This window comes from Noviluteimonas lactosilytica (assembly GCF_020866925.1).
Lineage (GTDB): Bacteria > Pseudomonadota > Gammaproteobacteria > Xanthomonadales > Xanthomonadaceae > Noviluteimonas > Noviluteimonas lactosilytica.
Window position 1 is genome coordinate 1,426,420 of the sequence record NZ_JAJGAK010000001.1, and the last position, 110,843, is coordinate 1,537,262.

At 66.5% G+C, this 110,843-nt stretch carries 115 protein-coding genes and 2 pseudogenes (2 of these 117 only partly in view); 39 read left to right on the forward strand and 78 right to left on the reverse strand.

Annotated features, from left to right (window positions below; genetic code table 11):
* The 3 genes from LK996_RS06830 to LK996_RS06840 all read right to left on the reverse strand — a co-directional run.
* Positions 1-58, reverse strand: the beginning of a protein-coding gene (locus tag LK996_RS06830; protein ID WP_230526371.1) for a DUF1120 domain-containing protein. It extends 590 nt beyond the left edge of the window; the window shows 58 of its 648 coding nt (coding positions 1-58); its start codon is at positions 56-58; the stop codon falls past the left edge of the window.
* A 353-nt stretch (positions 59-411) separates the two neighbouring features.
* Positions 412-1,044, reverse strand: a complete 633-nt coding sequence (locus tag LK996_RS06835; protein ID WP_230526372.1) for a DUF1120 domain-containing protein — start codon at positions 1,042-1,044, stop codon at positions 412-414.
* A 55-nt stretch (positions 1,045-1,099) separates the two neighbouring features.
* Positions 1,100-1,750, reverse strand: coding sequence for a DUF1120 domain-containing protein (locus LK996_RS06840; RefSeq protein WP_230526373.1), 651 nt, complete (start codon positions 1,748-1,750; stop codon positions 1,100-1,102).
* Between the two features lie 338 nt (positions 1,751-2,088).
* Between LK996_RS06840 and LK996_RS06845 the strand changes: the two genes are divergently transcribed.
* Positions 2,089-2,430 (forward strand): hypothetical protein, encoded by a 342-nt coding sequence (locus LK996_RS06845; protein WP_230526374.1) that lies wholly within the window; start codon positions 2,089-2,091, stop codon positions 2,428-2,430.
* A gap of 78 nt (positions 2,431-2,508) precedes the next feature.
* On the opposite strand, the gene LK996_RS06850 is transcribed toward LK996_RS06845, so the two are convergent.
* From LK996_RS06850 to LK996_RS06865, 4 genes are all read right to left on the reverse strand, one after another.
* Entirely contained in the window at positions 2,509-3,141 is a 633-nt protein-coding gene (locus tag LK996_RS06850) for a DUF1120 domain-containing protein (RefSeq protein WP_230526375.1), read from the reverse strand.
* A 324-nt stretch (positions 3,142-3,465) separates the two neighbouring features.
* Entirely contained in the window at positions 3,466-3,870 is a 405-nt protein-coding gene (locus LK996_RS06855) for a GFA family protein (protein ID WP_230526376.1), read from the reverse strand.
* The gene (locus tag LK996_RS06860) at positions 3,870-4,529 is read right to left on the reverse strand and encodes a pentapeptide repeat-containing protein (protein ID WP_230526377.1); all 660 of its coding nucleotides are present in this window, start codon (positions 4,527-4,529) and stop codon (positions 3,870-3,872) included. The genes LK996_RS06855 and LK996_RS06860 overlap by 1 nt, the downstream gene beginning before the upstream one ends.
* A 92-nt stretch (positions 4,530-4,621) precedes the next feature.
* Positions 4,622-5,062 carry a copper resistance protein NlpE N-terminal domain-containing protein gene (locus tag LK996_RS06865; RefSeq protein ID WP_230526378.1) on the reverse strand — a complete coding sequence of 147 codons (441 nt, stop codon included), beginning with the start codon at positions 5,060-5,062 and terminating at the stop codon, positions 4,622-4,624.
* Between the two features lie 81 nt (positions 5,063-5,143).
* Here LK996_RS06865 and LK996_RS06870 point away from each other — a divergent pair, with 81 nt between their 5' ends.
* Positions 5,144-5,329 (forward strand): hypothetical protein, encoded by a 186-nt coding sequence (locus LK996_RS06870; RefSeq protein WP_230526379.1) that lies wholly within the window; start codon positions 5,144-5,146, stop codon positions 5,327-5,329.
* Here the strand turns inward: LK996_RS06870 and LK996_RS06875 are convergent, their stop codons facing one another.
* The 5 genes from LK996_RS06875 to LK996_RS06895 all read right to left on the reverse strand — a co-directional run bounded on the left by LK996_RS06875 (position 5,330) and on the right by LK996_RS06895 (position 7,901).
* Positions 5,330-5,761 carry a hypothetical protein gene (locus tag LK996_RS06875; protein ID WP_230526380.1) on the reverse strand — a complete coding sequence of 144 codons (432 nt, stop codon included), beginning with the start codon at positions 5,759-5,761 and terminating at the stop codon, positions 5,330-5,332. It lies immediately after the preceding gene.
* A gap of 53 nt (positions 5,762-5,814) precedes the next feature.
* Positions 5,815-6,240, reverse strand: coding sequence for a hypothetical protein (locus LK996_RS06880; RefSeq protein WP_230526381.1), 426 nt, complete (start codon positions 6,238-6,240; stop codon positions 5,815-5,817).
* A gap of 52 nt (positions 6,241-6,292) precedes the next feature.
* A complete protein-coding gene (locus LK996_RS06885) occupies positions 6,293-7,024 on the reverse strand; it encodes an HAD family hydrolase (RefSeq protein WP_230526382.1) in 732 nt (243 codons plus the stop codon).
* A gap of 68 nt (positions 7,025-7,092) precedes the next feature.
* Positions 7,093-7,323, reverse strand: a complete 231-nt coding sequence (locus LK996_RS06890) for a hypothetical protein (protein ID WP_230526383.1) — start codon at positions 7,321-7,323, stop codon at positions 7,093-7,095.
* Between the two features lie 122 nt (positions 7,324-7,445).
* Positions 7,446-7,901 (reverse strand): EF-hand domain-containing protein, encoded by a 456-nt coding sequence (locus LK996_RS06895; protein ID WP_230526384.1) that lies wholly within the window; start codon positions 7,899-7,901, stop codon positions 7,446-7,448.
* Positions 7,902-8,280: 379 nt separating this feature from the next.
* On the opposite strand from LK996_RS06895, the gene LK996_RS06900 reads away from it, so the two are divergent.
* Positions 8,281-8,502: a hypothetical protein gene (locus tag LK996_RS06900; RefSeq protein WP_230526385.1), complete on the forward strand. Its 222-nt coding sequence runs from the start codon at positions 8,281-8,283 to the stop codon at positions 8,500-8,502.
* 72 nt (positions 8,503-8,574) lie between these two features.
* On the opposite strand, the gene LK996_RS06905 is transcribed toward LK996_RS06900, so the two are convergent.
* The 4 genes from LK996_RS06905 to LK996_RS06920 form a co-directional block, all read right to left on the reverse strand.
* Positions 8,575-9,078 (reverse strand): EF-hand domain-containing protein, encoded by a 504-nt coding sequence (locus tag LK996_RS06905; RefSeq protein WP_230526386.1) that lies wholly within the window; start codon positions 9,076-9,078, stop codon positions 8,575-8,577.
* A 67-nt stretch (positions 9,079-9,145) separates the two neighbouring features.
* A complete protein-coding gene (locus tag LK996_RS06910; protein ID WP_230526387.1) occupies positions 9,146-9,334 on the reverse strand; it encodes a CPXCG motif-containing cysteine-rich protein in 189 nt (62 codons plus the stop codon).
* Positions 9,335-9,337: 3 nt separating this feature from the next.
* A complete protein-coding gene (locus tag LK996_RS06915) occupies positions 9,338-9,847 on the reverse strand; it encodes a DUF1993 domain-containing protein (protein WP_230526388.1) in 510 nt (169 codons plus the stop codon).
* A gap of 84 nt (positions 9,848-9,931) precedes the next feature.
* Positions 9,932-12,832 carry an EAL domain-containing protein gene (locus tag LK996_RS06920; RefSeq protein WP_230526389.1) on the reverse strand — a complete coding sequence of 967 codons (2,901 nt, stop codon included), beginning with the start codon at positions 12,830-12,832 and terminating at the stop codon, positions 9,932-9,934.
* A gap of 189 nt (positions 12,833-13,021) precedes the next feature.
* On the opposite strand from LK996_RS06920, the gene LK996_RS06925 reads away from it, so the two are divergent.
* The 3 genes from LK996_RS06925 (at position 13,022) to LK996_RS06935 (ending at position 14,111) form a co-directional block, all read left to right on the forward strand.
* Entirely contained in the window at positions 13,022-13,345 is a 324-nt protein-coding gene (locus tag LK996_RS06925; RefSeq protein WP_230526390.1) for a hypothetical protein, read from the forward strand.
* Between the two features lie 114 nt (positions 13,346-13,459).
* Positions 13,460-13,897 (forward strand): hypothetical protein, encoded by a 438-nt coding sequence (locus tag LK996_RS06930; RefSeq protein WP_230526391.1) that lies wholly within the window; start codon positions 13,460-13,462, stop codon positions 13,895-13,897.
* A 4-nt stretch (positions 13,898-13,901) separates the two neighbouring features.
* The gene (locus tag LK996_RS06935; RefSeq protein WP_230526392.1) at positions 13,902-14,111 is read left to right on the forward strand and encodes a hypothetical protein; all 210 of its coding nucleotides are present in this window, start codon (positions 13,902-13,904) and stop codon (positions 14,109-14,111) included.
* A 47-nt stretch (positions 14,112-14,158) separates the two neighbouring features.
* Here LK996_RS06935 and LK996_RS06940 read toward each other — a convergent pair whose 3' ends face one another.
* The 4 genes from LK996_RS06940 to LK996_RS06955 all read right to left on the reverse strand — a co-directional run bounded on the left by LK996_RS06940 (position 14,159) and on the right by LK996_RS06955 (position 18,499).
* Positions 14,159-16,498 (reverse strand): PAS domain S-box protein, encoded by a 2,340-nt coding sequence (locus LK996_RS06940; RefSeq protein ID WP_230526393.1) that lies wholly within the window; start codon positions 16,496-16,498, stop codon positions 14,159-14,161.
* Positions 16,495-16,830 carry a thioredoxin family protein gene (locus LK996_RS06945; RefSeq protein ID WP_230526394.1) on the reverse strand — a complete coding sequence of 112 codons (336 nt, stop codon included), beginning with the start codon at positions 16,828-16,830 and terminating at the stop codon, positions 16,495-16,497. Before LK996_RS06945 ends, LK996_RS06940 begins: the two co-directional genes overlap by 4 nt.
* Before the next feature lie 69 nt (positions 16,831-16,899).
* Positions 16,900-17,670 (reverse strand): lytic transglycosylase domain-containing protein, encoded by a 771-nt coding sequence (locus LK996_RS06950; protein ID WP_230526395.1) that lies wholly within the window; start codon positions 17,668-17,670, stop codon positions 16,900-16,902.
* Positions 17,671-17,728: 58 nt separating this feature from the next.
* Positions 17,729-18,499 carry a lytic transglycosylase domain-containing protein gene (locus tag LK996_RS06955; RefSeq protein ID WP_425493710.1) on the reverse strand — a complete coding sequence of 257 codons (771 nt, stop codon included), beginning with the start codon at positions 18,497-18,499 and terminating at the stop codon, positions 17,729-17,731.
* Positions 18,500-18,529: 30 nt separating this feature from the next.
* Here LK996_RS06955 and LK996_RS06960 point away from each other — a divergent pair, with 30 nt between their 5' ends.
* The gene (locus LK996_RS06960; RefSeq protein WP_230526396.1) at positions 18,530-19,048 is read left to right on the forward strand and encodes a hypothetical protein; all 519 of its coding nucleotides are present in this window, start codon (positions 18,530-18,532) and stop codon (positions 19,046-19,048) included.
* On the opposite strand, the gene LK996_RS06965 is transcribed toward LK996_RS06960, so the two are convergent.
* Genes LK996_RS06965 through LK996_RS06975 form a run of 3 tightly spaced genes read right to left on the reverse strand, consistent with a single transcriptional unit; the run spans position 19,049 to position 21,267 of the window.
* Positions 19,049-19,570: a nuclear transport factor 2 family protein gene (locus LK996_RS06965; protein WP_230526397.1), complete on the reverse strand. Its 522-nt coding sequence runs from the start codon at positions 19,568-19,570 to the stop codon at positions 19,049-19,051.
* A gap of 32 nt (positions 19,571-19,602) precedes the next feature.
* Positions 19,603-20,208 (reverse strand): DUF1294 domain-containing protein, encoded by a 606-nt coding sequence (locus LK996_RS06970; RefSeq protein ID WP_230526398.1) that lies wholly within the window; start codon positions 20,206-20,208, stop codon positions 19,603-19,605.
* A gap of 3 nt (positions 20,209-20,211) precedes the next feature.
* Complete coding sequence (locus LK996_RS06975) at positions 20,212-21,267, reverse strand: hypothetical protein (protein WP_230526399.1); 1,056 nt, start codon at positions 21,265-21,267, stop codon at positions 20,212-20,214.
* Between the two features lie 112 nt (positions 21,268-21,379).
* Here LK996_RS06975 and LK996_RS06980 point away from each other — a divergent pair, with 112 nt between their 5' ends.
* The 6 genes from LK996_RS06980 (at position 21,380) to LK996_RS07005 (ending at position 25,405) form a co-directional block, all read left to right on the forward strand.
* Positions 21,380-21,739 carry a hypothetical protein gene (locus LK996_RS06980; protein ID WP_230526400.1) on the forward strand — a complete coding sequence of 120 codons (360 nt, stop codon included), beginning with the start codon at positions 21,380-21,382 and terminating at the stop codon, positions 21,737-21,739.
* Between the two features lie 13 nt (positions 21,740-21,752).
* Positions 21,753-22,463 carry a CPBP family intramembrane glutamic endopeptidase gene (locus LK996_RS06985; RefSeq protein ID WP_230526401.1) on the forward strand — a complete coding sequence of 237 codons (711 nt, stop codon included), beginning with the start codon at positions 21,753-21,755 and terminating at the stop codon, positions 22,461-22,463.
* Positions 22,460-22,816, forward strand: coding sequence for a hypothetical protein (locus LK996_RS06990; RefSeq protein WP_230526402.1), 357 nt, complete (start codon positions 22,460-22,462; stop codon positions 22,814-22,816). Before LK996_RS06985 ends, LK996_RS06990 begins: the two co-directional genes overlap by 4 nt.
* Positions 22,813-23,358: a peroxiredoxin gene (locus LK996_RS06995; protein ID WP_230526403.1), complete on the forward strand. Its 546-nt coding sequence runs from the start codon at positions 22,813-22,815 to the stop codon at positions 23,356-23,358. The genes LK996_RS06990 and LK996_RS06995 overlap by 4 nt, the downstream gene beginning before the upstream one ends.
* 146 nt (positions 23,359-23,504) lie before the next feature.
* Complete coding sequence (gene dinD, locus LK996_RS07000; protein WP_230526404.1) at positions 23,505-24,344, forward strand: DNA damage-inducible protein D; 840 nt, start codon at positions 23,505-23,507, stop codon at positions 24,342-24,344.
* A gap of 32 nt (positions 24,345-24,376) precedes the next feature.
* Positions 24,377-25,405: a proline iminopeptidase-family hydrolase gene (locus tag LK996_RS07005; RefSeq protein WP_230526405.1), complete on the forward strand. Its 1,029-nt coding sequence runs from the start codon at positions 24,377-24,379 to the stop codon at positions 25,403-25,405.
* Between the two features lie 4 nt (positions 25,406-25,409).
* Here the strand turns inward: LK996_RS07005 and LK996_RS07010 are convergent, their stop codons facing one another.
* The 17 genes and pseudogenes from LK996_RS07010 to LK996_RS07085 all read right to left on the reverse strand — a co-directional run bounded on the left by LK996_RS07010 (position 25,410) and on the right by LK996_RS07085 (position 40,169).
* Positions 25,410-25,835 carry a DUF1801 domain-containing protein gene (locus LK996_RS07010; RefSeq protein WP_230526406.1) on the reverse strand — a complete coding sequence of 142 codons (426 nt, stop codon included), beginning with the start codon at positions 25,833-25,835 and terminating at the stop codon, positions 25,410-25,412.
* Between the two features lie 48 nt (positions 25,836-25,883).
* The gene (locus tag LK996_RS07015) at positions 25,884-28,937 is read right to left on the reverse strand and encodes a tyrosinase family protein (RefSeq protein ID WP_230526407.1); all 3,054 of its coding nucleotides are present in this window, start codon (positions 28,935-28,937) and stop codon (positions 25,884-25,886) included.
* A gap of 225 nt (positions 28,938-29,162) precedes the next feature.
* Positions 29,163-29,414, reverse strand: a complete 252-nt coding sequence (locus tag LK996_RS07020; RefSeq protein ID WP_230526408.1) for a hypothetical protein — start codon at positions 29,412-29,414, stop codon at positions 29,163-29,165.
* 151 nt (positions 29,415-29,565) lie between these two features.
* Positions 29,566-30,414 (reverse strand): hypothetical protein, encoded by an 849-nt coding sequence (locus tag LK996_RS07025; RefSeq protein ID WP_230526409.1) that lies wholly within the window; start codon positions 30,412-30,414, stop codon positions 29,566-29,568.
* 195 nt (positions 30,415-30,609) lie between these two features.
* Entirely contained in the window at positions 30,610-30,876 is a 267-nt protein-coding gene (locus LK996_RS07030; RefSeq protein WP_230526410.1) for a hypothetical protein, read from the reverse strand.
* Positions 30,873-31,142: a hypothetical protein gene (locus LK996_RS07035; protein WP_230526411.1), complete on the reverse strand. Its 270-nt coding sequence runs from the start codon at positions 31,140-31,142 to the stop codon at positions 30,873-30,875. The genes LK996_RS07030 and LK996_RS07035 overlap by 4 nt, the downstream gene beginning before the upstream one ends.
* Before the next feature lie 212 nt (positions 31,143-31,354).
* Positions 31,355-31,654, reverse strand: a complete 300-nt coding sequence (locus LK996_RS07040; RefSeq protein ID WP_230526412.1) for an XAC0095 family protein — start codon at positions 31,652-31,654, stop codon at positions 31,355-31,357.
* Between the two features lie 255 nt (positions 31,655-31,909).
* Positions 31,910-32,392 (reverse strand): hypothetical protein, encoded by a 483-nt coding sequence (locus tag LK996_RS07045; RefSeq protein ID WP_230526413.1) that lies wholly within the window; start codon positions 32,390-32,392, stop codon positions 31,910-31,912.
* A 492-nt stretch (positions 32,393-32,884) separates the two neighbouring features.
* Positions 32,885-33,160: pseudogene (locus tag LK996_RS16575) on the reverse strand (transposase); the annotation flags it as partial.
* Between the two features lie 62 nt (positions 33,161-33,222).
* Positions 33,223-34,017 (reverse strand): hypothetical protein, encoded by a 795-nt coding sequence (locus tag LK996_RS07055; protein ID WP_230526414.1) that lies wholly within the window; start codon positions 34,015-34,017, stop codon positions 33,223-33,225.
* Between the two features lie 3 nt (positions 34,018-34,020).
* Positions 34,021-34,497, reverse strand: coding sequence for a toll/interleukin-1 receptor domain-containing protein (locus LK996_RS16750; protein ID WP_425493711.1), 477 nt, complete (start codon positions 34,495-34,497; stop codon positions 34,021-34,023).
* Positions 34,498-34,508: 11 nt separating this feature from the next.
* Positions 34,509-35,552 (reverse strand): toll/interleukin-1 receptor domain-containing protein, encoded by a 1,044-nt coding sequence (locus LK996_RS07060; protein ID WP_230526415.1) that lies wholly within the window; start codon positions 35,550-35,552, stop codon positions 34,509-34,511.
* A gap of 26 nt (positions 35,553-35,578) precedes the next feature.
* Positions 35,579-36,106, reverse strand: coding sequence for a RipA family octameric membrane protein (locus LK996_RS07065; RefSeq protein WP_230526416.1), 528 nt, complete (start codon positions 36,104-36,106; stop codon positions 35,579-35,581).
* A gap of 2 nt (positions 36,107-36,108) precedes the next feature.
* Complete coding sequence (locus LK996_RS07070; protein ID WP_230526417.1) at positions 36,109-36,474, reverse strand: TIR domain-containing protein; 366 nt, start codon at positions 36,472-36,474, stop codon at positions 36,109-36,111.
* 4 nt (positions 36,475-36,478) lie between these two features.
* Positions 36,479-37,261 carry a TSCPD domain-containing protein gene (locus LK996_RS07075; RefSeq protein WP_230526418.1) on the reverse strand — a complete coding sequence of 261 codons (783 nt, stop codon included), beginning with the start codon at positions 37,259-37,261 and terminating at the stop codon, positions 36,479-36,481.
* A gap of 86 nt (positions 37,262-37,347) precedes the next feature.
* Positions 37,348-37,932, reverse strand: a complete 585-nt coding sequence (locus tag LK996_RS07080; protein ID WP_230526419.1) for a hypothetical protein — start codon at positions 37,930-37,932, stop codon at positions 37,348-37,350.
* An 83-nt stretch (positions 37,933-38,015) separates the two neighbouring features.
* Positions 38,016-40,169: an adenosylcobalamin-dependent ribonucleoside-diphosphate reductase gene (locus tag LK996_RS07085; RefSeq protein WP_230526420.1), complete on the reverse strand. Its 2,154-nt coding sequence runs from the start codon at positions 40,167-40,169 to the stop codon at positions 38,016-38,018.
* 462 nt (positions 40,170-40,631) lie between these two features.
* Here LK996_RS07085 and LK996_RS07090 point away from each other — a divergent pair, with 462 nt between their 5' ends.
* Genes LK996_RS07090 through LK996_RS07120 form a run of 7 tightly spaced genes read left to right on the forward strand, consistent with a single transcriptional unit; the run spans position 40,632 to position 46,670 of the window.
* The gene (locus LK996_RS07090) at positions 40,632-42,068 is read left to right on the forward strand and encodes a Do family serine endopeptidase (protein ID WP_230526421.1); all 1,437 of its coding nucleotides are present in this window, start codon (positions 40,632-40,634) and stop codon (positions 42,066-42,068) included.
* A gap of 32 nt (positions 42,069-42,100) precedes the next feature.
* Positions 42,101-42,475, forward strand: a complete 375-nt coding sequence (locus LK996_RS07095) for a hypothetical protein (RefSeq protein WP_230526422.1) — start codon at positions 42,101-42,103, stop codon at positions 42,473-42,475.
* 15 nt (positions 42,476-42,490) lie between these two features.
* Positions 42,491-43,051, forward strand: a complete 561-nt coding sequence (locus LK996_RS07100; protein ID WP_230526423.1) for a phage holin family protein — start codon at positions 42,491-42,493, stop codon at positions 43,049-43,051.
* Between the two features lie 46 nt (positions 43,052-43,097).
* Positions 43,098-43,430: a protein sip-5 gene (locus tag LK996_RS07105; protein WP_230526424.1), complete on the forward strand. Its 333-nt coding sequence runs from the start codon at positions 43,098-43,100 to the stop codon at positions 43,428-43,430.
* Positions 43,427-44,518 carry an AI-2E family transporter gene (locus tag LK996_RS07110; RefSeq protein ID WP_230526425.1) on the forward strand — a complete coding sequence of 364 codons (1,092 nt, stop codon included), beginning with the start codon at positions 43,427-43,429 and terminating at the stop codon, positions 44,516-44,518. Before LK996_RS07105 ends, LK996_RS07110 begins: the two co-directional genes overlap by 4 nt.
* 35 nt (positions 44,519-44,553) lie before the next feature.
* Complete coding sequence (locus tag LK996_RS07115; RefSeq protein ID WP_230526426.1) at positions 44,554-45,288, forward strand: HAD family hydrolase; 735 nt, start codon at positions 44,554-44,556, stop codon at positions 45,286-45,288.
* The gene (locus tag LK996_RS07120; protein WP_230526427.1) at positions 45,285-46,670 is read left to right on the forward strand and encodes a leucyl aminopeptidase family protein; all 1,386 of its coding nucleotides are present in this window, start codon (positions 45,285-45,287) and stop codon (positions 46,668-46,670) included. Before LK996_RS07115 ends, LK996_RS07120 begins: the two co-directional genes overlap by 4 nt.
* Positions 46,671-46,806: 136 nt before the next feature.
* Here the strand turns inward: LK996_RS07120 and LK996_RS07125 are convergent, their stop codons facing one another.
* The 4 genes from LK996_RS07125 to LK996_RS07140 are packed head-to-tail and all read right to left on the reverse strand — an operon-like array spanning position 46,807 to position 50,312.
* Positions 46,807-47,409: a response regulator transcription factor gene (locus tag LK996_RS07125; protein ID WP_230526428.1), complete on the reverse strand. Its 603-nt coding sequence runs from the start codon at positions 47,407-47,409 to the stop codon at positions 46,807-46,809.
* Complete coding sequence (locus LK996_RS07130) at positions 47,406-48,575, reverse strand: sensor histidine kinase (protein WP_230526429.1); 1,170 nt, start codon at positions 48,573-48,575, stop codon at positions 47,406-47,408. The genes LK996_RS07125 and LK996_RS07130 overlap by 4 nt, the downstream gene beginning before the upstream one ends.
* Before the next feature lie 19 nt (positions 48,576-48,594).
* A complete protein-coding gene (locus LK996_RS07135; protein ID WP_230526430.1) occupies positions 48,595-49,389 on the reverse strand; it encodes an ABC transporter permease in 795 nt (264 codons plus the stop codon).
* A complete protein-coding gene (locus LK996_RS07140; protein ID WP_230526431.1) occupies positions 49,389-50,312 on the reverse strand; it encodes an ABC transporter ATP-binding protein in 924 nt (307 codons plus the stop codon). Before LK996_RS07140 ends, LK996_RS07135 begins: the two co-directional genes overlap by 1 nt.
* A 216-nt stretch (positions 50,313-50,528) precedes the next feature.
* Between LK996_RS07140 and LK996_RS07145 the strand changes: the two genes are divergently transcribed.
* The 6 genes from LK996_RS07145 to LK996_RS07170 all read left to right on the forward strand — a co-directional run bounded on the left by LK996_RS07145 (position 50,529) and on the right by LK996_RS07170 (position 57,063).
* Positions 50,529-51,791 carry an efflux RND transporter periplasmic adaptor subunit gene (locus tag LK996_RS07145; protein WP_230526432.1) on the forward strand — a complete coding sequence of 421 codons (1,263 nt, stop codon included), beginning with the start codon at positions 50,529-50,531 and terminating at the stop codon, positions 51,789-51,791.
* Between the two features lie 65 nt (positions 51,792-51,856).
* Positions 51,857-52,546, forward strand: coding sequence for an ABC transporter ATP-binding protein (locus LK996_RS07150; RefSeq protein WP_230526433.1), 690 nt, complete (start codon positions 51,857-51,859; stop codon positions 52,544-52,546).
* Positions 52,547-52,558: 12 nt separating this feature from the next.
* The gene (locus LK996_RS07155) at positions 52,559-53,725 is read left to right on the forward strand and encodes an ABC transporter permease (RefSeq protein ID WP_230526434.1); all 1,167 of its coding nucleotides are present in this window, start codon (positions 52,559-52,561) and stop codon (positions 53,723-53,725) included.
* Between the two features lie 19 nt (positions 53,726-53,744).
* Complete coding sequence (locus LK996_RS07160; RefSeq protein WP_230526861.1) at positions 53,745-55,061, forward strand: ABC transporter permease; 1,317 nt, start codon at positions 53,745-53,747, stop codon at positions 55,059-55,061.
* Positions 55,058-56,065 (forward strand): polysaccharide deacetylase family protein, encoded by a 1,008-nt coding sequence (locus tag LK996_RS07165; protein WP_230526435.1) that lies wholly within the window; start codon positions 55,058-55,060, stop codon positions 56,063-56,065. Before LK996_RS07160 ends, LK996_RS07165 begins: the two co-directional genes overlap by 4 nt.
* Positions 56,066-56,139: 74 nt before the next feature.
* Entirely contained in the window at positions 56,140-57,063 is a 924-nt protein-coding gene (locus LK996_RS07170) for a hypothetical protein (protein WP_230526436.1), read from the forward strand.
* Positions 57,064-57,070: 7 nt separating this feature from the next.
* Here LK996_RS07170 and LK996_RS07175 read toward each other — a convergent pair whose 3' ends face one another.
* From LK996_RS07175 to LK996_RS07190, 4 genes are read right to left on the reverse strand one after another with little or no spacing between them, the layout of a single operon-like run.
* A complete protein-coding gene (locus LK996_RS07175; protein WP_230526437.1) occupies positions 57,071-57,319 on the reverse strand; it encodes a DUF1272 domain-containing protein in 249 nt (82 codons plus the stop codon).
* 26 nt (positions 57,320-57,345) lie between these two features.
* Positions 57,346-58,299: an EamA family transporter RarD gene (gene rarD, locus LK996_RS07180; protein WP_230526438.1), complete on the reverse strand. Its 954-nt coding sequence runs from the start codon at positions 58,297-58,299 to the stop codon at positions 57,346-57,348.
* Positions 58,296-59,279, reverse strand: coding sequence for a drug/metabolite exporter YedA (yedA, locus tag LK996_RS07185; protein WP_230526439.1), 984 nt, complete (start codon positions 59,277-59,279; stop codon positions 58,296-58,298). Before yedA ends, rarD begins: the two co-directional genes overlap by 4 nt.
* Positions 59,276-59,797, reverse strand: a complete 522-nt coding sequence (locus LK996_RS07190; protein ID WP_230526440.1) for a DinB family protein — start codon at positions 59,795-59,797, stop codon at positions 59,276-59,278. Before LK996_RS07190 ends, yedA begins: the two co-directional genes overlap by 4 nt.
* A 96-nt stretch (positions 59,798-59,893) precedes the next feature.
* On the opposite strand from LK996_RS07190, the gene LK996_RS07195 reads away from it, so the two are divergent.
* Positions 59,894-60,385: an Lrp/AsnC family transcriptional regulator gene (locus LK996_RS07195; RefSeq protein WP_230526441.1), complete on the forward strand. Its 492-nt coding sequence runs from the start codon at positions 59,894-59,896 to the stop codon at positions 60,383-60,385.
* A 127-nt stretch (positions 60,386-60,512) separates the two neighbouring features.
* Positions 60,513-61,004, forward strand: a complete 492-nt coding sequence (locus tag LK996_RS07200; RefSeq protein ID WP_230526442.1) for a hypothetical protein — start codon at positions 60,513-60,515, stop codon at positions 61,002-61,004.
* Positions 61,005-61,201: 197 nt separating this feature from the next.
* Here the strand turns inward: LK996_RS07200 and LK996_RS07205 are convergent, their stop codons facing one another.
* The 5 genes from LK996_RS07205 to LK996_RS07225 all read right to left on the reverse strand — a co-directional run bounded on the left by LK996_RS07205 (position 61,202) and on the right by LK996_RS07225 (position 66,524).
* Positions 61,202-62,056: a methylated-DNA--[protein]-cysteine S-methyltransferase gene (locus tag LK996_RS07205; protein WP_230526443.1), complete on the reverse strand. Its 855-nt coding sequence runs from the start codon at positions 62,054-62,056 to the stop codon at positions 61,202-61,204.
* Between the two features lie 105 nt (positions 62,057-62,161).
* Positions 62,162-64,348 carry a carboxy terminal-processing peptidase gene (locus tag LK996_RS07210; protein ID WP_230526444.1) on the reverse strand — a complete coding sequence of 729 codons (2,187 nt, stop codon included), beginning with the start codon at positions 64,346-64,348 and terminating at the stop codon, positions 62,162-62,164.
* A gap of 201 nt (positions 64,349-64,549) precedes the next feature.
* Complete coding sequence (gene lipA / locus LK996_RS07215; protein WP_230526445.1) at positions 64,550-65,563, reverse strand: lipoyl synthase; 1,014 nt, start codon at positions 65,561-65,563, stop codon at positions 64,550-64,552.
* Positions 65,560-66,258: a lipoyl(octanoyl) transferase LipB gene (gene lipB / locus LK996_RS07220; RefSeq protein ID WP_425493712.1), complete on the reverse strand. Its 699-nt coding sequence runs from the start codon at positions 66,256-66,258 to the stop codon at positions 65,560-65,562. The genes lipA and lipB overlap by 4 nt, the downstream gene beginning before the upstream one ends.
* A complete protein-coding gene (locus LK996_RS07225) occupies positions 66,246-66,524 on the reverse strand; it encodes a DUF493 family protein (protein ID WP_230526863.1) in 279 nt (92 codons plus the stop codon). The genes lipB and LK996_RS07225 overlap by 13 nt, the downstream gene beginning before the upstream one ends.
* A 161-nt stretch (positions 66,525-66,685) precedes the next feature.
* On the opposite strand from LK996_RS07225, the gene LK996_RS07230 reads away from it, so the two are divergent.
* The 5 genes from LK996_RS07230 to LK996_RS07250 all read left to right on the forward strand — a co-directional run bounded on the left by LK996_RS07230 (position 66,686) and on the right by LK996_RS07250 (position 75,792).
* Entirely contained in the window at positions 66,686-67,255 is a 570-nt protein-coding gene (locus LK996_RS07230; RefSeq protein ID WP_230526446.1) for a winged helix-turn-helix domain-containing protein, read from the forward strand.
* Between the two features lie 91 nt (positions 67,256-67,346).
* Positions 67,347-69,857 (forward strand): YadA-like family protein, encoded by a 2,511-nt coding sequence (locus LK996_RS07235; protein ID WP_230526447.1) that lies wholly within the window; start codon positions 67,347-67,349, stop codon positions 69,855-69,857.
* Between the two features lie 55 nt (positions 69,858-69,912).
* Positions 69,913-71,721: a S8 family peptidase gene (locus LK996_RS07240; protein ID WP_230526448.1), complete on the forward strand. Its 1,809-nt coding sequence runs from the start codon at positions 69,913-69,915 to the stop codon at positions 71,719-71,721.
* A gap of 142 nt (positions 71,722-71,863) precedes the next feature.
* A complete protein-coding gene (locus LK996_RS07245; RefSeq protein ID WP_230526449.1) occupies positions 71,864-73,981 on the forward strand; it encodes a hypothetical protein in 2,118 nt (705 codons plus the stop codon).
* 86 nt (positions 73,982-74,067) lie between these two features.
* Positions 74,068-75,792: a right-handed parallel beta-helix repeat-containing protein gene (locus LK996_RS07250; protein WP_230526450.1), complete on the forward strand. Its 1,725-nt coding sequence runs from the start codon at positions 74,068-74,070 to the stop codon at positions 75,790-75,792.
* A gap of 125 nt (positions 75,793-75,917) precedes the next feature.
* Here LK996_RS07250 and LK996_RS07255 read toward each other — a convergent pair whose 3' ends face one another.
* The 8 genes and pseudogenes from LK996_RS07255 to LK996_RS07290 form a co-directional block, all read right to left on the reverse strand.
* Positions 75,918-77,135 carry a D-alanyl-D-alanine carboxypeptidase family protein gene (locus tag LK996_RS07255; RefSeq protein WP_230526451.1) on the reverse strand — a complete coding sequence of 406 codons (1,218 nt, stop codon included), beginning with the start codon at positions 77,133-77,135 and terminating at the stop codon, positions 75,918-75,920.
* An 82-nt stretch (positions 77,136-77,217) separates the two neighbouring features.
* The gene (locus tag LK996_RS07260) at positions 77,218-78,537 is read right to left on the reverse strand and encodes a septal ring lytic transglycosylase RlpA family protein (RefSeq protein ID WP_230526452.1); all 1,320 of its coding nucleotides are present in this window, start codon (positions 78,535-78,537) and stop codon (positions 77,218-77,220) included.
* 71 nt (positions 78,538-78,608) lie between these two features.
* Positions 78,609-79,712: pseudogene (mltB, locus tag LK996_RS07265) on the reverse strand (lytic murein transglycosylase B); the annotation flags it as partial.
* Positions 79,713-79,919: 207 nt separating this feature from the next.
* Positions 79,920-81,032, reverse strand: a complete 1,113-nt coding sequence (gene rodA / locus LK996_RS07270; RefSeq protein ID WP_230526454.1) for a rod shape-determining protein RodA — start codon at positions 81,030-81,032, stop codon at positions 79,920-79,922.
* Positions 81,029-82,963 carry a penicillin-binding protein 2 gene (gene mrdA / locus LK996_RS07275; RefSeq protein ID WP_425493713.1) on the reverse strand — a complete coding sequence of 645 codons (1,935 nt, stop codon included), beginning with the start codon at positions 82,961-82,963 and terminating at the stop codon, positions 81,029-81,031. Before mrdA ends, rodA begins: the two co-directional genes overlap by 4 nt.
* A 10-nt stretch (positions 82,964-82,973) precedes the next feature.
* Positions 82,974-83,459 carry a rod shape-determining protein MreD gene (gene mreD, locus LK996_RS07280; RefSeq protein WP_230526455.1) on the reverse strand — a complete coding sequence of 162 codons (486 nt, stop codon included), beginning with the start codon at positions 83,457-83,459 and terminating at the stop codon, positions 82,974-82,976.
* Positions 83,456-84,415: a rod shape-determining protein MreC gene (gene mreC / locus LK996_RS07285; protein WP_425493714.1), complete on the reverse strand. Its 960-nt coding sequence runs from the start codon at positions 84,413-84,415 to the stop codon at positions 83,456-83,458. Before mreC ends, mreD begins: the two co-directional genes overlap by 4 nt.
* 39 nt (positions 84,416-84,454) lie before the next feature.
* Positions 84,455-85,501, reverse strand: coding sequence for a rod shape-determining protein (locus LK996_RS07290; RefSeq protein WP_230526456.1), 1,047 nt, complete (start codon positions 85,499-85,501; stop codon positions 84,455-84,457).
* Positions 85,502-85,728: 227 nt separating this feature from the next.
* On the opposite strand from LK996_RS07290, the gene LK996_RS07295 reads away from it, so the two are divergent.
* The gene (locus tag LK996_RS07295; protein ID WP_230526457.1) at positions 85,729-86,661 is read left to right on the forward strand and encodes a carbohydrate kinase family protein; all 933 of its coding nucleotides are present in this window, start codon (positions 85,729-85,731) and stop codon (positions 86,659-86,661) included.
* Positions 86,662-86,843: 182 nt separating this feature from the next.
* Here LK996_RS07295 and LK996_RS07300 read toward each other — a convergent pair whose 3' ends face one another.
* The 5 genes from LK996_RS07300 to LK996_RS07320 form a co-directional block, all read right to left on the reverse strand.
* The gene (locus LK996_RS07300) at positions 86,844-87,311 is read right to left on the reverse strand and encodes an aminoacyl-tRNA deacylase (RefSeq protein ID WP_230526458.1); all 468 of its coding nucleotides are present in this window, start codon (positions 87,309-87,311) and stop codon (positions 86,844-86,846) included.
* Positions 87,312-87,484: 173 nt separating this feature from the next.
* Positions 87,485-88,225 carry a hypothetical protein gene (locus LK996_RS07305; protein WP_230526459.1) on the reverse strand — a complete coding sequence of 247 codons (741 nt, stop codon included), beginning with the start codon at positions 88,223-88,225 and terminating at the stop codon, positions 87,485-87,487.
* Positions 88,222-89,193, reverse strand: a complete 972-nt coding sequence (locus tag LK996_RS07310; protein ID WP_230526460.1) for an alpha/beta hydrolase — start codon at positions 89,191-89,193, stop codon at positions 88,222-88,224. Before LK996_RS07310 ends, LK996_RS07305 begins: the two co-directional genes overlap by 4 nt.
* Before the next feature lie 9 nt (positions 89,194-89,202).
* The gene (locus LK996_RS07315; RefSeq protein ID WP_230526461.1) at positions 89,203-91,158 is read right to left on the reverse strand and encodes a M1 family metallopeptidase; all 1,956 of its coding nucleotides are present in this window, start codon (positions 91,156-91,158) and stop codon (positions 89,203-89,205) included.
* A 157-nt stretch (positions 91,159-91,315) separates the two neighbouring features.
* Entirely contained in the window at positions 91,316-91,870 is a 555-nt protein-coding gene (locus tag LK996_RS07320; RefSeq protein ID WP_230526462.1) for a porin family protein, read from the reverse strand.
* Positions 91,871-92,033: 163 nt separating this feature from the next.
* Here LK996_RS07320 and LK996_RS07325 point away from each other — a divergent pair, with 163 nt between their 5' ends.
* Positions 92,034-94,265 (forward strand): carbohydrate binding family 9 domain-containing protein, encoded by a 2,232-nt coding sequence (locus LK996_RS07325; protein ID WP_230526463.1) that lies wholly within the window; start codon positions 92,034-92,036, stop codon positions 94,263-94,265.
* Positions 94,266-94,269: 4 nt separating this feature from the next.
* On the opposite strand, the gene ubiE is transcribed toward LK996_RS07325, so the two are convergent.
* Positions 94,270-95,028 carry a bifunctional demethylmenaquinone methyltransferase/2-methoxy-6-polyprenyl-1,4-benzoquinol methylase UbiE gene (ubiE, locus tag LK996_RS07330; protein WP_230526464.1) on the reverse strand — a complete coding sequence of 253 codons (759 nt, stop codon included), beginning with the start codon at positions 95,026-95,028 and terminating at the stop codon, positions 94,270-94,272.
* Positions 95,029-95,109: 81 nt separating this feature from the next.
* Between ubiE and LK996_RS07335 the strand changes: the two genes are divergently transcribed.
* Complete coding sequence (locus LK996_RS07335) at positions 95,110-95,607, forward strand: cupin domain-containing protein (protein WP_230526465.1); 498 nt, start codon at positions 95,110-95,112, stop codon at positions 95,605-95,607.
* Positions 95,608-95,652: 45 nt separating this feature from the next.
* Here the strand turns inward: LK996_RS07335 and hslU are convergent, their stop codons facing one another.
* The 11 genes from hslU to LK996_RS07390 form a co-directional block, all read right to left on the reverse strand.
* Entirely contained in the window at positions 95,653-96,996 is a 1,344-nt protein-coding gene (gene hslU, locus LK996_RS07340) for an ATP-dependent protease ATPase subunit HslU (RefSeq protein ID WP_484549425.1), read from the reverse strand.
* Between the two features lie 35 nt (positions 96,997-97,031).
* On the reverse strand, positions 97,032-97,571 hold the full coding sequence (hslV, locus tag LK996_RS07345; protein WP_230526467.1) for an ATP-dependent protease subunit HslV: 540 nt from the start codon (positions 97,569-97,571) through the stop codon (positions 97,032-97,034).
* 182 nt (positions 97,572-97,753) lie between these two features.
* Complete coding sequence (gene xerC, locus LK996_RS07350; RefSeq protein ID WP_230526468.1) at positions 97,754-98,668, reverse strand: tyrosine recombinase XerC; 915 nt, start codon at positions 98,666-98,668, stop codon at positions 97,754-97,756.
* Between the two features lie 14 nt (positions 98,669-98,682).
* On the reverse strand, positions 98,683-99,357 hold the full coding sequence (locus LK996_RS07355; RefSeq protein WP_230526469.1) for a DUF484 family protein: 675 nt from the start codon (positions 99,355-99,357) through the stop codon (positions 98,683-98,685).
* Entirely contained in the window at positions 99,354-100,211 is an 858-nt protein-coding gene (gene dapF / locus LK996_RS07360) for a diaminopimelate epimerase (protein ID WP_230526864.1), read from the reverse strand. Before dapF ends, LK996_RS07355 begins: the two co-directional genes overlap by 4 nt.
* A gap of 16 nt (positions 100,212-100,227) precedes the next feature.
* Positions 100,228-100,485, reverse strand: coding sequence for an LPS translocon maturation chaperone LptM (lptM, locus tag LK996_RS07365; RefSeq protein ID WP_230526470.1), 258 nt, complete (start codon positions 100,483-100,485; stop codon positions 100,228-100,230).
* Between the two features lie 13 nt (positions 100,486-100,498).
* Positions 100,499-102,601: a S9 family peptidase gene (locus LK996_RS07370; protein WP_425493715.1), complete on the reverse strand. Its 2,103-nt coding sequence runs from the start codon at positions 102,599-102,601 to the stop codon at positions 100,499-100,501.
* A gap of 57 nt (positions 102,602-102,658) precedes the next feature.
* Positions 102,659-104,797 (reverse strand): prolyl oligopeptidase family serine peptidase, encoded by a 2,139-nt coding sequence (locus LK996_RS07375; RefSeq protein ID WP_230526472.1) that lies wholly within the window; start codon positions 104,795-104,797, stop codon positions 102,659-102,661.
* Positions 104,798-104,858: 61 nt separating this feature from the next.
* On the reverse strand, positions 104,859-105,044 hold the full coding sequence (locus LK996_RS07380) for a hypothetical protein (protein WP_230526473.1): 186 nt from the start codon (positions 105,042-105,044) through the stop codon (positions 104,859-104,861).
* Between the two features lie 130 nt (positions 105,045-105,174).
* A complete protein-coding gene (locus tag LK996_RS07385) occupies positions 105,175-106,083 on the reverse strand; it encodes a patatin-like phospholipase family protein (protein ID WP_230526474.1) in 909 nt (302 codons plus the stop codon).
* The gene (locus LK996_RS07390; protein ID WP_230526475.1) at positions 106,083-107,051 is read right to left on the reverse strand and encodes a helix-turn-helix transcriptional regulator; all 969 of its coding nucleotides are present in this window, start codon (positions 107,049-107,051) and stop codon (positions 106,083-106,085) included. Before LK996_RS07390 ends, LK996_RS07385 begins: the two co-directional genes overlap by 1 nt.
* Before the next feature lie 42 nt (positions 107,052-107,093).
* Between LK996_RS07390 and LK996_RS07395 the strand changes: the two genes are divergently transcribed.
* The 3 genes in view from LK996_RS07395 to LK996_RS07405 are tightly spaced (at most 10 nt apart) and all read left to right on the forward strand, a layout consistent with a single transcriptional unit that may run on beyond the window.
* Positions 107,094-109,973 carry a molybdopterin oxidoreductase family protein gene (locus tag LK996_RS07395; RefSeq protein WP_230526476.1) on the forward strand — a complete coding sequence of 960 codons (2,880 nt, stop codon included), beginning with the start codon at positions 107,094-107,096 and terminating at the stop codon, positions 109,971-109,973.
* Complete coding sequence (locus LK996_RS07400) at positions 109,970-110,707, forward strand: 4Fe-4S dicluster domain-containing protein (protein ID WP_305068719.1); 738 nt, start codon at positions 109,970-109,972, stop codon at positions 110,705-110,707. The genes LK996_RS07395 and LK996_RS07400 overlap by 4 nt, the downstream gene beginning before the upstream one ends.
* Positions 110,708-110,717: 10 nt before the next feature.
* Positions 110,718-110,843, forward strand: partial view of a heavy metal-binding domain-containing protein gene (locus LK996_RS07405; protein WP_255656486.1) — the 5' portion only. The gene runs 219 nt beyond the window's last position; only the first 126 of its 345 coding nucleotides appear in the window; its start codon is at positions 110,718-110,720; its stop codon lies off the right edge, out of view.

Here is a 110,843-nt window from a genome sequence, read left to right on the forward strand (position 1 = left end):
CCGACGTGGAAACGGCCGCCAGCAGCGCAGCCGCGAGGAGCGAGTGTTGGAGTTTCATGTTTGCCTCTTTGTGGATCGGTGGTTGGAGGGAACTGCCGCCACGCGATGCACGCGGGCGAAACATCGAAGTTGCATGCCTCGAAGGCGCGAAAAGTAGTCAGGCGCTCGCGGATGCGTCATCGCGAATGTTCTGCAATGTGCGCATGTCGGTCGCAGGACCATTGGCGCGGCGCAAACGACATCACAGCGGCCGTAGCGCTTTCAATGATCCGAGTTACATCGGAGAACGCGCCTCGTGCATGTGGGAATGCGCTTCCACTTGCAGGTTCGAAGCGAAGGCGTCCGAAATGGCGAACGCCCGGCGCGAGGGCCGGGCGTTCGGTTGCACTCGAAGCAGTGCGGGTGTCGCGATTACAGGTACACGACCGTCAGCGTCATGCGGCCGTCGATGTCCTGCGGGCCGGTCAGGGCCAGCGTGTCGACCGGGGCGATGGTCGGCGAGATCGTCAGCTTCCACGACGCATTCGTCGCGGCGGCCGGACCCGACACGGTGCTGCCGACGGCGGTGTACTTCGCGCCGGTGCCGTGTTCGACCTTGACGCCGCCGGCCGGCGACGTCCACGCCAGCACGTCGAGGCTGCTGATGACGGTGGCGGCGGTGCCGTCGGCCATGCCGGTGCCGGCCTTGATCGTGTAGTGGCCGATCGGCGCGCCGTTGGCGGCGTTGTTGAGGCCGAAGTAGTCGTTGCCCGGGGTGTACGACGTGCCCGGACGATCTTCCGTGGCGATGGTGGCGAACTTCACCGGCGCGGTGCACGCGATGGCGACATCGACGACCTGGTCGACCAGCGGATTCACGGCGGCGCCGTTCATCGTGCTGATGTCGAGGATGCCGAGATCGACGTCGCCGTTGTTGGTCAGCGACATGGTGCAGGCGTCGGGCGTGATCGAACCGGTGACCGAGAGGTCGGCCGTCGAGGCGTGGGCATTGCCGACGGCGAAGACGAGCACGCCGGAAGCGAGGAGGGACGGGAACAGCTTCATGGATTCACTCCGAATGTGTTGACTGATGAACTTCGCGCGGTGGATTCGCGCGGACTCAGAGGTAATGGACTTCGATGGTCGCGCTGCCGTCGATCGGCTGCGTCGTGTCGAGCAGCAGGTTGCTGCGCGAGTTGAGCGTCGGCAGCACTTCGAGCGAGAACGTCGCGCTGGCGAACGCAAGCGGGCCGGCGACCGGGCCGAACGCGCGGTACTTCGCATCGGCGCTGGTCGACTTCGGCCAGTACGACGTGCCCGTGGTGGTGGCCCACGTGGTCAGGTCGCTGCTGCCGATGACCGGCTGCGCGACGGAATCGACGACGACCGAAGCCGCCGGGATGTTGAGCTTGTACGAACCGACCGGCGCGCCCGAGGTGAGCGCATTGCCCAGGCCGAAGTCGGCCGACGTGGTGCCCAGCGCGGTGCCTTCCTTGTTGTCGTTGACGTGCAGCGCGAGCAGCGTGCCGCCCGAGCAGGCGAGCGTCACGGCGTTGGTCAGCGGGGCGCGATCGCCCGGGGTGGTCGCATTGAGGTCGGACATGCGCAGCGCACCGACGTTATACGTGCCGCCGTTGGCGATGGTGACGCTGCACGAATTCGGCACGAGCTGGCCGCGAAGGCCGACGTTGCCGGTAGCGGCCTGCCCGAAGGCGGAGGTCGACACGACCGCGAGCACCGCGGCCGCGAGAAGCGAGTGATGGAACTGCATGGGGATCTCCGTTGGATCGAAGGGATGGAAGCGCGGGTACTGCATCGCGATGCCATCCGTTCATCGCGCGCATCGAGCAAAACGAAAACCCGATGGCGCGGCACCTTAGGGAAGCCATGCGCAGTGCTGCATCGGAATGGTCTTGCATGGGCGCGAACTTTTCGGCGGTTGCCCTTGCGTCCGACGCAATCGACATTCCTGCCCCTTGGTGCCCCTGTCCCTTGGTGCGATTCGCGCGGGAATCCTGCCGCTTTCCCCTGCGGACAATTGTTGCGTCCGCCGCGCGGGTGTTTTCTGGCCGCACACCGACCACAGCCAACACACAGCGGGGGAACACCATGGGACTCGACCTGGCTTATTTCGAGAAACGCGTGCGCAGCCTGGAGCAGGCATTGCATCGATTGCAGCTCGACCTCGAGGATGCGCACGAAATCGCGGGCCGCATCGTCGAGGAATACCAGCAGTGGGTACGCGAGGAAACGCCGGGGCGCGAGATGATCCTCAAGCGTTTGCAGGAACTCGTCGACAGTGGAAGGCCCAGGAGCGTGTTCGCAAAAACGCTCGTTCTTGAGTACGGGATCTCGCGCACGAAGTCGTATCAACTGGTGAAGGATTACCTCTGCGGGCGCGGTGAAGCGGCGAACAGCGACATGGAGATGGAAGGCGACGCACGCGTTTGACTCGATCGCGAAGGTTGAAAAGCAGAAGGCCGGGCGAGTGATCGCCCGGCCTTCTTGCTTCGTAGCTTTGCTACTCGATTACATGTACATCATTTCAATGGTGAACTGCCCATCGAGTGGAAGTGCGCCACTCAGTTGCAAAGCCCACAGTTCGCGGATGGTGGCGAGTATGTGCAATGTGAACTGCGCGGATGTGATGGGCTGGGCGACGGCGGCACCCTCGCTCACATAGGCGAAGCTTCTCCACTCTGTCTCTTCGGCCCATGGGTCCACATGAAACGCGCTGTACCAGAACGCGCCGGGGCTTGGTCCGGGCGCAGGATCGTTGACCATGTAACCTGCGCTTCCGTTAACCGTCACTGCCTCCGCGTGCCTGACTTGGTAGTACCCGATCGGTTCGTATGGCGCCGCCATACCCAAACTCAAATAACTGTCGCCACTGTCCCCTGTCCACTTATCATGAATGCTGAGGGCAATGTATGTAGGACTTGCACACGCGATCGAAACTCCGAGCGTCTTGAGATCCATTTGAGTGACATCGTATTCGTCGAGAGACGAAGCAGGAATGATGCCGTAGTCGACATTGCCGCCATTCTGGATCGACGTATTGCAACCGCCCTCTTCGACGATCCGCCCCGTCACACTCATCGTATCGGCCTCGGCCGCACACGCTCCCACCGGCAGCGCCATCGCAGCAGCCAGCACCAGCATCGAACTTGCAACTCGCATAGAACACTCCGGAAGCGCAGGACGGCGGGAGCGTAGCCGAGCGCGCACCGTGTGCCGCGTGCGAAACATCCGCGATCGCGCGTGTCGCGGTGCATTGCTCGAAACGCAATGCCATGTTGCCCTTCGGGACAATAGGCGCGCGCACGCTGCGATGGTCTGATGGCCGCACCTGCCCCACCCACAGGGCAGGTAGAGCCGAAGACGCCGCTGAGACGAGCCACCCCTACTCGCAGCCCGTCGGCCGACGCAGACTCCCTCTCTCCCTGACTGCGTCGGCGGCTCTCTCTTAAATCTCTCTTCCCCGCCCTACTCTTTCGACAGATGCGACAGCGCCGCGGTCGCGGCTTCGCGATCGTTGTCGTCAAACGGCACGATCGTCAGCGACGCGATGGTACCGTCGTCGATGCAGCGCACGTTGATGTTGACGCCATCGGGATGGCTGCGCGGGATGTAGAAACTCTTGACGCCGCACACCGAGCAGAATCGATGCTTCGCGACGCCCGTGTTGAACGTGTATTCGGTGAGCACGTCCTCGCCCGACAGCAGGCGAAAGCGCGACGCCGGCACGATCAGGTGCAGGAAGCCCGTCATGCGGCAGATCGAGCAATTGCAGTCGAGCGCTTCGATGTCGGCCGGCGCGTCGATTTCGAAACGCACGCGGCGGCAATGGCAGCCGCCGCGATGCGTGACCCGATCAGGTGTCGCGCCCATCAGTGCTTGCCGTGGCCCTTGCCGGAGTTGCCCTTCCCGGAGTTCCCCTTGCCGGAATTGCCTTTCCCGGAGTTGCCCTTGCCGGAATTGCCCTTGCCCTGGCTGTTCCCGTTGCCATGACCATTGTCGGCGTGCGACTTCGACGCCTTCGACTTGCCGTGGTTCGGATACACCTTCTGCAAGTCGGCATCGAGCGTGATCGGACGACCCCAGCGATCGTACGCGGGCACGAAGCCGTTCTTCAGTCGATGGAATTCCGGCGAGCCGGGCTTGATGCCCATCTGCTTGGCGATGTTGCCCCAACCCTGGCCGTGGTCGCGTTCGTAGGTGTCGACGACGTAGCGGCACGGGCGACCGATGATCGACGCGATGCTGCACGCCATCCACACGTCGCCCGGCGCCCAGCGGCGCGGACCGAGGAGGTCGACGACCAGGTCGCGCGGCGCGCCGTGGTAACGCACCAACTCGTCGACGAACGGATCGCGGTAGCGCGAGCCGTAGCGATTCATGTCGTTCAATTGCGTGTCGACCCACACGTCGCCGCTGCGCGGATTCCAGCCGAACCGGAAGTCCTGCGCGTGCGCCGCGCCACCGGCCGAAGCCAGCACGAGCGCGAGCACGATGCTCTTCATTGCGATGCCCTTCTTTGCGTGATTCATCTGCCTCTCCCTGCGAATGAGTCCGTGACGAGTGCAGTTTCAGCCGCTTCGATGAATACGTTCTGAAACCGGCGTCACGACTGGGGAGGCAGTCACATTCGGGGCGAGCCGACCGGCGAGAGGACGCGGTCCGGCCCCGCGGCCTGGCCCGCGCGGTCGACGACCACCAGGTTCCCCGCCCCGTCGATCGCATACAGGCGTTCGGCGCCCGACGTCGATTGCAGGCGGAGGATGCGGCCGTCGCGGCGCCACCGGCCCGACTCGCGGAAGTACTCGGCTTCCTCGCCATCGAGGAAGGCTTCGACGAGTTCGTATTGCGACACGACGCCGTTGCCGCGCTCCAGGCGCAGCCGCGTATCGATGCCATCGCAATCGGCGCACGCGAGCATGCCCTGCCAGCTCAGTTCGGCATCCGGGGAATCGAAGCCCGGGGCGGAGGTTCCATTGCGCGGCGCGCTGGTCTCGGCCGAACACCCCGCCAGCGCCAGCAGCGGCAGGAGGAGGATCGACCAACGGTAGCGGAATGCGGGCACGCGCCGATCATGCCGCACAACTCGTGCACGCGGCCACGACAAGTCCGGGCGGAGCATGAACTCGTCATCGGGGACCGTGCCATGCGCCTGCAGCTTTCGCCGTTCGCATTCCTGCGCCGCCACGCGTGGGGGCTGGCCGTGTTGTGCGTGGTGGTGGTCGGTTACTTCGCGACCGTCGGCTGGTTCGCCGAGAAGCTCGGCGACGACCTGGGGCGCTCCTTCAAGGCCGCGCCCGTGGTCGACGACACGAAACACCGCAGCGACTGATCAGCGCGCGGAGATCGTGAACTTGCCGAAGGCGATGCCGAGATCCCAGCCCTTGCCGGTGCCGGCGAGTGCGAGCGACACCTCGCCCTTGGTCATCACGTTCGCACCCGACGACTTGACCGCGCCGGCGTGCGCCTCGGCCTGCGCGTAGCTGCCGAGCGTTTCCTTGATGTCGTTGACGCCGGAGAACTCGCCGGTGCCGTTCTCGATCTTCGACTTGCCGAAGGTGAGGCCGCCGCCCTTGGCTTCCACGTGCACGGGCATCGACTGGCCATTGTCGCAGGTGATCGTGCCGTCGCCCGACGCGGTCTTGTAGAACGCCGACCAGCCGGCCATCGAGAACTTGAGCTTGCAGTCGGTCTCGGCGGCGGTCGCGACCGAAGTGGCCAGGATCAGGGCCAGGGGGAGGATCTGGATGGGGCGCAGGCGCATGGCGGCAACTCTCCAGCAGGGGGATGTGGTGCGCGGAGGCTAGCACCGTCGGGCTATGGCCGGTAACGGTCGAACCGCGGGTCGTAGTACGTGACCGTGCAGTTGCCCACGTTGTTGCACGTGACCCGACGAGCGGTGGGGTCATGGCCGTAGGCGGGGTATGCCGGGCGACGGTAGTGGCGGCGATGGCCGTAACGATCGTCGCGGTCGCGATCGCGCCAATCGCGGCGATCGACGATGCGGTAATAGATCGGACGCCCGTAGCGGTCGCGACCGATGACGATGCGATCGGAATCGCGATAACCGCCGTAGCGGTAATACGGTTGGCCACCGCGCACGACGACATCGGCGGCATCGACGATCACGCGAACGCGTTGGTCGTCCTGCGCGTGGGCTGGGTTCGGAACCAGCGCCGCGACCGTCAGCCCGGTCGCCAGCACCAACGGCGCGACCCGGCGCGCCATGCGCAACCTGTCCATGTTCGCCTCCCGCATCCGCGCGTCGCGGACACGGCGCGACGATGCGACCGCATCAATGAATGGCGGCGCAATGCGCGATGTCGTCGAGCGCCGCCGGCAAGCCCGACGCATCGCCGACGCGACGCAGGCGCGGTGCGTCGTCCGCGACCTCCGCTTCCGCTTCGTGCGCCCACGTCACGTGGTACGGCATGTACACGCCCCACCCGCCGAGCCCGAGCACCGGCGCGATGTCGGATCGCAACGAGTTGCCGACCATCGCGAACTCGCGCGGCTGCAATTCGAACTCGTCGAACAACCGCGTGTACGTCGCGGCATCCTTCTCGCTCACGATCTCGATGCGGCGGAACAGATCGGCGAGCCCCGACTGCTTCACCTTCGCTTCCTGGTGGAACAGGTCGCCCTTGGTGATCAGCACGAGTTCGTGCTTTGCGCCGATCGCTTCCACCGCGTCGCGGATGCCGGGCAACAGTTCGACCGGATGCTGCAGCAGCGACTTGCCGAGTGCGACGATGCGATGCAGGTCGCGCGACGAGACGCGCGCGTCGGTGATTTCCACCGCGGCTTCGATCATCGACAGCACCATGCCTTTCACGCCGTAGCCGAACAGCGCGAGGTTGCGCTTCTCCACGGCGTACAGGCGTTCGTGCGCGCGGGCATCGGCGAGGTCGACATACTGGCCGACGATCTGTTCGAAATCCACCTGCGCGCCGCGGTAATAGTCCTCGCTGCGCCAGAGCGTGTCGTCGCCGTCGAATCCGACGAGCTTGATGCGGTTGTCTTCCATGGCGCGGAAGCATAAACGACGAAGGGCGGCCGAAGCCGCCCCCGCATCATCGCGACGAACGCGCCCGGTTATGGCGTACCGGGCGGATTCGCCGACGTGCTCGCCGACGGCGGCATTTCGGACGACGTGGTGGTCGTCGTATCGGTCGTCGACGTCGTGGTACCCGTCGACGCATCCGTCGATGTCGTGCTTTCAGTGGTCGACTCGGTGGTCGACTCACTGTCGTGCGCGCAAGCGGCCAGCGTCAGCGACGCGAGAACGATGGCTGCTGCGGTCAGGCTACGAAGCGTGGTGTTCATGGGGTCCTCGTCTGTGTGCCTAGTCGGCGTAGGTCGGCCGGCCCCGAAGGGCCGGCCAGTGCGCCGCTGTTGCGGAGCGTGCGTACTTGCGCGCTCCGACTCGTGGTCGGTCGATCAGTCGATCAACCGCCCGAATCCGACTTGGCCCCACCCTTTTCGCTGGTTTCGAGGTAGGCCTTGTATTCGTCCTGGGTCAACTCGCCGTCGGCATTCGAATCGGCGGTCGAGAACGCAGAGGCCAGGCTCTGGACCGAAGCGGCTTCGCTGGCGCTCAGCGTGCCGTTCTTGTTGACGTCGAGGTCGGACCAGTTCTTCTTCTGCGGTTCGCCCGACGTCGCGGCGGTCGCTTCGTTGGTCGTCGCAGCTTCATTCTGCGTCTGCGTGGTCGCGTCCTGCGCGGCCTTGGTGGCGTCCTTCGCCGCGTCCTGCGCGGAGGTGGCGGCCTGGTCCGCGGCCTGCGTCGTCGACTGCGGATATTCCTGCGTCGGCGTCGGCGTCGTGCTCTGCGCGAAGGCGAGCGGCGCCGCGAACGTCAGGGCGAGGGCGAGGAACAGCGGCTTGCGATCGGAAAGCTTCATTCGTCGGTCTCCGTGGTTTGAACAATCGTCGCGCCGATGCTTCGGCTTTCGGCGACGGTTTGCACCTTGCGCCCGAGCATCTGAATCTCCGCGACCTGCCGGTTTGCGCCTCCACGCGGCGTTAACCACCGGACCTGCGAATTGCGCTACTCGCGGGCGGGGCCTGCCGCATGTCGGCGTTTTTGCTTGTTTTCAAGCGTTTTCGCCGGCGTTCGCGAGCTTGGTCCCCGCGATGTCGTCGTCGCGCGAATACCATTCATGCATGGCGCACAACCGGCCGCGACGACTTACGAAAGTTTTACCTGCGCCATGCAACGGCGTTAATGGCCGCCTCTCCACGATGGTCGCCAGCCCCCAACGACGGAACGCCGAGGACCCCATGTCGACCCCGCGCCAGACCCCACGCTCGAAATCCCGCACCGTCGGATCGCAACCCGCCGCACAGCAGAGTTCGGCGCAATCGATGTCGGGCGAACGCAAGCCAGGCGAAGAGCGACGCGATCGCGAACGCAACGCGCTCGACAACCAGGGAGCGCAGGGACGCAACGTGCCCTTCTCCCTGCGCGAGGAAGAAGACGACGACAACGCGACACGTCACTAGGTCGCGTTGCCGATCGAACGAACGAAGGGCGCCCGAGGGCGCCCTTTTGCGTTTCCGGCATTCGCCCGGCGGTTACGGTTGCTTGTTGGTCTCCGCGTGCGCGGTGTACTCGTCCGACGTCACGAAGCCGTCGGCGTTGGCGTCGATCGAGGAGAAGCTCGAATCGAAGCCGGTATTCGCGGAAGCCTCGGTCGAACTCACGCGTCCGTCCTTGTCCGCGTCGAGCGATGAAAACGCGTCGTTCGACTTCGTCGGTGTTGCAGTTGCCGCGACGGCCGGCGCCGCACCGCTCGCCGATCCGCCGAACTCGGCGGCAGTCACCTGGCCGTCTTCATCGGTATCCAGCGCGTGGAACCGCACAGCGAACGCGCTGTCCTTGTCCGCTTCGACCGCGCTGATGCGGCCGTCGCCGTCGGCATCGAGCCGCGCGAACGCAGGATCCTGCGCGACGGGCGGCACGGTCCCGCGCTCTTCCTGCGTAGGCGGTGCGGTCTGCGGTACCGAAGTCTGCGCGAAAGCAGGCAGTGCGATACCGGCGCCGAGCGCAATGCGCCAAACCAACTGCTGGGTCTTCATGGGGCGCTCCTCGTCTGTGGTCCCGGCGCGGGAATAGCGCGCCGGGTGCGAAGACCGCATCAAGGCCTCAGGCGTCGTTTTCCGTCGTTGCGCGCACCGTGAGATCGCCGTCGGCATCGATGCCGACGTCGATCACGATGGGGCGGCAGCACACCTGGCAGTCCTCGATGTAGCGCTGCTCGCCCGCGGAGTCGTCGACGAACACGGTGATGGACTCACCGCAGTAGGGACACTGGATGTCGACACCCGGCAACATGGCTCAGCGTCCCGCGCCGCCGAGGAAATCGCGCTTGCCCAGCGGAACGCCGGCGTCGCGCAGGATCGCGTAGGCCGTCGTCACGTGGAAGAAGAAACTCGGCACCGCGAACGTGGTGACGTAGTTCTGCCCGTCGAAGTTGAGCTCGGCCGCGCGCGTCTTCACCTGCACCGGGCGCGTTTCGCTGCCTTCGAACTGCGCCGCGTCGAACGATTCGACATACGCGATGCAACGATCGATGCGCGCGTACAACTGCGCGAACGTCGTCTCCTCGTCGGGGAACGGCATCGGCTCGGTTGCCGTCAGTCGCGCGCATGCGTTCTTCGCGTGGTCGGTGGCGATCTGCACCTGGCGCACGAGCGGGAACATGTCGGGGATCAGCCGGGTCTGCAGCAGCACGTCCGGCGCGATCTGCTTTTCTTCCGCGTAACGCTCGCCGGTTTCCAGCACGTGGCGCAGGTTGCGCAGCGCGCGCGCGAAGACGGGCACGGTGAAGGCATGCATCGGGGTCATCGGGGGCTCCAGCGGACCGTCGTGGTCCGGAGGTGGGTCAGGGTACGCCGATGCCGCGAAACCACCAGTCGGTATTGCCGGGCTTCACTGTCCCAGCCAATGGCCGAGCGGCGCGGGCCGCGCGAAGTGGTAGCCCTGGCCGTACGGGCAACCCATCAGTCGCAACACGTTCCACTGCGCGTCGTTCTCCACGCCTTCAGCCACGATCTCCGTACCGAGCGCATGACCCAGCGCGAGGATCGCTTCGATGACCGCCGAACTGCGCGGAGCGATGCCGCTGGCGAACGGCGCGACGAAGCTCTGGTCGATCTTGATCATCTTCAACGGGTAGCGATGCACGTGGCCGAGCGACGAGTAGCCCGTGCCGAAATCGTCGAGCGCCGCTTCCACCCCGCGCTCGCGCAGGCGCTCGAGCATCGCCACGACGTTCTCCGGATCGCCGAGCAGCGTGCCTTCGGTGACTTCCAGGCGCAGCGCGCGCGGATCGAAGCCGATTTCGTCGACGAGTTCGAGCAGGCGCTGGTCGAAATCGTTCTGCGAGAACAGGCGCGGCGACACGTTGAGCGTGAGGAACCGCTCCTCGCCCATCAATGCACGGCCGGACTCGAGCGCGAGCCGGAACATGCGCCAGTCGATCGGCCCGATCAGCCCGCTGTCCTCGGCGACCTTGAGGAACGCCGCCGGCGACAACACGCCACGTTCGGGATGTCGCCACCGCAGCAGCGCTTCGTAGCCGACCACGCCGGCGTCGTCGAGGCGCACGATCGGCTGGAACCACGGCTCGAACTCGTCGCGCACCAGCGCATCGCGCAGCGCCTGCTCGAGATCCAGCACGCCCATCGCGGTCTCGTGCATCGCATCGTCGAACATCACGAAGCGATTGCGTCCGTTGTCCTTCGCGCGATACAGCGCGACGTCGGCGTCGTGGAGGATGCGATCGACCGATTCGCAGCCGTTCCCGGCGATCGCGATGCCGATGCTGCACGAGAGCCGGATTTCGCGACCGGCGACATGCAGGGCAGGCTGCAACGCACGCAGCACGCGCTGCGCGACCTTGCTCGCGGTCTCGGGCTTCTGCACGTGTTCCAGCAGCATGACGAACTCGTCGCCGGCGATGCGCGCGACCACGTCGGGCTCGCGCACGCACGCGGCCAGGCGTTTGGCCACCTGTTGCAGGATCGCATCGCCCGCGCTGTGGCCGAGGCTGTCGTTGACCACCTTGAAGCGGTCGACGTCGATGTACAGCAATCCGAAACCGCAGGCCTCGTCGCGGCGCAGGCCGGCGAGCGCGCGCTCGACGCGGTCGCGCAGGTAGACGCGGTTCGGCAGGCCGGTCAGTGCATCGTGCATCACCTGGTGCTGCAGCTGCGCTTCGACCTGTTCGCGCACGACGATCTGGTCGCGCAGCTCGAGCGTGCGCGCTTCGACGCGGTGTTCGAGCTCGGCGTTCGCCTTGCGCAGCAGTTCCGCCGCGCGACGGCGCTGCAGCGAGCTTCCGATCTGGTAGGAGACGAAGGTGAGCAATTCGGCGTCGCGTTCGGTGAACGCGTCCTCGCGCTCGTAGCTCTGGACCGCGACGACGCCGATCGCGCCTTCGGTGCTGAGCAGCGGTGCGCCGAGCCACACGCAGGTCGGCGTGCCCATGACGTCCGGATGCACTTCGCCCGATGCGACCATCTTCGCGACGGCCGAGCGCGGCATCAGCTGCGGACGCTGCGTGCGCAGGACGAGTTCGGTCAGACCGCGGCCGTAGGAGCGCGCCGCCCAGTCGTGTTCGTGTTCGTCGGCCGCATAGGGAAAGGAGACGGTCGCGCCGTCATCGGAGAGCAGCGCGATGTAGAAGTTCTTCGCGTCGATGAGTTCGCCGACGACCGCGTGCACGTGCCGATAGAAGTTGCCGCTGGTTTCGTCCAGGCTCGCCAGCGCGGCGAGGCGGTACAGCGCGGCCTGCAGGCGTTCGCCGCGTTCGCGTTCGGCGACTTCGCGGCGCAGCTCGCTGTTGGCGACCTGCAACTGCTGCGTCCGCTCGACGACATGGCGTTCGAGTTCGTGGCGCCCGCGCTTGCGTTCCAGCGCGGTGAGGATGTGCTCGGCGACGAACGCGAGCAGCGACATCTCGGCGGTCGTGTAGCACCGCTCGCCCGTGTAGCTCTGCACCACGACGACGCCATAGACCTCGCCGTCGCGCAGCATCGGCACGCCGAGCCAATCGCTGCTGTCCGCGCCGTGCAGGCGCAACGCGCCGGAGACCTGCTCGCGCAGCTCGTCGGTGTCGCCCATCAGCGGGCGCTTGTCGCGGGTGAGGTACCAGGTCAGGCCGCGCTCGATGCTCGCGAGCGGCAGCACCTGGTCCGGCGAGATCATCGTGTTGTCGACGACGTCGGAGAAGTAGAGGAACCGCAACGCATCGCGCTCGCGATCGTACAGCGCGATGTAGAAGTTCTCCGCGTACATCAGGTCGGCGACGATGCGGTGCAGACCGCGCAGCATGTCGGGCATCTCGAGGTCGGAGCCGGCCATGTCGGCGATGGCGTACAGCGAACGCTGCAGCTTCTCCGCTTGCTCCAGTCGCGCGACGCGTTCGCGCGCGCGGCGCAGGTCGAGCAGGTCGCCCAGGCGCGCGATCACCGCCGGATCCGGCGAGAGGCACGCATGCGGGGTGTTGAGCACGGCCACGGCGCCTTCGCCGTCGTCGTACAGCACGCGAGGGCTCGCGTCGTCGTTCTCGCCCGCGCGCACGCGGTTCACCGCGTCGATCGCGTCGGCGACGCACTTCGCGTCGGCGCAGGCGTCGGGGAAGGCTTCGATGTCGCGCGGCCAATGCGTCGACCACAGCACGCACGCGCAATGCGTATCGAGGAGCGGGTCGTGTTCGAACCACGCCGCGACGACCTCGGCCGGCGTGCGCGCACGCATCAACGCCGCGGGCAGCGATTGCTGCGCCGCGGCATCGAGTGCCAGCGAGCGGCCAAACTGAACGGTCACCGAATCCCCCTCCCCTCAGCGCACATAGCCTAGAGACGGCCCGGGCTGCGATTCTGTGAGCTACGTCACCAAGCAGATGCAACGCATATCGCATCGGATGAACCCTTCAGGGGGTTCGGGGGGTATTTCGTTCACGCCCCTTGCACCTTCCGCAATGGAGCGTGCCGATCGAAGCCAAGGGGAGCTTTGATGCACGAGCCAATGAAGGCCACGCTGCCGCCCGATCTCGGGTCGGTCCTGGAAGCCGAACTCGACGCACTCGATCGCGAGATGCCGCGCATGCAGGCCACTGCGGGCAACGTCTTTGCGCTTGCCACCGCGTGGGCCGAACGCCACGCGGCCATCCTCGCGCGCACGCCGCCTTCGATGCGTGTCTCGATGGAAGCACGGCTTCAACGCATCGGTATCCGTTGGGGCGTGGTGCATGGCGCGCGCATGACGACGCAGTTTCCTGCACTCGGCTTGCCGCCGAAGCGCATCGTGCTGTCGAGCGATGCATCGCCCAGCGATTGATTCACGCGCCTGAACTTCGTTAGCGGCGCTTTCACCGGCCGCACGAGTTGCGATAACGCGTTGCTGCGTAACTTCGTGCAACGGCCATGTCGGCCGCACGGAGAGAGAGACAGCATGGCCAACCAACAGAACCAGGACCAGAACCGCCAGCAGAACACGCAGGGAAGCCAGCAGGGTTCGCAGCAGAATGTTTCCCAAGGTTCGCAACAGCAGGGTTCGCAACAACAGTACTGGCGCCAGCAGTTCCAGAGCGAGCCGTACTACCAGCAGGGCCGCCAGTTCGAGGATTACCAGCAGGCCTACCAGACCGGTGAACAGGGCCGTCAACAGTACGGCAGCGGCGGGCAGAGCTTCAGCCAGGCCGAATCGAACCTGCGCGGCGATTACGAGAACGCCACGCGCAGCAACAGCAACGCGTTGAAGTGGCAGGAAGGCGCAGGCCAGGCGTGTCAGGCTGCGTGGGATCGCGCGGGCTCGCAGGGTCAGTCGCAGGATCGCGACATGCAGCAGCAAGGCAAGATCCACGGCGAATCCACCGGTCGCACGAGCTGACGCCATGGGCACCAACGACCACGCACGCGAACGCGTGAAGCACGATCGCACGTCGCCCCCTTCGGGCCGCGACAGCAGTGCCGATCACGAGCATTCGCTGCAAGCCGGCAAGGACGGTGCGACCCAGCGCAAGTCGACGCACGAGAAAGAAGCAAAGACGCGCGACGAAGGCCGCGACGACCGCCGCAGCGGCAGCGACAGCAATCGCCACTGATTCGTGGCGGACAGGACCGACCGCCGGCAAGTCCGGCGGTCGGCGCATCACGCCCTGCGTTTCATCCGCAGCAGCGAATCCACGAGCGACAACAGTGGGATCGGATCCACCGGTTTCACCAGGTGCGCGTCGAAGCCCGCTTCGGCGCTGCGCTTTCGATCTTCGACCTGGCCCCATCCGGTGATCGCGACGACCACCAGCGCGTCGCCGCTCTCGTTCGCGCGCAGCCGGCGGCACACCTCGTAGCCGTCGACGCCCGGCATGCCGAGGTCGAGTAGTACCGCGTCCGGCGCGAACGCCACCTGCCATGTCAGCGCAGACGCCGCGTCGTAGGCGGTGCGCACCGTGTGCCCCTGCATGCGCATGAACAACGCGAGCGAATCGGTGTGCTCGCGATTGTCGTCGACCAGCAGCAGGCGCAGGCGCGTGCCGGGCGCCATCGGTTCGTCCGCGCGCGGCGGCATCGGGACGACGTCTTCCTGCCCGATCTTCAATCGCACTTCGAACTCGCTGCCCTGCCCGAGGCCCGCACTGCGTGCGATCACCACGCCGCCATGCATCTCGACGAGGCTGCGCACCAGCGTCAGGCCGATGCCCAATCCGCCGCCCGCGCGTCCCAGCGAGTGCTCGGCCTGGTGGAACAGGTCGAACACACGTTCGATCTGGTCGGTCGCCATGCCCAGTCCGTTGTCCTGCACGAGCATCACGACTTCCTCGCCTTCGCGACGCGCGCTCAGCGCGATGCGCCCGCCCGGTTCGGTGTACTTCGCCGCGTTGTTGAGCAGGTTCGACAACACCTGCGCGAGGCGCACGGGATCGGCCTGCAGCAACAACGGTTCGGCCGGCAGCGACACGACGAGCGCATGGTGGGCCGCGTCGAGCAGTGGCCGGCTCGTTTCGATCGCGCGCTCCACGACGTCGGCGAGCGCGACCGACTGGATGTGCAGCGGCACCATGCCGCGCGTGATGCGCGAGACTTCCAGCAGGTCGTCCACCAGGCGCACGAGTTGGCCGACCTGCCGGTCCATCACCGCATGCAGGCGTTCGGTGTCGACCTGCGCACCCGCTTCGCCGCTGTCGACGAGGTGCAGGATGTGCAGGCAGTTGCGCAACGGCGCGAGCGGGTTGCGCAGTTCGTGCGCGAGCGTGGCGAGGAACTCGTCCTTGCGCCGGTCCATCTCGCGCAAGGCGGTCTCGGCGACCTTGAGGTCGTGGATGTCGGTCGTCGAACCGTACCAGCCGATGAGATGGCCTTCCGCATCGTGCGCGGGATTGGCACGCACGATGAACCATCGGTACTCGCCGTCGTGGCGACGCAGGCGCAGTTCGGTTTCGAAGCGATCGCCCTGCAACGCCTCGCGCCACGCTTCGGCGGTGGGCTCGCGATCGTCGGGATGGATCGCGCGGTTACGTTGGTCGCGGCTCACCGCCTCGGATTGCCCCGTGTATTCGGTCCAGCGTTCGCTCAGCCAGGTCGTGTCGCCGTTGGCGGTGGCGCTCCACAACATCGACGGCGTCGCGTTGGCCAGGCAACGGAAGCGTTCCTCGCTGTCGCGCAATGCCTGCTCGGTGCGCAGGCGCGCCGACACATCTTCGAACAATACCGCGACGCGGCGACTGCCCGGCGTGCCGAACGGGAACGCATGCACCTCGTACCATCGCCCGAGCGCCGCAGCCGGCAGCAAGGTTTGCGCGGGCTGGTGCGTGCGCACGATGTCGCCATAGAAACGGTACCAGTGCGATTCGTGCGAAGGCGCGAGTTCGCGCATGGACTTTCCAACCACGTCGACCAGGCCCGTGTAGCGTTCGAACGCGTGGTTGGTTTCGAGGAACAGATAGTCGACGGGCTCTCCACCCTCGAAGATGACTTCGATCACGCAGAAGCCCTGGTCGATCGCTTCGAACAGGACGCGGTAGCCGTCGTCGGCGACCCTGTCGGAAGGCGCGACGTTGTCGTCGTTCGCGGGCAACGCGGGGACTTCCCCTTCGTCGAGCGCGAACAGCGTGACCGTGTAGGCGCGCAGGATCCCGGTGAAATCGCGCACGTCGTTGAACCGGCACAGCACTGCGGGCGCACCGCCCTTCGGTTGCGGGAAGCGCACCGCGATCACCATCGACGACCGCCCACCGTGCACGACCTGCAACGCATCGCGCACCTGCTGGCGTTGCGACAGCGCCACCAGCGTCGTGAAGTCGACACCACGCAACACATCGATCCCGCGCCCCAGCAGGCGCACCGCTGCCGCATTGATGTCGATCACGTGCCCGCCCGCATCGATGCGCACCAACCCGACATCGGCGCGATCGGCGATCTCGAGCCAGCGCGAAGACTGCGGCTGCGGCGCGGGGTCTTCGTGCGCTGGCGGCGAGGCCGGTTCGTCGATCATGGCCGTGCGCGGGGATCGATTTCGTCGAGCGCTTCGCCGATCTCGCCCATCGTGGAAGGCCGCACGAGGCGGGCGACTTCCTCGCCGTCGCGCAGGAACACCAGCGTCGGCCACAGCTTCACGCGGAACGAACGTCCAAGCGGCTTGCCGCGGCCGTCTTCGATCTTGAGGTGATGCACATCGGGGTGTTGCGCGAGCGCCGCTTCGATCGCGCCTTGGGCGCCGATGCAGAAGCCGCACCACGGCGCGCCGAATTCGATCACCGCAGGGCCCGGCCGCGCATCGACGGCCGCGCGTTCAGGCTCTTGCGATTCGTAGAGGCGCGAGTACATCGAGCTTCCATGCGGATGGATCGCCGCGCAGGTTAGTGCGACGCCGGTGATCGACGCGTGGGCGCGAGCTCAGCCTTTTCCGCTGCGTTTAGGTTGCAGTGCGGCGCGATAACTCGCGTAGAGCGTCTGCACCTTGTCGACGTAGTCCTCGGTCTCGGCATACGGCGGTACGCCGCCGTAGCGATCGACCGCACCGGTGCCTGCGTTGTAAGCCGCCGCGACGAGGACGAGATCGCCCTTGTAGCGTCGCATCAGGTCGCGGATGTGGCGCGCGGCGCCGTCGATGCATTGCGCCGACTGATACGGGTCGGCCACGCCGTACGCACGCGCGAGCGCCGGCATCAGCTGCATCACGCCCTGTGCACCCTTCGGCGACAGCGCGCGCGGATTGAAGTCGCTCTCGGCATGCGCGATCGCACGCAGCCAGGCGTCTTCGACGCCGGTCTTCTTCGCCGCCGCGCGGAACTGCACGGCGAACACGTCCAGCCGCGGCGCGCCGAGTTCGCCCAGGCCTTCGTGCGCCCACGAATCGCGCGGCGCGCGCACCTTCACGGGCTCGGCGACTTCCTTCCAGCCTTTGATGTTGCGCGTGCTGTAGACCTGCTTGCCGTCGATGCGCGTGGTGTAGAGATTGCCGCGCACCGGCCCCTGGTCGCCCCAGAAATTCTTCACCTTCGCCTTGCGGTCGTTGACGCGCTTGGGCTTGCACTTCGAACCGGGTTCGGGCGCGGTCGACAGGCTCAGGCGATTGTCGCGCAGGCATTCGTACACGGTGCGCGCCTGCGCACCCGCGAGCGGAAGCAGGCACAGGAGACCGGCGATGGCGAGGCGCGCGAACATCGGTCGCCATGAAACGCGCGTACTGTTCAGCGTCGCGTGAAGGCCGTGCGAAGCCCGGTCAGCGCCGCTTGGCCACCGTCTTCGCCATCGCGGTGCGGTAGCGCTCGTACAGCACCTGCACCTTCGCCACGTATTCGACGGTCTCCCGATATGGCGGGACACCCTTGTACTGCGCAACCGTCCCGATGCCCGCGTTGTACGCAGCGGCCACCAGGTCGAGGTCGCCCTTGTAGCGTCGCAGCAACTGCTTGAGATGGCGCGCACCGCCATCGATCGACTGCGCCGCGGAATACGGATCGGCCACCGCGTACTCGCGCGCGACTTCCGGCATCAACTGCATCACGCCCTGCGCGCCCTTCGACGACGTCGCCTTCGGATCGAACCCGCTTTCGGCATGCGCGAACGCACGCAGCATCGCGTCCTCCACGCCGGTCTTCTTCGCCGCGGCGCGGAACTCCTTGTTGAACCGGTTCAACTGCGGCGGACCGACGTGGCCGAGGCCGAGGTGCGCGGGCGATCCGGGCGGCGTCTGCACGGTAAATGCGAGCACCGGCACCGAACCCGGAAGCTTGCGCGTGCCGTACACGGTCTTGCCATCCTGCTGGCGTTCGTACAGCGTGCCCTTCACGACGCCGAGGTTGCCCCAGAGATTCGGCACCTTCGCCGCGTCGTCGTCGATGTGTTTCGCCACGCACTTCGAGCCGGGTTCAGGCGCGGTCGACAAACTGACGGTGCCGTCGCGCGTGCAGCGGTACACAGTGCGTGCGTGCACCGGCATCGCAACGATGGCGAGCACGAGGAGACATGGAATGGCGGCGACCGCACGCATGGGCGCGGAGCGTACTCCACGGAGGGTGGGATGATCGTGCACGGCCGATGGGTGGCGGTTTTGCTGGCACTGACGATGCTTGCGGCGTGCGCGCCGAAGCCGAAACCCATTCCGCCGCCCCCGCCCGTCGAAGTGCCCGCGTTGCCGCCGACCGTCACGCGTGGCGAGTTCCTGATCGAGGCCGACAAGAACGAGACCTGGAACGCGGTCGGCCAGATCATCGTCAACACACCCGGCGCCGAATACGAAGGCCGCGCGCAGATGCTGGACATGTACACGATCCGCTACCGCGGCGTGGAATTCCTGGTGCTGACGAAGTCGATGCCGATCTCCGACACCATCAAACGCACCACCACGCGCGTCACCGCGACGACGCCGGAAGGCAAGCCGATCGACACGATCGCGAGCGCGGAGTTGCTGGATTTGCTGGAGCGCAAGCTGCCGGCGGCGATCGAGGACGTGCAGGCGCGCTTCAAGGCCGAGGCCGAAGCCAAAAAGAAGGCCAGCGCCAAGTCGAAATCGAAGGCGAAGAAGAAAAAGAAGAAGTGATCACTTCGGCTGCGGTGCGAGCACGTGGTCGTAACTGATCACGCGCGCGAGCTTCCAGTCGTCGCCTTCGCGCTTCCACAGGTCGATGAACTTGCCGGTTTCTGTGAGTTGGTCCGGCTGGCCCGTCCGCAACGCGTAGAAACGATGCGTGCCCATCTGCATCGCGCCGTAGGCGCCGATCATGTGCACCGTCATCGAACCGGCCACCAGTTCGCGACGCGCACGGAAGTCGGTGCCCGCCTCCTGGCGCTTGCATCCGTCGGCGATGGCCTGCACGAACTGCGCACCGCTCGTCATCGACAGTCCATGCTTGTCGTGGAAGAACTCGAGGTCGTCGGCGACCAGCGTCTTCAACACGTCGACCTTGCACCCGAACGCCGCATCGAACAGCAGGCGGTCTTTCTCCGCGAGCGTTGCGACGATTTCCTGCGAAGCAGGCGCGGCGCCCGGCGTGAGATTGATCGGCGCGTCCTGCGCGAGGGCGGAGAACGGGAGGACTGCAGCGAGCAGGAGCTTGCGCATGGGGCGCGATCCTCGGGTCGGCGGCTGGTGACCTACTTTAGCCAATACCGCAGCAGCAGGACCGCGCCGAGGAGATTCAGGACCACCGTCGACCAAAACACTGTCTGGAAGGAGGCCTTGTTCGACTTGTGGCCCAACACGCCCTGCGCGAGCAACGCCCCCGGCCATCCGCCGAACAAGGCGACCGCATGCAGCGTGTCTTCCGGCGTGCGCCATTGGCCATCGCGCGCCGTGCGTTTGTCGCCCGCGTAAAGCGCGATGGCCACCACGCTCATGAACCCGTAGACGAACAGCATCACGACCGGCAGCTTGCCCGACCAACCCAGCCACGAGAACGCGGCGATGCTCGCCAGCGCCAAGACGATGCGTTGGGGTCGTCGGAGCCGTACCGGGTTGTCGCGATGCTGCGTCTTGACCGGCGCCACGGTTTGCCCGGCGAACCGGACGCGCGCTGCGTTGACGCGCCCCTTCTCGTCACGCTCCGCTTCATACGACAACAAGTCGCCGACCACCGGTCGACGTGACGCACGTTCGAACGCTTTCACGTGCACGAACGCACGATCGCCGCCGCCATTGGGCACGACGAAGCCATAGCCCTTGTCGTCGTTCCAATCGGTGAGGCGACCGGCGTAGCGCATGCGTCAGGCGTCGCCTTCGGCCTTTGCTTCGGCCTTGGCTTCGGCTTCCGTGCCTTCCTGCTCGTCGACCCACTCGTGCGCGTGATCGCCGTTGGTCAGGCGCATGCGGTTGCGTTCGACCTTGTCGCGACCCGCGACCTTCGTGGTGCGCGTGGTTTCGAACATCTCGATGACGCCGGTCGGACGATGCACGACGAACAGGCCTTCGTCCTTGACCTCGATCGACTTGATCACGTCGTCGAGCCCGTCCTTGTGTTCTTCGCCAACCAGCGTCGCGGCCATCGCGGCCAGCGCCTTGGCGCCCTTCACCGGGTCGATCGTCTGCTCGAACGCGACGAACAGATCGTCGGGGTCGTCTTCGGACACCGACAACGAGAACGTGAGCTTGGCGGGGAACGCCGGCCCGCCCATCGGGTTCGGCAACTCGGTCTCGACGCCGTAATCGGTGTCAGGCTCGATGTCGATGCCGACGAAACCGTTGTACCACTGCAGGTCGCGGCCGATCATCGCTTCGACGACGGCCGGTTGCGTCATGCGATCCAGGATGCCGTCGACCATCTCGGCGGCCTCTTGCCGATCGGACTCGTTCATGTCGCCTTGCTTCGCCAGGCCCTGCGAGGCGAGCGGGCGCATCGCCTCGCGCATGAACTTCGACAGCGCGTCGATGTTCTCGATGCGCGCGTAGTTGCCGTCCTTGTCGAGCGCGACGACGACCTCGAGGTCGCCGACCTTCGCGAACGTTTCGCGCGCGAGGCCTTCCATCGCCTTGTCGCCTTCGAGAACATCGAACTGCGGGTCGGCGCTGGTCCAGGTCTGCTGGAATCCGTCCGCCGTCGCCTGCGTGAGGCGCATCGTGTCGTTCGAGCGCGTGCGCTCGTGCTGGCGCTTGCCGTCACGGACTTCGACCTCGTTCGACTCGGTGGCGTACTTCAGCTCCATCCCCGCCTTCCACGGGATCACCCACTTGACGGTCGGCGCCGGCGCGGCCTCTTCGGCGAACGCAGGCAGGACGGGCAGCGCGCAGAGAAGCGCGACCGCGAGAGCGCGACGGTTGAGCATGGCTTGGGTCCCCTGACCTTCGGCGATTCGCCGAACGACGTGATTGTAGCGTTCACGCAAAGGCAACAGCCCCTGCCCGACATTCGCGCCACCTTCGCGCCCGGGGACCCCCATGTACAAGGTCATGCTGTGGATCGCGATCGGCATCGTGCTGGCCCTGGTCGCGGTGTTCCGCGTGCCCTCCTGGCCCACCGCGAACTCGACGGGAACGGCCGTGCATTGCCCCACCCTCACCGCGCCGATCACGCGCAACAATGCGCGACGCGAGCTCGATCGCCTGCGCCAGGCGCCCACCCTCGATGCACCCTGCATTTCCGAACTGGAGCAGATCGCCAGCGGCGAACGTCTCAGCGAAGCGCGTGGCGACTGGTGGCGGATGACCGGGCTGTGGCTGGTCATCGGGATCGGCGGACTGATCGTTTTGTACATGACGCGCGTCTTCAGGCGATTCGGCACGTGGTTCCGGCGATAGCTACACTCGTTCCATGCCGATCTGGATCGACCTGCTGTACGTCGCGTTCTTCGCGGCGGTCATGCCGCTGTACGGCTATCTCGTCTGGTGGCCGGGGTTCAAGCGTCGACAACGCATCTCGGCGGCGCAAGCGCGATGGAAGCTCTGGTCGGGCAGCAGCGTGGAGTATTGGCTGATCGTCGCGATCGGCGCGGCGATCTGGCTGTGGTTCGGCCGACCGTGGTCTGGCCTGAAGCTCACGATGCCCGGCGGCTGGGGCCTCGTGGTGGCCAGCGTGATCATCGCTGCCTACGCCGCCTATCAGCTGTATGCCATCTCGGCGCTGCGACGCGACGCGGACTTGCGCGCCACGCTGCGCGCCAACTTCTCCGGCGACGTCGCCGACGTCCTCCCGCGCACGCGCAACGAAACGTGGATGTTCACCGGCGCCTCGGTGAGCGCCGGCTTCTCCGAAGAGTTCTTCTTCCGCGGCTACTTCCCCTGGGCGCTCGCGCCGTGGCTCGGATGGTGGGGCGCGGCGGCGTTGTCGCTGGCGATCTTCGCCATCGGCCATATCTACCAGGGCATGAAAGGCGTGATCCAGACGGGCATCTTCGGCGCGATCTACACGTTGATCGTGTGGCTGACCGATTCGTTGTGGCCGGCGATCGTGTCGCATGTGCTGGTGGATGTGTTCGCTGGGGTAATGTCATGGATCGCATTGCGTGAAGAGGAGACCGCATGACCGCCATCGAAGATCGCTACGCAGGCCGGCCGTTCCTGCGCCTGCTGGAATGTCTCGCACTCGACGCCATCGATGAGCTCGATCCTGCGCAGCGCGCGGCGCTCGAGGAGATGGCGCCGAAGCTCGGTGCGTCGCTGGATTTCGAGGGAACGTGGCAGCAGATCGTCGCCGGGCAGATGCAGTGGGGCGACGGCATCGGCGACGCGATCCGCGAAGTGTGGGAGCGCAACAGCGCGATCGCGCGCGAGGAAGGGATCGAACTGACGCCCGACGAGTTCGCGATGTTGTTCGCGGACGCGAACACGGAGGACTATGCTGGCGGGCAACCGTCCAACGATGAGGCTCCCCCATGAAACGCCTCCTGCTTGCTGTCGCGCTCGGGCTGGGCATCGTCGCGGTTTCGTCGCACTCCGACGCCGCGCTGAAGGTCGACGCCAAGGCGCCTGATTTCACCGCGCCTGCCTGGCTCGCGGGCAAGCCCTTCACTTTCAAGCTGGCCGACGCGCTCGAGCAAGGGCCGGTGGTGGTGTACTTCTTCCCCGCCGCGCACACGCCCGGCTGCAACATGGAAGCGCACCTGTTCTCGGAAGCCATCGACAAGTTCAAGGCGCAGCACGCCACGGTGATCGGCGTCACCGCGGGCAACGTGGACGAGCTGGCGGATTTCTCGAAGGAAACCGAACACTGCGGCGGGAAGTTCGCGGTCGCCGCCGACACCGGCGCGAAGATTGCGAAGGAGTACGACGCGATCCTGGCGCAGAAGCCGGAGTGGTCGAATCGCACCTCCTACGTGATCGCACCGTCGGGCAAGATCGCGCACGTGTATTCGGACCTCAATCCGAACAAGCACGTGCAGGAGACGCTGGACGCAGTGACGGCGTTGGGGAAGAAGTAAGTCCGCTGCCTGCCCCGCATTTGCGGGTTTCGTCTCGCCACATCGTTGAATCTCCTGATCGAACGTCGAATCGCCGAGAGGTTCGACGTTCGCATCCTTCGTGCTCGATAGCGTCCATCCGGTCACCACACCGGATGGAGCGCGCAATGAAGAAGGAGCTGATCGCCAGCCTGCATCGCAACTTTGAAGAGGCGGTGCATGTCGAGGGCGACGTGGAGTATTGGCTGGCCCGGGAGCTGCAGTCTCTGCTGGGGTATTCGCAGTGGCGCAACTTCGAGCGCGCGCTGGACGACGCGCGGACGGCGTGCAAAGCAACTGGTGGATGCGTCGAGGACCATTTTGCTGACGCCAGCAAAATGGTCGACCTGGGGAGCGGCGCCGCGCGGCAAGTGCGTGATATCGCCCTGACGCGCTACGCCTGCTACCTGATCGCGCAGAACGGCGACCCACGCAAACCGGAGATTGCCTTCGCGATGAACTACTTCGCGGTGCAAACGCGCAAGCAGGAGATCGTCGAGAAGCGCATCGCGGAGTTCGAACGTGTGCAGGCGCGCAGCCAGTTGTCGCTGTCGCAGAAGGCACTGTCGAGTGCGCTGTTCGAGCGCGGCATCGATTCAACGGGCTTCGGTCGCATCCTCAGCAAAGGCGACCAGGCCTTGTTTGGCGGGTCGAATACGCAGGACATGAAGGATCGGCTGGGGGTGCCCGACAGCCGACCGCTCGCCGACTTCCTGCCCACCATCACCATCAAGGCGAAAGACTTCGCGAACGAAGTCACCCACATGCAGGTGAAACAGCAAGACCTGCGCGGCGAGCCCGACATCACCACGGAGCATGTCCGCAACAACGAAGACGTGCGGAGGATCCTCACCGATCGCAACATCCGGCCCGAGGCGTTGCCGCCCGGCGAGGACGTGCGTCGAGTCGAGCGACGCCTCAAGGCGGAGGAAAAGCAGCTGCCGCGCAGCGGGCGAGATCGGCGCTAGACTCCGCCGAACGCCCGCTTGCAGAGATCGCCATGCGTCGCTTCCTGTTCGCGTTGTCGCTCGGCCTGTTCGCCATGCCCGCCGCGATGGCGGCCGATCCACCCCCGCTCGCGCAGTACCACGCACGCGACGGCCGCGCCGATGCCTGGCAAGGCGGCGTCCGCATGATTCCGATCAAGACACCCGTTGGCGAGTTCAAGGTCTGGACCAAGCGCGTCGGCAACAACCCGCGCATCAAGGTTCTGTTGTTGCACGGCGGCCCGGGCGCCACGCATGAAGCGTTCGAGGCGTTCGACAGCTTCCTGCCCGCCGACGGCGTCGAGTACTACTACTACGACCAGCTCGGTTCGTACTACAGCGACCAGCCCGACGACCCGAAGCTGCTGACGACCGATCGCTTCGTCGAAGAAGTCGAACAGGTGCGCATCGCGCTCGGCCTCGACAAGGACAACTTCTACCTGCTCGGCCACTCGTGGGGCGGCATCCTCGCGATGGAGTACGCGCTCAAGCACCAGGACCACCTCAAGGGCCTGGTGATCTCGAACATGGTGTCGAGCATCCCCGCGTACAACAAATACGCGAGCGACGTGTTGATGCCCGAGCTCGATCCCGCCGCGCTCGCTGAACTCAAGCAGCTCGACGCCGCCAGGGACTACGCGAACCCGCGCTTCGAGGAACTCCTGATCCCGCACTACGAACACCACGTCCTGCGCCGCCCGATCTCCGAATGGCCCGAGCCCGTCGTGCGCAGCTTCATGAAGCACCTCAACAAGAAGGTGTACGTGCCGATGCAGGGCCCGAGCGAACTCGGCGCGAGCGGCATCCTCGCCGACTGGGACCGCACCGAGGATCTGTCGAAGATCACCGTGCCCACGCTCGTCATCGGCGCGCGCTACGACACGATGGATCCGAAGTACATGGAGATGATGAGCGAGAAGCTGCCGAAGGGCGACTACCTGTATCTGCCGAACGGGAGTCACTGCGCGTTCTACGACGACCAGGACGCCTACTTCGCGGGGTTGCTGAAGTTCCTGCATCGCGTGGACGACGACGCGAAGTGAGGTTCTACGCGTCGTGCGTGCTGCAGTATCGAGCCCGGGTTTCCTGCACCGATTCAACTACAAGCCGTTCGAGCACGCCGACATCGACATCGGCCAACCGCCGCACGGACAAGCAGGACTTGCCCATCTTGTGCTTGCCGAGTTTCGCGAGCAGCGCCGCCTGCCCCGGTAAATCGGGGACGAGGTAGATGGCCAGGTCCGGCTTGCGCGATGCGAAGCCCGCGACGCACGTCTCGCCGGCATGGCCGCTGTCGTATTTGTACGCGTAGCGATCGAACCCGACGATGCTCGTGCCCCACATTCGCGCGGGGTGACCGGTCGCACGCGACATCATCGCCACCAGCGTCCCGCAGTCGGCGCGGCGTTCGGCGTCGGGGAGCGCGGCGATGTACGCGTCGACGCTTGCGTCGGTCGGGACGGTCTTGGCCATGGCGTGGAGTCTAGTCCCGTCGAACGTCCCTGTTCTCCCGCGTCGACGTCAGTGATGTCCGTCCCCGTCGACGTGCGTGCTGGCAACGCCGACCTCGCCGCCGTCGTCGGTCGCTTCCGCGGTCACGATGCGGTGCTCGCCCGGCGGCAGTTCGACGGTCACTTCGAACGGCGCCTGCGTCGCGATGCCGGCCGATTCGAACGGCGCGTCGAATCGCGTGCCCTGCGCGACGAAGAACTCCACCTGTCGGATGCGACCATCGTCATCGATGGCCTCCGCCGACAGCACCGTCGTGCCGGGCGACGCGCCGGGGCGCGCTTGCATGCGCACCTTCGGCGGGAGGTTCTGCACGCCCACGACTTCGCGCTCCTCGATGGTCCTGCGACCCGCGTCGTCTTCGGCCACGGCGCGCAGGCGTTGCGCACCCTCGCGCGGTGTCCATTCGAACGCGGCGTTCGGGCCTTCCGCGCTGCCGACTTCCTGCCCATCGACGAAGAACGTCACCTTTCGCACGCGACCATCGGGATCGACGGCGTCGACGCCGAGCTTCGCGGGTTTCCCTGCGCGCACCAGGACTTCGTCCACGCCGATGCGCACGGTGGGCGCTTCCGCCGAGTCCGCGCGATTGGCGAGCAGCGCGGCGTCGAACACGAGGGCGGTGTCCTTGCCATCCGCCCCGCGCACTTCCGCTGCAATGACGTTCGTCCCGGCCCGCAGCAACTCCACCGGCAGCTTCACCGGGAAGAACGCGTTCTCGGCCGCGCCCGTCGCGCGGCGCTCGGTGCGATGCACTTCGCGGCCATTGAGGTAGACGACGGTGGGCGCATCGGCGCGTAGCCGCAGCGTCAGGTCGCGCAGGAAACGTGGATCCTGCACGTCGAACACCTTGCGAAAGTACGCGGCCTTCGCGCCCGGAACCACGCCCGACCGCGTTTCGAGATCGCTCCCGAAGCCGAACGGCGCCGGTGCTTCACGCCATTGCGCATCGTCGAAGCGCGGCGAATACCACTCGCCTTTCACGACGCCAGGTGCGACGCGCCATTGCCCGCGTTCCTTCACCAGGTGCAACGCCGACAGATCGAGCTGCGCCTGCACGCCGCCCACGTCCACACCTCCGTTCGGATCATTGCGCCGTTGCACCACGTCGAACTTCAACAACTCGCGCGTCGGCTTGTAGTCGGGTTTCAGTTCGAACACGACGAACAGCGGGAAGCGCTCGCCCGGTTTCAATTCGACGTCGGGCAACGTCGCTTCTCCATCGTGCAGCTGCAAGAAGATCGTGTCGCGCGGCACGAGGCTGGGCGAACCCTTTCCCTGCAAGCGACGTTCGAGATTCGAACGCTTGAAGCGTTGATGCTTCTGCCCGCGCGTCTCCATGCGTTTGAATATTTCCGCGGGCAAGCCGACGTGGATCGCCTGCACGTGGTCGCCGAGGCGGACCTGGCGATTGGCGGGTTCGCGCAACTGCAAGACCGTCGTCATCGACGCCTCCGTGTCGTTGGCGACCAGCATCGACATCATGGCCATCGCACCGCTGAAGTCGTCGACGATCTCGATGTTCTTCCACGCCAGGTTGTTGTTATTGCGCACGTTGGCGTTGACGTCGCTGGTTTCGGGCGTGGTGATGTCCTGTACGACGCGCGAGAGCAGGCAGAAGTGGCGCATGTCGCCCAGGCACGCGTAGTTGTTGGGATTCGGCGGATACCACGGGATTTCCAGCACGACCGCCTGCCCGGGCGCCAGCGCGGGAATGCGCAGCGGTGCGCTGTCGTAGATCGGCGGCGAGAGGATCGAACGGTCGAAGTTGGTCTTGCTGACGATGAAGCCGGTGCCCGACGTCCACGGATCCATCGCCGTGGCGCCCGAGCGCAGCAGGCCATCCCACGGATGCACCGGCGCGGTGATCGCCGGATCCGTGGAGGCGGTGCCGTAGGCCGTGGCGAGTTTGGTGCGCGCGGGATTCGCGCGTTGCCAGTTCGCCCACCGCTCGTCGACCTTGCCGTGGAGCAGGAAGAAGAACGGATCGCGCGTCGAAAGGTCGATCTCTCCGATGTCACCCACCCCGATTGTTGGCCCACCGCCCATGTAGACGTGCGCGTTGTCGTGGCTGGGGCGCTCGAGTTGGTCGCTGAAGTTCGTGGAAGCCGTCGTGCTGCGATACGCCGACCGCCCGACGATGGTCGCGTCGGTTTCCGTGCCGATGCTGGCGGTAGCGGGACTCAGTTGCCTGACCACCCCGACCGCGGGGGCAGACCACCCGATCGGCTGGAGCGCCGTCATCGTGGATCCCATCGACACGCCGGACGTTCCGCGGCCGGAGGCCCCCATAAATGTGGGCACGAAGAGATTGGAACCGGGATTGGTGCCGGTCGTGTTGGTCGGATCCTGCCGCCATTGCCAATACATCAGGCGCACACGCGGATCCGCTTCCTGCAGCAGGACCTCCAGGCGATTGATGAACTCGCGATGCCATGGCAGGAACGCCGGGTTCTTGTGCTCGGGCGTCAGCGCATGCACGTGTTGCTGCTTCGTCCAGTAGTTGTAGCTGGACAGCAACGCGAACGCCGGATCTGAACCGAGCTTCTTGAACGCGTTGATGTATTGCGTGCGCTCATCGTCTGTCGCGTTCGCGACGTTCTTGCGCGGCTTGGTGATCTCGGCGCCGAGCATGCGATCCACGCCACACACGGGGCCATAGTTGTTCGCCCAGCTCGCGGGCCATGACAGGCCCGTGGACGCCTTCGACCAATACAGCTGCAAGGTTTCGTTGCCGGTCGAAGCCGCATCGCCGCGGTTGCGAACGCGCACGTACACGTAGTTTGGAATGCCGTAACGCGGATCGCGATATTCCGGATTCTGGTGCGCCGCGGGCGTCCATGTCGGCGACGCCAGGGTGTAGGGGTCCGGCAGATACGCGGGATCGGGCGTCGTGCGAATCCAGATGTCCTCGGACAGCCACATCGGCGAGGGATCCGTGTTCGGCTCCACGCCGGTGTCGGCGGGCCGATCGGCGACGTACAGATCCGCCTGCGCCATCGCCACCGATGGCAGGCCGGACAACAACGCAATGGCAACGCACACCGGCAGGCAACGACGACGCATGGCACCCCTCCCTGGACGGCTGTTACCGGCGAAAACGCCACCGCCGGTGTGCGCGGGCCACGCGCGATGCGTCGACTTCGGTGAACAGGGGTATCGGCGTTACTCGCTGCGTTCGGCGTCAACGGCGCGCCGGATGGGAGGGAGACCGTTGGTGCACCGAACGCCGAGAGCGTTGGTATCGGGGAGAGGGGCGGTAGCGACGCGTGCGATCAGCGCGTCCCTGACTCACGCCATCGTGCGAATACCGTTCCACATGAAGTTGCCTATCGTGAAGAGGCCGATGAGCAGGGCGAAGATCGTGGCGATCATCCACTTCTTCATGTCCCCCAAGCCGCGATGCATTTCACTGATTCCACGATGCATTTCACTGATCCCACGATGGACGTCGGCTCGTACGCTCTCCATGTCCGCCTTCGTGCATAGCGTTGGCAACACGCTGTCCAGGCGTTGTTCCAACTTGGCAAGCCGCTCGATCATGTCGCTGTCCTCCGGTGTGATTTGGCCAGTAATGCGTGCCCAGCCCCTGAGCAGCTACCCACCGAAATGGGTAGCGCGACTCTAGCAAGGCGTCCTCGAGCCAATCTGCGACATTCGGCGGAAAGCGCCTTGATTCGTCATGCGTCAAGGCTCACTCGCCGCTTTGCGCCTTCTCGATTTTCGCCTCCACTTCCTTGGCGAAGGCCAGGACGCGTTCGGCCAGGTTCGCGATATCCGCGTCGGTGACGGTGACTGCGCTGCCGTCGATGCCCCGGCCCGAGCGATGCACGAGGTCGTATCGCTTCTTCACGTCTGCATCGAAACCGGTGTAGCCCAGCGTGACGCCCAGTCCGTGACTGAACATGGGAGCGACCTCGGTCGGCCGATGCCAAGCCATCGCCTGCATGTGCGCTTTAACCTCGGCACGCAACGCGTCGTAAAGCTCGAAGAGCTTCCCGAGCGAGATCTTGCGGTCCTTGAAACCGGGATGGCCGGCGACGAGGTTGCGAACGGTGTCCTCCGAATGATCGACCCAGTAGGACATCGTTTCGCGCAGGAATGTGTCGAGAGCCGACATCGCGCCCGCATAAGCCAACTGACGCGCGACGTTGCGAACAGCATCGTCGCCCTGGAGCGACAGAACGCCCTGCAACCTGCCGAGCGTCGCCTCGAGGCGCTGCATGGGCTCGGTGCGGGCGTCGACTTCGGCGTCGAAGAAGTCGTCGTAGTAGGTGAGTTCGGTCGGCGCCCACTGATAGATGCCGTCGCCTTCCACGACTTCGACGGCACGCTCGATCACGGCTTCCTCCACAAGCCCGCGGAACTGATCGCCGATCTGGTCTCCAGCCTCGTAGGGACCGCCGTGGACCCAGAGATAGCTGCCCTCCGAACTCGTGTAGGGCGCATCCTCCGCGGGATCGCAGAAGCGCGCACCGAACCATTGCACGAGCGCGGCAACCTGTTCGGTTCGGCTGGCCTTCTTGAGCCAGGCTTCGTTCACCGCGCAGGCGTGCTCGTCGGTGAAAGCTTCCGGTGGCAACTCCGGCAATTCGTCTTCCCAATCCATGCATGCGCCTCACCATTGTGATCGGGCGCGGACTTTACCCGAGTCGACACGTCAATCGGTCGCGCGCATTGCCACATCGGCATCGCGTCGGTGCGCGGAGAAGAAACAGACACAGCGCCGCCACTTGTCCTATGGGCGAATGGGTGTTTCCTGCTTGCCATGGGCGACGCTGGATGGCGTTCGCTCAATCGCTGCCCGCATAGGCGGAGACGGCAAGAGGATGATGATCGGTGCGGCTGGTTGACTGGGTGCGGCCTGTTGGCTGGATGCGTTCTGCAGGCTCCTGACGATCGCATCCACGCGATTCGCCAGCAGGGTGCCTGCAATGAACACGGCGGCGACCAGAACGACTGATGTGCCGATCGTCCACGACTTCATGTTGCTTTCGCTCTTCATCCAATTGGCCGTGCGCTTGATGTGGCTGGCTCGCTCGATGCAACCAAGCGCGCGTCCACGACCATCGCGCGTACGCTGTTCCAAATGAAATTGCCGATCGTGCAGAGGCCGATCAGCAGCGCGAATATCGTGGTGATCATCCACTTCTTTATTTCGCTTAGCCCACGATGCACGTCCGCTCGCAAGCTCTCCAGGTCCGCTTTCGTGCATAGCATCGGCAACACGCTATCCAGGCGTTGTTCCAGCTTGGCAAGTCGTTCGATCATGTCGTGTCCTCCAGTGTGATGCGGCCAGTGATTCGCCCATCGCCCCCTACGCAGCTGCCCGCCGAAACGGGTCGCGCGTTGCCATCAGAAACCGCCGTACGTATCGCGCATGTCGCACCTCCGGTTTGGCGGACGAATTGGCAGTGACTCTACCAACGCGCTCCCACGCGAATCTGCGACATCCGGCGGAAAGCGCCTTGATTCGTCATGCGTCAAGACTTGGGTGCGGCGCGGCCCTTTCGATTCTTGTGAGCGCTGTCGTAAGCGTCGACAAGCTGCGTCGAGAACGACGATGACGCAACGATCCCGTCGAGCTCTTTCGCCATGCGCGAGAAGTTCCAGGCGAGTGCGTCGGGGCGCAGGCGCGCGTCGTGGCGGCTAGCGTTGGTGCCGACGGCGGTGAGTTGCGCCATCAGGCGCAGGTGGTCGCGCAGTTGCACCAGTTCGGTGTGCGCGGCTTCGGTGATGGCGAAGACGGTGGACGCGCGCGGCGCGTCGGATTGCAGGGACATGGCAACCTCCTTCCGATTCGGAATGGACCTTGCGCCGGGGTGGCGCAAGATGTCGGGAGGTTCAAAGACCGCCGTGAGACGGTGGACTGATTTCCTCTTGCGAGGTGTTGTATTCGCCCCCTCCCGACGCAGAGGACATGCGTTTGATGCGACACCAACTCACGGAGGAGCTTTGAAACTCCGAAGTGGATCGTGCGCCCGCGCCCCAAGCAGAAGGAACCAGACGCGAGCGCACGATCCGAAGGATGCGTCGCGTTACTCGGCGGATTCGCCTTCAGGTTTTTCTGACTTCTTGCTGCGCTTGCGATGGCGGAGGCTCATCTCCTTCAGCGCGTCGTCGAGGCCCGCGTTGCCGCCGTGCGCCTTCAACTGCCCGTACACCATGTTGGCGACGACCATGACGTCGCTGCCGAGCGCGGCGATGGTGTCGTCGAGCTCCTCGGCGAGTTGCAGCAGCGCCTTGAGCACAGGGATGAGGTTGTCGCGCGCTTCGAGGTCGGCGAGCGCCGCGTCCATGTCGAGGCCCCGCGGCAGCAGGTCGAGGTTCTGCTTGCCCGTCACCAACCCGAGGCGGCCGAAGTTCTCGCTCGCGGGGCCCATCAACTGTAGCGAACGGCGCTCGTCGCCGGTGAGCGACAGCAGGCCAGGCAACGCCTGGCGCATCTGCGTGATGTGCGAGAGGAGCGCGGCCTGCAGCTCCTCGTTGACGATCATCGAGACTAGGTCTTGCTGCTTCATACGAAACTTCCGTCGTGACTGTGGGACGGAGTCTTCGCTTACTCGGGACGGAAGGAAATTGTGCCGTGGGGCAATGCGTTAGGGATCTCATGAGGAATGCGGGGCGTCTTGCGACGGGACGGCGATGCCTGAGGAGACGTTGGGCGCGTGTCGGGAGACGTTCGGTGACGTCTTCGAGTGGGTTGGCGGCGTGTCGGGAGACGTTGGGTGACGTCTTCGATTGGGTCGGCGACGTGTCGCGAGTCGTTGGGTGACGTCTTCGGGTGGGTTGGCGACGAGTCGGGAGACGTTGAGTGACGCCTTCGGGTGCGTGGATGACGTGTCGGGAGACGTTTGGTGGCGTCTTGGGGTGGGTCGGCGACGTGTTGGGAGACGTTGGAGAACGCCCTCCGTTAGGTCGGTGATTGGTCAGGAGACGTTGGTCGACGTCTTCGTTGTGCTGATGGGACGTGTCAGGGCGTTTCAGATGTTTTGTGTGCAAGGTACGTACCCGCGATCGCGTGGCACGTCCAGCCGCACGGCGCCCTCGTCGGTGAGGACCGTCTTCGCACTGCTTCCGTTGCGGGGGTTGCCTCCGCCGACGTCGGCTTCCAGGTGCACGTCCAGTTCGGCGTTCAACGCCCGCTCCAAGAACGCCTTCTTGAAATCGCGGAACATCGAATCCAACGCTTCCGGCGTCATCGAGCCCGTGACGAGTTGCTCCAGCAGCTCACGCGGAATCCTGACCTTCGGCGGCATCTCGCCGGCCATTCCCTTCTTCTTGCGCATCGACCTCTCCTTGGAACATCAGAGCAGGCCCTGCACAGAAAGTTTCTGACACCCTCGAATAGCTACTCCGTTGACGAGCGGCGCGGAACAATAAGTTGGTGACGAAGTGAGAGCGTGTCCTCGTCGTTCGTATGTTCCAAATGACCGCCGACCTCACGAAATCTGCTAAAGACCGCGCCCATCTCATTGAGTATCTCGAGTGTTCCGTCCCTAACCCTCCAGCCATATTCGTTCGCGTTTCTTCCTTCGCCTATCCGCCCATCTACAAGAAACGAGATGATCTTCGAGCCGGACTTCCTCGTTGGGTTGAAGACCAGCTCCCAACTTCCAGAGACGAGCAGCTTCTCTAGGACGCTGTCCTCCAAGCGTCGCTTCACTCGAATGCGCGCGGAAACCGCTGCGTTTGAGCGCAGAAGGGCCATTAGCGCGACTAGCACCGAAATCGCTGCCGAAAGCAGACTGATGGCCTCTTGCGATCGCTCGCTTGCTGCGGCCGACGCTCGATTCACCAGAAAGGTAGCCCACCCGCTGAATGTCGGCCAGAAGAAGCAGACCAAAGACAGCAAAGCCACCGTAAACGACAGGCGGACGTCGAACTTGTTAATTGGAAACGCGCGCACCTCGGGCGTTTGAGTTAACCACGCCGCCCAGAGTTGCCAAATCGTGTACGCAAGGACAACCGCAAAGATCACTTGAATCTTGTCGGGCGATGTGAGTTTGAGAGAGAAAATGGTCGAAGAACTGTTCGACTCAGCTGGCTCAATGCCCACAAAGACAGCTAGGGCAAGCAGGCCGCTTGCGACCATCAAGGCGCGGCGGCTCTTGAAGTAGGCGTCGTTAGGAGTGGTTAGGGACACCGACTATTGACCAAGAGCACGGCGGAGGTCTCTGTAGAAATCCTTCGTGGCGTAAGACCGCGCCAGCGACTCATTCAATACGCGACGATGTCCTGCAAAAACTGCGCTCGCTTGCTTTGACACCCTCGCGTACGCATCCAGGTCTTGTTCGTTCTTTAGGTACGGCCACTTCCTCAAGAACTCAGGCGTCATAGCCCCGTCTGCGGCATACGTAGCGAGAGGGAAGTCCTTCTCGGTAGCCACGCCGATCTCCCAAGGAACCCATTGCGAATACGCGGTATTGGTTGACACGACTGCCAGGAGCTGTGTGCATTTCCCCATTTCTGCACGAATGTGGTCCGCGAGCCTTTCGACAGAGCCACCCACGTAGGGGTCAATTACGTCGAGATAGCATTCGATCGAATGCTGTGCCTTCAGTCGATGGGCCACGCGCTGCGCTGCGGCGGCATCTTCCTGCTTGTGCGAAATAAAGACCTTCAACAGCGTCTCTCCTATGTCTTCTTCGCCGATGGCTTCCGGGAAACCCTTTCAGCGTTAATCCGACGGAGCATCCACTCAACCATCTCCGGAACCTCCATCGCAAGCATGTATTGCTCGTGCGACGTGATCAGGTCATTCATGATGGTTGTATTCGCCAGAAAGTCTTTGGCATTCACGAGACGCTTCATTTCGCCCCCTATCGCTTTGGCATCGCCGGAGCTAGCAGCACGATATGCATTCATCACCAGCTCGTGGAGCCAGGGCAATTCGTCCTTGATCAAGCCGGCGACGAGAAGTAGTGGCGTTGGGTCCGCGGGATCGCGTGACGCACGCACTATCTCGTTAAGCATCATGGGGTGAACGCGCCGGTTCGCTTTTCGACGCGAGTGCTCTGAGGGATCGAGGCGCTCTGCGACTCGCGATGGAAGAGTTTTAAGTTCTTCGATGATCTTGGCGACGGAGTTCTCCTCCCTTTCCGTCGACTTCTTTGCAGCGCCCGCGTCGGCTAGCGACTTGAGAATGCTCGCTTCCGAGGTCTTGAATGCTTGTACTTGGACTCTGACAACATCCGAGTCCAACTCCAGCCCTGGCACGCGGCGCGCAAGCTGATACACAAGCTTGGTCAAATCCTCTTCGCCGTCATCCATGTTTTGGAACTGGTAGAAAGGTCCAGCGCTTACCCGGCTCAGTGGAACGCCGAGTGCGATTCCGACGACGGGGGTATCAAGTTTCCCCTTCGCAACGCCCGCCTCGAAGAGAAGCCATGGCCTGTCCAAGCTGCGCTCGGTAAAGAGACAGATTACATCGGACGTCGCCTGAAGACGATCCATCAAGCGCTTGTACCACTCCTCGCCGAAATCAATGCCATCCGCAGTCTTTCGATCAGAGGAACGAAAACACTTGATCATGCCTGCGCTAACACTCTTCAGCAGTTTGCTGAATGCTTCGGCGAGCGCAGCATCTCGGTGGTCGTGACTAATGAAGACAAGCGGAGCATTACCGCTCGAAATAACGGGATCCGCAACACCCGGTGACGCTTGTCCTGAATCTCCCATCGCCCTTCCTTAGGATGCCCGCGCTGTTACGCCGCAACGCAGATCGTTGGCCAGTACGGAAATGTTCTCAAGAAAACGAACGCATGCAGGACCATGAAAACAATCGGCACGGCCACTTCAATGTGCGTCAGCGGCCGGTAGAGTTTTGGATTCTTCCCGCGCCCCATGGCGTCCCATTCTGCGTCATAAGGACTGATAGGAAGCCGCTTCTCAATCCTGTGGACGACAAGCCACTTCGCGGTGTTGAGATTCTTGTAAGACTGAATCAGCGCGCGCCAAAAATAGGCCAGCGTCACACCGGCTACTGCCAAGAGCCAGAGGAAGTCGTCCGAGCCCTTTGACGTGAGGTAGCCAACAAAAGCCAAGATGGCCGAGTTTACGCTCAGAAAGTACGAATTGGCCGTCGCTCTACGCGCGCTAATTCTGTCCGCCATCTCGACGTAAAGCTTGTACTGATCGAGAAGGTGCGAATACCACTTGTCGTTGTGCGGATAAACCTGCCCTTCTTGAATCTCGTTGAAGAGCTCTTGGCGATCTATCTCTGGCTCTGCCATCTCTACACCCGATCGATGAAGTTCGAGATCGTGGGCCAGCTCCACGCGACTGGCGAGGTGCCAGTCGGAACGGTCCGATCGATCGTGTAGGCCCACATGAAGAGAACCGGCTTACGTTCCGCCCTCGCACATTCGATTTCCCGTCGCTGCCCCGAAGACGAAAGCGAGTTCTTACTGATAAGCGCAATCACGCCATCGGATCGCCGAATCCTGGTAGTGACCTTCGATTTCCAATCGGATTCGTACGCTTCCCTGACCGACATGTCGATGAACTCAAACGGACACTTGGTCAGGAATGACTGTCCTTTGAGAAAATCGCGCTGACGCTCATCCTCGATTGCGAAGGCGACAAAGATTGTCTTCTTCACTGGCTCACCCGCACTTGCTGTAACCACAATTCAAGCAAGTCGCACACCCATCCATGATCACCACAGCCTTCGTCGAACACTTGTGGCACATCGTCGCGCTGGGCGGGAAACTCGCACCATCCCCAGTCACTTCGATCACTTCTTCCGTGCGCGCATCCGAGCCCGTAGCAACCCCCAGGCTCACTTCACTGTTTTTTTTTGACCCGCGATTCTCGTAAGCCGCGCGCTTCTCGGCAATCAACGCCCGCTGCGCAGCACTCATCTCCGGATCATGAATCAGCCCGATCGACTTGAGGTGGTCCTCGACGATCGCGCCCAGCTCCGCCACCAGCGACGGCATATACACGCCACCAGCCTTGAAGTACCCACCACGCGGATCGAACACGGCCTTCATCTCTTCCACCAGGAACGTCACGTCGCCGCCCTTGCGGAACACGGCCGACATGATGCGCGTGAGCGCGACGATCCACTGGAAATGCTCCATCGACTTGGAGTTGATGAAGATTTCGAACGGGCGGCGCAGTTCGTGCTCGGTGCCGGCGTTGAGCACGATGTCGTTGATCGTCACGTACATGGCGTGTTCGACCAGCGGCGACTTGATCTTGTAGGTGCTGCCGATCAGCACTTCCGGGCGCTCGATGCGCTCGTGCATCTGGATCACGTCGGCCGTCGGCAGTTCCGATTCGACGGTCGCGCGTGCCACGGCCTCGGCTTTCGCTTCGCGCGCCTTGTCTTCCGGCGTGACGACGGCGTAGCCCTTGATCTTCTTGTCGATTTTGACGGCCATGGCGGATCCCTTACGTGCTGATCTAGTTGTTGTGTGTGTTCGGTGTTGCGAAGTCCCCTCCTGTCGCCAGGAGGGGACGGTGTTGCTTACGCCGACTTGCGGGCGGTCTTGCGTGCGGTGGACTTGCGCGCCGTCTTCTTCGCCGCGCCCTTGCGGGCCGTCGTCTTGCGCGCGGTCTTCCTGGTCGCGCGCTTGGCCGCGCCCTTGCGGGCGGCGACGCTGCGGTTGGCCTTCTTGACCGCCTTCTTCACCGCGCGCTTCGTCGACGCGACTTTCCGCGTTGCCTTCCGCGCAGTCTTCTTCACTGCACGCTTGGCGGCGCCCTTCTTCGCGGCGACCTTGCGGGCGGTCTTCTTCGCTGCCCGCGTCGAAGCAGCCTTCTTGCCCGCTGCCGAACGCGTCGCCTTCTTCGCCGCACGCTTGGCCGCGGCCTTCTTGCCCGCGACCTTGCGCTTCAGCACCGCGGCTTCCTTCTTCGCTGCGGCGCTTGCAGTCGCCAGGCGCTTCTTCGCCTTGGTCACCGCCTTCTTCGCAGCCTTGCTCGCCTTGCTCGCCGTCTTCTTCGCGCCCGACACCGCCTTGCCCGCGCGCTTGGCGACGGACTTCGCGGTCTCGACCACCGTGTCGGCGGCGTTGGAAAGGGTCGCCGTGACCCCGTTGCCGTTGCTCATTTGCCCCTCCGAATGGGGAAGTTGGTGGAACAACGCGATCCTATACCTGCGCGATGCGTGAACAAGTGGTCGAGGCGGGCCCGTCAGAACTTCCCGTAATAGCCTTCCTTCAGGGCGTCGAAGAGGTTGGCGGCGGTGTGCATCTCGCCGTCGTACTCGATCTGCTCGTTGCCCTTGACCTCCAGGACGCTGCCGTCTTCGAGCTCGAAGCGGTAGGTCGTGTTCTCGAGGTCGGCTTCCTTGACCAGCACGCCCTGGAAGGCGGCCGGGTTGAAGCGGAAGGTCGTGCAGCCCTTCAGGCCCTGCTGGTGGGCGTAGCGGTAGATGTCCTTGAAGTCTTCGTACGGGTAGTCCGTGGGGACGTTGGCCGTCTTGGAGATCGAGGAGTCCACCCACTTCTGCGCGGCGGCCTGCACGTCGACGTGTTCCTTCGGCGTGATGTCATCCGCGGAGATGAAGTACTCCGGCAGCTTGGCCGCGGCGTCGTCGGCGAACGGCATGGCCTTCGCGTTGACGAGTTCGCGGTAGGCGAGCAGCTCGTAGGAGTAGACGTCCACCTTCTCCTTCGTCTTCTTGCCTTCGCGGATCACGTTGCGGCTGTAGTGGTGCGCGAACGAGGGCTCGATGCCGTTGGACGCGTTGTTGGCCAGCGACAGCGAGATCGTGCCGGTCGGCGCGATCGAGGAGTGGTGGGTGAAGCGCGCGCCGACTTCGGCGAGTTCGTCCACCAGCTCCGGCGCGACTTCGGCCACGCGCTGCATGTAGCGCGAGTACTTGGCGTGCAGGACCTTGCCTTCGATTTCCTGGCCGGCCTTCCAGCCGTCGCGCACCATTTCCGGGCGCTTGCGCAGCATCTCGGCGGTGACTTCGAAGCGCTGTTCCATGATCGGCGCCGGGCCCTTTTCCTTCGCCAGCGACAGGCCCATTTCCCAGCCGGCCACCGCCATGTCGCGGGCGATGCGCTCGGTGAACTCGCACGACTCCTTCGAGCCGTACTTCATGCGCAGCATCGTCATCGTGCTGCCCAGGCCGAGGAAGCCCATGCCGTGACGGCGCTTCTTCATGATCTCGTCGCGCTGCTGCTGCAACGGCAGGCCGTTCACTTCGACCACGTTGTCGAGCATGCGGGTGAACACGCGCACCACTTCCTTGTATTCCTCCCAGTCGAACTCGGCCTGGTCGGTGAAGGGGTTGCGCACGAACTTGGTGAGGTTCACCGAGCCCAGCAGGCACGCGCCGTACGGCGGCAGCGGCTGCTCGCCGCACGGGTTGGTCGCGCGGATGCTCTCGCACCACCAGTTGTTGTTCATCTCGTTGACGCGGTCGATCAGGATGAAGCCCGGCTCGGCGTAGTCGTACGTCGAGACCATGATCATGTCCCACAGGTGCCGCGCGCGGATGTGGCCGTAGATCTTGCAGGCGACCAGGCCGTCGTCGCGGGTGATGTAGTTGCGGTGGGTCGGCCACTCGCGCCACACGACCTGCTCGGCGTCGTTGATGTCGAGGTCGCCCTGTTCCTTCTCGTTGATCGGGAACACGAGCGGCCAGTCGCCGTCGTGCTCGACCGCGTCCATGAAGCCGTCGGTGATCAGCAGCGACAGGTTGAACTGGCGCAGGCGACCGTCTTCGCGCTTGGCGCGGATGAAGTCCTTCACGTCGGGATGCGACACGTCGAACGTGCCCATCTGCGCGCCGCGGCGACCGCCGGCCGACGAGACGGTGAAGCACATCTTGTCGTAGATATCCATGAAGGACATCGGGCCCGACGTGTAGGCGCCGGCGCCCGCGACGAACGCGCCGCGCGGGCGCAGCGTCGAGAATTCGTAGCCGATGCCGCAGCCGGCCTTCAGCGTCAGGCCCGCTTCGTGGACCTTGTCGAGGATGCCGTCCATCGAGTCTTCGATGGTGCCGGACACCGTGCAGTTGATCGTCGAGGTGGCGGGCTTGTGTTCGAGCGCGCCGGCGTTGGACGTGATGCGGCCAGCCGGGATCGCCCCGCGGCGCAGTGCCCAGGTGAAGCGCTCGTTCCAGTACTTCTGCTTTTCGGCGGTCGGTTCGGCTTCGGCCAGCGCCTTGGCGACGCGCTGGTAGGTGCCGTCGATGTCGGCGTCGATCGCTTCGCCGCCCTTGGTCTTCAGCCTGTACTTCTTGTCCCAGATGTCCGCCGAGGCCGGCTGCATCGGAATTTCCTGACCCGCGTTGTCCATCTTGACCGCCTCGAGGCGCACCGTGCTCATGCTGCTCCTTCTCCTCGTCGTGGCCGGGTCGTGCCCGGTTCTCGTTGTGTGTTGCCGGCGCGGCGTCGGGTCCGGTTCCACGGAAAGCAGTGGAAACGTCGCCATGAAGGCACGCTCCCTGCCACCGCCGAACTCTGGTTTTCCCCTGCCGTAACCGGGATTCCGGTCACGCTCCGTGCCTGTGACTGGGGACTGAATGAAACGTCGTGGAACACAACATTCAGGCCCTTCACAATTCGCCACCACTACATATTGTGGCGAACGGAGGGCCAAGCTACGCCCCGCCGCCTGAGGCTGTCAACGGGCTTGCGCAAATTTCCGCAGGTGTGCTGACGGGCGTCGCGGGGCTGCAGAAACGCGGTCGTGCGACGCGTCCGGCCATGTTCAACATCCACTTGATTCAATGACACGCCGATGCGATTTCACACGGCATTCCCTTTTCACTTCACGACAATGAAACCGATGCGCCACGCACCCCTGAAGACCATCGCCGCTTTGTCGATCGCCGCTGCGTTCGGCGGCTTCGCCGCGACCGCGATCCGCGAAGGCCTCGACGCGCCCGCGAAGGCCGAGCCGCCCGCGGCCACCGCCGTGCCCGCGATGGCGACCCTGCCCGCCGCGGTCGACGGCCAGATGCTGCCCTCGCTCGCGCCGATGCTGCAGCGGGTGACGCCGGCCGTGGTCAGCGTGCACACCAAGCAGCGCGTGCGGATCCGCAATCCCTTCGCCGACGACCCGATGTTCCGCCGCCTGTTCCCGCAGGTGCCGCAGGAACGCATCAACCAGTCGCTGGGTTCGGGCGTGGTCGTCGATGCGGCCAAGGGCCTGGTGCTGACCAACCACCACGTGATCGAAGGCGCGGACGAGGTGTCGGTGACGCTGTCGGACGGGCGCACGTTCCCGGCGACGTTCGTCGGCTCCGATCCGGACACCGACGTCGCGCTGATGAAGATCCAGGCCGACAACCTCGTCGCGTTGCCGGTGGCCAACTCGGACCAGCTGCGCGTGGGCGACTTCGTCGTCGCGGTCGGCAATCCGTTCGGCTTCAGCCAGACGGTGACCTCGGGGATCGTGTCGGCCGTGGGCCGCAGCGGTTTGCCGGGGATGGGATACCAGAACTTCATCCAGACCGATGCGTCCATCAACCCGGGCAATTCGGGCGGCGCGCTGGTCAACCTGCGTGGTGAATTGGTGGGGATCAACACCGCCACGTTCAATCCGCAGGGCAGTCGCGCGGGCGACATCGGCATCGGTTTCGCGATCCCGACCAACCTCGCCGGCAACGTGATGCGCCAGCTCGCCGACACGGGCGAGGTGCGCCGCGGCTCGCTCGGCATGGAAACGCAGACGGTCGACGACAAGCTCGCGCAGGGGCTCGGCCTCGACGCCGCGCGCGGCACCGTGGTGACGCGCGTGTATCCGAACTCGCCCGCCGCCGCGGCCGGCGTGCAGGTCGGCGACGTCGTGCTGTCGGCCAACGGCCAGCGCATGGACAGCCGCGAGGCGTTGCACAACTTCGAAGGCCTGCAGGCAGTCGGCAGCGAAGTGGAACTCGACGTGCGCCGCGGCGCCACGCCGCTCAAGTTGAAGGCCCCCCTGCGCGAGCAACCGCGTTCCTACGATGGCGCGGTGCTCGATACGCGCCTGGCCGGCGCCACGTTCGCCGAGTTGCCCGAACGCCTGAAGCAGTCGGGCCTGGGCGGCGTGCTGGTCAGCAATGTCGCGCGCGGCAGTCGCGCGGCGCAGAATGGCCTGAAGAAGGACGACGTGGTGCTCGCCGCCACCAGCGGCGAATTCAGCGACCTGGGCGGGTTCCGCGCCAGTTTCGCGCAGGCTCCGCAGCGCCTCGTGCTGCGCGTGCTGCGCGGCAACGCGCGCGGCGATCTGCCGATGCAGTGACGACAAGACACCCCCACGCAAGGAGAACGCGCATGTCCCCCGACAACAACGGTCGCGCCACCGACGCGATGAAGCAGGACCTCAACGAGGCCGGCACGCACTTCAAGGGCGCGGCCGTCGCCGCCGGCGATGCGCTCAAGGGCGCAGCCTCCGCCGCGGGCGACGAGATGCGCCTAGGCAAGGCGCAGATGAAGGCCGAACTCGCCGACGGCACGCTGTCCTCGATCTCCGCCGCGGAGAACCTCGGCGACGCCTCGCGCGAGCAGATGGACGCGCTGATGGACAAGGGCCGCGACCTGATCGACAGCGCGGCCGAATTGATCCGCGAACGTCCGCTCGCCTCCTTCGGCGTCGCCTTCGCCGCGGGCTGGATCATCGCCAAGCTCGGTCGCAGCAGCGACAAGTAAGCGCGCGACGACGCGATGACCGGCGAGAACGCGGACGAAGGAACGACCGACGACGGCGCGCGCGAGCGCGCCGCGCCCGGCATCGCCGATGCGCTGAAGGAACTCGGCGACACCGGCCGCGCGACCTGGGCCGCGGGTCGCGAAGCGGCGACCGCGTTCCGCATCCTGTTCACCGCCGACGTCTCGCTCGCGCGCAGCGCGTTCGGGCGCACGCTCGCGCTCACGGCGCTGGCGATCGTGTTCGGCGCCTCCGCGTGGTTGCTGCTGATGGCCGCGCTGATCGCGTGGCTGTCGATCAACCTCGGCTGGGCGTGGTGGTTCTCGCTGCTGCTCACCGGTGGCGCGAGCCTGGTGATCGCCGCGCTCGCGGGCTGGCTCGGCATGCGCTACTTCGAACACACGCGGTTCAAGGCGACGCGGCGCCAGCTCGCGCGTTTGGGCATCGGCGAACTCGCCGACATGATGCCGTCCGCGGGCTCCGGCAAGAGCGCGGAGCAAGGCGCCGAGGAAGTCGCGGAGAAGACCAACGGCGGCGCGAAGAAGAAGGGCCTCGGTGTCGACGTCACGCCGCCATGAGCCCGCCGCCCCGCAGCATCCCCACATCCCAATTGCAGAGTCCACCGTGAGCTTCGAAGCGCTCGTCACCAAGGTCAGCCAGGCCGAAGCCGCGCTCGAAGCGAAGGAGCGGCAGGCCGCTGCCGACTTTCGCCAGTTGAAGGGATCGTGGCGCGATGCATGGACGCCGGGACGCATCGTGATCGCGGGCCTGGTCACCGGCTTCCTCGTCGGCAGGCTCGAACCCGGAAAGAAAGCCGCGCGCGGCGGCGGCCTGTTGCAATTGCTCACCGCGCTGTCGGGCATGTTCGCGAGCACGCAGGCCACGACCGCCGCGGCCAAGGCCGAGGACGCCGCGGACAGCGCGGAGGATGTCGCCGAACAGGCGCCCGCGCCATGAGCTACACCTTCGAGACCGACCCACCCGAACCGGCGCCACAACCCCCGCGTCCACGTTCGTCCAACGCAGCCATCGTGCTCGCGGTCCTCGGCGTCGCCTACACGCTCTACGCCGCGCAGGCGTTGTTGCTGCCGGTGTTGCTCGCGATGTTCTTCGCGCTGGTCGGCAACCCGATTATCCGGTTGCTGCGTCGCATCTGGATCCCGCGCTTCCTCGCCGCGCTGCTGGTGCTCGGCCTCGGCATGTTCTCGACGTACATGCTCGGCCGCGAACTCGCGCAACCGGGGGCGGAATGGATTCGCGAAGTGCCGAAGGAATTGCGCGGCATCGCGCCGAAGCTGCGCTCGCTCACCAAGCCGATGACCGAAGCGGGCCGCGCCGCCGAGAACATCGCGCGCGCCGCCGGTGGCGAAACCGCCGGCAAGGTGCAGATCGTCAAGACCGAGGTGAACGATCCCTACCGCGTGCTGATCGCGACGCCGCGCGCCGTGGCGTCCGTGCTCGCGGTGGTGCTGCTGACGTTCTTCTTCATGGTGTACGGCGGCGATCTGCAACGCAACGCGATCGCGCTGTTGCCCGGCCGACAGCAGAAGAAGCTGACGGTGGAGATCCTCCACGCGATCGAGACCGAGATCTCGCGCTACGTGCTGACCATCAGCATCATCAACGTGATCGTCGGCCTGGTGTTCGCCGGGCTGCTGTATTTCCTGCTCGACCTGCCGGCGGACGAAGCGCTGTTGTGGGGCACGATGGCGGGCCTGCTCAACTTCGCGCCCTACGTGGGGCCGCTGATCGGCATCCTGGTGATGCTGCTCATGGGGTTCGTCAGCTTCGGCGAAACGCTGGAGGCGCTCGCGCCCGCCGCCCTCTACCTCGGCCTGCACACGCTCGAGGGGCAGCTGATCACGCCGATCGTGCTCGGCAAGCGCATGGCGCTCTCGCCGCTGGTGCTGATCCTGTCGCTGATGGTGTTCGGCTGGTTGTGGGGGATCATCGGCCTCCTGCTCGCGGTGCCGCTGCTGGTGTGCGTGAAGCTGGTGCTCGCCCGCATCGAGGGACTGGAAGGCTGGGCCCGGCTGCTCGAATGACGCGGCGCAGTGCAGCACCGGCATAGAATGCCCGGGTGAACTTGCACATCCGCGCCATCACCCTCGACCTCGACGACACCCTCTGGCCGTTCGCGCCGATCGGCGCACGCGTCGAGCACGTCCTGCACGACTGGCTGCTGGCCAACTGCCCGCGTACGGCGGAACGCTTCCCCGTCGATGAAATGCGCCGCCTGCGCGAAGTCATCAACGCCGAGCACCCGCATCTCGCCCACGACTTCAGCACGCTGCGCAAGCTCACGCTCGCGCGCGCGATGGACCTGGCGGGCGACGATCCGATGCACGTCGAACCGGCGTTCGAAGCCTTCTACGCAGAACGCAATCGCGTCGAGTGCTATCCCGACGCGATCGAAGCGCTGCAACGCATCGCCGCGCGCGTGCCGATCGCGGCGGTCACCAACGGCAACGCCGACCTGCGCCGCATCGGCCTGCATTCGCACTTCGCGTTCCAGCTCGGCGCGGCGCAGCACGGTTCTTCGAAACCCGATCCCGGCATCTTCCAGGCCGCATGCGAACGCCTGGGCGAAGCGCCGCAGCACGTGCTGCACGTGGGCGATGACATCGACCTCGACGTGGTCGGCGCCGCGCGCGCGGGCCTGCGCACGTGCTGGATCCATCGCGACGACCTGCATCCGCAGCCGACGTGGCCGTATCAACACGTGCGCCCCGACCTCGCCTTCCACACCCTCGATGCGCTGGCCGACTGGCTGGACGCGCACTCGCAGACGCACGCACAGGACAACGTCGCATGACCGCACCACCCGTGAAAACCCCGGATTGCTTCACCACCGACAGCGTGCGCGGCCTGCCGCTGTACTGCGTCGAGCGCACGGGGTTCGACGCGTGGCGCAGGCTGCAGTTGCCGGAACTCGGGGCGTGGATCGACGCGCAGACGTTCAACGCGGTCTCCGGCAGCGTGCTGTTGCTGCCGGGCAACGGCGGCGTCGCGGGCGCGGTGCTCGGCATCGGCGATCCGCAGGATCCGTTCTCCTACGCGCATGCGCCGTTCGCGCTGCCGCCTGGCGACTGGGCGCTCGCGACCGAACTCGCCGACGACGCGAAGCGCGCGCTGCAACTTGGCTGGGGCCTCGGCAGTTACAAGTTCACGCGCTACAAGGCGCCGCTGCGCGCGCCCGCGCGGCTGGTCACCGACACCATCGATGCCGAAACGCTCGACGTGCTCGCCGCAAGCGTGCGCGTGCGCGATCTCGTCAACACGCCCACCGAAGACATGGGCCCTGACCAGCTCGAACAGGCGTGCTGCGAACTCGCCGAAGCGCATGGCGGCCACATCGAAGTGGTCAGCGGCGACGACCTGCTCAAGCACAACTACCCCGCGATCCATGCGGTCGGCCGCGCGTCGCATCGCGCGCCGCGCCTGATCGCGCTGCACTGGGGCGACGCGGGCGCGCCGAAGCTGGCGATCGTCGGCAAGGGCGTGTGCTTCGACACCGGCGGCCTCGACATCAAGCCCGCCGACGGCATGCGCAACATGAAGAAGGACATGGGCGGCGCGGCGCATGCGATTGCGCTCGCGGGCCTGGTCATGGCGCGCAACCTGCCCGTGCGGCTCACGTTGCTGGTGCCGGCGGTCGAAAACGCGATCGGCCCGCAGAGTTATCGCCCGGGCGACGTGCTCAACACACGCCTCGGCGTGTCGGTCGAGATCGACAACACCGACGCCGAAGGCCGCGTCGTGCTGTGCGATGCGCTCGCGCGCGCGGTGGAAGACAAGCCGGCGCTGCTCGTGGATTTCGCCACGCTCACGGGCGCCGCGCGCATCGCGCTCGGTCCCGACCTGCCGGCGCTGTACGCGAACGACGAATCGGTCGCGACCGATTGGCTCGAAGCAGCGAACGCAGAGCGCGATCCGCTGTGGCGCATGCCGCTGTGGCGTCCGTACCTGCGCTACCTCGTCAGCAGCATCGCCGACCTCGCCAACGGCGGACCGTCGCGCATGGCGGGCAGCATCACCGCGGCGCTGTACCTCGAACGCTTCGTGCCGTCGACGCAGCCGTGGGCGCACATCGACGTGTATGCGTGGAATGACAGCGATCGACCGGGCAAGCCGGCGGGTGGCGAGGCGCAGGGGTTGCGTGCGGCGTGGGGGGTGTTGAAGCAGCGGTTTGGTTGAGGCGACGAAGGGAAACGGGAAACAAGAAGCGGGAAACGGGAGGTGGATTCCCGCCTCGGCCGAAAGACTGTCGGCCGAAGCGAAGGTTGGTTTCCCGTTTCCCGCTTCTTGTTTCCCGCTTCTCGTTTCCCGGGCCCTACAGCCATCCCTTCTGCCGCGCCAACCTGTACGCCTCGATGCGATTCCCTACGCCGAGCTTCCCGATCGCTTCGGACAGGTAATTCCGCACGGTCCCACTCGACAAATTGAGCTTCGCCGCGATTTCCGTCGCCGACATGCCATCGCCCGCGAGGCGCAACACCTGACGCTCGCGATCGTTGAGTGGATCGGCTTCGGTCCACGCATCCATCGCGAGTTGCGGGTCGATCGCGCGGCCGCCGCGGTGCACCTTGCGCAAGGCTTCGGCGAGATCTTCCGCGGGCGCGTCCTTCAACAGGTAACCCGACACGCCCGCGTCGAGCGCACGGCGCAGGAAACCCGCGCGGCCGAACGTCGTGACGATCACGACCTTCACCGGCAGCGCCTGGCGCTGGATGCGTTGCGCGAGTTCGAGGCCCGACAGGCCCGGCATTTCGATGTCGGTGACGAGCACGTCGGGCTTGAGGCGCTGCAGTTCGCGCCACGCGGCTTCGCCGTCGGCGGCCGCGCCCACGACTTCGATGTCGGTTTCGAGCGACAGCAGCGCGGACAACGCGCCACGCACCAGCGCCTGGTCTTCGGCGAGGAGGATGCGGATCATGCGGGCACGCCCACGCGCACGAGGACCTTCGTGCCGCCGCCGCGCGGCGATTCGATGCTGAGCGTGCCGTCCAGCGCGCGCACGCGATCGCGCATGCCGGCCAGGCCGTTGCCGTCGACCGACACGCCGCCGCGGCCGTCGTCTTCGACGCACATGCTCACGCTGCGCGCGTCGGTGTCGAAGGCGATGCGGGCGCGCGTCGCATTGGCGTGGCGCGCGATGTTCGTCGCCGCTTCGCGCAGCACGAGCGCGAGGCCTCGTTCGATATCCGGCGGCAGGCCGGCGGGTGGCGCGCCGTACTCCAGGTGCACGCGCGAGGATTCGAGCAGCAGCCGCGCGGACGCGAGTTCGGCGGCGAGGTCGGCGTTGCGGATGCCGGTCACCGCGCTGCGCACTTCGGCCAGCGCGTGGCGTGCGACGCGTTCGGCTTCCTCGAGTTCGCGCAGCGAGCCGGGCGGGTCGCGCTCGTGCAGCTTGCGCGCGAGTTCGAGTTTCAGCGTGATCAGCGACAGCGTGTGGCCGAGCAGGTCGTGCAGGTCGCGGCCGATGCGTTCGCGTTCGGCCGTCGCCGCGAGGCGCCGCACTTCGTCCTGCGACAGGCGCAGCGCGACGTCCTTCTGTTCGCTCGATCGCTCGACGTTGACGATCGCGCCGATGATCAGCGTCATGATCGGCATCCAGACCGTGACCTGCCACGGATAGCCGATCCACCAGCCCAGGCCGATGAAGATCGCCGTGAGCAACGCCCACTGCGCGAACCACGACGGGAAATGCGCGCGACGTCCCGCGTTGGCCATCACGCAGCCGAACACGTAGTAGCTGATCCCCGAGGGATACCACGGCATCAGCACGAAGCAGAGCGCCGCCATCCCGAGCGGGTACCAATTCGCGTGGCGGCGCGGCGCGACGAACACCTTCGCGTACAACGCCACGAAGATCGGATAGGACACCAGCGTGAGCACCAGCCACTTCCACGAGTACCGTCCGCCCATCATCGGCGTGACGAACACCCAGAACGACCACAGCAGGTGCACGCCTTCCTTCAGCGGCGAGCGTCCGATGCGCCTGGCTTCGGCGGCGATCGAGTCGGGCGCGGGCGCGAAGCCCAGCCGCGCGAACAGGCGCGCGGCGGGATTGGCGGAGGTCGGGTGCGCTTCGGCGTGCATGCGCGAGGATGCTACCGGCTCAGCCCGCCTTGCGCAGGCGCCGCGCCGCGAGCCACAACGCGACGACGGTGAACGCGGCCAGCGCGAGCACGTGCGGCAGCGCGCGCACGCTCGCGATGTCGACCGCATCCAGCGCCAGGGCATTGAGGTGATAGCTGGGCAGGGCCGGCGCGATCGCCTGGATCGGCTTCGGCAACGCCTGCAGCGGGAACCACAGTCCCGACAGGAACGCCATCGGCAGGTACAGCATGTTGATCAGCGCCGGCGCGGCCTGGCCCTTCACGAGCGTACCGAGCAGCAGGCCCAGCGCGCAGAACGGCAGCACGCCCGGCACGTTGCTCGCGAACAGGTGCGCGATCTGCGCACCGGTCAGCGGCACATGCGCGACGAACACCGCGAGCAGCGTCAGCAACGTCAGCACGCCCGCCGCCACCAGCATCGACATCGCCATCTTGCCGGCGAGATACGCGACCTGCGACGCAGGCAGCGCGCGGCGCAGCGTCAGCAGGCCGTTCTCGCGTTCCAGCGCGATCGACACGCCGAAGCCGAACAGGCCCGGCGCCATCACGCCGAACGTGCCGTACGACGCGAGCAGGTAGCGCGCGGCTTCCTCGCCCTGGCGCGCGAGGAACACGCCGAACATCAGGTAGAACACCGTGGGGAACAGCAGCGTCGGCAGCATGAAGCCCGGGTTGCGCAGATAGCGCAGGCACTCGCTGCGCATTTCCTCGAGGTAAGAACGCAACACGCGGCTGCGCGGCATCGCAAGCGTGCGCGGTCGTTCGGCGAGGATCGACAGATCGGTCGTTGACATCACGCAGCCTCCTGCAGCGATGCGACGTTGTCGTCGCGGGTGAGTTCGGTGAACGCTTCGGCCAGGCCCGCGGCGCGGATCTCGAGGTCCGCGAGTTCCGCGTCGAGCGCGAGCAGGCGGCGCGCGACGCATTCGGCCTGTTCGGTCGCGATGCACGTGCGATCGTGTTCGCGCGTGACTTCAACGACGCCCGGCCACGCTTCGATGATCTCGATCGGCAACTGCGTCGTGCAGCGCACGCGTTTCATCGCCACGCGCGCGCGCAACGCATCGACGCTGCCTTCGCTGATCACGCGACCGCGCGCCATGACGCACACGCGATCGGCGAGCGCTTCGGCTTCTTCCAGGTAGTGCGTGGTGAGCACGACGCCGTTGCCTTCGGCGACGAGGTGGCGGATCGCGGACCACAGCTTGCTCCGCGCTTCGATGTCCATGCCGACGGTGGGTTCGTCGAGGAACAACAGTCGCGGCCGCCCGCACAGTGCGAGCGCGAACTGCACGCGACGCTGCTGTCCGCCCGACAACTTGCCGTAGGGACGCTCGAGCAGGTCGGCGACGCCCGCGAGTTCCGCACTCTCCTGCACGCTGCGCGGCGCGGGGTACCAACTGCTGGTCAGTCGGATCAATTCGCCGACGCGCAACGTCGACGGCAGGTTCGCGTCCTGCAACATGACACCGATGTGGCGGCGCGCATCGATGTTCTGCGGATCCTGGCCGAACAGCTCGACCGTGCCCGCATCCGCGCGCAACAGGCCGAGCAGCAGGCCGATCGCGGTGGTCTTGCCGGCGCCGTTGGGGCCGAGCAATGCGAGGAGTTCGCCGCCGCGCAGCGCGAGATCGACGCCGTGCAGCGCGTTCACCTTGCCGTACGACTTGCTCGCCTGGTGCAGGCGCGCAAGCGCCCCGTCGCGACTGCTGGCCATGTGCAATCTCCCTGCGGATGTGGGGAGGATGCTGCGCCTGCGCCGCGGCGCCTTTCAGTCGCAAGCTTCATGGCCTTCGCATGACAAGCGTCAGGTGACGCGATGCATGTCCTGTTCGTACCCTGCATCCCGTCGAATGGCGTCCGTCCCGCCGCAGAGTCACACTACGGCCCTTCCGACGTCCTTGCGTCCAACACCCCCGAGGTTCCGACTCCAATGCCCGCCTCCGCCGACCTGCTGAAGGAATTGCGCATCGACCGCAGTGCACCGCCGCCGGCGCCGTCCTCGCGCAAGCGCCTGGCGCTCGCCGCCGTCGGCGTGGGTGTGCTCGCCGTGTCGATCGGCGCGTGGGTTGCGTTCGGTCGGCAACAACCGCTCGCGGTGCAGACGGCCGATGTCGTCGCGCTGGGTAACGGTGGCAGTGCGTCGGCGACCGTGCTCGATGCGACCGGTTATGTCGTCGCGCGTCGCATGGCCACGGTGTCGGCGAAGATCACCGGCAAGGTGCGCGAAGTGCTGATCGAAGAAGGCCAGCACGTCGAAGCGGGCCAGGTCCTCGCGACGCTCGATCCGGTCGACGCCGATGCCGAACGCGAACTCGCGTCGTCGCAGGTCTCCGCCGCGCGGAGCGCGGTCGGCGGCGTGCAGGCGCGCCTGAAGGAAGCCGAGGCCAACGTCGTGCGCCTCGATGGCCTGGTGAAACAGCAGCTCATCTCGAAGGCGCAGCATGACCAGGCCGTCGCCGAACGCGACGCGCTGCGCGCCGAACTGCTCACCACGCAACGCAACGCGCACGTGGCGAGCGATCGCCTGCGCATCGCCGACCAGGGCGTCGACAACACCGTCGTGCGCGCGCCGTTCGCCGGCGTGATCACCGCGAAGGCCGCGCAGCCGGGCGAAATCGTCTCGCCGATGTCGGCAGGCGGCGGCTTCACGCGCACGGGCATCGGCACGATCGTCGACATGGACTCGCTCGAAGTCGAGGTCGAAGTCGGCGAAGCGTTCATCGGCCGCGTGAAGCCGAAGATGCCGGTCGAAGCGACGCTCGACGCGTATCCCGACTGGAAGATCCCCGGCGAAGTGATCGCCATCATTCCCGCCGCCGACCGCGGCAAGGCGACGGTGAAGGTGCGCGTCGCCATCAAGGTCAAGGATCCGCGCATCGTTCCCGACATGGGCGTGAGCGTGAGCTTCCTCGACGCCGAAGCCAACCAGCAGATGGCGAAGGGCCCGACGGGCGCGCTCGTGCCGAACGATGCGATCGTCGAACGCGATGGCGTGAAGGTCGTCTTCGTCGCCGGCGGCGATCCGATGGTCGCCGAACAGCGCACGCTCAAGCTCGGTCGCGCGATGGCCAATGGCCAGCAGGTGCTCGGCGGCGTCTCTGCCGGCGAGACCGTCGTTCTCGATCCTCCCGCCACGTTGCAGGACGGCGCGCGCGTGCGCGTCGCCACCCCCGAAAACACGACAGAAGAGTAACGACGTACCGGCTTTCACGAATCCCGAATCCCCAATCCCCAATCCCGATCAGTCCCGGAGCCCCCATGTCCACGCTCGTCAGCCTTCGCAATCTGCACAAGACGTACCAACGCGGCCCGGAAAAGGTCGATGTCCTCCACGGCATCCAGCTCGACATCGCCGAAGGCGACTTCATCGCGCTGATGGGCCCGTCGGGTTCGGGCAAGTCGACGCTGCTGAACCTGATCGGCGGCTTGGATTCGCCCACTTCGGGCGAGATCGACGTCGGCGGCAAGCGCATCGACCAGATGAGCGCGGGCCAGCTGTCGCAATGGCGCTCCGACCACGTCGGCTTCGTGTTCCAGTTCTACAACCTGATGCCTATGCTGACGGCGCAGAAGAACGTCGAACTGCCGTTGCTGCTCACCAACCTCGGCAGCGCGCAGCGCAAGCGCAACGCGGAGATCGCGTTGCAGCTCGTGGGCCTGGGCGACCGCAAGGCGCACAAGCCGAACGAACTCTCCGGCGGCCAGCAGCAGCGCGTGGCGATCGCGCGCGCGATCGTGTCCGACCCCGCGCTGCTGATCTGCGACGAACCCACCGGCGACCTCGATCGCCAGTCGGCCGAGGAAATCCTCCAGTTGCTGCAGCTGCTCAACCGCGAGCACGGCAAGACGATCGTGATGGTGACCCACGACCCGAAGGCCGCCGAGTACGCGCGGCACACGCTGCACCTGGACAAGGGCACGCTCGTCGAACAAGCGCAGTTCGCCTAAAGGGGTGTCGCGATGAAATACCTCCATCTGATCTGGGCGGAGTTGTTCCGCCGCAAGACGCGCACCATCCTCACGTTGCTGTCGATCCTGGCCGCGTTCCTGTTGTTCGGCCTGCTCAATGGCGTGCGCGAATCCTTCAACGAAGCGGGCAAGAGCGTCGCGGGTGCGTCGCGCCTGCAGACCGGTTCCAAGCTCTCCTTCATCCAGACGCTGCCGCTCGCGCTCGACCAGCGCATCAGGAACGTCGATGGCGTGGATGCCGTGACCTACGCGAACTGGTTCGGCGGCGCCTACCAGGATCCGAAGAACCAGATCTTCAGCTTCGCGGTCGCGCCGAACTACCTCGACCTGTATCCGGAGATCGCGGTCGATCCGGCGGAGCGCGCGAAGTTCAACAACACGCGCACCGGCGTGCTCGTCGGCGAACAGCTGATGAAGCGCTTCAACTGGAAGGTCGGGCAGAAGATCCCGCTGCAGTCGACCATCTTCCCGAATCGCGACGGCACGAAGAACTGGGACTTCGAAATCGTCGGCACGATGCGCGCGAAGGACAAGAAGGCGGCCGGCTGGTACGACGGCCTGATCATCATGCAATGGAAGTACTTCGACGAGTCGACGCCCTACAACCGCGGCGACGTCGGCTGGTACGTCGTGCGGGTGAAGGATCCGGTGCAGGCCGACCGCGTATCGAAGGCGATCGACGCGCTGTCGCTCAATTCGCCGAACGAAACCAAGACGATGACCGAGGCCGCGTCGTTCGCGAACTGGATGAAGCAGACCGCCGACATCGGCCTGATCGTCGGTTCGATCATGGGCGCGGTGTTCTTCACGTTGCTGCTGCTCACCGGCAACACGATGGCGCAGGCGGTGCGCGAGCGCATCCCCGAACTCGCGGTGCTCAAGACGATCGGGTTCAGCAACAACTCGGTGCTGGGGCTGGTGCTCGCCGAATCGGTGTTGCTGGTGGTGATCGGCGGCGTGCTCGGCCTCGGCCTTGCTGCGGTGCTCGGTCCGATCCTCGGCGCGGGTTCGCAGGGGATGATCAACATGCCGCCGGTGGGCTTGTCGAGCTGGCTGCTGGGCCTGGCGTTGATGGCCGGCATCGGATTGCTGGTGGGGGCGTTGCCTGCGATGCGGGCGATGCGCCTGAACATCGTCGACGCGCTGTCGGGTCGCTGAGGAGATCGCCATGAACAAGATGAAATCGTTCCTCTTCGGCTTGCTGATGTTCGTCGTCGTCGTCATCGGCATCGGGCTGTGGCTCGGCGCGCCGTGGTTCGTCGTCGCGGGACTTTCCGTGGTGTTCGCCGTGTGGATGGCGGTGACGCGTCGCGGCCGGCAGGCGACTTCGGTCGCGCAGGTCGGCATCAGCACGATCCGCGAGCGACTCGGGTCTTCGTCGGTGATCGTGGTCGGCATCGCCGGCGTCGTCGCGGTGCTCGTGGCGATGTTCGCGATGGCCGAGGGCTACCGGCAGACGTTGCGCGCCAGCGGCAGCGACGACACCGTGATGGTGTTGCGCGGTGCGTCTGCCGCGGAAGTGATGTCGACGCTCGAACGCGAAAGCCTCAACGCGGTGATGGGCACGGCCGGCATCGCGCGCGACGCGCAGGGCCGTCCGCTCGCGTCGGCGGAAACCGTCGTCGCGGCGAACCTGCCGATCAAGGGCGGCGGCAAGGACGAAGACGGCAGCGTGCAATTGCGCGGCGTCGGCGACCAGGCCTTCGCGGTGCGTCCGAACCTGAAGATCGTCGCCGGTCGCCGCTTCGAAAGCGGTCGCCGCGAAGTGATCGTGGGCCAGGGCGCGAAGCGCCAGTTCGAAGGCCTCGAAGTCGGCAAGCAGATCCGCCTTGGCAGCGAAACGTGGACGGTGGTCGGCGAGTTCGCATCGGGCGATGCGATGGATTCGGAGATGTGGGCCGACGCCGACATCGTGTCCGCCGCGTATCGCCGCGGCAGCACGCGCAACTCGGTGATCGCCAAGCTCGAAAGTCCGAAGGCATTCAAGGCATTCAAGGCGGCGCTCGACGCCGACCCGCGCCTGGATGTCGACGCGACGACGACGGCCGAGTACTTCGCCAAACAGTCCGAGCAGATGGTGAAGATCATCCGCATCATCGGCATTGTCGTCGGTTCGATCATGGCGATCGGCGCGGTGTTCGGCGCGCTCAACACGATGTTCGCCACGGTGGCGACGCGTGCGCGGGAAATCGCGACGCTGCGTGCGCTCGGCTTCCGCAGCGTGCCGGTGGTGGTCGCGGTGATGCTGGAAACGATGTTGCTCGCGCTGCTCGGCGGCCTGATCGGCGGCGCGCTCGCGTGGCTGATCTTCAACGGCTTCACTGCATCGACGATCGCCGGCGGCGTCGGCCAGCTGACCTTCAAGTTCGCGGTATCGCCCGGCGTGATGTGGGAAGGCCTGAAGTGGGCGCTGGCGATCGGGTTCGTCGGCGGTCTGTTCCCGGCGGTACGCGCAGCGCGCATGCCGGTGACCGAGGCGTTGCGCGCGGCATGATCGCGCGCGTCGCCGCCCTCGCCTGCCTGCTGCTCTGGTGTGCGCTCGCGCCCACCGCGGTGGCAGGCGGGGCGAAGGGAAAACCCAAGCGCACGCCTGAAGTCGATCGCAGGATCGCGATCACCATCGACGACCTGCCCTGGCAATGGGCAGGTCGTTTGCATCCCGATGTGTTCGCCGCGCGCCATGCGAAGTTGATCGCGGCGGTGCGTGCGTCGGGCGTCACCGGCGTCGGCTTCGTCAACGAAAAGGAACTCGAAGTCGACGGCAAGGTCGATCCCGCGCGCGTGGCGATGCTGCGCGAGTGGCTCGACGCCGGATGGGAACTGGGCAATCACACGTGGGGCCACCTGGACTATCACGCCGTTGGCCTCGAGGCCTATGAAGCCGACGTGCTGAAGGGCGAACGCGTGCTGCGCCCGCTGCTCGCCGAACGCGGCGAAACCCCGAAGTGGTTCCGCCATCCGTGGTTGCGCAACGGCCGCACGCCGGAAGAACGCGCGGCGCTCGACGCATTCCTCGCGCAGCATGGCTATCGCACCGCACCCGTCACGGTGAACACCGGCGAATGGATCTGGGCGAACGCGTATCAACGCACGCTCGACGGCGTTGCACCGGATGCGGAGAAGCAGGCCACGCTCGCACGGCTTCGCAGCGAGTACGTGGCCTACATGCTCGCGAAGCTCGCGTTTCTCGAGCAACAGTCGCTGACGCTGCTCGAGTACAACGTGCCGCAGGTTTTGCTGCTGCACGCCAACGAACTCAACGCCGAAACATTCCCCGAGTTGATCGGCGGCATGCAACAGCACGGCTATCGCGTCGTGTCGTTGGAGGAAGCCGTGCGCGACCCCGCCTACGCGCGCGTCGACGGCTATCGCGGACCGCATGGCATCAGCTGGCTGCATCGCTGGGCGCTGGCGGAAGGCAAGCAACGCTCGTTCTTCATGGGCGACACGACGGTGCCGCGTTGGGTGATGGACATCGCGGGCGTCGAGACTGAATAGCGGCGCGATTGCACGCACCCGTTGGTGCGCGAATGTCGGGCTAGAATCCGCCCGAAGCCGTCGGGGGAAGACACATGCGTTTGGCAAGGAAGCTGGTGGCGATCCTCGGGATCGCCGGCGTGGTGGTGGCGTGCGTGCTCGGGGCGGTCGCGGTGTTCGCGATGCGCATGCCGCCCAGGATGGGCGTGGTCGTCATCGCATGCCTGATGCTGGCGTTCGCCTGCCGCCGCGTGTGGCTGCATCTCGGTGAGCGCATCGACGCACGCGATCGCCAGGACGTCGCCGACCTGCAGCGCATGTCGCGCTTCGAGGCGTCGCATCGTCCCGTGTTGCTGATCGGCGCCACGGTGACGATGACCCTGGTCGGAGGCTGGAGCTTGTCCATGGGCCTCCAGCCCGGCGGCGATCCCATCCTGCTGCTGTGCGGGGTGCTTCTCGTACCGTTCGCCCTGTTCTGCTCGTTCGAGTTGCTGCGACTCACGCTGCGCCCCGGCCCGATGTTGTCGATGGATGCGCGCGGGCTGGACTACGCGGCCTTCGGCACGATCGCGTGGGACGACATCGCGGGCATCGAGATGCACACGGTGACCATCAGGCGCCATGAACAGCACGTCCTCGACCTGGCCGTGCGCGCACACCCCCGCTACTTCGAACAGTTGTCGTGGATGTGGAAGCTCAAGCATCGCGCGTGGCGTGGCGGCAGGATGCGGTGGGTGCTGTTGTCGATTCCACTCAATGCGCTCAACCAGCGCCCCGAGTTGATCGTGGAGGCCGCGCGCCATTTTCGCGCGAAATCGTCGGCGCCGCTGTTCCGCCAGTGGTCGCGCCACCTCGATTTCGCCTTCGCCGAAAGCATGGCGAAGATGGACGAGGTCACGCGCGACCTCGAACGCGCGGCGGAATCGGGGGACTTCGCAGCAGCCGAGGCCATCATGCGGCGCTCCGAAGAAAACACGCGCGAACTCGATGCGTTGCTGCGCAAGCAGCGCCAACGCTAGCCGCGCGTCACGCCGAAGGCGCGCACCCTTCGGGCTTCAGCACGCGCTGCGTCGACGCCGGATGCTTCGCGAGATGCCGCGCCGCGCGCGTGGGTCGCGGCGCGAGCATGCCGCCGCAATTCGGGCAGCGGCCCTTGAGTTTCGTCGTCGCGCAGTCGACGCAGAACGTGCACTCGAACGAACAGATCAGCGCGTCGTGTGAATCGGGCGCCAGGTCCCCGTCGCAGCATTCGCAGTTGGGGCGCATCTGCAGCATCGGGGCATTCTCGACGAGGGGGAGGATCAACGCGACGTGGCGGACGCCGTCGCGAGCGAAGCAGCGCGCGCATTCGCGCGCCGTGCGCGCAACGCGCCGTCGATCGCGAAGATCGCCAGCGCGATCCAGATGCACGCGAAGCCGATCGCACGATCGCGATCGAAGGCTTCGTGGAAGACGAACACGCCGATCAGGAATTGCATCGTCGGCGCGATGTACTGCAGCAGCCCGACCACCGACAGCGGCACGCGCCGCACCGCATACGCGAAACCCACCAGCGGCAACGCCGTGAGCGCGCCGCTGACGATCAGCAGCGCGACCATCAGCGCACCGTAACCGCCGTCCGCCTGCGTCGCGAAGAAGCCGCCCTGCCCGTGCGTCTCGCTCCACGCGAGCAACGCGATGGACGGCAGCAGCAGGTACGCACCCTCGATGCCGAGACCGGGGATCGACGCGACGTGCGCAAGCTTGCGGATGAATCCGTACAGCGCGAACGATCCCGCGAGCAGCAGCGCGATCCACGGCAGCTGGCCGAAGCGCAGCGTCAGCCACAACACGCCGACCGTCGCGATCGCGACCGACAACCACTGCACGCGACCGAGGCGTTCGCGCAGGAACACCACGCCGAGCAACACGTTGAGCAGCGGATTGATGAAATAGCCCAGGCTCGTTTCGACCACGTGCCCGGCATTCACCGCCCAGATGTACAGGCCCCAGTTGAACCCGATCAACAGGCCGCTGAGCGCGAGCATCCACCACACGCGCGGCTTGGCGAGTGCTTCGCGCATCCAGCCGCGGCCCTGTTGCCAGCATAGGAACAGGCCGACGAGGACCGCGCTCCACACGATGCGATGCAGCACGATCTGCAGCGACGGCACCGACTTGAGCAGGTGCCACCACAGCGGCATGACGCCCCACAGGAGAAAGGCGCCGACCGCCATGGCGAGGCCACGGCGGTCGAGGGCGTGGGCATGGATCATGCGACGGGCTCGTTCTCGGGTGCGCGTTCGCGCGGCGGGGTCGATGCGGATTGCTGCGGCGGCTGCACCTGCGGCTGCGCGGGCGCTGCGGGTGCTGCCGACGCGCGTGCCTTCGCGAGCGTGATCAGCACGACGCCGGCGAGGATCACCGCCATCGCACCGATGTCGTGCGAGGTGAACACTTCGCCGCCGATCAGCGCACCGATCAGCACGGCGAGCGGCGGATTGACGTACGCGTAACTGGTCGCGAGCGCCGGGCGCACGTGGTGCAGCAACCAGATGTACGCGGTGAAGCCGAAGATCGAACCGGCGACGACGAGGTACAACAACGCGGCGGTCGCGCCCGCGCTCGGCATCACGGTGATGCGCTCACCCGCGACCACCGCCACGAGCACCAGCCAGAGCGTGCCGACGAGCATCTGCCCCGCGGCGGCCATGAACGGTTCCGGCAAGTCCTGGTCGCGCGACCAGATCGAACCCCACGCCCATGCGAGCGGCGCGATGATCAGGCACACGAGGCCCAGCGTCGAACCCGACAACTCGCCGCCGACGCTGAGCCAGATCACGCCGAGGAAGCCGATGATCAGGCCCGCCCATTCCATGCGCGAAGGATGCCGGCCGCGCATCATCGAGAACACGCCGGCGAACAACGGCATCGACGCGACCGCGATGGCCGCGAGACCCGAGCCGACCTGCGTCTCCGCGAGATTCACGAGCGCGTTCGACAACACGACCATGAAGATCGACAGCTTCGCGAGCGTGATCCATTGCTTCTTCGTCGGCGCAGGCGTGCCGCGCCAGCGCAGCACCGCGTACATCAACACGCCGGCGATCGCCATGCGGATCGCGGCGAGCGTGAACGGCGGATAGCCTTCGAGCGCGAAGCGGATCGCAAGGTACGTCGAGCCCCACAGGATGTAGACCGCGGCGAGCGCGAGGCCGACGGCGAGCGGGGAAGCGGGCTTGGTGGGCGTGCTCATGCAGTGCGTCGTTCGGGGGCGTCGTTGCGGGAAGTGGCGGCATCGATGCGGCAGGCGAGCCATTGCAGGCCGGACAGATGCTGGTGGTCGTGGCTGCACAGCAGGTGCATCAGGCCGCGCACGGTCACGGGGCCGAAGCCTTCGAACATCGCGGGCCGCGCGAGTTGTTCCGGCGTCAGCGAGGCGAGCATGGCGATGGTCTGCGCGCGCGCGGCTTCGAATTCCGCGAGCGCCAGTTCGGCGGGGCCGCGCGTGCCGCGCCCCTCGGCCAGCGCGTAGCTGTCGATGTCGGCGAGCACCGGCGCGTCTTCTTCCAGGGTGCGGCGGAAGCGGACGTGGTAACCCTCGAGTTCGATGTCGCGCACGTGCCACAGCTGGCCGAGCGGATCGAAACGTTCGCTCGGGATCCCGTCCCAGGGGTCGGGGCGGAAGCGGGCGTGGACGGTGGGGATCAGTGCGTAGTGCGCGCGCAATTCCTGCGGAAATCGCGCAAGGGCCGCGAGAAGCGAATCCTGCATGGAAGGTCCGACGTGGGGGCCGGGAGGGCACAGACTACCGGCGCCCGTCGAATCGCGCTTGAAAAATCGTGCGCCTGCGCGCAAGAATCTTGCGCCATGTCGACACCCATCACACTCGACGAATTCGACCACCGGCTGCTTGAGCTGCTGCAGCAGGATGCGGGCGCGACGCTGTCCGCGCTCGGCGAGGAAGTCGGCTTGTCCGCGAGCGCGGTGCAGCGACGCATCAAGCGCTATCGCGAAACCGGCCTGATGCGCCAGGTCGCGGTGCTGAATCCGGCGATGCTCGGCAACATCACCCTGTCGGCCGTGCTCGTCGCGCTCGAACGCGAATCGGCGCGCCACCACGCCGCGTTCTACGCGCGCATGCGCGGCGCGCCCGAAGTGCAGCAGTGCTACGTGCTCGCCGGCGAATGGGATTACCTCGTCATCCTCGCGACCACGGGCCTGCCCGCGACGCGCGAAGTCGCCGAACGCCTGTTCGGCAACGACGACACGCTCAAGCGTTACGAAACGCGCATGGTGTTCGAGCCGATCAAGCTGGGATTGCATCTGCCGACGCGGCCGCCGGTGAAGCGGAAGAAATAGTTCGCGTCGCTGCGCAATACGATTCCGCGATTGCCCGCGCCAGAACGGAGACTCAACGAGCCCGTCGACACCACCTGTTCGTAACGTCGAATGACAGCATCGATGCATCGCCGAAACGGAGTGTGCGATGCCCGCGTGGCCACCGGTCATCGACGGTGGCAAGCGATTCGATCTCAGCCACCTGGATCCTTTCATCATCGAATTCGAGCTCGACGGACTCCCGGTGCGTCTGCACGTGGCGTTCGGCGCGCACGTGTTCTCGAATGAGCGGGCACACGGCGTTCGGGTCGGCTTGCTGCGCGACGAGCGCTACTTTTGTCCTCGGCGCTATGCGACCAGCTTCGATGCAGCCCGGTACATGCACGAAGGATTCATCGACGGACACGTGCGCGCGTTCCTCGGTCGCAACGGGCAGCAGTTCTACACGCTGGACGCGGAGCACATCGCGATCTTCATGACGATCAGGAAAACCTCGCACGACGAGCGGGAGATCCATTGCCATGTCGTTTCGGCTTACGACCCGACTTGGAGCCGCAACCGGCTCCCGCGCGGCAAGCTCTACGCCGTTCGCACGGTGATTCGGCGCCGAATCAACGGCGACGCAATCCCGATTCGCTGAAAAAAAGAAGGCGCCCCGTTGCGGAGGCGCCTTCCAAAGTCGTTCTCGGTGGACTCTTTCGGCTTTCGCCTTATCCCGCTCCAGGCTGGGGGTAGAGGGAAGCTCTACCGATATCGCCACGCCTGACGCATCAGGCTCCGATCGGTGGCGACGATTCGATTAGGCCAGCAGACCAAAGACATGTCAACGAAACAGACCTACGCCGCTTCCTGTTCGCGACTTAACAAATCCTGCTTGAGCGGCAGACCCCAGCGATAGCCGCCGAGCGAACCGTCGCCGCGTACGACGCGATGGCAGGGCACGAGGATCGCAACGCGGTTGTGCGCGCAGGCATTCGCGATCGCGCGTGCGCCGCGGGGCTGGCCGATGTCCGCGGCGACCGCGGCGTAGCTGCGGATTTCGCCGCGCGGGATGCGCATCAGTGTTTCCCACACGCGCTTCTGGAACGCGGTGCCGAGCAGGTCGAGATCGACGTGCGCCGTCTTGCCGGCAAGCATGTCGGCGACGGCGCGCACGCGCGGTGCGAGGAATTCGTCGCGGCCGGCGTCGACGCGCTCGAGGTCGGCGCGCGGGAATTCGAGGTGCAGGCTGCGTTCGAGCAGCGTGTCGTCGTGGCCGAGTTCGACCATGCAGATGCCACGCGTGGTGGTCGCGACGAGCGCCTTGCCGAGCGCGGTGTCGACGATGCTCCAGCGAATGTGTTCGCCTTCGCCGCCTGCGCGATAACGCGCGGGCGTCATGCCCAGGCGCGCGGCGCCGTCCTCGTACACGCGCGACGGCGAACCGTAGCCCGCGTCGTAGAGCGCGCCGCTCACGTCGTCGCCTTCGCGCAACGCGACGCGCAATGCGCCGAGCTTGCGCTGCGCGAGGTACTGCGCGGGACTGAGGCCGAAGCGCGCGGTGAAGCTGCGCTGCAGGTGCGATGCGCTCAGGCCGACGTTGTTGGCCAGCGCTTCGAGCGAGGGGTCGCCCGCTTCGAGCAACTGCCGCGCGCGTTCGAGCTTGGCCGCCGTGCCCGCCGCTTCCGCCGTCTTGATCGCCATCTTCTTCATGGGGAAAAAGATACGGGCGCCCGGAGGCGCCCGCTATCCGTTTCTTGTTGATCCGCGCGTCGGGAAACCCTTACATCAGAGCCGCCTACGCCCGGTGGCCGTCGCTTACTCGGACCAGTGGCCCATCGTGCGCGAGGCCGGCAGCACCTGCTGCGAGAGCTTCTGGTCGCCGGTGAGCAGGGTCAGCGCGTCGGCGAGGATCGCGGCGGATTCGCGCAGCAGCGGGTCGGGGCGCTTCTCTTCCAGCTTCTCGCGCGCCGCGTCCTCGGCGATGTTGCGTTCGTTGGCCTGCAGGCCGTCGTCGCGATCGGTTTCGGCGAACGGATCCAGCGCCAGGCCCAGCGACTTGCGTTCGGCCTGGCGCTGCTTGCGCTTGGCTTCGAACTTGTCGCGCTCGGTGCGGCGCTCGACCTCGTTGAGCGAGACGAACTTCTTCGCCGCTTCCTCGCGGAACTGCGCGACGTCCTCGGACCACCACTGGAATTCCTTGTCCTTCGCCACGCGCGCGGCATGCATCGCGTCCAGGCGCGGCAGGATCGGCGCGAAGTTGCCGTACTGCACGTGCTCGACCGGCGAGATGCGCGACCACGGCAACGCGTTGTCGTAGGTGCTTTCGCCGAACTCGCTCGCGTCAACGGTCACCGGGAAGCGGATGTCCGGCACCACGCCCTTGTGCTGCGTGCTGCCGCCGCTGACGCGGAAGAACTGCGCGATGGTCAGCTTCACCTGGCCGTACTTGTCGCCGTCGTTCTGCGGCCAGCGATCCAGGTCGATCAGGTTCTGCACCGTGCCCTTGCCGAAGGTGGTCTCGCCGATGACGAGGCCGCGGCCGTAATCCTGGATCGCACCGGCGAAGATCTCCGACGCCGACGCCGAACCGCGGTTGATCAGCACCGCGAGCGGGCCGTCCCATGCGACGCCGGAGCGCGTGTCGTCCTCGACGCTCACGCGGCCGCCGGATTCGACGACCTGCACCACGGGGCCCTTGTCGACGAACAGGCCGGTCAGTTCGACCGCCTCGGTCAGCGAACCGCCGCCGTTGTTGCGCAGGTCGAGCACGACGCCGTCGACCTTCTGCACCTTCAGCTGCGCGAGCAGGCGCGCGACGTCGCGCGTCGCCGACGCGTAGTCGTTGGCGTTCTTCCGGCGGCCTTCGAAGTCCTGGTAGAACGCCGGCAGCTTGATGACGCCGATCTTGCGCGCGGGCGCGCCGTCGGTGCCGGGGATGGAGATCGTCTGCGCCTTGGCGGCCTGTTCTTCCAGGCGCACCTTGTCGCGGACCAGCACCATGCGCGTGGGCTTGGCATCGGCGAGCGATTCGGCGGGCACGACGTCCAGGCGCACGGGCGTGTTCTTCGCGCCGCGGATCTGTTCGACGACATCGTCGATGCGCCAGCCGATCACGTCCTTCATTTCGCCCGACGTGCCCTGCCCGACCGCGACGATGCGATCGCCCGGCTTGAGCTTGCCGCTGCGCGCGGCGGGGCCGCCCGGGATGATCTCGCGGATGACGACGACTTCGTCCTGCTTCTGCAGCACCGCGCCGATGCCTTCCAGCGACAGCGACATCGTGAGGTTGAAGTTCGCCGCGGTGCGCGGGTTGAAGTAGTCGGTGTGCGGGTCGATCGAGTTCGCATACGAGGTGAGGAACGTCTGGAACACGTCCTCGCCGTTGAGATCGTCGACGCTGCCGATCAGGTTCGCGTAACGCTTGTCGAGCGTCTTGCGGATCTCGGCCGGTTCCTTGCCCGCGAGCTTCAGGCGCAGCCAGTCGTTGCGCACCGACTGCCGCCACAGCGCGTCGAGCTGCGCATCGGTGGCCCACGGCGCCTTCTCGCGATCGTATTCGTAGCGATCGGTGCCGGTGAAATCGAACTTGTCGGTCTTCAGCTGCTTGCGCGCCTCTCCCACGCGCTCGGCGACGCGCTGCTTGTACACGGTGAACATCGCGTACGGCGCATCCATCCGGCCGCTCTTGATCGCGTCGTCCAGCTTCGCCTGGTAAGGCGCGAACGCGGCGATGTCCTGCGCGGTGAAGAACAGCTTGCCCGGGTCGAGCGCTTCGAGATAACGATCGAAGATGTCGCGCGACAGCGTGTCGTCCAGCGTGCGCGGGCGATACGCGAAGCGGCTGTCGGACAGCAGGCCGTACACGAGCTCGGCGGTCTTCGCCTGCGCGGCGGTGGGACCTGCGGGCAGTGCGGTGTCTTTGTCCGCGCTGGCGAGCAGTGCGATCGGCGCACTGAGGGCGAAGGCGAAGGCGAGGACAGGCAGGGTCTTGCTGAGCTTCATGGGCGCTTCCGGGCCCGCGTGGGGGCAGGCCTATAGGGGAACAACGGGGTGCCGCGGCAAAGACGGCGAGTCCAGACTGCGACTCGGGTCGATAGGCCGACAGTGCCGAAAGTTTCTTCGGTGCGCCAGCGGCAAAGCGTGAGAGTGGGGGTTCAGGGTTCGGGTTCCGTTAACGGGAAAACCTGCGCTGAACTGCCGGTTTCACGCCGCCACGAAGCCGGCGTCGATCGCCTGGCGGTCGGCGTGGTACGACGAACGCACCAGCGGGCCCGACGCCACGTGGGTGAACCCGAGCGACATGCCGAACACCTCGAGTTCCTTGAACTCCTCCGGCGTCCAGTAGCGCAGCACCGGATGGTGGTGCGGGCTCGGCTGCAGGTACTGGCCGATGGTGATCATGTCGACGTCGTGCGCGCGCAGGTCGCGCAGCGTCGCCTGCACCTGCTCCATGGTTTCGCCGAGGCCGAGCATGATCCCGGACTTGGTCGCCACGTCCGGGTGCTGCGCCTTGAACTTCTTCAGCAAGGTCAGCGACCACGTGTAATCCGCACCAGGCCTCACATTCGAATAGAGGTCCGGCACCGTCTCGACGTTGTGGTTGAACACGTCGGGCGGGTTGGTCGCGAGGATTTCCAGCGCGCGGTCCATGCGGCCCTTGCCGCGGAAGTCCGGCGTGAGGATCTCGATCCTGGTGCGCGGGCTGTGGTGGCGCACCGCGCTGATGCAGTTGACGAAATGCTGGGCGCCGCCGTCGCGCAGGTCGTCGCGGTCGACGGAGGTGATGACGACGTACTTCAGGCCCATGTCGGCGATGGTCGTCGCCAGGTGCAGCGGCTCGCCGGCGTCCGGCGGCTTCGGGCGGCCGTGGGCGACGTCGCAGAACGAGCAGCGACGCGTGCAGACCTCACCGAGGATCATGAAGGTCGCGGTGCCGTGGCTGAAACACTCGTGGATGTTCGGGCAGCTCGCTTCCTCGCACACCGTGACCAGGCGGTTCTCGCGCAGCTTGGCCTTGAGGTTGGCGACCGAGTTGCCGGATGGAATACGCACGCGAATCCACGAGGGCTTGCGCAACACCGGCGCGTCGGCGAACTGCACCGGCGAGCGCGCGATCTTGTCGCCCGCGATCTGCTTCTCTCCGGGCACGAGCTCACCGGGTGCGCGCGACTCGCCGACAACGGTCAGCGGGATGGCCTTGGACGTGGGATCGCTCATGGGAGGGTCGTCGGGAGTGCGGGGGAACCCGGCTGCAGCCGGAGTCCGAATTGTACGGCGAGGTGCTCGAGCAGCCGCGGTTTCACCGCTTCCAGCGATGAGGGACCGCCGAGGTCGAGCATCGAAGTCACCTGCAACCCCGCGTAACCGCAGGGATTGATGCGACGGAAGGGTTCCAGGTCCATCGCGATGTTGAAGGCGAGGCCGTGGAAGGTGCAGCCGCGGCGGACGCGGATGCCCAGCGCCGCGACCTTGGCCTCGTTCACGTACACGCCGGGCGCGCCATCGCGGCGCGCGGCGGTGATGTTCCAGTCGCCGAGGGTGTCGATGACGGCCTGTTCGATGCGGTCGACGTATTCGCGCACGCCTACTTTCAGCCGCTTCAGGTCGAGCAGCGGGTAGGCCACGATCTGGCCGGGGCCGTGGTAGGTGACCTGGCCGCCGCGATCGACGTGGATGACCGGGATGTCGCCGGGCATCAGCACGTGTTCGGGCTTGCCGGCCTGGCCGAGGGTGAAGACCGGGTCGTGTTCGACCAGCCAGAGTTCGTCGGGCGTGTCCTCGGTGCGCGCGTCGGTGAACGCCTGCATCGCGCGCCACACGGGTTCGTAGGCCATGCGGCCCAGGTCGCGCACGAGCGCGTCGCGCGCGACGGTCTCCGCACGCGGCGCGGCAACGACGCTCACAGCGTCCACTTCACCTCGGGATGCGCACGCAACGCTTCGTGCGCGAGGTCGTACTGCTCGCGCGAGTCGGCCTTGAAGGCGATGCGCACCGAGACGTACTTGCCGTTCGACGAATGCTTCCAGCTCACCGATTCGCGAAGCACGTCGATGCCCGCGTCCATCAGCAGCTTCGGCAGTTCGGCCTGCAGGTCCTTGTCGGCCGAGCCCATGGCGGACAGCTCGAACGTGCCGGGAAACTGGAAGCCGTGTTCGGGGTTGGCGGACTTGATCTCCATCGTGGCCATTATGGGTCCGGGGTCCGGCGAACCCAACCCCGGCTGACCACCGCCATAACCGGCGGAAGTTAATTAATTATTTGGCGGGCTTTCACGCAGGCCCCTGCCTACCATCGGTCGCCTGCCGCATGTCCCTCCACGTGCGGAAGGTGCGACACGCGATGCCCCATCCACACGATCCGTCGACCCTGCGCTGGCGCTTCGGCCCGCATATGCTCGATCCCGCGCGGCGCGAACTGCTCCGCGACGGCGTGCCGCAGGCGCTGCCTGCGCGCGCGTTCGAATGCCTGCGGTACCTCATCGAACATCGCGACCGCGCCGTCGGGCGCGACGAACTCGTGCGTGCGGTGTTCGGTCGTCGCGACGCATCCGATGCGCAGCTCGCGCAGATCGTGCTGCGCGCGCGCCGCGCGATCGGCGACGACGGCCAGGAGCAGCGCGCGATCCGCACCGTGCCGCGCTTCGGCTTTCGATGGACGGCCGAGATCGAAACGATCGAAGCGATGGTCGCGCCACCAGCCATGCCCACGCCGCCTGTCGAAGCGCCGCTGCAAGTGCACGCGATCGCGCACCCGCCGCGCGGCATCGCCAACGTTTCGATCACCGTGCTGTGCTTTGCATTCGCTGCCGTACTGATGCTCTTCGCGTGGTTCATCGCATCGACGCCCACACAAGCCGCATGCGTCGTCGAACCCGAAGTCCTTGATCCGACAGAGGAACAACACCCGTAAAGAAATCGTCATGCGTTTGGAATGACGCCGGTGGAAGGCGCGGCGAGGTTCGGCAACCCCCGCAGCCCCAACCCCCGGAGCAACACGCACCATGACGCGCACGAAGTTGTACGCCGCCCTCCTGTTGTCGCTCGCGACGCCCGTCGCGTTCGCGCAACAGGCCGGCGACACGAAGCAGGACGACGCCACCCAGCAACACACGATCGATGCGAAGGACAACTGTCGCATCGTCGAATCCGCCGAACCCGACGCCGACGGCATCTATCGCGCCGTGCTCGAGTGCACGCGCGCCGCCGCACCGGCCGCGACCATCGCGATCGACATGGGCGGCAGCGGCGGCGGCGCATCCCTCAAGGGTCCGCCGGTCGACTCCGACGGCATCGCGTATTTCTCCGCCAACGGTCCGGACGGCGTCATCGACGCGAGCGTCGCGGGCGTCAGCTCGGTCGCGATCGGCCCGTACACCAGCGCGCTCGGCGAAATGGCGGTGGGCATGGGCTTCGGCTCGATGGCGAACGGCGACTGGAGCGTCGCGATCGGTCGCGATGCGGTGGCCGACGACCGCGACATCGCGATCGGCCACATGGCCATCGCGAACGGCAACGGCGCCGTCGCGATCGGCGCCGCGCAGCCTTACGTCGCCGGCTGGCACAACACGCAGGCGATCGGCGCGCAGGCGACCGCGGTGGGCACCGGTTCGCTGGCGGTCGGCGACTTCAGCACCGCGTTCGGCAGCGGCGCGGTCGCCGATGCGATCGACGGCACGGCGGTCGGCAGCGCCGCGGTCGCGCGCGGCGAAGCCGCGACGGCGATGGGGCGCGGGTCGTACGCGCTGGGGCCGTTCTCGTCTGCGTATGGCGTGTCGGCCTGGGCGATGGCCGACAGCGCTTCCGCGTTCGGTTCCAACAGCACCGCCAATGCGGAATTCAGCAATGCATTCGGCGCGGGTTCGTGGGCCGACGGGACCTATTCGAATGCCTTCGGGTCGTTCGCCGAAAGCGGCGGCTTTGCGTCGACTGCGGTCGGCACGGCGGCGGTTGCGTTCAGCGCGAACAGCACCGTGCTCGGCGGCGCTTACTTCGTCGGCGCAGACGACGAGGGCGAAGGCTGGACCGGCGACATCGTGCGTTCGCTCGCGCGTGGCCAGGGCGCGACCGCCGTCGGTGCGGGCGCGCAGGCGCTCGCCGACCAGGCGATGGCGGTCGGCACGCTGAGCCAGGCGACCGGCCTCGACAGCATCGCGATCGGCGCGCTGTCGATGGCGGAAGGCGAGTCGTCGACGGCGTTGGGCACGTACAGCAGCGCGCTCGGCGCCGGTTCGACGGCCAGCGGCAACAGCGCGATCGCGCGCGGCGAATACAGCATCGCGAATGGCTTCAGCGCGGCGGCGATCGGCAACGACAGCGTCGCGCTCGGCGCTTACGCATCGGCGGACGCCGACAACGCGATCGCACTCGGCGCGCATTCGATCGCCGATCGCGCGAACAGCGTGTCGATCGGCGCGGCCGGCCAGGAACGCCAGCTCACCAACGTCGCCGACGGCACCGAGGATTTCGACGCGGTGAACGTGCGCCAGCTGCGCGCCGCGGGCATCGTCGACGCCGCCGGCAACACGTTGCACGCGGTGACCTACGACTCGACGACCGAGGAGCGCATCAGCTTCGCGGGCGCGGGCGGCACGACCCTGACCAACGTGCACGCGGGCATCATCGGCGCGAACAGCACCGACGCGGTCAACGGCGCGCAGATGTTCGCGATGGGCCAGGGCTTCGCGTCGATGCTCGGTGGCGGTGCGACGTTCGACGGCACGTTCACCGCGCCCAGCTTCAACCTGATGGGCAGCGTGTTCGGCAACGTCGGCGATGCGCTCGCGGCGATCGACTCGGGGCTGGCGGCACTCGACACGCGCATGACCACGATCGAACAACACGGAGGCGGCGCCGCCGATCCGCACGTCGACGTCGACGGCGGCAACACCGGTACCGACAACGCGCATGCGAACACGGGCACCGGCGCGGTCGCGGTCGGGGCGAGCGCGAATGCATCGGGCGAAGGCAGCGTGGCCGTCGGCGCGGGATCGCAGGCCACGGGCGCCAACAGCGTCGCGCTCGGCAACGGGTCCGTCGCCGATCGCGCGAACACCGTGTCGGTCGGTGCGCAGGGCGAAGAACGCCAGGTCACCAACGTCGCCGCGGGCACGCAAGACACCGATGCGGCCAACGTCGGCCAGATGAACGCCGCCGATGCGCAGACGCTCGCCGATGCGCAGGCCTACACCGACATGCGCTTCGACGAACTCGTCGCCGCGCCGATGCAGGCGGTCAGCAACCTGCGCGGCGAAATGAACAAGCGCTTCGACGAAACCGACGAGCGCATCGACGAGATGGGCGCGATGAACGCGGCCATGCTGAACATGGCGACGAGCGCGGCCGGCGTGAACCAGGTCAATCGCCTCGGTGTCGGCGCAGGCTTCAGCGGCGGGCAGTCGGCGTTGTCGCTCGGCTACCAGCGCCTCGTCAACGACCACACGACGATCACCGTCGGCGGTGCGTTCAGCGACGACGAAGCGTCGGCGGGCGTCGGTATCGGTATCGGCTGGTAATCCCTTTCCTTTCCCCTGAGGGCCAGGGACGGCCCGATTTTTTTTGGAGCACTCCATGACTGTTCGTCTTTCCGGCGTTCTCGGCGCGTGCGCGCTCGCGGCCGCCGTCTCGCTCTCCGTCGCCGGCGTCGCCGCGACGTCGTCCGGTCCGATCGTGCGCGAAGCCAGCGCGCCGTCGACCAGGCAGGTGCCGCAGCGTCGCTACATCGTGCGTTATCGCAGCGGCACGCTGCAGCGCGCGAGCACGACGCAGGCGCTCACGACCGCGCGCGCCGTGCTGGTGAACTCGGGCCTCGCCGCATCGGGCATCACCGTGCGCCACGTGCGACGCCTCGCGTCGGGCGCCGATGTCATCGCGTTCTCGCGTCCGCTCGACGCGGTGCAGGGCGCGCAGGTGATGCGCGCGTTCGCCGCCGATGCGTCGGTCGCCTCGATCGTGCCGGATCGCCGCATGTTCCATACCGGCGTCGTCGGCCCGACCGCGATGCCGAACGATCCGCTGTCCAGCGGTTACCAGTGGCACCTCTACAACTCGATCGGCGGCATCTACGCGCCGGCCGCATGGGACAAGTCGACCGGCGCGGGCGTCGTGGTCGCCGTGCTCGACACCGGCATTACCGATCATCCGGACCTCGCACCGAACCTGCTGCAGGGCTACGACTTCATCAGCGATCCGTTCGTTTCGCGCCGTGCCGACGAATCCCGCGTGCCCGGCGCGCACGACTACGGCGACTGGAACGACGACTGGATGCAGTGCGAGGTGCACGCGAGCAGCTTCCACGGCACGCACACCGCGGGCACGGTGGCCGAAGCGACGAACAACGGCATCGGCCTGGCCGGCGTCGCGCACGGCGCGAAGGTGTTGCCGGTGCGCGTGCTCGGACGTTGCGGCGGTTACACGTCGGACATCGCCGATGCGATCACGTGGTCGTCGGGCGGCGTCGTTCCGGGCGTGCCGAACAACACGACGCCGGCGGAAGTGATCAACATGAGCCTCGGCGGCGAGTTCGCGTGCGACGAAGTGCTGCAGGGCGCGATCGACGGCGCGGTCGCGCGCGGCACGACCGTCGTCGTGTCCGCGGGCAACTGGAACGCGGACTCTGCGCAGTTCGCACCGGCCAGCTGCAACAACGTCATCAACGTCGGCGCGTCGCGCATCGGCGGCGGCAAGGCGTTCTATTCGAACTGGGGCAAGGTCGTCGACCTTTCGGCACCGGGTGGCGGCGGCGGACAGGACGTCTATCCGAACGGTTACGTGTGGCAGACGCTCAACGACAGCCTCACGTCGCCCGAAGAAGGCAGCCCGGTGTACGGCGGCATGGCCGGCACGTCGATGTCGGCACCGCACGTCGCCGGCGTCGTCGCGCTCGTGCAGAGCATCGCGACGAAGCCGCTCACGCCCGCGCAGATGGAAACGATGTTGAAGGCGACCGCGCGTCCCTTCCCCGTCGCGATGAATCCCGCGATGCCGATGGGCGCGGGCCTGCTCAACGCGAAGGCCGCGCTCGCCACGGTGTTGCCGCCGTGCACGGGCGCCGATTGCGAATCCAACGCGATCGCGCTCGTGAACAAGCTGCCGGTGAAGAACCTCTCGGGCGCGATCAACTCGCAGCGCTCGTACAAGTTCGACGCGAAGACCGGCCTGACCAGCCTGAGCTTCATGACCTATGGCGGCACCGGCAACGTCAGCGTCTACGTGCGTTACGGCCAGGTGCCGACGACATCGGCGTACGACCAGGCCGCGATCCATCTCGGCAACAACGAAACCGTGCGCATCACCGTTCCGCGCGCGGGCACGTACTACGTGAAGGTCGTTGGCGCCGCGGCATATGCCGGCGTGACGCTGGAGGCGCGCGCCAACTGATCCCTGGTGGGAGAGGGCCCGCCGGCTCGCGCAGGGATGCGCAACGGCGGCACCCGGACGCCCGGCGGAACGCACCCCCTTGGTTCGTTCCGCCGGGCGTTGCTTCGAACGACAACTTATTCATCGACAGGGGGCTGTGCAGATGGAACTGAAGCAGGCGGAAGTGAAGCAGACGGAAGTGAAGCAGACGGAAGTGATAGGGAACATGCGCGTCGCGTTGTGCGCGATCGCGTTGGGCGTCCTCGCTGCATGCGGCGGCGCGGGTGGAAAGGCGGGCGACAAGCGACCAGCGAATGTCGCGACCTCGGCACGCGCCGCGACGACGGCGACGGCGACGGCGAAGGCGACGGCCGCCGCGGTGGGCACGCGCAGGATGCGCACGGGCGGCCCGCAGCCTGCCCTCCTCGCGAACACGGGCTTCACCGGCCAGGACTTCCCCGGCCTGCGCGAGTCGCGCACGTTGGCGAACTGCGATCCGGCCCACGCCGACAACGCGAACTACCGGACCAACGTGATCAACGTGGGGCCGGCGCAGGCGATCACGAACCTCGCACAGGTCGCGTGGGAATCGCTGCCGCCGCACACGATGGTGCGCGTCCATCCGAAGGCGACGCCGTACAACGAACGCATCTTCATCGTCACCGGCGACATCAAGGTGTGCGGCATCAGGGACGCCAACGGCGTGCGGCCGAAGATCTCCGGCCTGAACGCACGCGTGCGCAGCAGCAGCGCATTGCAAAGCCAGATCGGCACGCCGGCGGAGGAATACTCGACCGTCAATCGCGGCATCGTGGCCATCGCGCGCGACAGCGGCATCCGCAACATCGTCGTCGAAGGCCTGGACCTCACCGGCGCGATGTCGCCGCCCTACTCCGGCAGCAACCACGCCGCCAGCTACATCGGCATGGACAATCTCCCGCATCCGTACAACTCGCACACCGGCTGCCTGTACGTGTCGCGCGCGCAGAACGTCACCCTGCGCGACAACGCGTTCTCGTTCTGCCCGGTGGGCGTCTACGTCATCAGCCGCGGCCTCGATTACGGCGGCGATCACTACCTGACGCGCAACTTCCTGCTGGAAGCCAACCATTTCCACGACAACGGCCTGGTCGACGACTACAACGTGCACCAGGCGTACATCCAGGGCGTCAACTTCGTCGTCCAGTACAACTACTTCGGCAACCCGATCCGCCACGACATCGACGGCAACGGCACCATCGACAACGACGAGGCCTCCAACGGCAACGACCTGAAGATGCGCACCGTCGGCGAACTGGTGCGTTACAACTACTTCGAGAACGGCGCGCATTCGATCGACCTGATCGACGTGGAGGATTTCCGGCCGTCGGTGTTCCCGTGGTTCTTCGAACTGCTGGCCGACCAGGACCCCGCCGCCGTCACGCCTGCGTTGCGCGCGACGATGCAGCGCGACTGGCGCAAGTACGAGTTCGGCAGCTACATGTACGGCAACATCTTCCGCCGCGACCAGAAGGTGCATGTGCAGACCATGGGCGCGTCGATCGTGCACTTCGGTTCGGACAACAGTCCGATCGACGGGCGTCGCGGCAAGCTATGGTTCTACTTCAACACGGTGCTGACCGGGTTGAACAAGAACAGCAGCGCCGGCGCCGCGACGTTGTTCAGCTGCTGCCTCGACAACGCGAACTCCTGGGACTACTACGACGGCAACCTCGTGCTCGACGCCAACAACGTCGACTTCCGGATGATCGTCGGAGGCAAGGACTACGGCGTGATCCGGCGCCGCACGCCGACCGAATTCTGGGGTCGCTACGTCGCGCTCAACAACGCGGTGCAGGTCGCGAACGCCAACGGCACGCTCGACAACGCGCAACCCTTCCACTGGAACACGTACAAGGGCGAGCAGGTCGAGCTGCGCCGCAACTTCGTCACGAGCAACTGGAACCAGCCGTTGTGGACGGGCTACCCGACGCCGGGTTACGGCGACAACGAAGTCGCGCTCGAGGAGTTCAGCTACCCCGGCGCACACGATCGCCATCACGTCACCGGTGCCGTCAACCTGGCGACGGGAAGCCTTGCGCTCGATGCGCGGACGACGGCGCCGCTCGCCGGCAGCGCGGTGTGCGGCAAGGCGCTCGCGTGGACGAACGAAATCCCGGCGGCGGTGCGTCCGAACTACCAAGTGCGCCTGCAGGCCAGCGGCAGCGGCTGGACGCCAGGGGTGTTGCTGGTCAGCGCCCGCACCGCGCACACGACGCTGGGGGCGAGCCAATGCAACTGATACTGCGCCGTGCACTTTGCGTTGGCGTGCTGGGTGCCCTTGCCGCATGTGGCGGCAAGGGAGGTGCGTCGCATGACGCTGGGCGAATGGCGTCCGATCAGGTCGCCGCTTCGCGCATCGCCGTCGGCGCGCGTCCGAAGATCGAGCGCGCCGTCGACACCTCCGACACATCATCGCAACGCCTCCCGACACCGGTCGCCGCGACCACGGCCGGGCCATTCGCGATTCACCCCGGCATGCGCACCGGCGGCCCGCTGCGCGCCTCGCGCCTCGGCAACACCGGCATCGGCGGCAACGGCTATCTCGATTACGGATGCACCAACGATGCGCTGCGACCCGCGGGCTGGAGCAGTGTCTTCGTTCGCGCGGGCGCGGCGGGCAACGGCACGCGCGCCAATCCCTACGGCACGATCGGCCAGGCCATCGCCGCGGCGGGCGACGCGCGCATGATCGTGTGCGTCGCGAGTGGTCAGTATCGGGAGAACCTCGACCTCGGCATGCAACGTCGCCGCATGCTCGTCGGCGGATTGAACAGCACGTTCACCGCGCGCAATCCGCTCGCATCGCCCGCGATCGTCACGGCCGCCGACGCGGACGAACATGTCATGCGCGCAGAAGCGCCCGCGGAACTGGTGATCGATGGCTTCGTCGTGACAGGCAGCCGCAACCGCGGCATCGAAGCGACCGCCTGGGATGCGAACGAGCGCATCACCCTGCGCAACAACCACGTCCACCACAACGGCTGCACGTTGCCGACCGCGCGCACCGACTGCGGCGGCATCGATGTCGGCGGTGGTCGCACCGTCATCGTCGACATCGGCAACAACCTCGTCGAAGAGAACGGCGGCGGCCATCACGGCGGCGGCATCAACATCGGCGGCGGCACCGAGGCGATCGGCACACTCGATCAAACGACGGGCAACAACGACGGCTTCGGCGACGTGCTGACCATGACCGGCGCGATCGCGAACGTGCACCACAACGTCATCCGCAACAACCGCCTGTACGAGGCATCGTTGCCGCACGGCGCGGGGATGGCCATCGGCATGAACGGCGACGTGCACCACAACCTGTTCTTCGGCAACGACACGGTGTCCGACGGCGACCATTACGGCGTCGGCGCGGGCCTGATCGGGCAGCACGACCGCGGCGCGAGTGCGTCGGTCGCGCTGCTCGTGGTGCGCCACAACTGGTTCGAAGGCAACCGCACGACGAAGCTCGGCTCGGCGATCTTCCTCGACCAGTTCACCAGCGGCTACGTCTACGACAACGTCGTGGTGAGGAACTTCGGCACGGGCGCGATCATCGTCGACGGCAATTGCGGCGACACGTGCGATGGCCCGAACGGCAACCATGGCCGCAACTTCGCCACGATCGTCAACAACACCGTCGCGGACAACGAAGGCGCGGCTTTCGCCGTGCAGGACAGCACGGCGCACCTGTACTTCAACGTGTCCTGGCGCAATCGCGATGCGGAGATCGTCGGCGACATCGCGTCGCTCGACGGATCGCCGGGCGCCGACAACCGCATACGGGGCGCGCACAACATCATCGACATCGATCCGGCCGCATTCCCGCTGCTCACCGATACGCAGAGCGGCGAAGGGATCGCGAACCTGTTGCGCTCGCTGCAGTTCCAGGATTACCGGCTGACAGATCCGACGAATCCGCTGCATCCGTATCGGTTCGACCAGGTGTTCGTGCCGGCGATCGCGTTGCCGGTTGCGTTGCAGCCGCCGGTGGATGATTACGCGGGGTCGTCGCGGCCGGACAGCGGGGGGCGGTATTTGTACGGGGCGTATGGCAGGTAATTGAGAGGGAAACGGGAAACGGGAAACGGGAGTTCAACGTTCACTTCGGCTTGAGGTCTATCGGCCGAAGTTGATCTCTTTTTCCCGTTTCCCGCTTTAGGTTTCCCGTTTCCCGTTTGTTGCGATCAGCTGTCCCACCACATCATCAGCTCATCCCACATGCGCTTGAAGAACCCACCTTCTTCAACCGCACTGAGCGCAACCAGCGGACGCTGCGCAACGACCTTGCCGTCGAGCGTGACCTTCACGGTGCCGATCTTCTGGCCCTTCGCGATCGGCGCGACCAGGGTCTTCGGGATGTCCATGCTCGGCTTGAGCTGCGCGTACTTGCCGCGCGGCGTGCTCACCAGCAGCGGCGCGTCGACGCCGAGCTGCACTTCGTCGGCGGCGCCCTTCCACACCTTCTGCTTCGAGATCGCCTTGTTGGCGTCGTACAGGCGGTGCGTTTCGTAGAAGCGGAAGCCCCAGTTGAGCAGCGCCTGCGAATCCACCGCGCGCTGGTTCTCGCTGGTCGAACCCATCACGACGGAAATCAGTCGCTGGTCGCCGCGCTTCGCCGACGCCATCAGGCAGTAGCCGGCGCCGCTGTGGTGGCCGGTCTTGATGCCGTCGACCGACGGGTCGCGCCACAGCAGCAGGTTGCGGTTGCGCTGCGTGATCGGGCCGACCGTGTATTCCTTGATCTTGTTGTACGAGTAGGCCTCGGGGAAATCGCGGATCAGCGCGCGGCCGAGCTGCGCGAGATCGCGCGCGGTCGACACGTGGCCTTCTTCCGACAGGCCGTGCGGATTGACGAAGTGCGACGACTTCATGCCGACGCGCGCGGCATACGCGTTCATCAGCGAGGCGAACGCGTCTTCGCTGCCGGCGACGTGTTCAGCGAGCGCGATCGCCGCGTCGTTGCCCGACTGCACGACCATGCCCTTTTCCATCTCGAGCAGCGGCGCGGTCTTGTTCACCTCGAATCCGCTGTAGCTGCCCTCGGTGCCCGCGCCGCCTTCGCGCCACGCGTGCTCGCTCATCATCACCGGGTCGGTGCCCTTCACCTTGCCGGCCTGCATTTCCGCGGCGACGACATAACTCGTCATCACCTTGGTGATGCTCGCCGGTTCGACCTGCGCGTCGTAGTTCTCGCCCGCGAGCACTTGGCCGGTCGCGTAATCCATCAGCACCCACGCCTTGCCTTCGATCTTCGGCGGCGGCGGCACCGGCAGGTTGTCGCTCAGCGCGGCGGGCGCGGCGGCAGGCTTGGCGGCGGGCGCGGGCGTCTGCGCGAACGCGAAACCGAGGACGGACGTGGCGACGGCCGCAACGGCGACGGCGGCAAGGGGACGGACTTTCATCGGGAAAACGACTCCGGGGGACTACGGCAAGATCGGGATTCTAGGGGGCAACGCGCCGCGATGCGGGCGTTTTCGAGGGGATTCAGTCGGCAACCACGTTGGGGCGACCGAAACCGAGACCTGCGACGGTCGCGCTGAGTTCCGCGACGCGTTCGCTGGGGACCGGACCCACACGCAAGCGCCAGACTTTCTGGCCCGCCGCGTTGGCGTCGAGCAGGCGCGCACCGCGGATGCCCGCGTCTTCGAGCATCGCCAGAGCGCGTTCGGCGTTGGCGCGCGCGGCGAAGCTCGCGACCTGGAGGACGACGGCGTCGCCCTTCACATCTGGTGGGGACGACGCGCCCGGGCGCGGATTTGAAGCGGCCGTATCGACGCGCGGCGCAGGCGGCGGCGCGGCGACGGGCGCGGCGGGTGCGGGGGCCGGGGCGCCCGCGGCGCCGATGCCCTTCTCCGGCGCGCCGGGCTTGCCGGTCGCGACGCGCACGCGGCGTTCCTTCATCCAGCGATCGAATTCGTCGGCCGTCATCGGCTTGCCGTCCTGTCGCATGTCGAAGCGCCAGGGGCCCGCGGGTGCGGGTTCGACTTCGGCCGCCTGCGCAGCCACTTGTTCGGCGGCGGTCGCGGCTGCGATCGGCAGCGCGGCGACCATGCGGTCCATCGCGCTCGGCGATGCGGGCGGCGGCGCCTGTGGTTGCGAAGCGACGTCCTGCTGCGCGACGCGCATGTCGGGGCCGCTGCGTTCGTCCGTCGCGTCGTCGGCGGTCAGCGCGCGCACTTCGACTTTCGCGGTGCCCGCCGGATACACGCCCAGCTTCACCGCGGCCGCATAACTCAGGTCGATCACGCGCCCCGCATGGAACGGGCCGCGATCGTTCACGCGCACGATCACCGACCTGCCGTTGCCGAGATTGGTGACGCGCGCGTACGACGGCAGCGGCAGCGTCTTGTGCGCGGCGCTGAACGCGTACATGTCGTACACCTCGAGCGACGACGTGCGGCGTCCATGGAACTTGGTGCCGTAGAACGACGCCAGCCCTTGTTCGACGTAACCCTTCGGTTCGTCGAGCACGTGGTACTTCTTGCCGAGCACGGCGTAATCGCGGTTGCCGTAGCGCGAACGCGGTTCGTTGCGCACTTCGGGTTCGGGGATCAGGTGCACGTCGTCGATCGGCGGCGGCGCGGTGTCCTTGACGTGCGGCGCATACAGGCCGCCGGCGGTGTAGTCGCCGCGCTTGGACACGTCTTCCTGCGCCGGCGCGTAGGGCGAGCGCTTGCCGCCCGACGTCGCGCGTTGCGACGACTTCGACACGGTTTCGGAAGACTGCGATGGTGCCGGCGCCTTGCTCGGCGTGCTGCCGCAGGCCGCGAGCAGCAGGCACAGCGCCGGCAGCGCGCGCCTCATGGGGGCGTGGCCTCGGCCTGCACCGGCGCCGCCGGCACGGTGGCTTGCTGCGTCGCCTGCGCGACCTGCGCATCGCGGCCCGCGATCGATTCGGCGAGCTGGTACACCGCCGTCGCGTACATGCGCGAGGTGTTGTACTTGGTGATCGCGCGGAAGTTGTCGAACACCATCCAGTATTCGGTGCCGCCCGCGCCGGCGAAGCGCACGACCTGCACCGGCGCGTCGCCCGGCACCGCGATCGGCGGGCGATAACCGAGCAGCGCGAATGCGTCGACCGGCTTGGTCGCTTCGATCGCTTGGGCGTTGTAGTCCGGCGCGTTCGCGTCGCGCAGCGCCGGCAGCATCACCGTGCCACCGCGCACCCAGCCGCCCTTGCCGACGAAATAGTTGGCGACCGATTCGACGGCGTCGTCGATGCTGTTGAACAGATCGCGCGTACCGTCCGCGTTGCCGTCGACCGCGTACTGGCGATAGCTCGACGGCATGAACTGGCCGTAGCCCATCGCGCCGGCGTACGAGCCCTTCAACGTCGTGATGTCCAGGCCCGTTTCCTTGCCGAGCGCGAAGAACTGCGCGAGCTCGTCGCGGAAGAAGGCTTCACGTGCGTTCTCGCGCGCGGCCTTCGCCGGATCGCCGGTGCGCGGATAGTTGAACGCGAGCGTGTAGAGCGCATCGATGACCGGATAGCTGCCCTTGTTGCCGCCGTAGCTGGTCTCGACACCGATGATCGCGGTGATGATCTCCGCGGGCACGCCGTAGCGCGCTTCGGCATGTGCGAGCGCTTCGCGGTTCGCGGCCATGAAGGCCTTGCCGTCGTCGATCCGCTTCTGCGTGATGAAGATGGGGCGGTAGGCGCTCCACGGCTTCACGGCTTCGGCCGGACGCGACATCGCGGCGATGATGCCGTCGCGGATCTGCGCCTTTGCGAGCACCGATTCGATGTACGCGGGGTCGAGCGCGTACTTCGCCGCGGTCTCGCGCACGAAATCGGCGCGCGCGGCGCTGATGTCGCGCAACTGCGGCGGAATCGGCGCAGCGGGCTTCGCCACCGTCGACGACGCCGGAGGCGCGGTGGTCGCGGGAGGCGTCGGCATCGGCGCGGTGGGCGGCGGGGCCTGCGTCGCGCAAGCGGTCAGCGCGACGAGGGGAATGAGCAATGCGGCACGGAATCTCATCGGGCCGGAGGGTAACGCAGAAAAGCGAAAAGCGGGAATGGGGAATGGGGAATAGGGAGGGATGCCTTCACAAAGGCCGAGATGTCCGGTTGCCGAAGATCGGCTTTCGTCGTTCGAGGAGTCGTAAGCCGATCTTCGGCCAACGGGTCATCCAACGATCGCGAACGCCACTCTCCCCATTCCCCATTCCCTATTCCCGCTCGTGCTTCACGTCGTATGCCGAGGACGATGCGCGCCCACCGCCATGACGAGTCCGAGGCCCGCGAGCAACGACACGGCGGACGTTCCGCCGTAACTCAGGAGCGGCATCGGCACGCCCACGACGGGCAACATGCCGGAGATCATCCCGCCGTTCACGATCACGTAGACGAAGAACGCCAGGCCGATCGCGCCTGCGAGCAAGCGTGAATATCCGTCGCGCGCTTCGGCCGCGATCCACAGGCAGCGCCCGATCACGAACAGGTACAGCGCGAGCACCGTCGCCACGCCGACCCAGCCGAACTCCTCGCTCAACACCGCGAAGATGAAGTCGGTCGTGTGTTCAGGCAGGTAGTCCAGGTGCGACTGCGAGCCCTGTCCCCAGCCCTTGCCGGTCATGCCGCCGGCGCCGATCGCGATCTTCGACTGGATGATGTTCCAGCCGGTGCCGAGCGGATCGGATTCGGGGTCGAGGAAGGTGAGGATGCGGTCCTTCTGGTACTGCTTGAGCAGGAAGATCCACGCGACCGGCGCGACCGCGGCCACGCCCGCCGCCGCGGCGGCGAACCACCACCACGACAGCCCCGCGAGGAACAGCGCGAACACGCCGCTCGACGCGACCAGCATGCCGGTGCCGAAATCCGGTTGCAGCAGGATCAGCCCGAACGGCACCGCGATCAGGATCCCGGAGATGAGCACGACGCGGAAATTCGGCGGCAACGTTTCGCGCTGCAGGAACCATGCGAGCATCATCGGCAACGACAGCTTGATCACTTCCGACGGCTGGAAATAGAACACGCCGAGGTTGATCCAGTGGTTGCCGTGCTTGCCCTGCCCGATCACCAGCACGAGCAGCAGCGGGAGCAGCGAAACGCCGTACACGATCGGCGACCAGTGACGCAGCCGCGTCGGCGGAATGCGCGAAAGCCCCCACATCGCGGCGAGGCCGACCGCGAAGCGCGCGCCCTGCGCGAACACGAGGTGCGGCGTTTCCGCGCCCGCGCTGTACAACACCGCCAGGCCGATGCCCATCAGCGCGAGCAGCGCGCCGAGCAGCCACGGGTCGATCGTGCGCAACACGCGCCCGGCGAGGTCGAAGAGCAGGCGGGCGATCGCGTTCATCGCGTGGTCGCAGGTGTGGTCTGCGCGACTGCCTGCGTCGGCGCGGGTGCAGCCGGCTTCGCTGCGGCCACCGGAACTTCCGTCGTCGGCGGCGCGTCGGGCATCGTGCCGAGCAGCCACGCGTCGAAGATCTTGCGCGCGATCGGGCCCGCGGTGCTGCCGCCGAAGCCGCCGTGTTCGACCGAGACCGCGACCGCGATGGTCGGGTTGTCGGCCGGAGCGTAACCGACGAACAACGCCTGGTGGCGCAGGTGGAACGGCAACTGGTGCGGATCGACGCTAGCGCTGCCGCGGCGGCTGATCTTCTGCGCGGTGCCGGTCTTGCCCGCCATCAGGTACGGCACGCCGCGCGCGAGGCTGAAGCCCGTGCCGCCCGGCTGCATCGTGCCCATCATGCCTTCCTGCACCGCGCGCAGATGCGCGGGGTTGTCGGTGATGTGCGCGGCCTCGGGTTGCGGGATCGCCTGCCACGGCGTGTCGTAACCGTCGCGGCGCGCGGACGCCAGGTGCGGACGCACGAGGCGGCCGCCGTTCGCGATCGCCGCGACGCCGCGCGCGAGCTGCAGCGTCGTCGCGATCCAGTAGCCCTGGCCGATGCCCGCGATGACGGTTTCGCCCGGATACCAGTTCTCGCGCGAGCGCTTGGCCTTGTATTCCGGCGACGGCACGACGCCGCTGTTCTCGCCCGCGAGGTCGATGCCCGTCGGCGCGCCGAACCCGTACTTGCGCATGTAGGCATCGAACTTCGTGATGCCCATGTCGTACGCGAGCTTGTAATAGTAGAAGTTGACCGAAGCCGCGATCGACTTGCGCAGGTCCGTCCAGCCCGCGCCGCCATGCGCGTCGCGATAGCCGCGGCGCTGGCCCGGGATGTGGAATTCGCCGGTGGAGAACACCGCGTCTTCCGGCCGGCGCAACCCGCTGTCGAGGCCCGCGAGCGCGATCAGCGGCTTCACCGTCGAGCCCGGCGGGCCGCCGCCGAGCACGTTGCGGTTGAACAACGGACGCGACGGGTTGTCCATCAGCGCCTTGTAATCGGTGTGCGAGATGCCGTTGACGAAGAGGTTCGGGTCGTACGACGGCTTGCTCACCATCGCGAGGATCTCGCCGGTGCGCGGATCGATCGCGATCGCCGAACCGTCGAAGTCGCCGAACGCGGCGACCATCGCGCGTTGCAGGTCGAGGTCGATCGACAACCGCAGGTCCGCGCCGGGCACCGCGGGCACCTGGCCGAGGCGACGCAGCGCGCGGCCTTCGACGTTGGTTTCGATCTTTTCGTAGCCGACCTTGCCGCGCAGCGCGTCTTCGTAATAGCGCTCGATGCCGGTCTTGCCGGTGTGCGTCAGCGCAGCGTCGACTTCGCCCATCTTCGCCAGGTCCGCCTGGTCGATGCGGCCGACGTAGCCGATCACGTGCGCGAGCAGATCGCCGTAGGGATAGCGACGATTGAGGTACGGCACGAGTTCGACGCCGGGGAAGCGCCAGCGGTCGACGGCGAAACGCGCGGCCTCTTCTTCGCCCACGCGCAGCTTCAGCGTGATCGGGCGCCAGCCGTGGCGCGCCTTGCGTTCGGTCTCGAAGCGTTCGATGTCGTCCGGCGTGAGCGCGACGACCTTCGACAGGTTCGCGATCAGCTGCTTCGTGTCGCCGGCTTCGTCGGGCACCACGTCGAGGCGATACGCGGGCACGTTCTCGGCGAGCACGCGGCCCTTGCGATCGAGGATGAGCCCGCGACCCGGCACGACGGGGCGCGGCTTGATGCGGTTGGCTTCCGAGCGCGTCGCGTACTCGGTGTGTTCGAGCACCTGCAGGCGGAAATACCAGCCCGCCAGGCCAAGCAACGCCACCGTGACCGCGAAGAACGCGATCAGCGCGCGGGTGCGGAACTGCATCGCCTCGGCGAATGCGTTCTTCAGCTGGCGACGGCGCATCGGCTTGCCTTCAGCGATTGCGCCACGCACGCAGGCGCAGCGTGTCGAACAGGAGGAACAGCGGCGGCCACAGCAGCATGCCGATCACCGGCGCCACCCACGACAGCGGCGGTAGCGGCGCTTCGCCCAGCGCGAGGTGCAGGGCCGACGTCACGATGCGATCGTTGAGCAACAACGCGCCGATCGCCAGTGCCTGCTGCGACAGCGGGAAGAACCGCAGGCGCGCGCGGAAGCGCTGCAGGATGAACGCGAGGATCACCAGGCGCAGCGCCTGCTCGCCGAGCAGGTTGCCGAAACACAGGTCGGCGATCAGGCCGACGAAGAACGCGAAGCCCAGCCCCGCGCGATCCGGTTCCTCGAGCACCCAGTACGCCACCGCGAGCGCGAGCCAGTAAGGCCGCAACGGTTGCAGCAGCGCGGGAAGCGGCAGCAGGCCGAACAGCAGCGCGACGACGATGCTGACGGGCAGGACCCAGGCGGCGCGTTCGCGGCTCATGGGCGCTGGACTCGGGTGGCGGCGGACGCGGGGAGCGTCGCCGTCGCGGGCGCGGCGACGCTGGCGCTCACCGGCAACAGCGACGTGGATTCGGCGACGGGGCCGATCACCGGGCGTGCCGGCGCGCTGCGCAACAACAGCACGTCGCGGCCGCGATCGAGTTGCGCGGCGGGCGTGACGTCGCCGACGAGGAACGCGCGGCTCTCGTCGGGCCGCAGCGCGGAGATCGTGCCGACCGGGAAACCCGCCGGGAATCGATCGCCGAGGCCGGAGGTGACGACGACGTCGCCCACCTTCACGTCGCTCGACAACGGAATGCTCGCGAGCGAGAGACGATCGCTGCGCCCCGAGCCGTACGCGACCAGGCGCACGCCGTTGCGCAGGACCGCGACGGGCACCGCGTGATCGGGATCGGTGAGCAGCAACGCGGTGGAATGCATCGGCGTGACCGCGATGACCTGGCCGACGACGCCGCCGGCATCGATCACGACCTGGCCGACGCGCACGCCGTCGCCGCTGCCGGCATCGAGGACGAGGCGTTGCTTCACCGGATCGAGGTCGATGTCGAGGATGCGCGCGAGTTGTACGTCGAGGCCGCCGCGCTTCACCACGCCGAGCATGCTGCGCAGGCGGTCGTTGTCGGCGGAAGCGGCCTGCAGGCGCGCCATGCGCGCGCCGCTGACGAGCAGTTCGTTGCGCAGGCGGCGGTTCTCGGCCATCAGCGAACTGCGCGTGCCCGCGTCGTCGCTGATCGAATCGACCACCTTGCCGGGCCAGCCGGCCACGGACCACAGCGGCTGCACGAACACCTGCGCCTGCTGGCGCGTGTTCGACAGCCACCCACCGCGATGGTCGAGCACGATCAGGGCGAAGGCCGCCGCAAGGTAGGCCAGCAGCCGTAGCGTGCCGGCGATTTCGCCGGGGCGGGCAGCAGCGGGACCGGCGTAGGGCGGCACGATGGCGGAGACGGTTTTACCTGGGTTTCGGGGCGTGCCTTATTCCGGCGCGAAGAACTCGTTGCCGTGCATGTCGAGCATCTCGAGCGCACGGCCACCGCCGCGCGCGACGCACGTCAGCGGATCGTCGGCCACCTGCACGTGCAGGCCCGTCTCTTCGGTCAGCAGGCGGTCCAGGTCGCGCAGCAGCGCGCCGCCACCGGTGAGCACGATGCCGCGCTCGGCGACGTCGGCGCACAGTTCCGGCGGGGTCTGCTCCAGCGCCTGCTTCACCGCGGCGACGATGCCGGCCAGCGGTTCGCGCAGGGCTTCGAGGACTTCGTTGGAGCTGATGGTGATCATCTTCGGCACGCCCTCGGCGAGGTGCCGGCCGGAGATCTCCATCGTGCGGACATCCTTCTGCGGATAGGCGCAGCCGAGCTCGAGCTTGATGCGCTCGGCCGTCGCGTCGCCGATCAGCATGCCCTGCGTGCGGCGCACGTAGGCGATGATCGATTCGTCGAAGCGGTCGCCGCCGATGCGGGCCGACTGCGAGTACACGATGCCGTTCAGCGCGATCACCGCGACTTCCGTGGTGCCGCCGCCGATGTCGACGACCATCGAGCCGCAGGCTTCGGTCACCGGCATGCCGGCGCCGATCGCGGCGGCCATCGGTTCCTCGACCAGGTGCACCTCGCGGGCGCCGGCTTCCTCGGCCGACTCCTTGATCGCGCGGCGTTCGACCTGCGTCGAACCGCAGGGCACGCACACCAGCACGCGCGGGCTCGGGCGGAGCAGGCGCGACTTGTGCACCTTGCGGATGAAGTGCTTCAGCATTTCCTCGGTGTAGGTGAAGTCGGCGATGACGCCGTCCTTCATCGGGCGGATCGTGCTGATGTGGCCCGGGGTGCGGCCGAGCATCTGCTTGGCCTCGGTGCCCACGGCGGCGACGGACTTCGTGCCGCCGGTGAGGCGGTCCTGGCGGACCGCGACCACGGAAGGCTCGTTCAGCACGATGCCTTGGCCGCGGACGTAGATGAGGGTGTTGGCCGTGCCCAGATCGATGGACAGGTCGCTGGAGAAGTAGCGGCCGAGGAACTTGAACATTAGGGGATGACGCCTGCGTGGTGGCGGCAGCAGAAATCGTGCCGCGTAAGGGTCGCTAGCCTATCGTTCCCCCTGCCCCCCAGCAAGCACGCGCGTCGCGTTTTTTCCGGGGATTTCGAGCGAATCGCGCCCGGGGCGGACGGCGGGCCCGGTGGCCTCCGGCGCGCGCTGCCGCTACCCTGTGCGCCCTGCGGGCCCCGAGGCCCCCCAAAGCACAAGGTTCGACGATGTCTGCGCTGATCTGCGGTTCCCTGGCCTACGACACCATCATGGTGTTCCCCGACCAGTTCAAGAACCACATCCTGCCGGACAAGGTGCACATCCTGAATGTCTCCTTCCTCGTCCCGCGCATGCGGCGCGAATTCGGCGGCTGCGCGGGCAACATCGCCTACAACCTCAAGCTGCTGGGCGGCGATCCGATTCCGATGGCCACCGTCGGCCAGGACTTCGGCCCGTATCGCGAGTGGTTCACCGAACAGGGCATCCGCCTCGACCAGGTGAAGGTGATCGACGAGTTGTTCACGCCGCAGGCGTTCATCACCACCGACCACGACAACAACCAGATCACCGCCTTCCATCCGGGCGCGATGATGCGGTCGTACGAGAACCACGTGAAGGACGTCGCCGGCGTCACCTTCGGCATCGTCAGCCCCGACGGGCGCGAAGGCATGCTGCAGAACGCGAAGGAATTCGCGGAAGCCGGCACGCCCTTCATCTTCGACCCGGGCCAGGCGATGCCGCTGTTCAACGGCCAGGAACTGCGCGATTTCATCGAGCTCGCCGACTACGTCACCGTCAACGATTACGAGTCGAACCTGCTGCAGGAAAAGACGGGCTGGAGCGAGAAGGACATCGTGCAGCGCACGAAGGCCTACATCTGCACGCGCGGTCCGCTCGGCGCGCTGATCCACACGACGGGCAAGTCGTACGACGTGCCGCCTGCGCACGAACGCCGCGTCACCGACCCGACCGGTTGCGGCGACGCGTTCCGCGCCGGCCTCATCTTCGGCATCGAGAAGCAGATGGACTGGATGACCATCGGGCGCATCGGCAACCTGATGGGCGCGCTGAAGGTCGAACATCCGGGGACGCAGAACCAGCGCTTCGACTACGTCGAGTTCTCCGAGCAATTCAAGCAGCAGTTTGGCTACGCGCTGTAAGAAACAGCCGAGGGAAACGGGAAACAAAAAGCGGGAAACGGGAGGGCAGCATTCGATTCGGCTAACAGGTCCGTCAGCCGAAGCGAGACCCGACTCCCGTTTCCCGCTCTTTGTTTCCCGTTTCCCGCTCCTTGTTCCCCGTTTCCCGCTCTTTGTTTCCCGTTTCCCGCCTCTGCTCCTCGCTACATCACGTGCGCGAGCCACAGCAACTCCGGCTGCGCCAGGCGCTCGAATTCCTTGTAGGGCATCTGCACCGCATCGGTGTGCGTGCCGGCGTTGAACGCGATGTCCGGATGCGCGGCCAGGCGCGAGTCGACGAACACGGGCAGGCCATAGAGGTTGCCGAAGGGCGGCATCGCGCCGACTTCGCAGTCGGGGAACGCATCCTTGAATTCGGTTTCCTCCGCGAGTTCCACCAGGCGGCCGCCGAGTGCGCGCGACAGGCGCGTGAGATCGATGCGATACGCCGCGGGCATGACCATCATCGCGAGCGTGCCGTCGACTTTGAGCATCACCGTCTTCGCGAACAACTGGCGACTGAGGTGCGTGACGTGCGCGGTTTCGTCCGCGGTGACGGTGCGGTCGTGCGTGAGCGTGGAGTAGGACGAGTGTTGCTGGTCGAGGAAGTTGTGCAGGCGCGGTGACAGCATGGTCGCCTCCGCTCGGCGCCGGCCGTCGCTCCGCTGCGGCGGGCCGCTCTCGTGGACTGCGCGCGCGTCCTGCGTCGCGCCGTTGGAGGGGAGCTTAATCCTGCAGAAGTTAATCGGCGTGACGTTCGTCGGCGCGTCCCTTCGGGGCAAAGCGCGACGCCGTCAGGCGCTCGTCAATTCCATTTCGGCAGCTTGCCCGCGTCGACGCCGCCGGTCTCGAACACCGCGGTGCGCGTGCCGCCCGCCTTCACCGGGAAGGTGATTTCCAGCGACTTCGCGCCCTTCGCGCGACGCCAGAGTGCGCGTTCATCCTCGATGAACATCGCGATCGCCTCGTCGGTCTTCGGGCGCGACGCGTCCATCGCCTTCGCGGCGCCGTCGTCGGACTTCACCTGCACCTTGCAGCCGGCGTAGCAGTTGAAGTCGCCGGCTTCGAGCACGAGGTACGCGCTCTTCCCCCACTCGGGATGGTCGCGGAAGATCAGGCGCACCGGATGCTTCGCGCCGCCGTCGGTCTCGACCTCGTCCTTCGAGTAGATCGCCGCCGACACCTGCGCACCGCCCGTCATCGGCTGCACCTGGTAAGCCCACAGCGCGGCCATGCGGCGCGCGTCTTCCTCGCCGCGGATGTGTGCGCGCGCTTCGTCGAGTTGGGGCTGGATGCGCTTGGCCGCGGCGGACTGCGGGTAGTCCATCTGCAGCGAATCGCCGTAACCGCGCGCGAGCTTCCAATCCTTGCGCGCGAAGGCATCGTCGAATTCCTTCGCCTTCGCCTCGGCGATCGTTTCCTTCTCCGCTGCAACCTGCGCGGCCGCCTGTGCCGCGGCCTGCGGATCTTCCTTCGGGCCACACGCGGCGAGCGCGAGCGTAAGGGCGACGGCGAGTGTGCCTGCAGTTCCAAGGTCGAGTTTCATCGTGGCCTGCCTCGTGCGATCAGGAAATCGATGGCCGCGGCGACATCGACGGGCCGCTCCATCAACGACATGTGGCCGCAGTCGTCGAGCATGACGCCCGTCGCCTGCGGGATGCGTTCAGCGTACAGCGCCAGCGCGCTCGGATCGATCACAGCATCGTTGCGGCACCACAGCAGCAGCGTGGGCTGCGCGATGCGCGCGGCTTCGTCGCCCGGCAGGAAGCGGTCCGGGCCGCGGCCGATGTGGTCGAGCACGCGCTGTTCGAACGCGGCGTCGCGCACGCGGCGCGCGATGTACGCCTTGTCCGCCGGCCACGGGATCGACGGGATCTTGTCCTTGTCGAAGTACACGGTCGACAGGTAACGGTCGAGGCTCGCGCGATCGTGCACCGCGAACGGGTTCTGCCCCGCGAGGACTTCCTCGCCGAAGCGGTTGTCCTTGAAGCGCACGCCCGCCGCATCGAGCAGCGCGACGTGCGACACGAGTTGCGGATATCCCGCAGCGGTCAGCGCGACCACGCCGCCGCCCATCGAATGTCCGACGAGCACGACGGGCTTGTCCGGCGACACATGGCGAATGAAGGCCGCGAGTCGTTCGCTCTGCGCGAGGAACCCGTATTGCTCGCGCGGCAGGCGTTCGCTCTCGCCCCATCCCGGCAGGTCCGGGATCACCAGGCGATAGCGGCCGCCCAGCGCGCGCGCCACCGGGTAGAAGTTCTCCTTCATGCCGGTGAAGCCGTGCACCATCACGATCGTCGGTGCGCCCGGCTTGTCTGCTTCGCGATACGCGTAGATCCAGCGATGTCCCGCGACTTTCGTTTCGCGTTTCGACAGGTGCGCTTCGTGCAGTTGCCGCGCGAACTCCATCCGCACGAGGACATCGGGATCGCGCGCGACGAAGGCGATCGCCGCAAGCAACGCGGCCGCCACGAGGGCGGCCGCGATGACGACGGTGCGGCGTCGCGCCATGTCGCCGTGTTACTGCTGCGCGGGCTTCGGGTTTTTCGCCGCGTCGATCACCGACTGCACCGAACCGGTGGTGATCGGGTGATAGCCCGGCTTGGCCTTCGCGAAGGTCGCTTCCGCGAGCTTCAGGCCTTCCGGCGTCTTCGCCAGTTCGTTGTACGTCGGCATGATCAGCTTGCGACGACCGATCTTCTGCAGGAACGCGGCGATCGCTTCGTTCGCCTGCGTGTAGCCGCTGCGCACCGCGAGCGGATACCAGCGCTGCGCGATCTCGGCGTTCGGCGTGCCGGTGAACTTGTACGCGGCGTCCAGCGCGGCCATCTGGCTTGTGTTGAGCGTGGCCGGCATGCCTTCGATGAAGTGCACCCATTCCTGCGTCGTCCACTTGCCCGTCGCGTCCGCGGCGGGCAGCGTGCCGTCTTCCAGCCACGCCTTGCGCGCGGCGTCGACGGCGTCGAACTTCGGCGAGACGATCTGCGGCGCGGTCGTCGGGATGCCCGGCTCGTACAGCCACGCGTCGAACTCTTCCTGCGTCACCTTGCCCGGATACTTGTCGAGCAGGTTGGCCTTCGCGTAGTCGGCGAACTGCTGCGAGGAGATCGACTGGAACGCGAAGTGGTCGAAGTAACCGCGCAGGAACGCGTCGAACGCTTCGCGACCGTAGCGCTGTTCCAGGAACTGCATGAACCACGCGCCCTTCGTGTAGACGGTCGAGCTGAGGTTGTCGTCGGGATCCTTCAGGTCGCCCGGCTTGCCGGCGAGGCGCTGCAGCGACTTGTTCTCGTCGTTGAACTCGGCCTTCAACTCGTTGCGGCTGATGACGAGCTCCATGTCGGAGCGTTCCTTGCCGTACAGTGCTTCGACGAGGCGGTTCTCGACGTAGCTGGTCAGGCCTTCGTTGAGCCACGCGTCCTTCGCCGTCGAGAACGTCACCAGGTTGCCCGACCAGCTGTGCGCGAGTTCATGCGCGACCAGCGAAACGAGCGACTTGTCGCCGACGATCACGGTCGGCGTGGCGAACGTCAGGCGCGGGTTCTCCATGCCGCCGTACGGGAACGACGGGGGCAGCACGAGGATGTCGTAACGGCCCCAGCGATACGGACCGTACAGCGATCCGGCGGTGTCGATCATCTTGCCGGTGTCGGCGAACTCGGTCGCGGCGGGCTTGGCCATCGACGGCTCGGCCCACACGCCGGCGGTGTCGGTGATCGGCTGGAACACGAGGTCGCCGGCCGCGATCGCGAGCAGGTACGACGGAATCGCCTGCGGCATCTTGAACGTGTAGTCGCCGTCGCGCGCGGCCTTCGGATCGTTGTCGGCGCTCATCAGCACCATCGCATCCTTCGGCGCGGTGACGTGCGCGGTGTACGTGAAGCGCACCTGCGGCGTGTCCTGCAGCGGCACCCACGAACGCGCGTGGATCTGCTGCGACTGGCTGAACATGAAGGGCTGCTTCTTGCCCGCGGTCATCGCCGGATCGAGCCACTGCAGGCCCGACGCGTTCGGCGACGTCGAATACGTCACCCGCACGAGTTTCGGACGCTCCGGCGTTTCGATCGTGAGCTTGGTGCCGAGCACCTTGTCCGCGGTGTCTGCGAGCTTGAACTGCAGCGGCGCCCACTGGCCGTCCGCGCCCTGGCCTTCGATCTTCGCGATGTTGAGGTCGCGCGTATCGAGGATGAGCTGCGTGGCGGTCGGGTCGACCCAGTCGAGCGTCAGCGTCGCGGTGCCCGAGAGGGTCTTCTTCGCGAAGTCGACCGCGAGGTCGAGCGCGAGATCGGTGGTGCGAACCTTGTCGGGCTGCGAGAAGGAGTGTTCGTCGGTCACGGCGGCGGCCTGCGTGGCGGGAGCAGCGGCGGCGGTGGAGGACGCGGCGGGCGTGGCGGCCGTCGCCGGCGTTTCGTTCTTCGCACAGGCCGACAGCGCGAGCGCGGCGGCCAGGGACAGCATCAGCGGGGTGTGGCGCATGGAAGCGGACTCTCCGGAACCGGGTGGGGACGCAAGGCGGCCGAGTGTAGCCAAGCGGGCGCCGTCGCGCGCAAAGGTTCCGGAAACCCGGGCCTCGAAGCGCACGAAGCCCGGCACTTGGCCGGGCTTCGCGTTCATCTCCGCATGCGGGCGGGCATCACCATCGCAGGCGCGGGCCGACGAACCATTGGGTGTCGCCGCTGACGAACTTCACGTCACCGGCCACGCCCCAGTGATCGCCGAACATCGCGTGCGCCCCGACCCGCGCATACACCTCGCCGTCGCCGTGGCCAAGATCGCCGTAGCCGGCGAGCGCCCAGCCTTCGAGGTGTTTCGACAGGGCGCTGCGCACGCCGACCTCCGCCGTGATGCCGTTGCTGTCCGTCGAATACTTCGTGTCGAAGCTCGACCATGCGAAGCGCGTCACCAGGTCCATTCGATCGGACATTCGGTGGCGAAAACCCGCCCCCAGCGACCACTGCGTGACGTCCAGGCCCTCGATGTCGTTCGCGTTGGAATCCGCGTAGCTGCCGAACACGTGGAAGCGCTCGTCCAGCGACACCGAACCGGCCACGCCGTAGCCATCCGCGTCTCCACCGATGTCGGTGCGGACATAGCCGGCTTCGACGTAGTCGTACGACAGCGCGTCCTGCGCCGAGGCGGCGAACGGAGTCGCGGCCAGCAGGACGAACGAAAACAGGGAGCGGTTCATGCGCGGTCTCTCAGATGGTGTGGGTGCGGCGCATGGCATCACGCGCGCCGCACAGCGCTCCATCGGCCTTTGGTGAGGGGCGATGCTCGATGGGACGTCGCGCATCCCCGCCCCGACTTCCGGCACGGTCGCAACACAGCGCGAATCGCCATCCTCCGCGCCCATGCCTGCTTCGACTTCGACCGGCGCGCCGCGGCTCGCCCTGCTCCCGCTCGCCCTGCTGCTTTCCCTCGCGTCCGCGCCTTCGTTGGCGGCCGACGTTGTCGCGCGCGACATTCCGCGCGTGACCGGCGACATCGTCGTCGATGGCGTGCTCGACGAGGCCGCGTGGGAGCAGGCGGCGCCGATCGACCTCGCGTTCGAAGTCACGCCCGGCGACAACACACCCGCGCCGGTGAAGACCACCGCGCGAGTCGCCTACACCGACGACGCGCTGCTCATCGCTTTCCACGCCGAAGATCCGGATCCGGCGAAGATCCACGCCTTCCTGCGCGATCGCGATGCGTTGTACAGCGACGACTTCGTCGGCGTGATGCTCGATACGTTCGACGACCAGCGCCGCGCGTACGAGTTCTTCGTCAATCCGTTCGGCGTGCAGGCCGACCTGATCAAGGAAGAGTCGACCAACACCGAAGACGACAGTTGGGACGGCATCTGGAACAGCGCGGGCCGCATCACCGAGGCGGGCTACGACGTCGAGATCCGCATTCCGTTCGCGACGCTGCGCTTTCGCGACACCACCGGCGAACGCCGGTGGGGCGCGACGTTCCTGCGCGTGCGTCCGCGCGAATATCGCTACCAGTACTTCAGCAATCGCGTCGAACGCGGTTCGCGTTGCCTGACGTGCACATTCGACAAGATGGACGGCTTCACCGGCGTGAAGCAGGGCCGCAACCTCGAGATCACGCCCACGCTCACCGTGACGCATGCCGAAGAACGCGCGTCGCCGAATGCGAAGTGGGGCGGCGAAGGCACCGACATCGAGCCGGGCCTCGACGTCGCATGGGCGCCGAGCCCCAACCTGACGCTCAACGCGACGCTCAACCCCGACTTCTCGCAGGTCGAAACCGACCAGGCGCAGCTCGACCTCAACACGAGCTTCGCGTTGTTCTTCCCGGAGAAGCGGCCGTTCTTCCTCGAAGGCGCGGACTACTTCACGACGCCGCTGCAGGTGCTCTACACGCGGCAGATCGCCGATCCCGACGGTGGCCTGCGCGTCACCGGCCGCAACGGTGGCCAGGCGTACGGCGCGATCCTGGCGCGTGATGCGACGACGCAGTTGCTGGTGCCGGGGCCGCTCGGTTCGTCTTTCCGCTTCCTCGAACAGTCGGCGGACGACTTCGTCGGTCGTTACCGCTACGACCTCGATGCGCATACGAGCATCGGCGCCATCGCGACGTATCGCGCGGGCGAGGAGTATCGCAACGGGGTCGGCGGCGTCGACGCGCGCTGGCAGAAGGACGAACACACGCTGCGCGGGCAATTCCTGCACAGCGATTCCGCGTATCCCGACGGCCTCGCGCTGCGCGACACCGCACCGAAGGGCGACGCGCTGTACGCGAACTACCAGTTCAGCAGCCGCAACTGGCGCGCGAACCTCGGTCACTGGAAAGTCGACGACGGTTTCCGCGCCGACCTCGGCTTCATCACGCAGGTCGGCTACGACAAGCAACTCGTCGGCGGCGGCCACACGTGGTTCATGCCGAAGGGCTCGAACGTCACGCGCATCGAGTTCAACGGCGACTGGGACATCACGCATCGTTTCGACGGGCAGCTGCTCGAGCGCGAAGTCGAGGGATATCTCGCCGCGCGCGCGTCGCGCCAGGGGTATTACGAACTCGGGGCGCTGGGTCGCGAGCGGTTCTGGAACGGCCAGCTGTTCGACGAATCGTTCGGCACGTTCTACTTCGAACTCGTGCCGTGGTCGCCAATCAAGGTCGGCGGTTCGTTCGAAGCGGGCGATGGTCTCGATCTCGTCGCCTCCGAAGTCGGCCACCTCGTCGACCTCGAACCGTTCGTGCAACTCGACGTCGGCCGCGGCGTCAACGTCAACCTGACCTACACGCGCCAGCGCATGTCGCGCGACGGCGGTACCGCGTTCGATGCGAGCGTGCTCGACGGACGACTGAGCTGGCAGTTCGATCCGCGCCAGCGTTTCCGCCTGTCCGTGCAGTCGAGCGATGTCGACCGCGACCAGGCGCTGTACACGGTGCCCGTGCAGCACCACGCGAGCGACATCGCCGCGCAGCTGCTGTATTCGTACAAGCTCAACCCGCGCAGCGCGATCTACGCGGGGTATTCGGAAGGCGGCTATTCGGACGACGAAGCGCTCGACGTCTTCAGCAACACGCGCAGCCTGTTCCTGAAGCTGACCTACGCGTGGCAGCCGGGCTGACGCCTCAGACCTTGTAACCCGTGTGCACGGCGACGATGCCGGCGTTGAGGTTCTTGTAACCGCAGCGCGCCAAGCCCGCAGCTTCCATCATGCGCTGCAGGTCTTCTTGCGGCGGGTGCTTGCGGATCGACTCGGCGAGGTATTGGTAGCTCGCCGAATCCTGCGCGAACAACTTGCCGAGTTGCGGCAGCACCTTGAACGAGTGGAAGTCGTAGATCGGCTTGAACCAGTCGGCGCGCACTTCGGAGAACTCGAGCACGCGCGCCTGGCCGCCGACCTTCAGCACGCGATGCATCTCGCGCAACGCGGCGTCCTTGTCGGTGACGTTGCGCAGGCCGAAGGCGATGGTCACGAGATCGAAACTCGCGTCGGGGAACGGCAGCGCCTGCGCGTTGCATTGCACGTACGAGAATCCGCGCACGTTGCCGCGGTCGGTCATGCGATCGCGTCCGACACGCAGCATCGAACCGTTGATGTCGCCGAGCACGACTTCGCCCGCATCGCCGACGCGTTCGCGCAGGAGCGCGGCGACATCGCCGGTGCCGCCCGCGAGATCGAGCACGCGATCGCCGGGCTTCACCTGCGCGGTCGCCACGAAGTAGCGCTTCCACACGCGATGGATGCCGAGCGACATCAGGTCGTTCATCAGGTCGTACTTGCCCGCCACGGACGAGAAGACCTCGCCGACGAGCTTCTGCTTCTCGCCGACGGGGACATCGCGGAAGCCGAAATGGGTGGTGCCGGGGTCGTTGCGTTCGCTCATGCGGCCGATTATCGCAAGCGCGGCCGGTTCCGTGCGCGTCGTGCGTTGGCGGGGGCACGAACCCCCAACGGGAGGACCGACGTGAAGACGAAGCTCAGCTGGATGGTGGCCCTGGTGCCCGCGCTCGCACTCATGCATTCGGCATCGGCGCCTGCGGCCGATGGCATGGAACACGCGATGGTCAAGGCCGGCGAGGTGAAGTGGGGCGACCCGCCGCCCTTCCTCCCGAAGGGCGCGCAGTTCGCCGTGCTGGCGGGCGATCCCGGCAAGGCCGGCCCGTTCGCGATCCGCATCAAGATGCCCGCCGGCTACAAGATCGGGCGCCACTGGCACCCGACCGACGAGCAGGTGACCGTCATCGACGGCGACTTCCACGTGTCGATGGGCGAGTCGGGCAAGACGCACGACGCCGACTTCGCGACCGGCGACTACGTCAGCCTGCCCGCGAAGATGCAGCACGAAGCGACGACGAAGGGCGGCGCGACCGTGCAGGTCAACGCGATGGGACCGTTCGAGATCACGTACGCCGATGCGAAGGACGATCCGCGCAAGTCGGCGGCGACGGACGCGACGAAGTAACGCGCGCGAACCCTCCCCTGCCGTGGCGAGGGAGGGTGGTCGCGTTCAGAGGATGTAGCGCGACAGATCCGGGTCTTTCACCAACTCGCCCAGGTGCGAGTCGACGTACGCACGATCGATCGTCAGCATCGTGCCGTCGCGATCCGGCGCCTCGAAGCTCAGCGTGTCGAGCAAGCGTTCCATCACCGTGTGCAGGCGACGCGCGCCGATGTTTTCCTGGCGCTCGTTGACCTGCTCCGCGATGTCGGCGAGGCGATCGATCGCCTCGTCGTCGAAACGCAGCGCGACGCCTTCGGTCTTCAGCAACTCGACGTACTGGCGCGTGAGCGCGGCGCGCGGCTCGGTGAGGATGCGCACGAAGTCGTGCTTGCTCAACGCCGAGAGTTCGACGCGGATCGGGAAGCGGCCCTGCATTTCGGGAATCAGGTCGCTCGGCTTGGCGAGGTGGAACGCGCCCGAGGCGATGAACAGGATGTGGTCGGTCTTCACCGGGCCGTACTTGGTGCTCACCGTCGAGCCTTCGACCAGCGGCAGCAGGTCGCGCTGCACGCCTTCGCGCGAGACGTCGGCGCCGTAGCCTTCCGAACGCTTGGCGACCTTGTCGATCTCGTCGATGAAGACGATGCCATGCTGTTCGCAGGCGTCGATCGCGGCGGCGCGGATGTCGTCTTCGTTGACCAGCTTGCCCGCCTCTTCCTCGATCAGCAGCGGGCGCGCGGCCTTGATCGACAACCGCTTGGTGTGGGTCTTGCCGCCCGCGACCTGCGAGAACATCTGCCGCAGCTGCTGGCCCATTTCCTCCATGCCCGGCGGCGCCATGATGTCGACGCCGACGTTCACCGCGACTTCGAGTTCGATCTCGCGCTCGTCGAGCGCGCCGCTGCGCAGCTGCTTGCGCAACTTGGCGCGCGTGGCGGTTTCTTCCGGCGAGACTTCTTCGGGTGTCTCTTCGCTGGTGAAGCCGAACACGGTCGCGACCTGGCGCTTGGGCAGCAACGCCGAGAGGATGCGGTCTTCCGCGCGTTCCTCGGCCTGCGTGCGCACGCGCAGCTTGGCCTGCTCGCGATACATCTTCACCGCGGTGTCGGCGAGGTCGCGCACGATCTGCTCGACGTCCTTGCCGACGTAACCGACTTCGGTGAAGCGCGTGGCTTCGACCTTCACGAACGGCGCGTTGGCGAGCGTCGCCAGGCGGCGCGCGATCTCGGTCTTGCCCACGCCCGTGGGGCCGATCATGAGGATGTTCTTCGGCATCACTTCGTCGCGCAGGTCGGGTTCGAGCTGCATGCGGCGCCAGCGATTGCGCAGCGCGATCGCGACCGCGCGCTTGGCGGCCTGCTGCCCGACGATGTGCTTGTCGAGCTCCTGCACGATCTCGCGCGGAGTCATGGTGGAGGAGGAATGCACGGCGGCGAGATTGTTCATCAGAGCTCTTCGACCACGATGTTGCGGTTGGTGTAGATGCACACGTCGCCGGCGATCTTCAGCGACTCTTCGACGACGGCCCGCGCATCGAGCGTCGTGTGTCCCATCAGCGCGCGCGCCGCGGACAATGCGAACGGACCGCCGGAGCCGATCGCGATGATTCCGTCCTCGGGTTCGATCACGTCGCCCGTGCCGGAGATGATCAGCGAGGTCTCCTTGTCAGCGACCGCGAGCAGCGCCTCGAGTTTCCCGAGGCGGCGCTCGGTGCGCCAATCCTTGGCCAATTCCACCGCGGCGCGGGTGAGTTGGCCGTGTTTTTCGAGTTTCGATTCGAACAGTTCGAACAGCGTGAACGCATCGGCCGCGGCGCCCGCGAAACCGGCGAGCACCTGGCCTTCGCGGCCGAGGCGCCGCACCTTGCGCGCGTTCGCCTTCATCACGGTGTTGCCGAGCGTGACCTGGCCGTCGCCGCCCACCGCGACCTTCCCGTCGCGACGGACGGAGACGATGGTGGTGGCGTGGAAGCGTTGGGGATCCATGGGGGGACTGGCTCCGGGAAGCGTGTCCGGATCAGTTGGGGACGGCTGCTTTGGGGATCAAGCGGGGAAACGGGAAACATGAAGCGGGAAACGGGAGATTGGGCGCGAAGCGGCGTCACGGGCGCGTGCCGAATCGAGGTCAACCGATCTTCGGCTTATCGACTTCGCCCAACGACGGGCGCTCAGCTCCCGTTTCCCGTTTCCCCTTTCCCGCTTTTCCTGCGCGCCCGCGGATGCGCCGCGTCGTACACCTTCGACAAATGCCCGAAGTCGAGGTGCGTATAGATCTGCGTCGTCGAGATGTCCGCGTGGCCCAACAGTTCCTGGACGCCGCGCAGGTCGCCGGAGGATTCGAGGACGTGGCTGGCGAAACTGTGGCGCAGCAGGTGCGGATGCACGCGCTTGAACAGGCCCTGCCGCTGCGCGAGCGTGCGCAGCCGCAGTTGCACGGCGCGCGGCGTGATGGCGCCGTTGCGGCCGGGGAACACGAACGCGTCGTCGACCGGCCGTCGCTCGGTCTTCCACTCGGTCAGTGCCGCGCGCGCGAACGAACCGACCGGCACGCTGCGCTGCTTGCTGCCCTTGCCGAGCACGGTGACCAGGCCACTCGTGAGGTCGAGATCGCGCCAGCGCAGCGCGCAGAGTTCGGACAGCCGCAGGCCGGAGGAATAGAACAGTTCGAGCAGCGCGCGATCGCGCAAACCGAGCGGCGCATCGGTCGGCACTTCGACCAGCGCCTTCGCTTCGTCGGGATCGAGCACCTGCGGCAACTTGCGCGGCGCCTTCGGCGCGCGGATCGGTTGTGCGGGATTGGCCTGGATGCGGCCATGGCGCAGCAGCCAGCGATAGAAGCTGCGGCACGCCGACAACCGCCGCTGCAGGCTCTTCGGCGACAGGCCGCGGCGATGTTCCGATGCGATGAACGTGCGCAGTTGTTCGGTGTGGATCGCGTCCACGTCGATGCCCTGCGCTTCGGACCATGCACGCAACGATTCGAGATCGCGGCGATATCCGTCGAGCGTGTGCGGCGACATGCGCCGCTCCACGTGCAGATGCGCGAGGTACGCATCGATCGAGGGCATGTCGATCGAGCCCATGTCGATCGTGGACGTCAGCCCGGGAAGCGTTGCAACGCCGCCGACAAGGCTTCGCCCATCATGCGCAGGAACAGCGTGCCCATGCCCGGGAAGAAGCGATTGGGATCGCGACTGCCGACCGCGACGAGACCGACGCCCGGCAGCGACAGCAACGCGGTGGACTGCACGTCCTCCGCGCGCATGCCGTACAGCAGCGCGTGCTTGTCGGGATGCAGGCGGCCGCAGATCGGTTCGCCGTCGACGATCGCGTCGCGGAACGGCGCCAGGCGCGCGTCGCCGAGCGGGATCGATTGCCACCAATCGACGTCGTCCAGGCCCGACACCGCGTCGAACGTCACGATGCGCACGAGGTCGCCCTGGAAATCCTCTTCGAGCGACGCCGCCATCGCGCGCAGCGTCGTCGCCGGCGTGTCCTGGCGCATGAGGTTCAACGCGAGCTGGTGCGTGCGCACCGCGAGGCGTTCGTTCTCCTGCGCGTTGCCGAACAATTCCTGCAGGCGACGCGAGAGCTCGCGATTCTTGTCGCGCAACACTTCGAGCTGGTAGCTCGCCAGCGACGCGGCGGGCCCGTCTTCGCGCGGCACCACGAGGCTCACCGCGAGATCGGGGAACTGCTTGAGGAACGTCGGGTGTCGCCGCAACCACGCAGCGACTTCATGCGCGCCGAGCTTCTCGGTCGTCTCGATCATGGCAACCACTCCCCTTCGAACACGAATGCGGCCGGACCGGCCATGGTGATCGGGCTGGCGTCGTCGGGCCAGGCGATCGAAAGCTCGCCGCCCGGCAGGGCGACGACGATGTCGCGATCGACGCGGCCGCGCCGCATCAGGATCGCCGCGGCGGCGCAGGCGCCGCTGCCGCAGGCCAGCGTTTCGCCGACGCCGCGTTCGTACACGCGCAACCGGATGCGATCGCGCGATTCGACCTGCGCGAAGCCGACGTTCACCGATTCCGGGAACGCGCGGCTGCGTTGCAGCGCCGGCCCCTGCACGCCGACGCGCGCGGTGGCGATGTCGTCGACTTCGATCAACGCGTGCGGATTGCCCATCGACGCAGCGCCGAAGTGCAGCGTCTGCCCATCGATCTCGATGTCGTACGCATCGCGCGGCTGTTCGCCCTGTTGCGCGAGCGGCACGTGCGACGGCACGAAGTCGGGCACGCCCATCGCGATGCGATAGCGCGCATCAGGCAACACGTCGACGGCATGCGTGCCGGCCGGGCTGTCGAGCTCGAAACGCGGTCCGCGCGCAGTGCCGTCGCGCACGACCCACGCGGCGACGCAGCGCGCGCCGTTGCCGCATTGCTGCGCCTGCGAGCCGTCGGCGTTCCAGATGCGGTAGCTCGCGGACGCGTTCGCGCTGCGCGGCGCTTCGATCGTGAGGATCTGGTCGCAGCCGACGCCCGTGTGGCGATCGGCGAGCGCGCGGCACAGCGCCGCGTCGGGCGCGGCCTGGCCGTGGCGCAGGTCGACGACGACGAAGTCGTTGCCCGCGCCGTGCATTTTGGTGAAGCGCAGGGAGCGGCCGCCGGCCGCGTGCGGCATGGTCATCGCATCGGATTCAGCGCGGCGTTCCGGTCGACCCATCGTCGTTGTCGATGTCGGGAACGGTGCTCGCGCTCGGCGGCATGACGGTGCCGCTTTCTGCAGGCAACACGATGGATCCGTTGTCCGCCGGCATCACCGTCGTGTCGGCGGCCGGCATCTCGGGCGGGCCGCCCTCGACGTTGGGCACGCGGATCAACGGACCCTTGTTGCCGCACCCGGCGAGCGGGAGGGCGGCAACCAGGAGGGCGGCCATGAGGCGATTGCGATTCATGGCCGCCAGTGTGTCACTTCGCGGCGGTGATTTGCACGTTCGAGGCGCCGAGCTGGTCGAGCAGGAACGCGTACATCTCCGACAGCTCGCGATACCGGCGAAACCGGCCCGACTTGCCGCCGTGGCCCGCTTCCATGTTGACGCGGAACAGCACCGGGCGATCCGCGCCGGCGGTGTCGAGGTCGCGCAGGCGCGCGACGTACTTGGCCGGTTCGAAATACTGCACCTGCGAATCCCACAGGCCGGTGCCCACGAACATCGCCGGGTACGCCTGCGGCTTCAGGTTGTCGTACGGCGAGTACGACAGCATGTACTCGTAGTAATCCTTCTTTTCCGGATTGCCCCACTCGTCGTATTCGTTGGTGGTGAGCGGGATGGTCGGATCGAGCATCGTGGTCACGACGTCGACGAAGGGCACCTGCGACAGGATCACGCGGTACTTGTCGGGCGCCATGTTGGAGATCGCACCCATCAGCAGGCCGCCGGCGCTGCCGCCGTACGCGGCGACGCGATCCTTCGACGCATAGCCTTCCTCGACCAGGAAGTCGGTGACGTCGATGAAGTCGGTGAAGGTGTTCTTCTTGTTGAACAGCTTGCCGTCGTCGTACCACTTGCGGCCCATCTCCTGGCCGCCGCGGATGTGGGCGAGCACGTACACCATGCCGCGGTCGAGCAGGCTCACCGCCGGGAGGTTGAAGCCCGGGTCGGTGGACGAACCGTAGCTGCCGTACGCGTACTGCAGGAGCGCGGCCGTGCCGTCCTTCTTGAAGCCCTTCTTGTAGACGACCGAGACCGGGATCTTCGTGCCGTCGCGCGCCGTCGCCCACAGTCGTTCGGTCGTGTACTTCGACGGGTCGTAGCCGATCACCGGGTCGCGCTTCATCAGCTTGCGCTCGCCGGTCTTCGTGTTGAGCTCGTACACCGTGGCCGGCGTCGTCATCGACGTGTAGGTGTAGCGCAGCCAGTCGGTGTCCGGTTCGGCGTTGATCGACAGGCCCATGCCGTACGCGGGTTCGTCGGCCTTCACGTATTCGGACTTGCCGTCGGGGCGCAGCAGGCGCAGGCGTTCCAGGCCTTCGCTGCGTTCGGCGATGGCGGTGAAGCCGTCGAACAGTTCGAAGCCGTCGATGAAGACGTCTTCGCTGTGCGGCACCCATTCCTGCCAGTCCTTGCGCGAGGTCGACCCGTCGGCGGCGGTGACGATCTTGAAATTCTTCGCACCGTCGGCGTTGGTGTGGATCACCCAGCGGCCGTCGTGGTGGTCGGCGTCGTATTCGACGTCGCGTTCGCGCGGCGCGAGGACCGCGAAGTCCTGCGGATCGGCGGCGGACGCGCAGCGGAACTCGCTCGACACCGTGCTGCCCAGTTGGATACACAGGAACTTGTCGTCGCGCGTGCGGCCGACGCCCATGTAGAAGCTGTCGTCCTTCTCTTCGTAGACGACCACGTCGTCCTTCGCCGCCGTGCCGAGCACGTGCTTCTGCACGCGCGTGGTGAGCAGCGTCTTCGGGTCGTTCCACACGTAGAAGAGCGTCTTGTTGTCGTCCGCCCAGACGACATTCGCCGCGACGCCCGGCACTTCGTCCGAATAGATTTCGCCGGTCGCGAGGTTCTTCACCTTGATCGTGTACTGGCGACGACCGACCGCGTCTTCCGCCCATGCGAGCAACGTGTTGTCCTGGCTGGTTTCCCAGTCGCCGACGCTGAAGTAGCCCTTGCCTTCGGCCATCTTGTTGACGTCGAGCAGGATTTCTTCGGGCGCGTCCATCGTGCCCTTGCGGCGCGCATGGATCGGGTAGTCCTTGCCGGTTTCGAAGCGCGTGTAATACCAGTAGCCGCGCTCGAGGTACGGCACCGAGGCGTCGTCCTGCTTGATGCGGCCGACGATTTCCTCGTACACCTCTTCCTGCAACGGCTTCAGCGGCGACATGAAGGCGTCGGCGTACGCGTTCTCGGCGTTGAGGTACGCGAGCATCTCGGGGTTCTTGCGCGTGTCGTCGCGCAGCCAGTAGTACTCGTCGTTACGCTCCGCGCCATGCGGCGCCTTGACGACGTGCGGCTTCTTCGCCACGTCGGGCGGTTGCGGGAGGTCGGCGGCGAATGTGGTCGAAGTCATCAGGAGCGTCGTGAGCAAGGGGATCGAGAGTTTCATTGTCGGTCCGTTAGGGTCGGGTCACTTCGACAGTTCGTTCCAGAGGAACGTGTAGGCGAGGGCGTTCATGTGCGCGGACTGGGCGTTGTTCGCTGCCCCGCCGTGGCCGCCTTCGATGTTCTCGTAGTAGCGCACGTCCTTCTTCGCCTCGAGCATCTTCGCCATCATCTTGCGCGCGTGGCCCGGGTGGACGCGGTCGTCGGCGGTCGAGGTGGTGAAGAGCACCGGCGGATACTCCTTCGACGGATCGAAGAGCTGGTACGGCGAGAACGACTGGATGAATTCCCAGTCGGCCGTGTCGGGATCGCCGTATTCGGCCATCCACGAAGCGCCCGCGAGCAAGTGGCTGTAGCGCTTCATGTCGAGCAGCGGCACCTGCACGACGATCGCGCCGAACAGCTGCGGGTACTGCACGAGCATGTTGCCCATCAGCAGGCCACCGTTGCTGCCGCCCATGATGCCGAGGCGCTTTTGCGTGGTGAGGCCCGACTTGACGAGGTCTTCGGCGACCGCGGCGAAATCTTCGTAGGCCTTGTGGCGGTTGGCTTTCAGCGCGGCCTGGTGCCAGCGCGGGCCGTACTCGCCGCCGCCGCGGATGTTGGCGACCGCGTACGCGCCACCCTTCTCCAGCCAGCCCTTGCCGACGCCGCCGGAATAGCCCGGCGTCATCGACACTTCGAAACCGCCGTAGCCGTACAGCAGCGTCGGCGTGGTGCCGTCGTTCTTCGCGTCCTTCGGCTTCACGAGGAAGTACGGGATGCGCGTGCCGTCCTTCGAGGTCGCGAAGTGCTGTTCGATGACGTGCGTGCGCGCGTCGAAGAACTGCGGGTTCGACTTGAGCGTTTGCGGCGCGGCGTCGTTCGACACGTCGGCGATCGCGAGCGTCGTCGGCGTCAGGTAGTCGGTGGCGGTGACCCACACCGCGTCGCTGTCGTCGGCATCGACCGGCGCGACGCTCACGGTGCCGATGGTCGGCGCACCGGCGAGCGGCTTGCGCGTCCATTCGCCCGCGGCCGGCGTGAGCACGAACAACTTGTTCTTCACGTCCTCCATGACGTTGAGGACCAAGTGGTTCTTCGTCCAGCCGAAGCTGGCGAGCGAGGTGTTGTCGGTGGGCGCGAACAGCACGGTGAAGTCGCGCTTGCCGGCCATGAAGTCGTCGAACTTCGTCGCGATCAGCGAGCCCGCGGCATACGTCGTGCCGCCGGCCTCGTACGCGTCGCGCAACTCCAGCACCAGCCATTCCTTGTGGACCGACTTGTTCGCCGAATTCGGCGCGTCGACCTTCACGAGCTTGCCGTCGGCGTCGCGCAGGAAGAGTTCATCGTTGTAGAACGCGATGACGCGATTGACGAAGTCGCGCTGGAAGCCCGGCGTGAGATCGCGCTGGGCGGCGATGTACATGTCCTGCGGCTCGCCTTCGTACACCTTCTGCGCTTGCGCCAGCGGCGTGCCGCGCTGCCACTGCTTGACGATGCGCGGGTAGCCGGAAGGCGTCATCGAACCGGGGCCGAAGTCGGTGTAGACGTACACCGTGTCCTTGTCGACCCAGCCCAGGCCGCCCTTCGCTTCCGGACGGAAGAAGCCGTCCTTCACCCACGTCCTGCTTGCGAGATCGAATTCGCGCGTGACGTCGGCATCCGAACCGCCGCGCGACAGCGCGACCAGGCAGCGCGTGTAATCGGGTTTCAGGCAATCGGCGCCGTGCCAGACCCAGTTTTCCTTTTCCGCGGCGTTGAGCGCGTCGAGGTCGAGGATGGTTTCCCACTTCGGGTCGGCCTTGCGGTATTCGGCGAGCGTCGTGCGGCGCCACAGGCCGCGCTCGTGGTTCTTGTCCTTCCAGAAGTTGTAGTAGTAGTCGCCGATCTTCTCGACGCCGGGGATCTTCGCGGTCGAATCGAGGATGGCGCGGACGTCGGTTTCGAGCTTGCGGAACTGCGGCGACTGCGCGAGCTCGGCCTCGCTCTTCGCATTCTGCTCGCGGACCCAGGCGATCGACTTGTCGCCCTTCACGTCCTCGAGCCACTGGTACGGGTCGTTCGCCACGGCGGGCTCCTGCTGCGCGGGGGTCCCCGTCGATTGCGCGAAGCTGGTACTGGCGGTGGCGGCGAGCCCGAAGGCGATTCCTGCGACGAGTCGGAAGGACGAACCCTGGGGCATGACGGCTCCGCGACGATAGGGAAGCCGTCACGCTATCACGGGCCCGCGATGCGGACCCGTGTCACCCCGCGCGGACGCGGCGCAGCGCCCACAACGCGCTGGCGGGCATCGCGACCAGCCACAGCGGGAGGAAGCCGATCAGCTGCGTGTTCGTGCGCGCCATCGGCAGCAGGAGGACGGCCAGGACGCCGATCGTGAGGAACGTGCGGAGAAAGCTGGCGGCGCGGGTGCTGTGGGCGGGATGCATGGCGTTGGGCTCCGTGTGTGTTGCGCGGAGCTTCGGCGCGCGTCATCTCAAAGGCTGCGAAACAGCGAAACAGGGGTCAGAGCACCATTTCCGTTGGAAATGGTGCTCTGACCCCTGTTTCGCCCGTTCTTCAGTAACCCGCTTCGTCGAGCGCCTTGTCGGCCTCGCGCCGGCCGATGTCGATCAACTCCTTCGCGCGCCAGAACTCGTAGAACTGGCAGGCATCTCGGGGGATGCGGATGACGAGTTCCGGCGGGTCGAGGGCCAGCTGCACGCGCGCGATCTGCGCCTGCATCGTGTCGAGCGAGCGCGCCATCAGGTCGGTGAAGCCCAGGCGCGTGCGCGCGGCGTCGGCCGAGGCGTCGCTCGCGCGCATGTGCATCCATGCGGTGAGCCAGCTGCGGCTGTTCGACGGGCCGGAAGGCGCGTCCTCTTCGGCCGGTTCGCCCGGCGGGCGTTGCGGCCAGCCGTGCATGTCGACGGCGACCAGGCGGTGCGCATCGGACAGGCGCGTGGCCGCGATCGGCAACGGCGCGAGCAGGCCGCCGTCCACCAGCGGCCGGCCGTGGATGATGTGCGGCGTGAACAGGCCCGGGATCGCGAAGGACGCGCGGATCGCGTCCCACATGTCGCCTTCGCGCAACCACACTTCGCGCTGGCGCAACACGTCGACGGCGACGGCGGTGAAATCGATCGGGAGTTCTTCGATCTTCGGCGAGCCCGCGATCTCGCGCAGCGCGGCGATCAGCCGCGTGCCTTCGAATAGTGCCGAACGCCCGAAGCCCGGATCGAGCAGCCGCAACATCGCGCCCCGATCCAGCGACAACAGCCAATCGCGATACGCGGGCAAGCGCCCCGACGCATGCAGCCCGCCGACCAGCGCGCCGCTCGAGGACCCCGCGATCGCCACGATTTTCAGGCTGCGCGCCTCGATCGCCTCGATGACGCCGATCTGCGCGAGCCCGCGTGCGCCACCCGCCCCGAGGACCAGCGCGATCTTTTCGTCGGTGCGGATCTTCGGGGGATCGGCGGGGGTCATCAGCGCTCGTAGTTCGAGATGGCGAGCGCGAGCAGCGCGCGCGCCTGTTCGCGCAGCGCCGGCGGTTCGACGATCTCGGCGTCGCTGCCGTAATGCAGCACGTCCATCAGCAACTCGCGCGAGTTGCTGTACGGCACCTTCAACTCGTAGCGACCGTCGGGCAGGAAGCGGCCCTGCTGCTGCGAATGCCAGCGTTCGTCGGCGACCCAGCGCGCGGCCTTCGGGCTGAACATGATCGTCGCCCAGTGCTTCGGCGGCCCGGAGAAGATGCCGTAGCTCGACGCCAGGTGTTCGTCGAGTTCGCTGTCCGGGAGATCGCGCGCTTCGCCTTCGCCCATCTTCGCCGTGCCGATGCGGTCGACGGCGAAGCTGCGCAGGCCCTCGCGGTCCTCGTCCCACGCATCGAGGTACCAGTTGTCGCGGTAATGAGTGATGCGTTGCGGCGACACGATGCGGCGCGTCTTCTCGTCGGTCGAGCGCGCGCGGTAGTCGAAGGAGAGCTTCTTCCGCCCCAGCACCGCCGAGGCGACGATGCGGAACACGTGTTCGTCGAGGCGGCGCGGGCGACTGGCGATCACGCGCACGCGTTCGACCGGCCAGCGCTTGCCGCCCGCCTGTTCCTCGAGCAGCTTCTCCACGCGCGATTGCAACGGCGCGAGCGCGGTCGACAGCAACCCGCCGCCGCTGCGCGCGAGCAACTGCTGCGCGGCGAGCAGCGCGTGCAGTTCCTCGGAGTTGAGCCACAGCCCGGGAAGTTCGAAGCGATCGCTTTCGCTCGCGTCGTACTTGAAGCCGGCCTCGCCGTCGCCCACCACCGGCGCCATCAGGCCGTCGCGCAGGAAGGCGAGGTCGCGGTAGACGGTGGCGCGCGAGCAGCCGAGTTCGTCCTGGAGGCGGGCCACCGTGACGGGGTAGCGCGCCGCCTTGAGCAGGCGATGCAGGGCGTTGATGCGTTCGTAGCGGTCCATGGGGGAATTAAAGCAGATGCGAACGTCCTACAATCGCTCCCCATGCGCGAGCCCGAGCTCAATCCGTCTCCGTCCCCCGGCGACGCCGTCCACGCGACGACCTGCTACATGTGCGCGTGCCGTTGCGGCATCAAGGTGTGGACCCTGGACGGGCGCATCCGCTACATCCAGGGCAATCCCGATCACCCGGTGAACCGCGGCGTCCTGTGCGCGAAGGGGTCGGCCGGGATCATGCAGCACTATTCGCCGGCGCGGCTGACGCGCCCGTTGCTGCGCACGGGCGAACGCGGCAAGGGCGAGTTCAAGGAAATCGAGTGGGACGAGGCGATGCGGATCGCGACGTCCTGGCTCGCGCCGCTGCGCGCGAACAACCCCGATGCCCTCGCCTTCTTCACCGGCCGCGACCAGTCGCAGGCGCTCACCGGCTGGTGGGCGCAGCAGTTCGGCACGGTCAACTACGCGGCGCACGGCGGTTTCTGTTCGGTGAACATGGCCGCGGGCGGCTTGTACACGCTCGGCGGCTCGTTCTGGGAATTCGGCGAACCCGACTGGGACCACACGCAGTACCTGATGTTGTGGGGCGTCGCCGAGGACCACGATTCCAATCCGATCAAGCTCGGGCTCGGGAAGCTCAAGGCGCGCGGCGCGAAGATCGTCGCGGTCAATCCGGTGCGCACCGGTTATGGCGCGATCGCCGATGAATGGATCGGCATACGCCCCGGAACCGACGGCCTGTTCGCGTTCGCGCTGATCCACGAACTGCTGCGCAGCGACCGCATCGACCTCGATTACCTCGTGCGTTACGCGAATGCGCACTGGCTCGTCGTGCGCAATCCCGGTGGCGCGGACGATGGCCTGTTCGCGCGCGACGCCGACGGCAAGGCGCTGTGCTGGGATCGCGAACGCGGCGCGGTGGATGCGCAGTCGATCGACATCGCGCCGGTGGTCGTCGGTGAATACGCGCTGCCCGATGGCCGCACCGCCGTCCCCGTCTTCCAGTTGCTCGCCGAGCGTTACCTCGATCCGCAATATTCGCCCGACGCGGTGAGCGAACGTTGCGGCGTGCCCGCGACGACGATCCGCCGCATCGCGCGCGAACTCGCGGCCGCCGCGTTCGACTCGAAGCTCTCGCTGCCGATCCGCTGGACCGATTCGTGGGGCCGCGAACACGACGAGATGGTCGGCCGTCCCGTGTCGATGCACGCGATGCGCGGCATCAGCGCGCACAGCAACGGCTTCCACACCTGCCGCGCGTTGCACGTGTTGCAGTTGCTGCTGGGCGCGGTGGATGCGCCGGGCTCGTTCCGCTTCCAGCCGCCGTTCCCGAAACCGCTGCCGCCACCCAATCGCCCCGGCAAGAAGCGCCGCGACGACGGTGGCCTCGACGCTGCGCCGCTCGGTTTCGTGCATGGCCCCGAAGACCTCGTCGTCGACGAAGACGGCCAGCCGCGCCGCATCGACCATGCGTATTCGTGGGCGTATCCGCTCGCCGCGCACGGGATGATGCACACGATGATCCGCAACGCGTGGGCGGGCGATCCCTACCGCATCGACACGCTGCTCATGTTCATGGCGAACATGAGCTGGAACTCGGCGATGAACACCGCCGAGACGATGCATTGGCTGACCGACAAGTTCGAGGACGGCGAATACCGCATCCCGCACATCATCTACAGCGATGCGTACGCGTCGGAGATGGTGGCGTACGCGGACCTCGTGCTGCCCGACACCACGTACCTCGAACGGCATGATGCGATCTCGCTGCTCGATCGCCCGATCTCCGATGCCGATGGCGCGAGCGACGCCATCCGCCATCCGATCTTCGATCCCGCCACGCAGCCGACCGACGACGGGCGCGCGCGCGACGTGCGCGGCTTCCAGTCGGTGCTGCTCGACCTCGGTGCGCGCCTGCGTTTGCCCGGCATGATCGAAGTCGACGGCACGCCGAAGTACCGCGACTACGCCGACTACATCGTGCGCCACGAACGCGCGCCCGGCGTCGGCCTGCTCGCAGGTTGGCGCGGCGAAGATGGTTCGCTCGAAGGCAAGGGCGCGCCGAACCCGAACCAGTTGCAGCGCTACATCGAACACGGCGGCTTCTGGCACACGCCTGTGCCGGACTCGGCGCGCTATTACAAGATGGCGAACCGCGATTACCTGCAGTGGGCGCATCGCCTCGGTTTCATCGGTAGCGACCAGCCGATCGTGATGCAGCTGTACTCGGAGACCTTGCAGAAGTTCCGCCTGGCCGCGCACGGCCATGGCGCGCTGCAGCCGCCCGACGAACACCGCACGCGCGTGGCGACGTACTTCGATCCGATGCCGATCTGGTACGAGCCGTTCGAGCACGACGAGACGTCGCGCGAAACCTATCCGCTCAGCGCCATCACGCAGCGTCCGATGTACATGTACCACGCGTGGGGTTCGCAGAACGCGTGGTTGCGGCAGATCCAGGCGCGCAACGCGCTGTACGTGCATCCGTCGACCGGTGCGAAGTACGGCTTGGCCGACGGCGACTGGGTCGACGTCGATTCGCACCACGGCACGATCACCGTGCAGGCGCGCTTCGCCGGCAACATGCAGCCCGACACCGTGTGGACCTGGAACGCGATCGGCAAGCGCCGCAGCGCGTGGCGTCTGGCGAAGGACGCGCCGGAAGGCACGAAGGGCTTCCTGCTCAACCATCTCATCTCCGACGTCACGCCGAAGGGCGAATACGCGAACGCCGATCCGGTGACCGGGCAGGCGGCGTGGTTCGACCTGCGCGTGCGCATCCGCAAGTCCGAAACGACGGGCGAAAGCGAACCGCAGTTCCCGCCACTGGCGTTTCGTGAAGCCGACGAGCGACCGCTGCGCTATGGCGCCGCCTCGCGCAATCGCGAACATCCCGGCAAGACCGAGCCGAACAAGAAAACACCATGACCGACCTGCCGCCGCCGTCGAAGAAGAAGCTCGGGCTCGTCATCGACCTCGACACGTGCGTGGGTTGCCACGCGTGCGCGACCGGTTGCAAGCAGTGGAACAGCGGCGGCGTCGCCGGCCCGGTGACCGACGAGAAGCCGTACGCGAAGGACCCGAGCGGCGTGTGGTTCAACCGCGTGCACAGTTACGAGGTCGCGCCGCTGGAAGAACAGCCCGCGATGACGCTGCACTTCCCGCGCTCGTGCCTGCATTGCGAAACGCCCGCGTGCGTCACCGTCTGCCCGACCGGCGCGAGCTACAAGCGCGCGTCCGACGGCATCGTGCTCGTCGACGAAGACAAGTGCATCGGCTGCAAGCTGTGTTCGTGGGCCTGTCCGTACGGCGCGCGCGAGTACAGCGAAGTCGAAGGCGTGATGAAGAAATGCACGCTCTGCGTCGACCGCATCTACAACGAGAACCTTCCGGAATCCGAACGCGAGCCCGCGTGCGTGCAGGTGTGCCCGACGCGCGCGCGCCATTTCGGCGACCTCGGCGATCCGGAATCGAAGGTCAGCAAGCTCGTCGCCGAACGCGGCGGCCTTCCGCTGCTGCCCGAACTCGGATACGCGCCGGTCAATCGCTACCTCCCGCCGCGCCCGCGTCGCGCGAACGAAGGCGATGTCGCGCTCGCCGATGCCCCGACTGAATCCGATGCCACGCCGAAGCGCTGGCTCGACCGTCTCCTTCGCCGCTGAGGAACCTGCCATGGCCGACAAGCCCACGGTGCTCGTCACCACCACGCACACGATCGAAGGTCGCCGCATCGTCGCCTACAAGGGGTTGGTCGGCGGCGACGCGATCCTCGGCGCGAATATGTTCCGCGACTTCTTC

Excerpts from the sequence above, each read along its gene's own strand:
- LK996_RS07310 (WP_230526460.1), bottom strand. The coding sequence starts at position 89,193 with ATGGCGCGACGCCGCACCGTCGTCATCGCGGCCGCCCTCGTGGCGGCC.
- LK996_RS07040 (WP_230526412.1), bottom strand. The coding sequence starts at position 31,654 with ATGTCCCTGCAATCCGACGCGCCGCGCGCGTCCACCGTCTTCGCCATC.
- lptM (WP_230526470.1), bottom strand. The coding sequence starts at position 100,485 with ATGAATCGCAATCGCCTCATGGCCGCCCTCCTGGTTGCCGCCCTCCCG.
- LK996_RS07385 (WP_230526474.1), bottom strand. The coding sequence starts at position 106,083 with ATGACCCCCGCCGATCCCCCGAAGATCCGCACCGACGAAAAGATCGCG.
- LK996_RS06975 (WP_230526399.1), bottom strand. The coding sequence starts at position 21,267 with ATGCTCAACCGTCGCGCTCTCGCGGTCGCGCTTCTCTGCGCGCTGCCC.
- LK996_RS07295 (WP_230526457.1), top strand. The coding sequence starts at position 85,729 with ATGTCTGCGCTGATCTGCGGTTCCCTGGCCTACGACACCATCATGGTG.
- LK996_RS06860 (WP_230526377.1), bottom strand. The coding sequence starts at position 4,529 with ATGAATCACGCAAAGAAGGGCATCGCAATGAAGAGCATCGTGCTCGCG.
- LK996_RS07240 (WP_230526448.1), top strand. The coding sequence starts at position 69,913 with ATGACTGTTCGTCTTTCCGGCGTTCTCGGCGCGTGCGCGCTCGCGGCC.
- LK996_RS07165 (WP_230526435.1), top strand. The coding sequence starts at position 55,058 with ATGATCGCGCGCGTCGCCGCCCTCGCCTGCCTGCTGCTCTGGTGTGCG.
- mreD (WP_230526455.1), bottom strand. The coding sequence starts at position 83,459 with ATGAGCCGCGAACGCGCCGCCTGGGTCCTGCCCGTCAGCATCGTCGTC.
- ubiE (WP_230526464.1), bottom strand. The coding sequence starts at position 95,028 with ATGAGCGAACGCAACGACCCCGGCACCACCCATTTCGGCTTCCGCGAT.
- yedA (WP_230526439.1), bottom strand. The coding sequence starts at position 59,279 with ATGAGCACGCCCACCAAGCCCGCTTCCCCGCTCGCCGTCGGCCTCGCG.
- LK996_RS06960 (WP_230526396.1), top strand. The coding sequence starts at position 18,530 with ATGATCGTGCACGGCCGATGGGTGGCGGTTTTGCTGGCACTGACGATG.
- hslU (WP_484549425.1), bottom strand. The coding sequence starts at position 96,996 with ATGACTCCGCGCGAGATCGTGCAGGAGCTCGACAAGCACATCGTCGGG.
- LK996_RS06990 (WP_230526402.1), top strand. The coding sequence starts at position 22,460 with ATGACCGCCATCGAAGATCGCTACGCAGGCCGGCCGTTCCTGCGCCTG.
- LK996_RS07380 (WP_230526473.1), bottom strand. The coding sequence starts at position 105,044 with ATGCATCCCGCCCACAGCACCCGCGCCGCCAGCTTTCTCCGCACGTTC.
- LK996_RS07260 (WP_230526452.1), bottom strand. The coding sequence starts at position 78,537 with ATGAGGCGCGCGCTGCCGGCGCTGTGCCTGCTGCTCGCGGCCTGCGGC.
- LK996_RS06925 (WP_230526390.1), top strand. The coding sequence starts at position 13,022 with ATGCACGAGCCAATGAAGGCCACGCTGCCGCCCGATCTCGGGTCGGTC.
- LK996_RS07085 (WP_230526420.1), bottom strand. The coding sequence starts at position 40,169 with ATGAGCACGGTGCGCCTCGAGGCGGTCAAGATGGACAACGCGGGTCAG.
- LK996_RS07375 (WP_230526472.1), bottom strand. The coding sequence starts at position 104,797 with ATGCCCCAGGGTTCGTCCTTCCGACTCGTCGCAGGAATCGCCTTCGGG.
- LK996_RS07250 (WP_230526450.1), top strand. The coding sequence starts at position 74,068 with ATGGCGTCCGATCAGGTCGCCGCTTCGCGCATCGCCGTCGGCGCGCGT.
- LK996_RS06950 (WP_230526395.1), bottom strand. The coding sequence starts at position 17,670 with ATGTTCGCGCGCCTCGCCATCGCCGGTCTCCTGTGCCTGCTTCCGCTC.
- LK996_RS07090 (WP_230526421.1), top strand. The coding sequence starts at position 40,632 with ATGCGCCACGCACCCCTGAAGACCATCGCCGCTTTGTCGATCGCCGCT.
- LK996_RS07320 (WP_230526462.1), bottom strand. The coding sequence starts at position 91,870 with ATGAACCGCTCCCTGTTTTCGTTCGTCCTGCTGGCCGCGACTCCGTTC.
- LK996_RS07135 (WP_230526430.1), bottom strand. The coding sequence starts at position 49,389 with ATGTCAACGACCGATCTGTCGATCCTCGCCGAACGACCGCGCACGCTT.
- LK996_RS07195 (WP_230526441.1), top strand. The coding sequence starts at position 59,894 with ATGTCGACACCCATCACACTCGACGAATTCGACCACCGGCTGCTTGAG.
- LK996_RS07075 (WP_230526418.1), bottom strand. The coding sequence starts at position 37,261 with ATGGCCGTCAAAATCGACAAGAAGATCAAGGGCTACGCCGTCGTCACG.
- LK996_RS07395 (WP_230526476.1), top strand. The coding sequence starts at position 107,094 with ATGCGCGAGCCCGAGCTCAATCCGTCTCCGTCCCCCGGCGACGCCGTC.
- LK996_RS07065 (WP_230526416.1), bottom strand. The coding sequence starts at position 36,106 with ATGGCAGAGCCAGAGATAGATCGCCAAGAGCTCTTCAACGAGATTCAA.
- LK996_RS06875 (WP_230526380.1), bottom strand. The coding sequence starts at position 5,761 with ATGCGCCTGCGCCCCATCCAGATCCTCCCCCTGGCCCTGATCCTGGCC.
- LK996_RS06845 (WP_230526374.1), top strand. The coding sequence starts at position 2,089 with ATGGGACTCGACCTGGCTTATTTCGAGAAACGCGTGCGCAGCCTGGAG.
- LK996_RS06930 (WP_230526391.1), top strand. The coding sequence starts at position 13,460 with ATGGCCAACCAACAGAACCAGGACCAGAACCGCCAGCAGAACACGCAG.
- LK996_RS07140 (WP_230526431.1), bottom strand. The coding sequence starts at position 50,312 with ATGGCCAGCAGTCGCGACGGGGCGCTTGCGCGCCTGCACCAGGCGAGC.
- LK996_RS07370 (WP_425493715.1), bottom strand. The coding sequence starts at position 102,601 with ATGACTTCGACCACATTCGCCGCCGACCTCCCGCAACCGCCCGACGTG.
- LK996_RS06915 (WP_230526388.1), bottom strand. The coding sequence starts at position 9,847 with ATGACCCCGATGCATGCCTTCACCGTGCCCGTCTTCGCGCGCGCGCTG.
- xerC (WP_230526468.1), bottom strand. The coding sequence starts at position 98,668 with ATGGGCTCGATCGACATGCCCTCGATCGATGCGTACCTCGCGCATCTG.
- LK996_RS07400 (WP_305068719.1), top strand. The coding sequence starts at position 109,970 with ATGACCGACCTGCCGCCGCCGTCGAAGAAGAAGCTCGGGCTCGTCATC.
- LK996_RS07170 (WP_230526436.1), top strand. The coding sequence starts at position 56,140 with ATGCGTTTGGCAAGGAAGCTGGTGGCGATCCTCGGGATCGCCGGCGTG.
- mrdA (WP_425493713.1), bottom strand. The coding sequence starts at position 82,963 with ATGCGCCGTCGCCAGCTGAAGAACGCATTCGCCGAGGCGATGCAGTTC.
- LK996_RS07225 (WP_230526863.1), bottom strand. The coding sequence starts at position 66,524 with ATGGAGATCAAGTCCGCCAACCCCGAACACGGCTTCCAGTTTCCCGGC.
- rarD (WP_230526438.1), bottom strand. The coding sequence starts at position 58,299 with ATGATCCATGCCCACGCCCTCGACCGCCGTGGCCTCGCCATGGCGGTC.
- LK996_RS06945 (WP_230526394.1), bottom strand. The coding sequence starts at position 16,830 with ATGTACTCGCGCCTCTACGAATCGCAAGAGCCTGAACGCGCGGCCGTC.
- LK996_RS06895 (WP_230526384.1), bottom strand. The coding sequence starts at position 7,901 with ATGAAGCTTTCCGATCGCAAGCCGCTGTTCCTCGCCCTCGCCCTGACG.
- LK996_RS07125 (WP_230526428.1), bottom strand. The coding sequence starts at position 47,409 with ATGATCCGCATCCTCCTCGCCGAAGACCAGGCGCTGGTGCGTGGCGCG.
- LK996_RS07030 (WP_230526410.1), bottom strand. The coding sequence starts at position 30,876 with ATGAAGAGCGAAAGCAACATGAAGTCGTGGACGATCGGCACATCAGTC.
- lipA (WP_230526445.1), bottom strand. The coding sequence starts at position 65,563 with ATGAGCGATCCCACGTCCAAGGCCATCCCGCTGACCGTTGTCGGCGAG.
- LK996_RS06910 (WP_230526387.1), bottom strand. The coding sequence starts at position 9,334 with ATGTTGCCGGGTGTCGACATCCAGTGTCCCTACTGCGGTGAGTCCATC.
- LK996_RS07230 (WP_230526446.1), top strand. The coding sequence starts at position 66,686 with ATGCCCCATCCACACGATCCGTCGACCCTGCGCTGGCGCTTCGGCCCG.
- LK996_RS07110 (WP_230526425.1), top strand. The coding sequence starts at position 43,427 with ATGAGCTACACCTTCGAGACCGACCCACCCGAACCGGCGCCACAACCC.
- LK996_RS06855 (WP_230526376.1), bottom strand. The coding sequence starts at position 3,870 with ATGGGCGCGACACCTGATCGGGTCACGCATCGCGGCGGCTGCCATTGC.
- LK996_RS07010 (WP_230526406.1), bottom strand. The coding sequence starts at position 25,835 with ATGGCCAAGACCGTCCCGACCGACGCAAGCGTCGACGCGTACATCGCC.
- LK996_RS07005 (WP_230526405.1), top strand. The coding sequence starts at position 24,377 with ATGCGTCGCTTCCTGTTCGCGTTGTCGCTCGGCCTGTTCGCCATGCCC.
- LK996_RS07235 (WP_230526447.1), top strand. The coding sequence starts at position 67,347 with ATGACGCGCACGAAGTTGTACGCCGCCCTCCTGTTGTCGCTCGCGACG.
- LK996_RS06890 (WP_230526383.1), bottom strand. The coding sequence starts at position 7,323 with ATGAACACCACGCTTCGTAGCCTGACCGCAGCAGCCATCGTTCTCGCG.
- rodA (WP_230526454.1), bottom strand. The coding sequence starts at position 81,032 with ATGAACGCGATCGCCCGCCTGCTCTTCGACCTCGCCGGGCGCGTGTTG.
- hslV (WP_230526467.1), bottom strand. The coding sequence starts at position 97,571 with ATGGATCCCCAACGCTTCCACGCCACCACCATCGTCTCCGTCCGTCGC.
- LK996_RS07355 (WP_230526469.1), bottom strand. The coding sequence starts at position 99,357 with ATGATCGAGACGACCGAGAAGCTCGGCGCGCATGAAGTCGCTGCGTGG.
- LK996_RS07175 (WP_230526437.1), bottom strand. The coding sequence starts at position 57,319 with ATGCTGCAGATGCGCCCCAACTGCGAATGCTGCGACGGGGACCTGGCG.
- LK996_RS07190 (WP_230526440.1), bottom strand. The coding sequence starts at position 59,797 with ATGCAGGATTCGCTTCTCGCGGCCCTTGCGCGATTTCCGCAGGAATTG.
- LK996_RS07315 (WP_230526461.1), bottom strand. The coding sequence starts at position 91,158 with ATGCGCCACACCCCGCTGATGCTGTCCCTGGCCGCCGCGCTCGCGCTG.
- LK996_RS07255 (WP_230526451.1), bottom strand. The coding sequence starts at position 77,135 with ATGAAAGTCCGTCCCCTTGCCGCCGTCGCCGTTGCGGCCGTCGCCACG.
- LK996_RS07210 (WP_230526444.1), bottom strand. The coding sequence starts at position 64,348 with ATGAAGCTCAGCAAGACCCTGCCTGTCCTCGCCTTCGCCTTCGCCCTC.
- LK996_RS07100 (WP_230526423.1), top strand. The coding sequence starts at position 42,491 with ATGACCGGCGAGAACGCGGACGAAGGAACGACCGACGACGGCGCGCGC.
- dapF (WP_230526864.1), bottom strand. The coding sequence starts at position 100,211 with ATGCCGCACGCGGCCGGCGGCCGCTCCCTGCGCTTCACCAAAATGCAC.
- LK996_RS07155 (WP_230526434.1), top strand. The coding sequence starts at position 52,559 with ATGAAATACCTCCATCTGATCTGGGCGGAGTTGTTCCGCCGCAAGACG.
- LK996_RS06980 (WP_230526400.1), top strand. The coding sequence starts at position 21,380 with ATGTACAAGGTCATGCTGTGGATCGCGATCGGCATCGTGCTGGCCCTG.
- LK996_RS06985 (WP_230526401.1), top strand. The coding sequence starts at position 21,753 with ATGCCGATCTGGATCGACCTGCTGTACGTCGCGTTCTTCGCGGCGGTC.
- LK996_RS06940 (WP_230526393.1), bottom strand. The coding sequence starts at position 16,498 with ATGATCGACGAACCGGCCTCGCCGCCAGCGCACGAAGACCCCGCGCCG.
- LK996_RS07060 (WP_230526415.1), bottom strand. The coding sequence starts at position 35,552 with ATGGGAGATTCAGGACAAGCGTCACCGGGTGTTGCGGATCCCGTTATT.
- LK996_RS07130 (WP_230526429.1), bottom strand. The coding sequence starts at position 48,575 with ATGCACGCCGAAGCGCACCCGACCTCCGCCAATCCCGCCGCGCGCCTG.
- LK996_RS07145 (WP_230526432.1), top strand. The coding sequence starts at position 50,529 with ATGCCCGCCTCCGCCGACCTGCTGAAGGAATTGCGCATCGACCGCAGT.
- LK996_RS07015 (WP_230526407.1), bottom strand. The coding sequence starts at position 28,937 with ATGCGTCGTCGTTGCCTGCCGGTGTGCGTTGCCATTGCGTTGTTGTCC.
- LK996_RS07390 (WP_230526475.1), bottom strand. The coding sequence starts at position 107,051 with ATGGACCGCTACGAACGCATCAACGCCCTGCATCGCCTGCTCAAGGCG.
- LK996_RS06965 (WP_230526397.1), bottom strand. The coding sequence starts at position 19,570 with ATGCGCAAGCTCCTGCTCGCTGCAGTCCTCCCGTTCTCCGCCCTCGCG.
- LK996_RS06835 (WP_230526372.1), bottom strand. The coding sequence starts at position 1,044 with ATGAAGCTGTTCCCGTCCCTCCTCGCTTCCGGCGTGCTCGTCTTCGCC.
- LK996_RS06885 (WP_230526382.1), bottom strand. The coding sequence starts at position 7,024 with ATGGAAGACAACCGCATCAAGCTCGTCGGATTCGACGGCGACGACACG.
- LK996_RS06880 (WP_230526381.1), bottom strand. The coding sequence starts at position 6,240 with ATGGACAGGTTGCGCATGGCGCGCCGGGTCGCGCCGTTGGTGCTGGCG.
- LK996_RS06905 (WP_230526386.1), bottom strand. The coding sequence starts at position 9,078 with ATGAAGACCCAGCAGTTGGTTTGGCGCATTGCGCTCGGCGCCGGTATC.
- LK996_RS07200 (WP_230526442.1), top strand. The coding sequence starts at position 60,513 with ATGCCCGCGTGGCCACCGGTCATCGACGGTGGCAAGCGATTCGATCTC.
- LK996_RS07080 (WP_230526419.1), bottom strand. The coding sequence starts at position 37,932 with ATGAGCAACGGCAACGGGGTCACGGCGACCCTTTCCAACGCCGCCGAC.
- LK996_RS07150 (WP_230526433.1), top strand. The coding sequence starts at position 51,857 with ATGTCCACGCTCGTCAGCCTTCGCAATCTGCACAAGACGTACCAACGC.
- LK996_RS07045 (WP_230526413.1), bottom strand. The coding sequence starts at position 32,392 with ATGAAGCAGCAAGACCTAGTCTCGATGATCGTCAACGAGGAGCTGCAG.
- LK996_RS07205 (WP_230526443.1), bottom strand. The coding sequence starts at position 62,056 with ATGAAGAAGATGGCGATCAAGACGGCGGAAGCGGCGGGCACGGCGGCC.
- LK996_RS07290 (WP_230526456.1), bottom strand. The coding sequence starts at position 85,501 with ATGTTCAAGTTCCTCGGCCGCTACTTCTCCAGCGACCTGTCCATCGAT.
- LK996_RS06970 (WP_230526398.1), bottom strand. The coding sequence starts at position 20,208 with ATGCGCTACGCCGGTCGCCTCACCGATTGGAACGACGACAAGGGCTAT.
- LK996_RS06995 (WP_230526403.1), top strand. The coding sequence starts at position 22,813 with ATGAAACGCCTCCTGCTTGCTGTCGCGCTCGGGCTGGGCATCGTCGCG.
- LK996_RS06900 (WP_230526385.1), top strand. The coding sequence starts at position 8,281 with ATGTCGACCCCGCGCCAGACCCCACGCTCGAAATCCCGCACCGTCGGA.
- LK996_RS07305 (WP_230526459.1), bottom strand. The coding sequence starts at position 88,225 with ATGAAACTCGACCTTGGAACTGCAGGCACACTCGCCGTCGCCCTTACG.
- LK996_RS06935 (WP_230526392.1), top strand. The coding sequence starts at position 13,902 with ATGGGCACCAACGACCACGCACGCGAACGCGTGAAGCACGATCGCACG.
- LK996_RS06870 (WP_230526379.1), top strand. The coding sequence starts at position 5,144 with ATGCGCCTGCAGCTTTCGCCGTTCGCATTCCTGCGCCGCCACGCGTGG.
- LK996_RS07325 (WP_230526463.1), top strand. The coding sequence starts at position 92,034 with ATGCCTGCTTCGACTTCGACCGGCGCGCCGCGGCTCGCCCTGCTCCCG.
- LK996_RS07020 (WP_230526408.1), bottom strand. The coding sequence starts at position 29,414 with ATGATCGAGCGGCTTGCCAAGTTGGAACAACGCCTGGACAGCGTGTTG.
- LK996_RS07120 (WP_230526427.1), top strand. The coding sequence starts at position 45,285 with ATGACCGCACCACCCGTGAAAACCCCGGATTGCTTCACCACCGACAGC.
- LK996_RS07300 (WP_230526458.1), bottom strand. The coding sequence starts at position 87,311 with ATGCTGTCACCGCGCCTGCACAACTTCCTCGACCAGCAACACTCGTCC.
- LK996_RS06955 (WP_425493710.1), bottom strand. The coding sequence starts at position 18,499 with ATGCGTGCGGTCGCCGCCATTCCATGTCTCCTCGTGCTCGCCATCGTT.
- dinD (WP_230526404.1), top strand. The coding sequence starts at position 23,505 with ATGAAGAAGGAGCTGATCGCCAGCCTGCATCGCAACTTTGAAGAGGCG.
- LK996_RS07245 (WP_230526449.1), top strand. The coding sequence starts at position 71,864 with ATGGAACTGAAGCAGGCGGAAGTGAAGCAGACGGAAGTGAAGCAGACG.
- LK996_RS07095 (WP_230526422.1), top strand. The coding sequence starts at position 42,101 with ATGTCCCCCGACAACAACGGTCGCGCCACCGACGCGATGAAGCAGGAC.
- LK996_RS07035 (WP_230526411.1), bottom strand. The coding sequence starts at position 31,142 with ATGATCGAACGACTTGCCAAGCTGGAACAACGCCTGGATAGCGTGTTG.
- LK996_RS06840 (WP_230526373.1), bottom strand. The coding sequence starts at position 1,750 with ATGCAGTTCCATCACTCGCTTCTCGCGGCCGCGGTGCTCGCGGTCGTG.
- LK996_RS07160 (WP_230526861.1), top strand. The coding sequence starts at position 53,745 with ATGAAATCGTTCCTCTTCGGCTTGCTGATGTTCGTCGTCGTCGTCATC.
- LK996_RS06850 (WP_230526375.1), bottom strand. The coding sequence starts at position 3,141 with ATGCTGGTGCTGGCTGCTGCGATGGCGCTGCCGGTGGGAGCGTGTGCG.